The 109,709-nt window shown below is 69.3% G+C and carries 103 protein-coding genes, 1 pseudogene and 1 riboswitch (2 of these 105 cut by a window edge); of the genes and pseudogenes, 52 read left to right on the top strand and 52 right to left on the bottom strand.

What is annotated here, in order from left to right:
• The 5 genes in view from leuS to AC07V5_RS06540 are tightly spaced (at most 41 nt apart) and all read left to right on the top strand, a layout consistent with a single transcriptional unit that may run on beyond the window.
• Positions 1-2,039, top strand: partial view of a leucine--tRNA ligase gene (gene leuS / locus AC07V5_RS06560; protein WP_495114827.1) — the 3' portion only. The gene continues 592 nt to the left of window position 1, outside the view; 2,039 of the gene's 2,631 nt are visible here — the last part of the coding sequence; its start codon lies beyond the left edge, outside the window; the stop codon is at positions 2,037-2,039.
• Positions 2,039-2,527: an LPS-assembly lipoprotein LptE gene (locus tag AC07V5_RS06555; RefSeq protein ID WP_495114826.1), complete on the top strand. Its 489-nt coding sequence runs from the start codon at positions 2,039-2,041 to the stop codon at positions 2,525-2,527. Before leuS ends, AC07V5_RS06555 begins: the two co-directional genes overlap by 1 nt.
• Positions 2,527-3,597: a DNA polymerase III subunit delta gene (holA, locus tag AC07V5_RS06550; protein ID WP_495114825.1), complete on the top strand. Its 1,071-nt coding sequence runs from the start codon at positions 2,527-2,529 to the stop codon at positions 3,595-3,597. Before AC07V5_RS06555 ends, holA begins: the two co-directional genes overlap by 1 nt.
• Before the next feature lie 41 nt (positions 3,598-3,638).
• Positions 3,639-4,229, top strand: a complete 591-nt coding sequence (locus AC07V5_RS06545) for a methylamine utilization protein (RefSeq protein WP_495114824.1) — start codon at positions 3,639-3,641, stop codon at positions 4,227-4,229.
• A 10-nt stretch (positions 4,230-4,239) separates the two neighbouring features.
• Entirely contained in the window at positions 4,240-6,633 is a 2,394-nt protein-coding gene (locus AC07V5_RS06540) for a putative bifunctional diguanylate cyclase/phosphodiesterase (RefSeq protein ID WP_495114823.1), read from the top strand.
• 151 nt (positions 6,634-6,784) lie between these two features.
• Here AC07V5_RS06540 and AC07V5_RS06535 read toward each other — a convergent pair whose 3' ends face one another.
• The 3 genes from AC07V5_RS06535 to thiL are packed head-to-tail and all read right to left on the bottom strand — an operon-like array spanning position 6,785 to position 8,757.
• Positions 6,785-7,282, bottom strand: a complete 498-nt coding sequence (locus tag AC07V5_RS06535; protein WP_495114822.1) for a CinA family protein — start codon at positions 7,280-7,282, stop codon at positions 6,785-6,787.
• Between the two features lie 12 nt (positions 7,283-7,294).
• Positions 7,295-7,822, bottom strand: a complete 528-nt coding sequence (locus tag AC07V5_RS06530; RefSeq protein WP_495114821.1) for a phosphatidylglycerophosphatase A family protein — start codon at positions 7,820-7,822, stop codon at positions 7,295-7,297.
• Complete coding sequence (gene thiL / locus AC07V5_RS06525) at positions 7,819-8,757, bottom strand: thiamine-phosphate kinase (protein WP_495114820.1); 939 nt, start codon at positions 8,755-8,757, stop codon at positions 7,819-7,821. Before thiL ends, AC07V5_RS06530 begins: the two co-directional genes overlap by 4 nt.
• A gap of 91 nt (positions 8,758-8,848) precedes the next feature.
• Between thiL and AC07V5_RS06520 the strand changes: the two genes are divergently transcribed.
• The 3 genes from AC07V5_RS06520 (at position 8,849) to AC07V5_RS06510 (ending at position 12,260) form a co-directional block, all read left to right on the top strand.
• The gene (locus tag AC07V5_RS06520) at positions 8,849-11,146 is read left to right on the top strand and encodes an NADP-dependent malic enzyme (RefSeq protein WP_495114819.1); all 2,298 of its coding nucleotides are present in this window, start codon (positions 8,849-8,851) and stop codon (positions 11,144-11,146) included.
• Between the two features lie 236 nt (positions 11,147-11,382).
• Positions 11,383-11,817: a guanyl-specific ribonuclease gene (locus AC07V5_RS06515; RefSeq protein ID WP_495114818.1), complete on the top strand. Its 435-nt coding sequence runs from the start codon at positions 11,383-11,385 to the stop codon at positions 11,815-11,817.
• 47 nt (positions 11,818-11,864) lie between these two features.
• Complete coding sequence (locus AC07V5_RS06510; RefSeq protein ID WP_394477781.1) at positions 11,865-12,260, top strand: barstar family protein; 396 nt, start codon at positions 11,865-11,867, stop codon at positions 12,258-12,260.
• A 219-nt stretch (positions 12,261-12,479) separates the two neighbouring features.
• Here AC07V5_RS06510 and rsmA read toward each other — a convergent pair whose 3' ends face one another.
• The 3 genes from rsmA to AC07V5_RS06495 are packed head-to-tail and all read right to left on the bottom strand — an operon-like array spanning position 12,480 to position 16,926.
• Positions 12,480-13,253, bottom strand: a complete 774-nt coding sequence (gene rsmA, locus AC07V5_RS06505) for a 16S rRNA (adenine(1518)-N(6)/adenine(1519)-N(6))-dimethyltransferase RsmA (RefSeq protein WP_495114817.1) — start codon at positions 13,251-13,253, stop codon at positions 12,480-12,482.
• Positions 13,241-14,518, bottom strand: coding sequence for a peptidylprolyl isomerase (locus AC07V5_RS06500; protein WP_495114816.1), 1,278 nt, complete (start codon positions 14,516-14,518; stop codon positions 13,241-13,243). The genes rsmA and AC07V5_RS06500 overlap by 13 nt, the downstream gene beginning before the upstream one ends.
• Positions 14,519-14,547: 29 nt before the next feature.
• The gene (locus AC07V5_RS06495; protein WP_495114815.1) at positions 14,548-16,926 is read right to left on the bottom strand and encodes an LPS-assembly protein LptD; all 2,379 of its coding nucleotides are present in this window, start codon (positions 16,924-16,926) and stop codon (positions 14,548-14,550) included.
• Between the two features lie 103 nt (positions 16,927-17,029).
• Here AC07V5_RS06495 and AC07V5_RS06490 point away from each other — a divergent pair, with 103 nt between their 5' ends.
• A complete protein-coding gene (locus AC07V5_RS06490) occupies positions 17,030-17,581 on the top strand; it encodes a hypothetical protein (protein ID WP_495114814.1) in 552 nt (183 codons plus the stop codon).
• Between the two features lie 63 nt (positions 17,582-17,644).
• Here AC07V5_RS06490 and AC07V5_RS06485 read toward each other — a convergent pair whose 3' ends face one another.
• The 3 genes from AC07V5_RS06485 to AC07V5_RS06475 all read right to left on the bottom strand — a co-directional run bounded on the left by AC07V5_RS06485 (position 17,645) and on the right by AC07V5_RS06475 (position 20,779).
• Positions 17,645-18,202 carry a PEP-CTERM sorting domain-containing protein gene (locus AC07V5_RS06485; RefSeq protein ID WP_495114813.1) on the bottom strand — a complete coding sequence of 186 codons (558 nt, stop codon included), beginning with the start codon at positions 18,200-18,202 and terminating at the stop codon, positions 17,645-17,647.
• Positions 18,203-18,355: 153 nt separating this feature from the next.
• A complete protein-coding gene (locus AC07V5_RS06480) occupies positions 18,356-19,303 on the bottom strand; it encodes a LysR family transcriptional regulator (RefSeq protein ID WP_495114812.1) in 948 nt (315 codons plus the stop codon).
• Complete coding sequence (locus AC07V5_RS06475; protein ID WP_495114811.1) at positions 19,304-20,779, bottom strand: M20 family metallopeptidase; 1,476 nt, start codon at positions 20,777-20,779, stop codon at positions 19,304-19,306.
• A 104-nt stretch (positions 20,780-20,883) separates the two neighbouring features.
• Here AC07V5_RS06475 and AC07V5_RS06470 point away from each other — a divergent pair, with 104 nt between their 5' ends.
• The 6 genes from AC07V5_RS06470 (at position 20,884) to AC07V5_RS06445 (ending at position 27,728) form a co-directional block, all read left to right on the top strand.
• A complete protein-coding gene (locus tag AC07V5_RS06470; protein WP_495114810.1) occupies positions 20,884-22,218 on the top strand; it encodes a hypothetical protein in 1,335 nt (444 codons plus the stop codon).
• On the top strand, positions 22,215-23,963 hold the full coding sequence (locus tag AC07V5_RS06465) for an MORN repeat-containing protein (RefSeq protein ID WP_495114809.1): 1,749 nt from the start codon (positions 22,215-22,217) through the stop codon (positions 23,961-23,963). Before AC07V5_RS06470 ends, AC07V5_RS06465 begins: the two co-directional genes overlap by 4 nt.
• Positions 23,964-24,025: 62 nt before the next feature.
• A complete protein-coding gene (locus AC07V5_RS06460; RefSeq protein ID WP_495114808.1) occupies positions 24,026-24,214 on the top strand; it encodes a hypothetical protein in 189 nt (62 codons plus the stop codon).
• Positions 24,215-24,475: 261 nt separating this feature from the next.
• Positions 24,476-25,096, top strand: a complete 621-nt coding sequence (gene sodC / locus AC07V5_RS06455) for a superoxide dismutase [Cu-Zn] SodC (protein WP_495114807.1) — start codon at positions 24,476-24,478, stop codon at positions 25,094-25,096.
• 13 nt (positions 25,097-25,109) lie between these two features.
• Positions 25,110-26,993 (top strand): M61 family metallopeptidase, encoded by a 1,884-nt coding sequence (locus tag AC07V5_RS06450; RefSeq protein WP_495114806.1) that lies wholly within the window; start codon positions 25,110-25,112, stop codon positions 26,991-26,993.
• A 90-nt stretch (positions 26,994-27,083) separates the two neighbouring features.
• The gene (locus tag AC07V5_RS06445) at positions 27,084-27,728 is read left to right on the top strand and encodes a PEP-CTERM sorting domain-containing protein (protein WP_495114805.1); all 645 of its coding nucleotides are present in this window, start codon (positions 27,084-27,086) and stop codon (positions 27,726-27,728) included.
• 112 nt (positions 27,729-27,840) lie between these two features.
• On the opposite strand, the gene metW is transcribed toward AC07V5_RS06445, so the two are convergent.
• The 4 genes from metW to AC07V5_RS06425 form a co-directional block, all read right to left on the bottom strand.
• A complete protein-coding gene (gene metW / locus AC07V5_RS06440) occupies positions 27,841-28,416 on the bottom strand; it encodes a methionine biosynthesis protein MetW (RefSeq protein WP_495114804.1) in 576 nt (191 codons plus the stop codon).
• Positions 28,413-29,594: a homoserine O-succinyltransferase MetX gene (metX, locus tag AC07V5_RS06435; protein ID WP_495114803.1), complete on the bottom strand. Its 1,182-nt coding sequence runs from the start codon at positions 29,592-29,594 to the stop codon at positions 28,413-28,415. The genes metW and metX overlap by 4 nt, the downstream gene beginning before the upstream one ends.
• Positions 29,595-29,640: 46 nt before the next feature.
• Positions 29,641-29,716, bottom strand: a riboswitch (SAM riboswitch).
• A gap of 5 nt (positions 29,717-29,721) precedes the next feature.
• On the bottom strand, positions 29,722-30,669 hold the full coding sequence (locus tag AC07V5_RS06430; protein WP_495114802.1) for a hypothetical protein: 948 nt from the start codon (positions 30,667-30,669) through the stop codon (positions 29,722-29,724).
• A 31-nt stretch (positions 30,670-30,700) separates the two neighbouring features.
• Positions 30,701-32,275 carry a methyl-accepting chemotaxis protein gene (locus AC07V5_RS06425; protein ID WP_495114801.1) on the bottom strand — a complete coding sequence of 525 codons (1,575 nt, stop codon included), beginning with the start codon at positions 32,273-32,275 and terminating at the stop codon, positions 30,701-30,703.
• A 128-nt stretch (positions 32,276-32,403) separates the two neighbouring features.
• Between AC07V5_RS06425 and AC07V5_RS06420 the strand changes: the two genes are divergently transcribed.
• The 4 genes and pseudogenes from AC07V5_RS06420 (at position 32,404) to AC07V5_RS06405 (ending at position 35,857) form a co-directional block, all read left to right on the top strand.
• Positions 32,404-33,033 carry a TetR/AcrR family transcriptional regulator gene (locus tag AC07V5_RS06420; RefSeq protein WP_495114800.1) on the top strand — a complete coding sequence of 210 codons (630 nt, stop codon included), beginning with the start codon at positions 32,404-32,406 and terminating at the stop codon, positions 33,031-33,033.
• 9 nt (positions 33,034-33,042) lie between these two features.
• Positions 33,043-33,987: an HlyD family secretion protein gene (locus tag AC07V5_RS06415; RefSeq protein WP_495114799.1), complete on the top strand. Its 945-nt coding sequence runs from the start codon at positions 33,043-33,045 to the stop codon at positions 33,985-33,987.
• A pseudogene (ccmA, locus tag AC07V5_RS06410) lies at positions 33,984-34,658 on the top strand (heme ABC exporter ATP-binding protein CcmA); the annotation flags it as partial. The gene AC07V5_RS06415 and the pseudogene ccmA, both read left to right, overlap by 4 nt.
• 71 nt (positions 34,659-34,729) lie before the next feature.
• Positions 34,730-35,857 carry an ABC transporter permease gene (locus AC07V5_RS06405; protein ID WP_495114798.1) on the top strand — a complete coding sequence of 376 codons (1,128 nt, stop codon included), beginning with the start codon at positions 34,730-34,732 and terminating at the stop codon, positions 35,855-35,857.
• Here AC07V5_RS06405 and sppA read toward each other — a convergent pair.
• Positions 35,854-37,734 carry a signal peptide peptidase SppA gene (gene sppA, locus AC07V5_RS06400; protein ID WP_495114797.1) on the bottom strand — a complete coding sequence of 627 codons (1,881 nt, stop codon included), beginning with the start codon at positions 37,732-37,734 and terminating at the stop codon, positions 35,854-35,856. The two genes, AC07V5_RS06405 and sppA, sit on opposite strands and share 4 nt — an antisense overlap.
• A gap of 85 nt (positions 37,735-37,819) precedes the next feature.
• Here sppA and AC07V5_RS06395 point away from each other — a divergent pair, with 85 nt between their 5' ends.
• Together AC07V5_RS06395 and AC07V5_RS06390 are read left to right on the top strand one after the other, a co-directional pair.
• On the top strand, positions 37,820-39,472 hold the full coding sequence (locus tag AC07V5_RS06395) for an FMN-binding glutamate synthase family protein (protein WP_495114796.1): 1,653 nt from the start codon (positions 37,820-37,822) through the stop codon (positions 39,470-39,472).
• Positions 39,473-39,559: 87 nt separating this feature from the next.
• Complete coding sequence (locus AC07V5_RS06390) at positions 39,560-40,222, top strand: response regulator (RefSeq protein ID WP_495114795.1); 663 nt, start codon at positions 39,560-39,562, stop codon at positions 40,220-40,222.
• Here the strand turns inward: AC07V5_RS06390 and AC07V5_RS06385 are convergent, their stop codons facing one another.
• Complete coding sequence (locus AC07V5_RS06385) at positions 40,223-40,849, bottom strand: glutathione S-transferase family protein (RefSeq protein WP_495114794.1); 627 nt, start codon at positions 40,847-40,849, stop codon at positions 40,223-40,225.
• A gap of 195 nt (positions 40,850-41,044) precedes the next feature.
• On the opposite strand from AC07V5_RS06385, the gene AC07V5_RS06380 reads away from it, so the two are divergent.
• Genes AC07V5_RS06380 through purB form a run of 4 tightly spaced genes read left to right on the top strand, consistent with a single transcriptional unit; the run spans position 41,045 to position 45,804 of the window.
• Positions 41,045-42,232, top strand: a complete 1,188-nt coding sequence (locus AC07V5_RS06380; RefSeq protein WP_495114793.1) for a YjgN family protein — start codon at positions 41,045-41,047, stop codon at positions 42,230-42,232.
• A gap of 2 nt (positions 42,233-42,234) precedes the next feature.
• Complete coding sequence (locus AC07V5_RS06375; protein WP_495114792.1) at positions 42,235-43,362, top strand: YjgN family protein; 1,128 nt, start codon at positions 42,235-42,237, stop codon at positions 43,360-43,362.
• Positions 43,362-44,387, top strand: coding sequence for a M48 family metallopeptidase (locus AC07V5_RS06370; RefSeq protein ID WP_495114791.1), 1,026 nt, complete (start codon positions 43,362-43,364; stop codon positions 44,385-44,387). Before AC07V5_RS06375 ends, AC07V5_RS06370 begins: the two co-directional genes overlap by 1 nt.
• Before the next feature lie 40 nt (positions 44,388-44,427).
• Complete coding sequence (purB, locus tag AC07V5_RS06365) at positions 44,428-45,804, top strand: adenylosuccinate lyase (protein WP_495114790.1); 1,377 nt, start codon at positions 44,428-44,430, stop codon at positions 45,802-45,804.
• A gap of 53 nt (positions 45,805-45,857) precedes the next feature.
• Here the strand turns inward: purB and AC07V5_RS06360 are convergent, their stop codons facing one another.
• A complete protein-coding gene (locus tag AC07V5_RS06360) occupies positions 45,858-46,367 on the bottom strand; it encodes a GNAT family N-acetyltransferase (protein WP_495114789.1) in 510 nt (169 codons plus the stop codon).
• 73 nt (positions 46,368-46,440) lie between these two features.
• Here AC07V5_RS06360 and AC07V5_RS06355 point away from each other — a divergent pair, with 73 nt between their 5' ends.
• The 4 genes from AC07V5_RS06355 (at position 46,441) to AC07V5_RS06340 (ending at position 53,577) form a co-directional block, all read left to right on the top strand.
• Positions 46,441-48,684, top strand: a complete 2,244-nt coding sequence (locus AC07V5_RS06355) for a putative bifunctional diguanylate cyclase/phosphodiesterase (RefSeq protein ID WP_495114788.1) — start codon at positions 46,441-46,443, stop codon at positions 48,682-48,684.
• On the top strand, positions 48,684-49,490 hold the full coding sequence (gene pyrF / locus AC07V5_RS06350; RefSeq protein WP_495114787.1) for an orotidine-5'-phosphate decarboxylase: 807 nt from the start codon (positions 48,684-48,686) through the stop codon (positions 49,488-49,490). Before AC07V5_RS06355 ends, pyrF begins: the two co-directional genes overlap by 1 nt.
• A 2-nt stretch (positions 49,491-49,492) precedes the next feature.
• Complete coding sequence (locus AC07V5_RS06345; protein ID WP_495114786.1) at positions 49,493-52,798, top strand: PAS domain-containing hybrid sensor histidine kinase/response regulator; 3,306 nt, start codon at positions 49,493-49,495, stop codon at positions 52,796-52,798.
• A gap of 65 nt (positions 52,799-52,863) precedes the next feature.
• Positions 52,864-53,577 (top strand): queuosine precursor transporter, encoded by a 714-nt coding sequence (locus tag AC07V5_RS06340; protein ID WP_495114785.1) that lies wholly within the window; start codon positions 52,864-52,866, stop codon positions 53,575-53,577.
• A gap of 13 nt (positions 53,578-53,590) precedes the next feature.
• On the opposite strand, the gene AC07V5_RS06335 is transcribed toward AC07V5_RS06340, so the two are convergent.
• Positions 53,591-55,921 (bottom strand): xanthine dehydrogenase family protein molybdopterin-binding subunit, encoded by a 2,331-nt coding sequence (locus tag AC07V5_RS06335; protein ID WP_495114784.1) that lies wholly within the window; start codon positions 55,919-55,921, stop codon positions 53,591-53,593.
• The gene (locus AC07V5_RS06330; protein ID WP_495114783.1) at positions 55,918-56,382 is read right to left on the bottom strand and encodes a (2Fe-2S)-binding protein; all 465 of its coding nucleotides are present in this window, start codon (positions 56,380-56,382) and stop codon (positions 55,918-55,920) included. Before AC07V5_RS06330 ends, AC07V5_RS06335 begins: the two co-directional genes overlap by 4 nt.
• Before the next feature lie 64 nt (positions 56,383-56,446).
• Between AC07V5_RS06330 and AC07V5_RS06325 the strand changes: the two genes are divergently transcribed.
• Both AC07V5_RS06325 and AC07V5_RS06320 read left to right on the top strand, forming a co-directional pair.
• A complete protein-coding gene (locus AC07V5_RS06325; protein WP_495114782.1) occupies positions 56,447-57,115 on the top strand; it encodes an alpha/beta hydrolase family protein in 669 nt (222 codons plus the stop codon).
• A gap of 97 nt (positions 57,116-57,212) precedes the next feature.
• Entirely contained in the window at positions 57,213-57,740 is a 528-nt protein-coding gene (locus tag AC07V5_RS06320) for a hypothetical protein (RefSeq protein WP_495114781.1), read from the top strand.
• On the opposite strand, the gene AC07V5_RS06315 is transcribed toward AC07V5_RS06320, so the two are convergent.
• The 3 genes from AC07V5_RS06315 to AC07V5_RS06305 are packed head-to-tail and all read right to left on the bottom strand — an operon-like array spanning position 57,686 to position 61,303.
• Positions 57,686-58,456 (bottom strand): FAD binding domain-containing protein, encoded by a 771-nt coding sequence (locus tag AC07V5_RS06315; RefSeq protein WP_495114780.1) that lies wholly within the window; start codon positions 58,454-58,456, stop codon positions 57,686-57,688. The two genes, AC07V5_RS06320 and AC07V5_RS06315, sit on opposite strands and share 55 nt — an antisense overlap.
• A gap of 13 nt (positions 58,457-58,469) precedes the next feature.
• Positions 58,470-60,824 (bottom strand): xanthine dehydrogenase family protein molybdopterin-binding subunit, encoded by a 2,355-nt coding sequence (locus AC07V5_RS06310; RefSeq protein ID WP_495114779.1) that lies wholly within the window; start codon positions 60,822-60,824, stop codon positions 58,470-58,472.
• Positions 60,825-60,826: 2 nt separating this feature from the next.
• Positions 60,827-61,303 carry a (2Fe-2S)-binding protein gene (locus tag AC07V5_RS06305; protein WP_495114778.1) on the bottom strand — a complete coding sequence of 159 codons (477 nt, stop codon included), beginning with the start codon at positions 61,301-61,303 and terminating at the stop codon, positions 60,827-60,829.
• 180 nt (positions 61,304-61,483) lie between these two features.
• On the opposite strand from AC07V5_RS06305, the gene AC07V5_RS06300 reads away from it, so the two are divergent.
• A complete protein-coding gene (locus AC07V5_RS06300) occupies positions 61,484-62,464 on the top strand; it encodes an XdhC family protein (protein ID WP_495114777.1) in 981 nt (326 codons plus the stop codon).
• On the opposite strand, the gene AC07V5_RS06295 is transcribed toward AC07V5_RS06300, so the two are convergent.
• Entirely contained in the window at positions 62,465-63,097 is a 633-nt protein-coding gene (locus tag AC07V5_RS06295) for a DUF6515 family protein (RefSeq protein WP_495114776.1), read from the bottom strand.
• Positions 63,098-63,214: 117 nt separating this feature from the next.
• Between AC07V5_RS06295 and AC07V5_RS06290 the strand changes: the two genes are divergently transcribed.
• Positions 63,215-63,841 (top strand): glutathione S-transferase family protein, encoded by a 627-nt coding sequence (locus tag AC07V5_RS06290; protein ID WP_495114775.1) that lies wholly within the window; start codon positions 63,215-63,217, stop codon positions 63,839-63,841.
• On the opposite strand, the gene AC07V5_RS06285 is transcribed toward AC07V5_RS06290, so the two are convergent.
• Complete coding sequence (locus AC07V5_RS06285) at positions 63,835-64,242, bottom strand: nuclear transport factor 2 family protein (protein ID WP_495114774.1); 408 nt, start codon at positions 64,240-64,242, stop codon at positions 63,835-63,837. The two genes, AC07V5_RS06290 and AC07V5_RS06285, sit on opposite strands and share 7 nt — an antisense overlap.
• A 20-nt stretch (positions 64,243-64,262) precedes the next feature.
• Entirely contained in the window at positions 64,263-64,883 is a 621-nt protein-coding gene (locus tag AC07V5_RS06280) for a glutathione S-transferase family protein (protein WP_495114773.1), read from the bottom strand.
• A gap of 52 nt (positions 64,884-64,935) precedes the next feature.
• Between AC07V5_RS06280 and AC07V5_RS06275 the strand changes: the two genes are divergently transcribed.
• From AC07V5_RS06275 to AC07V5_RS06265, 3 genes are all read left to right on the top strand, one after another.
• Entirely contained in the window at positions 64,936-65,415 is a 480-nt protein-coding gene (locus tag AC07V5_RS06275) for a hypothetical protein (RefSeq protein ID WP_495114772.1), read from the top strand.
• A complete protein-coding gene (locus AC07V5_RS06270) occupies positions 65,412-66,884 on the top strand; it encodes a hypothetical protein (protein ID WP_495114771.1) in 1,473 nt (490 codons plus the stop codon). The genes AC07V5_RS06275 and AC07V5_RS06270 overlap by 4 nt, the downstream gene beginning before the upstream one ends.
• A 74-nt stretch (positions 66,885-66,958) precedes the next feature.
• Positions 66,959-67,444: a hypothetical protein gene (locus AC07V5_RS06265; RefSeq protein ID WP_495114770.1), complete on the top strand. Its 486-nt coding sequence runs from the start codon at positions 66,959-66,961 to the stop codon at positions 67,442-67,444.
• A gap of 12 nt (positions 67,445-67,456) precedes the next feature.
• Here the strand turns inward: AC07V5_RS06265 and AC07V5_RS06260 are convergent, their stop codons facing one another.
• From AC07V5_RS06260 to AC07V5_RS06230, 7 genes are all read right to left on the bottom strand, one after another.
• Positions 67,457-67,759, bottom strand: coding sequence for a putative quinol monooxygenase (locus tag AC07V5_RS06260; protein ID WP_495114769.1), 303 nt, complete (start codon positions 67,757-67,759; stop codon positions 67,457-67,459).
• A gap of 40 nt (positions 67,760-67,799) precedes the next feature.
• On the bottom strand, positions 67,800-68,246 hold the full coding sequence (locus AC07V5_RS06255) for a hypothetical protein (RefSeq protein WP_495114768.1): 447 nt from the start codon (positions 68,244-68,246) through the stop codon (positions 67,800-67,802).
• 3 nt (positions 68,247-68,249) lie between these two features.
• Entirely contained in the window at positions 68,250-69,413 is a 1,164-nt protein-coding gene (locus AC07V5_RS06250; RefSeq protein WP_495114767.1) for a S1 family peptidase, read from the bottom strand.
• Positions 69,380-70,462: a hypothetical protein gene (locus AC07V5_RS06245; RefSeq protein WP_495114766.1), complete on the bottom strand. Its 1,083-nt coding sequence runs from the start codon at positions 70,460-70,462 to the stop codon at positions 69,380-69,382. Before AC07V5_RS06245 ends, AC07V5_RS06250 begins: the two co-directional genes overlap by 34 nt.
• Entirely contained in the window at positions 70,459-71,187 is a 729-nt protein-coding gene (locus AC07V5_RS06240; protein ID WP_495114765.1) for a hypothetical protein, read from the bottom strand. The genes AC07V5_RS06245 and AC07V5_RS06240 overlap by 4 nt, the downstream gene beginning before the upstream one ends.
• A gap of 134 nt (positions 71,188-71,321) precedes the next feature.
• Positions 71,322-72,692, bottom strand: a complete 1,371-nt coding sequence (locus AC07V5_RS06235; RefSeq protein WP_495115664.1) for an amidase — start codon at positions 72,690-72,692, stop codon at positions 71,322-71,324.
• Positions 72,692-73,231 (bottom strand): peroxiredoxin, encoded by a 540-nt coding sequence (locus AC07V5_RS06230; RefSeq protein ID WP_495115663.1) that lies wholly within the window; start codon positions 73,229-73,231, stop codon positions 72,692-72,694. The genes AC07V5_RS06235 and AC07V5_RS06230 overlap by 1 nt, the downstream gene beginning before the upstream one ends.
• A 99-nt stretch (positions 73,232-73,330) precedes the next feature.
• Here AC07V5_RS06230 and AC07V5_RS06225 point away from each other — a divergent pair, with 99 nt between their 5' ends.
• Entirely contained in the window at positions 73,331-74,203 is an 873-nt protein-coding gene (locus tag AC07V5_RS06225; protein ID WP_495114764.1) for a hypothetical protein, read from the top strand.
• On the opposite strand, the gene AC07V5_RS06220 is transcribed toward AC07V5_RS06225, so the two are convergent.
• The 3 genes from AC07V5_RS06220 to bufA2 all read right to left on the bottom strand — a co-directional run bounded on the left by AC07V5_RS06220 (position 74,185) and on the right by bufA2 (position 76,122).
• Positions 74,185-74,976, bottom strand: a complete 792-nt coding sequence (locus tag AC07V5_RS06220; protein WP_495114763.1) for an HvfC/BufC family peptide modification chaperone — start codon at positions 74,974-74,976, stop codon at positions 74,185-74,187. The two genes, AC07V5_RS06225 and AC07V5_RS06220, sit on opposite strands and share 19 nt — an antisense overlap.
• Complete coding sequence (gene bufB / locus AC07V5_RS06215; RefSeq protein WP_495114762.1) at positions 74,973-75,794, bottom strand: MNIO family bufferin maturase; 822 nt, start codon at positions 75,792-75,794, stop codon at positions 74,973-74,975. The genes AC07V5_RS06220 and bufB overlap by 4 nt, the downstream gene beginning before the upstream one ends.
• Positions 75,795-75,867: 73 nt before the next feature.
• Positions 75,868-76,122 carry a BufA2 family periplasmic bufferin-type metallophore gene (bufA2, locus tag AC07V5_RS06210; protein WP_056200244.1) on the bottom strand — a complete coding sequence of 85 codons (255 nt, stop codon included), beginning with the start codon at positions 76,120-76,122 and terminating at the stop codon, positions 75,868-75,870.
• Between the two features lie 226 nt (positions 76,123-76,348).
• Between bufA2 and AC07V5_RS06205 the strand changes: the two genes are divergently transcribed.
• From AC07V5_RS06205 to AC07V5_RS06190, 4 genes are read left to right on the top strand one after another with little or no spacing between them, the layout of a single operon-like run.
• The gene (locus AC07V5_RS06205) at positions 76,349-77,230 is read left to right on the top strand and encodes an N-acetylmuramic acid 6-phosphate etherase (RefSeq protein ID WP_495114761.1); all 882 of its coding nucleotides are present in this window, start codon (positions 76,349-76,351) and stop codon (positions 77,228-77,230) included.
• Positions 77,227-78,504 carry an MFS transporter gene (locus tag AC07V5_RS06200; protein WP_495114760.1) on the top strand — a complete coding sequence of 426 codons (1,278 nt, stop codon included), beginning with the start codon at positions 77,227-77,229 and terminating at the stop codon, positions 78,502-78,504. The genes AC07V5_RS06205 and AC07V5_RS06200 overlap by 4 nt, the downstream gene beginning before the upstream one ends.
• The gene (locus AC07V5_RS06195; protein WP_495114759.1) at positions 78,501-79,634 is read left to right on the top strand and encodes an acyltransferase family protein; all 1,134 of its coding nucleotides are present in this window, start codon (positions 78,501-78,503) and stop codon (positions 79,632-79,634) included. The genes AC07V5_RS06200 and AC07V5_RS06195 overlap by 4 nt, the downstream gene beginning before the upstream one ends.
• Before the next feature lie 4 nt (positions 79,635-79,638).
• Positions 79,639-80,907 (top strand): glycoside hydrolase family 10-like protein, encoded by a 1,269-nt coding sequence (locus tag AC07V5_RS06190; protein ID WP_495114758.1) that lies wholly within the window; start codon positions 79,639-79,641, stop codon positions 80,905-80,907.
• 9 nt (positions 80,908-80,916) lie between these two features.
• On the opposite strand, the gene AC07V5_RS06185 is transcribed toward AC07V5_RS06190, so the two are convergent.
• Positions 80,917-82,704: a S8 family peptidase gene (locus AC07V5_RS06185; protein ID WP_495114757.1), complete on the bottom strand. Its 1,788-nt coding sequence runs from the start codon at positions 82,702-82,704 to the stop codon at positions 80,917-80,919.
• A 186-nt stretch (positions 82,705-82,890) separates the two neighbouring features.
• Here AC07V5_RS06185 and AC07V5_RS06180 point away from each other — a divergent pair, with 186 nt between their 5' ends.
• Entirely contained in the window at positions 82,891-84,144 is a 1,254-nt protein-coding gene (locus AC07V5_RS06180) for a glycerophosphodiester phosphodiesterase family protein (RefSeq protein ID WP_495114756.1), read from the top strand.
• Positions 84,145-84,150: 6 nt separating this feature from the next.
• On the opposite strand, the gene AC07V5_RS06175 is transcribed toward AC07V5_RS06180, so the two are convergent.
• The 5 genes from AC07V5_RS06175 to exaC form a co-directional block, all read right to left on the bottom strand.
• Entirely contained in the window at positions 84,151-84,633 is a 483-nt protein-coding gene (locus AC07V5_RS06175; protein ID WP_495114755.1) for a GNAT family N-acetyltransferase, read from the bottom strand.
• A 49-nt stretch (positions 84,634-84,682) separates the two neighbouring features.
• Positions 84,683-85,249, bottom strand: a complete 567-nt coding sequence (locus AC07V5_RS06170) for a flavodoxin family protein (protein WP_495114754.1) — start codon at positions 85,247-85,249, stop codon at positions 84,683-84,685.
• A 121-nt stretch (positions 85,250-85,370) separates the two neighbouring features.
• The gene (locus AC07V5_RS06165; protein ID WP_495114753.1) at positions 85,371-86,168 is read right to left on the bottom strand and encodes a fibro-slime domain-containing protein; all 798 of its coding nucleotides are present in this window, start codon (positions 86,166-86,168) and stop codon (positions 85,371-85,373) included.
• Positions 86,169-86,310: 142 nt separating this feature from the next.
• Positions 86,311-86,703 carry a DUF779 domain-containing protein gene (locus AC07V5_RS06160; protein WP_495114752.1) on the bottom strand — a complete coding sequence of 131 codons (393 nt, stop codon included), beginning with the start codon at positions 86,701-86,703 and terminating at the stop codon, positions 86,311-86,313.
• Positions 86,704-86,764: 61 nt separating this feature from the next.
• Positions 86,765-88,288 (bottom strand): acetaldehyde dehydrogenase ExaC, encoded by a 1,524-nt coding sequence (gene exaC / locus AC07V5_RS06155; RefSeq protein WP_495114751.1) that lies wholly within the window; start codon positions 88,286-88,288, stop codon positions 86,765-86,767.
• Between the two features lie 412 nt (positions 88,289-88,700).
• On the opposite strand from exaC, the gene AC07V5_RS06150 reads away from it, so the two are divergent.
• Positions 88,701-90,449: a PQQ-dependent methanol/ethanol family dehydrogenase gene (locus AC07V5_RS06150; RefSeq protein ID WP_495114750.1), complete on the top strand. Its 1,749-nt coding sequence runs from the start codon at positions 88,701-88,703 to the stop codon at positions 90,447-90,449.
• Between the two features lie 72 nt (positions 90,450-90,521).
• On the top strand, positions 90,522-90,827 hold the full coding sequence (locus AC07V5_RS06145; protein ID WP_495114749.1) for a high-potential iron-sulfur protein: 306 nt from the start codon (positions 90,522-90,524) through the stop codon (positions 90,825-90,827).
• On the opposite strand, the gene AC07V5_RS06140 is transcribed toward AC07V5_RS06145, so the two are convergent.
• The 8 genes from AC07V5_RS06140 to AC07V5_RS06105 form a co-directional block, all read right to left on the bottom strand.
• Entirely contained in the window at positions 90,811-91,461 is a 651-nt protein-coding gene (locus AC07V5_RS06140) for a response regulator (protein WP_495114748.1), read from the bottom strand. The genes AC07V5_RS06145 and AC07V5_RS06140 overlap by 17 nt on opposite strands.
• Positions 91,458-92,315, bottom strand: a complete 858-nt coding sequence (locus AC07V5_RS06135) for an ATP-binding protein (protein ID WP_495114747.1) — start codon at positions 92,313-92,315, stop codon at positions 91,458-91,460. The genes AC07V5_RS06140 and AC07V5_RS06135 overlap by 4 nt, the downstream gene beginning before the upstream one ends.
• On the bottom strand, positions 92,312-93,019 hold the full coding sequence (locus tag AC07V5_RS06130; RefSeq protein ID WP_495114746.1) for a hypothetical protein: 708 nt from the start codon (positions 93,017-93,019) through the stop codon (positions 92,312-92,314). Before AC07V5_RS06130 ends, AC07V5_RS06135 begins: the two co-directional genes overlap by 4 nt.
• A 2-nt stretch (positions 93,020-93,021) precedes the next feature.
• A complete protein-coding gene (locus AC07V5_RS06125; RefSeq protein WP_495114745.1) occupies positions 93,022-93,516 on the bottom strand; it encodes a hypothetical protein in 495 nt (164 codons plus the stop codon).
• Positions 93,517-93,523: 7 nt separating this feature from the next.
• A complete protein-coding gene (locus AC07V5_RS06120) occupies positions 93,524-94,135 on the bottom strand; it encodes a hypothetical protein (protein ID WP_495114744.1) in 612 nt (203 codons plus the stop codon).
• Complete coding sequence (locus AC07V5_RS06115; protein ID WP_495114743.1) at positions 94,132-94,785, bottom strand: hypothetical protein; 654 nt, start codon at positions 94,783-94,785, stop codon at positions 94,132-94,134. The genes AC07V5_RS06120 and AC07V5_RS06115 overlap by 4 nt, the downstream gene beginning before the upstream one ends.
• On the bottom strand, positions 94,782-95,717 hold the full coding sequence (gene pqqB / locus AC07V5_RS06110) for a pyrroloquinoline quinone biosynthesis protein PqqB (protein WP_495114742.1): 936 nt from the start codon (positions 95,715-95,717) through the stop codon (positions 94,782-94,784). The genes AC07V5_RS06115 and pqqB overlap by 4 nt, the downstream gene beginning before the upstream one ends.
• A gap of 197 nt (positions 95,718-95,914) precedes the next feature.
• A complete protein-coding gene (locus AC07V5_RS06105) occupies positions 95,915-98,041 on the bottom strand; it encodes a sigma-54-dependent Fis family transcriptional regulator (RefSeq protein WP_495114741.1) in 2,127 nt (708 codons plus the stop codon).
• A gap of 251 nt (positions 98,042-98,292) precedes the next feature.
• On the opposite strand from AC07V5_RS06105, the gene pedF reads away from it, so the two are divergent.
• The 6 genes from pedF to AC07V5_RS06075 all read left to right on the top strand — a co-directional run bounded on the left by pedF (position 98,293) and on the right by AC07V5_RS06075 (position 106,731).
• Entirely contained in the window at positions 98,293-98,766 is a 474-nt protein-coding gene (pedF, locus tag AC07V5_RS06100) for a cytochrome c-550 PedF (protein WP_495114740.1), read from the top strand.
• Positions 98,763-99,602 carry a substrate-binding periplasmic protein gene (locus tag AC07V5_RS06095; protein ID WP_495114739.1) on the top strand — a complete coding sequence of 280 codons (840 nt, stop codon included), beginning with the start codon at positions 98,763-98,765 and terminating at the stop codon, positions 99,600-99,602. Before pedF ends, AC07V5_RS06095 begins: the two co-directional genes overlap by 4 nt.
• Before the next feature lie 21 nt (positions 99,603-99,623).
• Entirely contained in the window at positions 99,624-101,741 is a 2,118-nt protein-coding gene (locus tag AC07V5_RS06090; RefSeq protein ID WP_495114738.1) for a TonB-dependent receptor family protein, read from the top strand.
• 12 nt (positions 101,742-101,753) lie between these two features.
• The gene (locus AC07V5_RS06085; protein ID WP_495114737.1) at positions 101,754-102,695 is read left to right on the top strand and encodes a beta-propeller fold lactonase family protein; all 942 of its coding nucleotides are present in this window, start codon (positions 101,754-101,756) and stop codon (positions 102,693-102,695) included.
• A gap of 128 nt (positions 102,696-102,823) precedes the next feature.
• Positions 102,824-105,322 carry a TonB-dependent receptor gene (locus AC07V5_RS06080; RefSeq protein WP_495114736.1) on the top strand — a complete coding sequence of 833 codons (2,499 nt, stop codon included), beginning with the start codon at positions 102,824-102,826 and terminating at the stop codon, positions 105,320-105,322.
• A 275-nt stretch (positions 105,323-105,597) separates the two neighbouring features.
• On the top strand, positions 105,598-106,731 hold the full coding sequence (locus AC07V5_RS06075) for a porin (protein ID WP_495114735.1): 1,134 nt from the start codon (positions 105,598-105,600) through the stop codon (positions 106,729-106,731).
• A gap of 72 nt (positions 106,732-106,803) precedes the next feature.
• Here AC07V5_RS06075 and AC07V5_RS06070 read toward each other — a convergent pair whose 3' ends face one another.
• Both AC07V5_RS06070 and AC07V5_RS06065 read right to left on the bottom strand, forming a co-directional pair.
• A complete protein-coding gene (locus AC07V5_RS06070; protein ID WP_495114734.1) occupies positions 106,804-107,532 on the bottom strand; it encodes a substrate-binding periplasmic protein in 729 nt (242 codons plus the stop codon).
• A gap of 205 nt (positions 107,533-107,737) precedes the next feature.
• Entirely contained in the window at positions 107,738-108,217 is a 480-nt protein-coding gene (locus tag AC07V5_RS06065; protein ID WP_495114733.1) for an ASCH domain-containing protein, read from the bottom strand.
• On the opposite strand from AC07V5_RS06065, the gene AC07V5_RS06060 reads away from it, so the two are divergent.
• Positions 108,210-108,539 carry a hypothetical protein gene (locus tag AC07V5_RS06060; RefSeq protein WP_495114732.1) on the top strand — a complete coding sequence of 110 codons (330 nt, stop codon included), beginning with the start codon at positions 108,210-108,212 and terminating at the stop codon, positions 108,537-108,539. The two genes, AC07V5_RS06065 and AC07V5_RS06060, sit on opposite strands and share 8 nt — an antisense overlap.
• Before the next feature lie 29 nt (positions 108,540-108,568).
• On the opposite strand, the gene AC07V5_RS06055 is transcribed toward AC07V5_RS06060, so the two are convergent.
• Positions 108,569-108,841: a hypothetical protein gene (locus AC07V5_RS06055; RefSeq protein WP_495114731.1), complete on the bottom strand. Its 273-nt coding sequence runs from the start codon at positions 108,839-108,841 to the stop codon at positions 108,569-108,571.
• A gap of 229 nt (positions 108,842-109,070) precedes the next feature.
• Between AC07V5_RS06055 and AC07V5_RS06050 the strand changes: the two genes are divergently transcribed.
• A complete protein-coding gene (locus tag AC07V5_RS06050; RefSeq protein ID WP_495114730.1) occupies positions 109,071-109,517 on the top strand; it encodes a hypothetical protein in 447 nt (148 codons plus the stop codon).
• 146 nt (positions 109,518-109,663) lie between these two features.
• Here the strand turns inward: AC07V5_RS06050 and AC07V5_RS06045 are convergent, their stop codons facing one another.
• A protein-coding gene (locus AC07V5_RS06045) for a cellulase family glycosylhydrolase (RefSeq protein ID WP_495114729.1) crosses the window boundary here: on the bottom strand, positions 109,664-109,709 show its end. The gene runs 2,546 nt beyond the window's last position; 46 of the gene's 2,592 nt are visible here — the last part of the coding sequence; the start codon falls outside the window, past its right edge — the gene reads right to left on this strand; the stop codon is at positions 109,664-109,666.

The raw sequence follows: 109,709 nt of genomic DNA, 5'->3' as shown, positions 1-109,709 counted from the left end.
TGAAGATCACGCAGTACGCCGAGGAACTGCTGTCGGCCGTGGCCGATCCGGCCGACCCGAACTACCTGTCCGGCTGGCCCGAACGCGTGCGGCTGATGCAGGAGAACTGGATCGGCAAGAGCCAGGGCGTGCGCTTCGCGTTCCCGCACACCATCGAAGGCGGCGGCGGGCGCCTGTGGGTGTTCACCACCCGCGCCGACACCATCATGGGCGTGACCTTCTGCGCCGTGGCGCCGGAGCATCCGCTGGCCACCATCGCGGCCAAGGAGAAGCCTGACGTCGCCCGCTTCATCGAAGAATGCAAGGCCGGCGGCACCACCGAGGCCGAGCTCGCCACGCAGGACAAGAAGGGCGTGCCCACGGGCCTGTTCGTGACCCACCCCATCACCGGCGCGCAGGTCGAAGTCTGGGTCGGCAACTACGTGCTGATGAGCTACGGCGACGGCGCCGTCATGGGTGTGCCGGCGCATGACGAGCGTGATTTCGCGTTCGCGCTGAAGTACCAGCTGCCCATCAAGCAGGTCATCGACGTCGAAGGCCAGGCCTACGACGACAAAAAGTGGGCCGAGTGGTACGGCGACAAGATCAAGGCCCGCTGCATCAACTCCGGCGTGCTGGATGGGCTGTCGTACGTCGACGCCGTCAGCAAGGTCGCCGAGCTGCTGGCCGAGAAGGGCCTGGGCGAGAAGAAAACCACCTGGCGCCTGCGCGATTGGGGCGTCAGCCGCCAGCGCTACTGGGGCACGCCCATCCCCATCATCCATTGCGATGACTGCGGCGTGGTGCCGGTGCCCGAGAAGGACCTGCCCGTCGTGCTGCCGGACGATTTGATTCCGGACGGCAGCGGCAACCCGCTGAACAAGCACGCCGCGTTTCTGAACGTGGCCTGCCCGAGCTGCGGCAAGCCGGCCAAGCGCGAGACGGACACGATGGACACCTTCGTCGATTCGTCTTGGTACTTCATGCGTTATTGCGACCCGACCAACGACCAGGCCATGGTCGGCGAGGGCACGAAGTACTGGATGCCGATGAACCAGTACATCGGCGGCATCGAGCACGCCATCCTGCACCTGCTGTATGCCCGCTTCTGGACCAAGGCGATGCGCGACCTCGGCCTGGTGACGATCAGCGAGCCGTTCGAGAAGCTGCTGACGCAGGGCATGGTGCTCAAGGGCGCGTTCTTCCACAAGCCCGAGGGCGGCGGCAAGGACTACTACTGGGACCACGAGATCGACGTCATCCACGACGACAAGGGCGCCATCACCGGCGCCAAGCTGAAGAAGGACGGCACGCCGCTCGAGTACGAGATGACGACGATGTCCAAGTCCAAGAACAACGGCGTGGACCCGCAGGCGCTCATCGACCAGTACGGCGCCGACACGGCCCGCCTGTTCGTCATGTTCGCGTCGCCCCCGGAGCAGACGCTGGAGTGGAACGACGCGGCCGTTGAAGGCGCTCACCGCTTCCTGAAGCGCGTGTGGAACTTCGGCGCGCGCAATGCCGACGCCATCAAGTCGGGCGGCCAGGACTTCGCCGCGCTGAACGGCGACGGCAAGGCGCTGCGCCGCGAGGTGCACAACGTGCTCAAGCAGGTCAGCTACGACTACGAGCGCATGCAGTACAACACCGTCGTCTCCGGCGCGATGAAGCTGCTGAATGCGCTGGAAGGCTTCAAGGCTGAGGGCCAGGCTGCGGCGATCCGCGACGGCTTCTCGGTGCTGCTGCGCGTGCTCTACCCCGCCACGCCGCACGTGTCCCACCAGCTCTGGCAGGACCTCGGCTTCGCGGCCGAACTGGGCGACCTGCTCGACGCGCCCTGGCCCACGGTGGACGAGGCCGCGCTGGTACAGGACGAGATCGAGCTGATGCTGCAGGTCAACGGCAAGCTGCGTGGTGCGGTCAAGGTGCCGGCCTCGGCCGACAAGGCGGCCATCGAGGCCGCCGCGCTGGCGACCGAGGAGTTCGCCAAGTTCGCCGAAGGCAAGGCGCCCAAGAAGGTCGTCATCGTGCCGGGCCGCCTCGTCAACATCGTCGTGTGATGCAACGTCGCCACCTCCTGCTGCTGGGCAGCGCGGCCCTCACTGGCTGCGGCTTCGAGCTGCGCCACGAGCCCGTGCTGTCCTTCCAGACACTGGCGCTGACGGGCTTCCCGCCGGAGTCGCCATTGGCCGCCGGCCTCAAGCGCCAGATCAAGCGTACGTCGGTGCAGTTGCTGGACGACCCGGCCCGCGCCCAGGTCGTGCTGGAGGCGCTGCGTGAGTACCGCGACCGCACCGTCGTCGCGTCCACCAGCGTCGGCCAGGTGCGCGAATTCCAGCTGCGCCTGCAGTTCGACTATTCGATCCACACCGCCAGCGGCGAGTTGCTGGTACCCAAGGTCGAGCTGCGCCTGTCTCGCGACATGAACTACACCGAGAGCTTTGCGCTGGCCAAGGAGCAGGAGGCCGCCAACCTCTACGGTGCGATGCATTCGGATGCCATCGCACAGGTCATGCGCCGCCTCGCTGCGGTGAAGCTCCCCACCTGATGCAGCTCCGCGCTGAAGGCCTTTCGGCCCATCTCGCCAAAGGCCTGGCCCGCATCTACACGGTCCACGGCGACGAGCCCCTGCTCGCGCAAGAGGCGGCGGACCAGATCCGCGCCGCCGCGCGTGCCAACGGCTTTGGCGAGCGGCAGATCTTCATCGTCTCCGGCGCCTATTTCGACTGGGCCCCGGTGCTGGCCGCCGCGCAGGCCATGAGCTTGTTTGCCGACCGCCAGTTCATCGAGATCCGCATCCCCAGCGGCAAGCCCGGCAAGGACGGCTCCGAGGCCTTGCAGCGGTACGCGCAGGCCGCGCCCGACGACGTGCTGACCCTCGTCACGCTGCCGCGCCTGGACAAGACCCAGCTCTCCAGCGCCTGGTTCACCGCGCTCGACGGCAACGGCGCGTCCATCCGTGTCGAGCCCGTCGAGCGCCGCATGCTGCCAGCCTGGCTGGCCCAGCGCCTGCGCGCACAGGGGCAGTCCGTACCCGAGGGCGAGGACGGGCAGAAGGCGCTGGCCTTCTTCGCTGACCGCGTCGAGGGCAATCTGCTGGCCGCCCACCAGGAGCTGCAGAAGCTGGCGCTGCTGCATCCCAAGGGCGAGTTGACGCTGGAGCAGATCGAGGCGGCAGTGCTGGACGTGGCGCGCTTCGACGTCTTCAAGCTCAGCGAAGCCGTGCTGTCGGGCGCCGTGCCGCGCATGCTGCGCATGCTCGACGGCCTGGAGGCCGAGGGCGAAGCCGCCGTGCTGGTGCACTGGACGCTGGCCGAGGACGCGCGGGCGCTGGCCCGCGTGCGCGCCGCGCTGGATGCCGGCAAGCCGCTGCCCCTGGCGCTGCGCGAGGCGCGCGTCTGGGGTGCCAAGGAGCGCCTCATCGAACGCATCGCGCCGCGGCTGGACGCATACCAGGCCGGCGCCCTCGTGCAGGCAGCCCAGGTTTGCGATGGCCTGGTGAAGGGCCTGCGCCATCCGGACTGGCCCAGCGCCCCCTGGGCCGCGCTACGCCGCCTGGCCCTGATGCTGGCAGAGGCCGCAAGCGGTAAAACTGGGGCTGTTCTGGCTGCCCGTTGAGCCCGATTGGGCTATCGTCGGGGAGGGAGCCCCATGCCGCCATGACGACGTCTCTTCGCCACCTCATTCCTGCCGCCTTCGCATTGAGCACACTCGCGGCTCAGGCCGTGCCCGTCACCGTGCAGTTGCGCGGGCCGGCCGGCCAGCCGCTGGCCGGCGCAGCGGTGGCCATCGAGGTCAAGGGCCGCACCGGCAAGGCCAGCGCGGCCAAGGCCGAGATGGGCCAACGCGAGCGTCAGTTCACGCCGCAGCTTCTCGTCGTGCAGACCGGCACGGCCGTGAACTTCCCGAACTTCGACACCGTCCGGCACCACGTCTACTCGTTCTCGCCGATCAAGGTCATCGACATCAAGCTGTATTCCGGCACGCCGACCGAACCCGTCGTCTTCGACAAGCCCGGCGTCGCAACGCTGGGCTGCAACATCCACGACCGCATGAGCGCGCACATCGTCGTCGTCGACACGCCGACCTTCGGGCGCACCGACGACAAGGGCCAGGTGGCGTTTGATCTGCCGGCCGGCGAGCATGTCGTCAAGGCCTGGCACGGCGGCCAGAAGTCGCCCAACCTGCAGAGCGTCAAGCTCGAAGTTCCGGCGGCCGGGGGCACTGTGGCCCTGACCCTCGCCGAGTAACACCCCCACGATGCGCTGGCCAGCCTGGCTGAATCTGCGCCGCCTCGAGGGGCGCATCGTCGCCCTCTTCCTGGCGCTGCTGCTGGTCGTTCAGCTCGTCAGCTTCGGTGCCATCCACGCCAGCATCACCCACAACGCCGAGGATTCGCTGGCCGCCGAGCTGCAGACCGGCGAGCGCGTGCTGCGCCGGCTGCTGGACCAGCGCGCCGGCAAGCTGCACGACGCGGCCGAGCTGCTGGCCAAGGACTACGGTTTTCGCAGCACGGTGGGTCTGTCGCTGGCCGAGGCCGGCACCGTCGAGACCATCAAGGACGCCCTCGTCAACCAGGGCGAGCGGGTCGGCGCCTCGGTCGTCGCCTATTTCGACGACCAGCAGCACCTCGTCGCCGCTACGCGTGACGGCACGGCCTCCTTCGGCACGGCGCTGCGCCAGCTCATCCAGAGCAACGAGGGTGCGGCGCTGGCGGTGCAGGGCAACCAGGTCTTCCAGGTGGTTGCGGTGCAGGTGCGCACGCCCGCGCCGGTGGGCTGGGTGCTGATGGCCTTTGCGCTGGACCGCGAGGTGCTGGACGACCTCAAGGCCCTGTCCGAGCTGGAAAGCGTGGTGCTGCTGCAGAGCCCGACCAAGCCCTGGCTGAGCATCGTCAACAACCTCGACGACGGCGCCGCCGAGGCCCTGCGTGCCAGCCTGGGCCGGGAGGCGCCGGTGGACGGCATCCTCGAGCTGGCCGGCGAGCGCATGCGGGCGCGCTTCGTGCCGCTGATCAGCGGCGATCAGCCCTTGGGCGTGCTGCTGCTGCGCTCGCTGGACGTGGCCCTGGCGCCCTACCAGCAGCTGCAGCTCGTGCTGCTCGGCCTGACGGTGCTCGGCGTTGCCATCTTCGCCATGGTCAGCGTGCTGCTGGCGCGCGGCATCAGCGGGCCCATCACGGCGCTGTCGGCCTCGGCGCGGCGGCTGGAGCGCGGCGACTACGACACGCCCGTGCCGTCGACCTCGAGCCTGGACGAGGTGCACAAGCTCGCTGTCGCTCTGGAGGGCATGCGCGAGGGCATCCGCCGCCGTGACGCCCTCGTCAACAACCTGGCCTACGTCGACCAGCTGACGCTGCTGCCCAACCGCGCACGCTTCGCAGAATTCCTGCAGCACCACCTGACCAACAGCGACACGCCGGGCGCCGTGCTGATGCTGGACCTGGACCGCTTCAAGCACGTCAACGACGTGCTCGGCCACGAGGTGGGCGACCGCCTGCTGCAGTCGGTCGCCGAGCGCCTGCAGGCGCTGTGCGCGCCGGCGCATTCGGTGCTGGCGCGGCTGTCGGGCGACGAGTTCGCCGTGCTGCTGGCCCACACCGACGCGCATGCCGCCAGCGAGGCGGCGCTGGCCATCCTGAAGGACTTCGAGCGCCCGCTGCAGATCGACAACGAGACCATCGACCTGGGCGCCGGCATCGGCATCGCCCTGTTCCCCGCCCATGGTGCCGACGTCAACCTGCTGCTGGGCCGTGCCGAGCTGGCCATGTACGCGGCCAAGACTCGCCAGTGCGGCAGCCTGATCTACCACGCCCAGTTGGACGCGGGCAGCCAGGAGTCGCTGTCCCTGCTGACCGAATTGCGCCATGCCGTCGAGGGCGACGAGCTGCGCCTGTACCTGCAGCCCAAGATCGACCTGCAGCACGGCAAGATCCTCGGCGCCGAGGCCCTGGTGCGCTGGCAGCATCCCACGCGCGGCCTGGTGCCGCCGATGCAGTTCATCCCGTTTGCCGAGCAGACCGGCTTCATCCGCCTGCTCAGCGCCTGGGTGCTGTCCAACGCGGCCAAGTTCGCGCGCCAGGCGGCGGACGCCGGCCTCACGCTACGGCTGTCGGTCAACCTGTCCACGCGCGACCTGATGGACCAGGACCTGCCGGCCAAGATCGAGGCCATGCTGGCGCCGCTCAACGTGCCGGCCGAGTCGCTGTGCCTGGAGATCACCGAGAGCGCCATCATGGACGACCCCGAGCGAGCGCTGTCGACGCTGGAGCATCTGCACGCGATGGGCTTCAAGCTGTCCATCGACGACTTCGGCACCGGCTATTCGTCGCTCGCCTACCTCAAGCGCCTGCCGGTGGACGAGCTGAAGATCGACAAGAGCTTCGTCATGGCGATGGAGCGCGACCTGGACGACGCGCGCATCGTGCGCTCGACCATCGAGCTGGCCCACAACCTGGGGCTGACCGTCGTCGCCGAGGGCCTGGAAACGATCAAGGCCTGGGCCATGCTGGCCCGCCTGGGCTGCGACGAGGGCCAGGGCTATTACATCGCCAAGCCGATGCCGCAGGAGCAGTTCATCGCCTGGGCCAAGAGCTGGCAGCCGCCCGATGCCTCGGCCGTCACGACCGAGAGCGTGATCGCCAAGCTTGGCTAGCCCCTCGCCCAGGCCCTGCTCCGGCTGAACGCCGGCAGGCCTGGTCGGTCCCCCGAGGGGACGGCGATGCTTGCCGGATCGGCCGGCAAGCACATCGCCAGCGCGGGCCGGCTAGGGAGCGGCCCGGCGCTCGGCCCGCAATTTCATGCGGTCAGTTGTCGCGGTCTTCCAGCGCTTCGCACAGCGCCGTCAGCCCTGCCGTCACCGTCTGCAGTCGCACCGCGTGGCGGTCGCCGCTGAAGTTCTCGCGCCAGACCAGCGCCGGCCGGCCCGCATGCACCAACGCCAGCCAGACCGTGCCAACGGGCTTGGCATCGCTGCCGCCCGTGGGGCCGGCGACGCCGGTAACGGCCAGCGCCCAGTCGATGGGCGCGTGCGCCAGCAGGCCGCGCGCCATGTGCTCGGCCACCTCGGCGCTGACGGCGCCATGCAGCGCGATCAGCCCCTTGGGCACGCCGAGCAGTTCGGCCTTGGCTTCGTTGCTGTAGCTGACGACGCCGCGCTCGAACCACGCGCTGGAGCCGGCCAGGCTGGTGCACGCCGCGGCGATGAGGCCGCCGGTGCAGGATTCGGCCGTGCCGATGCGCTCGCGCCGCTGGATCAGGGCCACGGCGATGCGGTCGATCAGTTCGTAGTCGTCGGCAAACATGGCTTCACCCCTTCACCCCATGAGGACGCGGTAGAGCGCGATGACGGCAAGCGTACAACCCGCCGCCACGAAGTCGTCGAACAGGATGCCGAAGCCTTGGGCCCAGCCGATGGGGGCACCGCGTTCGATCTTGAAAAGCCGGTCCGCCCAACCCACCGGCCCGGGCTTGGCCGCATCGAAGAAACGAAACAGGCCGAAGGCGATGAGCTGGCCGAGCCAGCCCACCGGCGCGATCAGCCACAGGATGAGCCAGAAAGCCAGCACCTCGTCCCAGACGATGGAGCCGGGGTCGGGCGTGTTCATGTCGCGCGCCGTGCGCGTGCAGGCCCACCAGCCGACGAGGGTGCCCAGGCCGATCAGCAGCGCCCAGGCCAGGTCGTTCATCCACGGCGCGATGACAGCGAACACAAGCCAGGCCCACAGCGTGCCGACGGTGCCCGGTGCCTTTGGCGACAGGCCGCTGCCGAAGCCGAGCGCGATCCAGCGGGCCGGGTGGCGGAGCATGAAGCCCGGCGTCGGGCGGATGGGTGCGCCGCTCATGATTTGAAGTGGTCAAAAGAACGCAAGCCGTGTTCGACCGCAGCGCCTCGACTGTCGACAACACGCAGGCCCGGTTCGGCCTCGATGACACCGATGCGCGTCAGCGCCACACCCACGTCGGGTAGCCGCACGCCGGCTGGCGCGGTGAAGACGAGCTCATAGTCGTCACCGCCAGCGAGCAGGCACTCACGCTGCAACGCCACGGGCTGCGCGGCCAGCACGGCGCTGCGCGGCAGGGCGTCGACGTCCAGCCGTGCGCCGACCCGCGAGGCCGCAAGGATGTGGCCCAGATCGCCAAGCAGGCCGTCCGACACATCGATGGCCGCCGTCGCGATGCCGCGCAGCGCCTGGCCCAGGGCGACCCGCGGTGTCGGCAGTTCCATCGCGGCGCGCACGCTGTCGAAACCCGCGCCCTCCGCCGCGACCGTGCCGCGGAACACCTCCAGCGCCAGCCGGGCATCACCCAGCCGCCCCGACACCCAGATTTCGTCGCCCACCCGCGCGCCCCCGCGCAGCAGGGCCTGGCCGGGTGGCGCCTCGCCGAAGACGGTGATGCAGATGTTCAACGGCCCCTGCGTCGTGTCGCCGCCAATCAGCGGGCAGGCGTGGGCGTCGGCCAGCGCCCACAGGCCGCGGGCGAAACCGGCCAGCCAGGCTTCGTCAACGCGCGGCAGAGCCAGGGCCAAAGTGAAGCCTCGCGGCGTCGCGCCGCAGGCCGCCAGGTCGCTCAGGTTGACGGCCAGCGCCTTGTGGCCCAGCCGCGCCGGATCGACCGTCGACAGGAAGTGCCGCCCCTCGACCAGCATGTCGCTGGAGACCAGCCAGCGCGCGCCCGGCGTGGGCACGAGCACGGCGCAGTCGTCGCCCACGCCCACCTCGACACCAGCACTCGGGGAGCGCTGGAAATAGCGCCGGATCAAATCGAACTCGCCCATGGCCGCGATTAGACCTTGTGGAGATCCACAGCGACCCGAGGCGCCCTCGGTGGCATGATTCCAGGCCTCGTCGGAACCGGTGACCCACGCCATGCCAAGCTCAGAAGAAAAACGCGCCCAGCTCCGCCAGGCGGCCCTGGAATATCACGAGTTCCCGACCCCCGGCAAGATCGCCATCGCGGCGACCAAGCAGCTCGTCAACCAGCACGACCTGGCGCTGGCCTACTCGCCCGGCGTGGCCGCGGCCTGCGAGGAAATCGTGGCCGACCCGGCCAACGCCTTCCGCTACACCTCGCGCGGCAACCTCGTTGCCGTCGTCACCAACGGCACCGCCGTGCTGGGCCTGGGCAACATCGGGCCGCTGGCGTCCAAGCCGGTGATGGAGGGCAAGGGCGTCCTCTTCAAGAAGTTCGCCGGCATCGACGTCTTCGACCTCGAAGTGGCCGAGAACGACCTCGACAAGCTGGTCGACTGCATCGCCGCGCTGGAGCCGACCTTCGGCGGCATCAACCTCGAAGACATCAAGGCCCCGGACTGCTTCTACGTCGAGCGCAAGCTGCGCGAGCGCATGAAGATCCCCGTCTTCCACGACGACCAGCACGGCACGGCCATCGTCGTCGGCGCGGCCTTCCTGAACGGCCTCAAGGTCGTCGGCAAGGACATCAAGCAGGTCAAGCTCGTCACCTCGGGCGCAGGGGCCGCGGCTCTCGCCTGCCTGGGCCTGCTCGTCAAGCTCGGCCTGCCGCGCGAGAACATCTGGGTGACCGACCTGGCCGGCGTCGTCTACGAGGGCCGCACCGAGCTGATGGACCCGGACAAGGCCGTCTTTGCTCAGCCCACTTCGCAGCGCAGCCTGCGCGAGGCCATCGCTGGCGCTGACGTGTTCCTGGGCCTGTCGGCCGGCGGCGTGCTGAAGGCCGACATGGTGGCCACCATGGCCGCGCAGCCGCTGATCTTTGCGCTCGCCAACCCGACGCCGGAGATCCTGCCCGAGGAAGTGCTGTCCGTCCGCAGCGACGCCATCATGGCCACGGGCCGCACGGATTACCCCAACCAGGTCAACAACGTCCTGTGCTTCCCCTACATCTTCCGCGGCGCGCTGGATTCGGGCGCCACGACGATCAACGTCGAGATGGAGATTGCCGCCGTCCACGCGATTGCTGATCTGGCGCAGGCCGAGCAGAGCGAGGTCGTCGCCGCCGCCTACGTGGGCGCCACGCTGAGCTTCGGCCCCGAGTACCTGATCCCCAAGCCCTTCGACCCGCGGCTGATGATGCGCATCGCGCCGGCTGTGGCGCAGGCCGCCGCCGACTCCGGCGTGGCCGCGCGCCCGATCAAGGACTGGGACGCTTACCGCGAGAAGCTGCAGAGCTTCGTCTACGCCTCCGGCAACACGATGAAGCCCATCTTCACCGCGGCCAAGCGTGCGCCCAACAAGCGCGTTGCCTACGCCGAAGGTGAGGAAGAGCGCGTGCTGCGCGCGGCCCAGGTCGTCGTCGACGAAAGCCTGGCTCGCCCGACGCTGATCGGCCGCCCCGAGGTCATCGCCGAGCGCTGCGAGCGCTTCGGCCTGCGCCTGCAGCAGGGCCGCGACTACGACGTCGTCAACGTCGAGCACGACGAGCGCTACCGCGACTACTGGCAGACCTATCTGCAGATGACCGAGCGCAAGGGCGTTACCCAGCAGCTCGCCAAGATCGAGATGCGCCGCCGCCTGACGCTGATCAGCGCCATGCTGCTGCACAAGGGCGAGGTCGACGGCCTGCTCTGCGGCACCTGGGGCACGACCGCCACGCACCTGCAGTACATCGACCAGGTCATCGGCAAGCGCGCTGGCGTGAAGACCTATGCCTGCATGAACGGGTTGATCCTGCCGGGCCGCCAGGTCATGCTGGTGGACACCCACGTCAACTACGACCCGACCGCAGAACAGCTCGCCGAGATCACCGTCATGGCCGCGCAGGAAATGTGCCGCTTCGGCCTGACACCGAAGGCCGCGCTGCTGTCGCACAGCAACTACGGCACGAGCGACAAGCCCTCGGCCGTGAAGATGCGCGACACGCTGGCGCTGCTTCAGCAACTCGCCCCCTGGCTGGAGGTCGACGGCGAGATGCACGGCGATACGGCGCTCGACGCCTCGTACCGCAAGCAGATCATGCCGAACAGCCCGCTGACCGGCGAAGCCAACCTGCTGGTGCTGCCCAATATCGACGCCGCCAATATCTCCTACAACTTGCTGAAGACGGCGGCCGGCGGTGGCATCGCCATCGGCCCGGTGCTGCTCGGCGCCGCCAAGCCGGTGCACATCCTGACGCCGTCGGCGACCGTGCGGCGCATCGTCAACATGACGGCCCTGACAGTGGCCGACGCCAACGCCGCGCGCAGCTGAAGCGGGCCTCGGTACCGCCCGGGAACAGCACAAAAGCGCCCGGACTCCCCCAATTGACAGAAGTTTTCACGCCGAAATCTTTGTCATGGCAGCGTCACGACCCTAGATAAATCAATGGCTTGGCGGCATGTGAGCACCGGCTCACAAAGCCCCATTCCAGACTCCGGCACCTGAGTCCGGCTTGAGCTTTTGGGGTCGCTTCGGTACCATGTTGGTTTTCGAAGCAGGGTTAACCCGTGTTTTTTCTTTCGTGGCTGGCGCGCTCTGGCGCCTCGGCGGCACTATCCGCCCTGCTGCTCACCGGCTTGGCCGGCGGCGCGCAAGCCAAGGAAGCTCCAAGCAAAGGGATCTCCACCACAACGCCCGCTCTGGCTGAAATTCAGCTGAGCGAGCTGCCCGCCCAGGCTCGGGAAACGCACCGCCTCATCCATGCTGGCGGCCCGTTTCCTTATGCCAAGGATGGCGTGGTGTTCGGTAACCGAGAACGCCTTCTGCCTCGCCAGGCACGCGGCTTCTATCGCGAATACACGGTCAAAACCCCTGGCGCGCGCAACCGGGGCGCTCGTCGCCTCATTTGCGGCGGCTCGCCTCCCAAGGCGCCAGAGGTTTGTTACTACACCGACGATCACTATGCCAGCTTCAAGCGCATCCGCGCCCAAGCCGGCCGGTGATGGTCCAGGGTTCAGCAGTTTTGTGACTTGAAAGGAGGATCGTGACCATGCTTTTGCAGACCGTCCGTCCCAATATCGTGCAGGCCATACGGGCCTACCGGGTCGAGGACTTGATGCAGGCCGCCCAAGAAGCGGGCCAGCATTTCCTGTACGCCAACCTGTCGGAGGCGCAGTCCAAGCAGGACGTGCTCGATGGCATCGCGCAGGCCTTCCTGTTCCCGACACATTTCGGCAAGAACCTGGACGCCCTGCATGACTGCATGACCGACCTCGTCCACAAGGCCGGCAGCCAGCCGGGCTTTGTCGTGGTGCTGGAGCAGTTGCCTGACAACGTGCGCTTCGACCGTGAGGCACGCGAGCAGTTGCTCGATGTCTTCCGCGACACGGCCGACTACTGGGCCGACAGGAAGATAGCCTTCCGCTGTTTCTATTCTTTTCAGTAGCCCGCTCCCAAGAAAACGGGTCATGGGAGCGGGCTACTGAGGTGGCCCCGGTTATTGAGAAGCCTGCGCCGAAAAGCGCGAAGTCGACGATTGGCAACCCCAACTTCGGCATGAACATGCCGATGATGTGCAGCGCCTTCGATACGTCAATGTGGTTGAGCGCCGCCTGAGTCGGCCGCTCATCAATCAAAACGGGACCCGCGGGTCCCGTTTTTGTTTCTAGGCCTTCACTTCGAGGGCCAGTGCGATGAACTCGGCCACCGGCACCTCCTCGGCGCGGCGCTGCAGGTCGAAGTGGCCCTCGTAGCCACGCTCGGCCAGCCAGCGGCCCAGGCTGTGGCGCAGCAGCTTGCGGCGCTGCGAGAAGGCGCTGGTGACGAGCGCGCCCAGCAGCTTGGGGTCCAGCGCAGGCGGGGCCTTGAGCGGCAGCATGCGCACGATGGCCGAATCCACGCGCGGCGGCGGGTCGAAGGACTCGGGCGGCACGTCCAGCACCGATTCGATGTCGTAGCGCCACTGCAGCATCACGCTGAGGCGTCCGAAGTCCTTGCCGCCCGGACTGGCGGCCATGCGATCCACCACTTCCTTCTGCAGCATGAAGTGCTGGTCGACGACGTCGTCCACCGCCTCCAGCAGATGGAAGAGGATGGGCGTGGAGATGTTGTACGGCAGGTTGCCGACGACGCGCAGCTTGGCGCCCTTGGCGGCGGCCAGCGCCTTGAAGTCGACCTTGAGCACGTCGCTCTCGATGACCTCCAAGTCGTCGCGCTTGCGCAGCCGCGCGGCCAGGTCGCGGTCCAGTTCGATGACGGTCAGCGGCTTGTGCCGCGCCAGCAGCGGTAGGGTCATCGCTCCCAGGCCGGGGCCGATCTCGACCAGCGTCTCACCCGGCTGCGGGTCGATCAGGTCGACGATGGCCTCGATCAGCGCCTTGTCGGTCAGGAAATGCTGGCCGAAACGCTTGCGGGGAATGTGCGTACTTAGTCGAGCCACTCGCGCACTTCGACGAAAGCCTTGGTCCGCAGATCCTTGACCCACTCCTGGTAGGCCTCGTCGTACTTCTGCTCGCGCAGCGCGCCACGGGCCTGGTCGCGCAGCTGCTTCAGCTCGACGTCGACGTTACGGCGTTCCAGCACCTGGATCAGGTGCACACCGAAGCGCGACACGACCGGGCCGGAGATACCCCCCAGCGGCAGTGCATTCATGGCCTCTTCGAACTCCGGCACGAAGCCGCCGGCGCCCATCCAGCCGAGATCGCCACCCTCAGGGGCGCTGCCATCCTCGGAGTTGGCCTTGGCCACCTCCTCGAACTTGGCCTGGCCGGCTTCGATCTGGCGCTTGAACTCGGCCAGTCGGCGGGCTGCCACCTCGGCGGTCAGCTGGGCCGACGGACGCAGCAGCACATGGCGGGCATGGGTTTGCGTGGACTGCGAGAGTGACGCGGCACCCTGGCGCTCGATGAGCTTGAGGATGTGAAAACCGGCGCCGCTGCGCAGCAGCTCGGAGGCGGCCTGGCCGCTCTTCAAGTTCTTGACGGCCCCGACGAAGATGTCGGGCAGGCGGTCGGCCGGGCGCATGCCGATCTCGCCGCCACGCGCCTTGTTGCTGTCCTCGGACACCTCGCGAGCCACCTTGGCAAAGTCCTCGCCGGCCTTGATGCGAGCCAGCGCTGCCTCGGCGCGCGCACGGCGCTCGGCGACGACAGCCTCCGGCGCACCCTCGGGCACGGGCACCAACACCTGGGCCAGGTTGATCTGGCCACCCTGCTCGAGCGCGGCGCGCTTCTTGTCCAGATAGGCGTCGATCTCGGTGTCGGTCACCTTGATGCGGCCCTGCACCTCGCGCTCGCGCACGCGCTCGGTCATCATCTGATCGCGCAGGTTCTCGCGGAAGCTCTTGTAGTCGGTGCCGTCGGTCTTGAGGCGCTCTCGCAACTGCTCCATCGTCAGCTTGTTCTGCGCGGCAACGTTGGCAACGACGCGGTCCAGTTCGGCCTCGTCGACACGCTGGCCGTTCTCGCGCGCATAGGTGACGAGGACGCGATCCTCGATCAGCGCCTCCAGCGCCTGCTTGCGCAGGCCGGCCGTCTCGGGCATGACCTCACCGCGCTGGCGGGCCTCCTGGCGCAGCTTCTCGGTGCGCTGGATCACCTCGCTGGCGGCCACGACGTCCTGGTTGACGACGGCGGCGATGTAGTCCCCCGGCTGCAGCGTGGTTGTCTGGGCCGAGGCCTGTAAGGCGGCCAGGGCCAACGTCACGGCAAAAATAGGGGGAGCTAGGCGATAGATCATGGTTGGAAATCTGAACTCGGTGAGCGGTCGGAGCTCAGCCTTCGGTAACCGGGCACATTGTCCTTCAAGACCTTGAGGGCGTTCGAACCGAGCTGTGACAGGCCGACGAGCTCCAGCTGCAGCATCAGCCGCGTGTTGGTTTCGGCTCGGCCGGTGGACAGGCGCTCGATGCCCCAGCGCAGCACCCAGCAGCCGGCGTCGTACTCGAAGCCCATGACGGAATCCGTCAGGCGCCGGTCGCGCAGCGAATACTGCACACGGCCGGCGCTGTACCAGGCACCGCCGCAGGCCTTGCTGTCGGCGCCGCGCGAGGTGACGGGCGTGCCGTAGATGGGCCATTGCCAGGCCAGTTCGACCTGTTCGCTCTGGCCTCGTGCGAGGCGGTAGGCGACGCTGACGGTCTTGAACGGCCCCGGCGAGTAGCGCGCGCGCAGCACCGAACGCACCGAGCGGTTGGTCTCGGGGTTGAACTCCATCGTGCCGTCGGCCCACCACTTCTCGTCCAGATGCGCGGCGGCGGCCAGCAGCAGGTCGGAGAAGCGCTGGGTGACGGGCTGGCCATCCGGCGTGATCTTCTGGTCGCGGAACAGGAAGCGCTGAACGGCGCCCAGGCGCAGGATTTCCTCGCCACTGGCGGCGCTGACCCAGCGGCTCGTCGCACCGGCGCTCAAGGCGTGCAAGTCCGACACCCGGTCCACGCCCGAGAAGGGGTTGTCGGTGTAGATGGAGTCGAAGTTGAAGTCCTTCGGCGCCGAGTCGAAGCTGGGCAGATTGGTCTGGTCGCGGAAAGGCGTGTTCACGTAGAACAGGCGCGGCTCCAGGCTCTGGCGGTAGTCGCGGCCGAACAGCGTCGTGTCGCGCTCGAAGACCCAGCCGTGGTCGATGCTCAGCGTCGGGATGATGCGACTCATGCGGCTGCGACCGTCGGCCTGCGGGCGGTCCAGGTCGTAGGCGGCGGCGTTGAAGGAGGCCCGCGGGATGAACCACCAGGCCTCACCCCCCAGTGGCGCGGCCACATGGCCGAGGGCATGGACGCGCTGGCCGCCGTGCGGCTGGCCGACCAGGGCGGAGCCGGGCAGGTCGAAGCGGTTGTATTCCAGCTCCAGGCCACCCTCCAGCCGCGCCTTGCGGCCCCAGGGGCGGAAGCTGTCCAGCACCGCCTCGTCGGCCGCCGTCGTCACGCGGATGCCGATCTGCGGGCTGCGCTGGTAGGGCGAGTCGAACTGCGCCAGGGCGTCGGTGCCCTGCAGCGTCTGCCAGCGCTGCACGCGGGCATAGGTGTCGATGACGCCCCAGGACAGTTCGCGCTGGCGGTTCAGCGTGAAGTCGCTGGCCAGCAGGCGCTGCGTCTGGCTCTCGACCCGGCGCGACATGTCCTTCCAGTAATCGTCGTCGGACACGCGCTCGCTCTTGAGCCGATAGCGCCAGTCGCCGAACACGTGGCCGTCATTGTTGAACTTGAGGCTCCAACGCGAGCTCCCGAAGATGCGGTCGCTGGGCAGCAGGTCGACGTTGATGCGGCCGGCGTGGCCGGGCTCCAGATAGCGGAACTCGCTGTCCAGGCCCACGCCGCGCTTGGTCATCACGAAGGGCGTGAAGGTCGCATCGCGCTGCGGCGCGATGTTCCAGTAGTAGGGCACGCCGGTCTCGAGGCCGGCGCGGTTGTCCAGGAAGATGTTGGGCGGCAGCCAGCCCGACTTGCGCGCCGAGCTGAGTGGGAAGCTCAGGGACGGCGCCGCCAGGATGGGCACGCCCAGGAAGCGCAGCACGGCGCCATCGGCCTGGCCCTCGTTGGCGGCGAGGTCCAGGCGCAGCTGCCGGGCTGTGATCTGCCAGGCGGGCTCCTGGTTCTCCACCGCGGGGCAGCTGCTGTAGCTGCCCTCGGTGGCGCTCATGTGCTCGCTGTCCTGGAACTTCAGCGCCTTGGCCTTGCCAGCGCCGCCGGTGGCGGCGAGGAAGAAGCTGGGCGTCAGGAACTCGCCTTCGAAGCGACTCACATGCAGCTGCAGCAGCGGCCCGGTGAAGACGTTGCCGTTGTGGTTGATGCGGACATGGCCTTCGGCCCGGGCCAGGTCGTCAACGAGGCGATAGTTGAGCTTGTCGGCGTCCAGCACCAGTTCGCCGTAGCGCAGCTCGACGCCCTCCGTGCCTTCGGCCTGCTGGTCCATCTGGGCCGACAGCTTGCCAGCCGAGATGACCAGGGCCGGCTTGGCGGCGCCCGGCTTGGCCGGTGCACCCAGCACACGGCTGCCGCGCAGCGGGAAAGAGGCATCGGCCGCGGCCTGCTGTGCCGACGCCTCACCCCAGGCGCACAGGGCCAGGGCGATCAGGGTGGGCAGTGATGCGGTGTGGGGGAGGCGGAACGGGCGCGGCACGGGCAGCAGAAGCAGCGGCAGAAGCAGCAAAAGGCTCGGAGTCGGTGAGGATGCCGGGGCCGGCGGTTCTTAGAATTTGATTATCCACGAGGGCTTTCACCCGATGACGCTACCGACCTCCGCCCTGTTGCAGGATCTGCTCACTCACCCGGCCGACGCCGACCGCCTGATGCGCGCGGCCTGTGCCGAGCTGCGCGCCCACCCCGCCCCACCCACACCGCCGAGCGAGGCGGCCTTGCGTGCTGGCCTGGCTCATGTCGCCGATGCCGGCCTCGATGGCGTGTTGCAGCGCCTGCTCGACGACGCCCCTCTGGGGGCTGCGACCGACGCGATCGCCGCCCTGCTGCGGCCGGCAGAACTGGCCTGGGACGAGGCCCAGGAGATCGACTGGGCGGCGCGCCACTGGCAGGCCTGCCGCGAAGACGGTCAGCTCGACGAGGAGCTGGCGGCTGACTTTGGCGAGTATTGGCGCCGGCTGGAATGGAGCGCGCTGCGCCAGCATCTCGCACTGCTGGGCCAGGGCCACGCGGATGAGCGCCGGCTGCTGGCCCATGTCGTGAAGACGGCATCGCGCTATGTCGCGTTCGGGCCCTTGAAGCGGGCCCTGGAGGCTCGCTTCCCCGAACTCTTCGCGCTGGGTTTCACCCTGCGCTGACAGCACCAAGAAAAACGACCCCGGGGCCGAGGCCGCGGGGTCGCAGTTTGGAGCGAAGCTCGCTCAGGCCTTGCGGCGGCGCATGGCCAGGCCCAGGCCAGCCAGGGCCACGGCCACCAGCGCGTAGCTGGCCGGCTCGGGGATGGTGCCGCTGTCGACGTTCAGCACGACACGCGTGTTGCCGTTGAAGGCCAGGCCAGCCCAGTTGACAGCGACGGAGTCGTTGTCGAACGTGATGCGGCTGGCGTTGAAGCCGCCCATGTTGCTGCTCGCATCCAGCGTGACGTTGACGATGTTGGGTGCGCCGAGGAAGTTCAGCAGATTGCCGTTCTCGATGTACAGGCTGCCGCTCGTCCAGCCCGCGCCGCCGTTCCACGTGGCGCTGGTGGTGTAGTCGTAAATGATCTGGGTGCCAGTGACCTGGATGTCGAAGTAGCCAATCGAGCTGCCGTGGTTGGCACCGTCGGCGGTGAAGCTGGTGGCACCGCTATAAGCACCGCCGTTGAAGTAGTACTGCGAGCTGACGGTGGAACCGATCAGACCGGCGTGAGCGGGCAGGCTGGCGGCGAGCAGGCTGGCGGCGGTGAGGGCGGCGGCCAGGAGCTTGGTCTGGAAGGTCATGGAGTTTTAAGTTAGGGGGTTGACGACAGACGCATCGTGCCTGTCAAAACCCTCAACCCCGCCCCCGCGCCTACAGGGGGTCAGGCCATGCTGTGTGAACAACTGCGCGCCGCGGCACTCCGGCTACCCCCCCGCGACTGCGGGAGGCCAGCTTCAGGGGCAGGTCGCGCAGCCTGCGGCAACCAGCCAGGGGTCCTTGTCCTCGCCGCCGAAGACCTGCAGCAGGAAGTCGAGAAACGCGCGGGTGCGGGCCGGCACGTACTTGCGTGTGGGCATCCCGGCCCAGAGCGTCGTGCTGAACAAGCGCCACTGCGGCATGACGCGCTCCAGCGCCTGCTCCAGCAGCGCATCCTCGACCATGAAGCTCGGCAGCCCGGCCACGCCCAGGCCATGCAGGGCGGCGGCATAGTTGGTGTCCATGTGCGTCGTCGACAGCGCGGCACGCGAGGGCACGATGGGCAGTGTGATCTCCTCCGAGCCGTCGCCGCGCTGCAGCGTCAGGCCGCGCATCAGCGTGGGCGTGGGCGGCAGCAGCGCATCGTGATCCTTGAGATCGTGGGGGTGCTGAGGCCGGCCGCGCTGGTCGAGGTATTCGGGCGAGGCGCACATGATGAATTCGCTGCGTGCCAGGCGGCGCGCGATGAAGTCGCCATCCAGCGCCTCGCGGGCCAGCAGGATGGTCAGGTCAAAGCTGTCGTCCACCGTGTCCACCGGGCCGGGCGACGTGATCTCCAGCGTCACGAGCGGGTACTCGCGGTGGAACTTGGGCAGGTGTTTGGCAAGCTGGTGCACAGCGATGGCCGGCGGGCACAGCACGCGCAGCAGGCCACGCACCTCCTGCGTGGCCGAGGCTGCCAGCGCCGCCGCCTCGTCAACGTCGGCCAGGATGCGCCGCGCGCGCTCCAGGTAGGCGTCGCCAATCTCGGTCAGCGACAGGCGCCGCGTCGTGCGGTTCAGGAGCCGCGTGCCGAGGTGGTCTTCCAACTCGGCGATGAGGCGGGTGACGACAGCAGGCGCCAGGTCCAGCGCCCGCGCCGCGGCGGCGAAGCTGCCCTCGTCGATGACGCGGACGAAAACCTTGATCGCGCGGAGTTGGTCCATTCAGGGGTGGGCAGCCATGACCTGGGCCACGGCGGCGGTCAAGCGCTTGCCGTAGGGCACATGCAGGAACTCGTTAGGCCCGTGGGCATTGCTCTTGGGGCCCAGCACGCCGCAAACCATCATCTGCGCGGCCGGGAAGCCCTTCTGCAGCATGCTCATCAGCGGAATCGTGCCGCCCTGGCCGATGTAGCCGACCGGTGCGCCAAAGTGGGCCTGGCTGGCGTCGTTCAGAGCCTGGCTGAGCCAGGGCGACAGGTCGGGCGTGTTCCAGCCGGTCGCGCCGAAGGCACCGGCGCGGCCATCGGGCGTGAACGTGACCTTGGCGTTGTAGGGCGCGTTGTCCTCCAGCAGGCGCTGCAGCTCCAGCGCTGCGGCATTGCCGTCGATCAGCGGCGGCAGGCGCAGGCTGAGCTTGAAGGCCGTGTACGGCCGCAGCACATTGCCGGCGTTCTTCAGTTCAGGGAAGCCGTCCGCGCCGACCACCGACAGCGTCGGCCGCCAGGTCCGGTTCAGCAGCACCTCGACCGGGTCGGTCGTCACCGGCAACACCGGGCCGCCGTCCGCGCCGCAGGCCCAAGGCATGCGCTTGTAGACCTCTTCCTTCAGGATGGCCGCCGTCGCCTGCACCTGCTCCAGCCGGGCGCCGGGGATCTCGCAGTGGAAGCTCTCAGGCAGCAGGCGCCCGGTCTTGCTGTCCTCCAGCCGGTCCAGCACCTGGCGCAGGATGCGGAAGGACGAGGGCACGACACCCGAGGCGTCGCCGCTGTGGATGCCTTCGGTCAGCACCTCGACCTTGAGCACGCCCGAGACCATGCCGCGCAGCGAGGTCGTCAGCCAGAGCTGGTCGTAGTTGCCGGCGCCGGAGTCCAGGCAGACCACCAGCGACACGTTGCCCAGCCGGGGCTTGAGCAGGTCGATGTAGGCCGGCAGGTCGAAGCTGCCGCTCTCCTCACAGGTCTCGATGACGCCGACGCAGCGCGGCCGCGGGATGCCCTGCTGGTCCAGCGCCATGATGGCGGTCAGCGACGCGTAGACCGCGTAGCCGTCGTCGGCGCCGCCGCGGCCGTAAAGCAGGCCGTTCTCGTACTTGGGCGTCCAGGGCCCCAGGTCGCTGCGCCAGCCGTTGAATTCGGGCTGCTTGTCCAGGTGGCCGTAGAGCAGGATGGTGTCGGTGGAGCCGGCCTTGGTGGCCGGCACCTCGAAGAAGATGACCGGCGTGCGGCCGGCGATGCGCACCACCTCCAGCTTCAGCCCCGCAACCTTCTTGCTCTCGACCCAGGCCGCGGCCTGCGTCAGCACCTTCTCGAGGTGGCCGTTCGCCGCCCAGTCGGCGTCGAACATCGGGCTCTTGGCGGGGATGGCGATGTAGTCGGTCAGCGCGGGGACGATTTCCTCGTCCCAAACACGTTCAGCGAATGCGCCCAGCGCGGTGGCCTCGTCGGCTTGCAGGGGCAGGTTGGGGTCTCGTGCGTTCATGGCGGTCTCCTGTGCGCTTGTGGCGCATCCAATGAGTTTAGGACGTCGCTCCGGATAACTACCGGCGACTCGCGTCATGCCCAGCCCTTAGGCTCGGCGCCACCATGCTCCGCCTGCTATTCCTCACTCTGCTCGCCCTGCTGCTGACCGGCTGCGCCTCCGGCCCGAAATTCACCGTGGACGACGGCCGCAAGGTCGACGAGGCCCTGCTGGCCGGCATGCGCGCCTACGGCGCTGGCGAGCGCCTGATCCGCCCGGCCATCGCCCGCAGCGCGGCGCTCAACGACAAGGAGTGCGACAAGCAGTGGGAGCTGCCCTTCGCCGTGGCCACCAGCGTCGGCTGGAGCGCGGACGACCGCGTCGCCTGGGTGCGCGCCCTGCAGGTGGACGAACGCCTGACCGTCATCGCCGTGACCCAGGACTCGCCCCTGCCCATGGGCGCCCGCATCAACCACGTCGCCGGCCAGGCCAGCGACGACGGCGAGAAGCTGCTGGAATGGCTGGCCGAGGCGCGTGACAACGGCAAGCCTTTCACGATCGGCACGGCCGCCGGCAAGGGGGTGCAGGTCAAGCCCTTCGAGGTCTGCCGCGGCTACACGCGCTTCGCGCCGCCCAACACGCCACAGCTGCAGGACTACCACTGGCTGCTCAGCCTGCACCCGCTGGAGGTGACGCTGGCCGAGCCCACGCCCGACGAGGCGCTGTGGGCCGTGCTGTGGACGCAAGGGTTGTCCGAAGAGGGCGGCGCCCGCATGAAGACCTACCACTACGCGATCAAGATCGCGGGCACCCTCTACAACCTGGCCACGCTGGCCTCGGGCGTCAAGGCGGCCGCGCTGGCCGCCGATGCCGCCATCAGCGCGGCCAAGAGCGCTGCCGCCAATGTGGCCAGCGAGTTCCTCAAGCAGCAGCTCATCGAGCAGGGCAAGGCGCTGGCCGCGCAGAAGATCCGCGAAGGCCTGGTGGACGCCGCCCAGCAACTGACCCGCCAGCAGGTCGTGAACGTGATGCAGGCCGCCGCCGCCAACCGGGGCTCGCTGTCGGGCATCTCGCGCATCGCCGCCACCTCCTTCGAGCGCGCCGACGCCTGGGCCTTCACGCGCATGGCGGCGTTGGGCGCGCCGCCGCTGGCCGGCTTCACGCTGCACCAGAAGCTCGTCGAGCGCAGCCTGGCCGCCAACGCCCTGCTGTTCGACGCCGACCGGCTGGCGGCGCTGAACAAGGTGGCCGCCGCCCGCGGCTTCGAGTCCGAGGTCATCGCCATCCTCGGCGGCTTCCGGGCTGACGCGCTGCTGGCCGAGATCGGCGCGATGCCGCTGGCCTCGGCCCAGGGCAGCTTCGCCTTCGACAACCCCGACGACCCGGGCGCCGGCCGCTTCTCGCGCGGCCTCATCGACGCCATGCTGGAACTGCCCGCCGAGTCGGCCAAGAAGAAATGAAGCTCGCCATCACCCTGCTGCTGGCCTTGGCCTCGGTCGCCCAGGCTCAGACGCCGCCTGAAGCTGCTGCCAGCGCTGCCAGCGCCGCCTCCGCGCCCGAGCCGGCGGCGTCCGAACCCGCGCCCGCACCGGCCCTGCCGCCGCCCAGCTGCGCCCAGCTGACGAGCCGCGCGCTGTCGGCCGACCTGCGCGCCGCCACCGCCCAATCGCAGAACCAGCCGCTGCAGGCGCTGGTCAAGCTGTACGACGAGGCCGTTGCCCAGTGGGGCAGCGCGCTGGCCGCCTGCGACGGCCGCTCGCGCGAGCGCGCCCAGCGCAACCTGACGGACAGCCAGAAAACGCGCGACGCGCTGGCCGAGAAGCTGCAGGCCGGCAGCCAGTGCGAAACCGCCCACAGCGAAGCCGGCGCGCTGCAGGACCTGGCACGCGCGGCCTTCGGCGAGCGCCGTTTCAGCGACGCCGCCAGCCTTTACCGCAAGGCCGAGGGCATGTGGGAGCTGGCCGCCGAGCAATGCACCGGCAGCCAGCAGCAGATCGCCCAGCGCCGCCACGACCAGAGCGAGATCGACGGCCACAACGCCGAGTTCTGCGCCCCGCCCTTCGAGCGCGCCCGCGAGTTCTCCAGCAAGCTGCGCAACAGCGGCGCCGCGCTGCCGCTGGCCGAGCGCCAGACGCAGAGCCAGATCGGCGAGACGCTGTGGCGAGACACCGCCAAGCTCTGCAAGGGCAGCGCCCAGGAGCTGGCGCTGAACAACGCCCAGGCGCTGGCCCGCGAACGCGGCACGCCCTGGGTGGCCACGGCGTTGCCGAACGCCCCGGCACCCGTCGTGGCGGCTGCGCCCAAGGCAGCAGCAGCGCCGGCCACCGGCAAGCCAGCGGCCAGCCCGCCGGCAGCAACGCCCCCGGCTCCGGTCCCGGCAGCGGCAGTGGCAGCGGCCCCGGCCACGACGCCATTGCGCCAGGCCACGGCCACGCCCATCGCCCCGCTGGTGACCGCGCCGCCGACACCCGAGCCCAAGATCTTCGACCGCACGGCGGGTGACACCCGCTACGTCGGCCAGTTCACGCGCAACGACGACGACACCGTCACCGGCACGGGCCGCGTCGAGTGGAAGAACGGCGACGCTTACGAGGGCCCGCTGATACGCAGCCAGCGCCAGGGCGTCGGCGAAATCCGCTGGGCCACCGGCCAGCACTACAAGGGCGACTGGGTGGCCGACCGCGCCACGGGCCGCGGCTCGATGAGCTTCTCCAACGGCAATCAATACGAAGGCGCGCTGGTCGACGGCCAGCCCGAGGGCGACGGCCGGCTCACCTATGCCTCGGGTGACGTCTACACCGGCCAGATCCGCCAGGGCCTGCCGCACGGCAAGGGCAGCTACGTCTGGATGAGCGGCCAGCGCTACGAGGGCGAGTGGGTCAACGACAAGCCCCAGGGCCAGGGCAAGATGCGCTTCAGCAACGGCAACCAGTATGAAGGCCAGATGGCAGCCGGCCTGCCCCAGGGCCGCGGCCGCATGATCTTCCCGAGCGGCGACATCTACGAAGGCCAGTTCGAGGCCGGCAAGGCCCATGGCGAAGGCAAGTACGCGTGGAAGAGCGGCGAGCGCTACGAAGGCGGTTGGGCACGCGGCCTCAAGCACGGCCAGGGCGTCTTCTACTGGCCCAGCGGCGACCGCTGGGAGGGCGTGTTCAAAGACGACGAGCGCACGGACGACGGCTTCACGGTACGCAAAGGAAGCTAGGGCTTCAGGCCCCGGAAAGCTGCGTCCGCTACGCTGTCGACATCAACCCGCAGGACCCCCTCATGAAAACCTTGCTCACCGCCGCCGCCCTCGCCATCGCCTTTGCCGCCCCGGCCGCCGAGGCCCGTGTGGCCAAGCACCACAAGACGAGCCAAGTCAGCAGCACCGTCGAAGCGAAGGCTGCCACCAAGAAGGCCGGCAAGGCCAAGCACAAGAAGGCCGGCAAGAAGGCCCACCGCAAGAACGCCTGAAGCGTTGACGTGATACCGGCCTGGGCTTGACCGGGCGCGCGCTGGGATAGCGCGATGAGAGCCCGCCCTGCAAGCGGGCTTTCGCACTTTTGCCGCGGCACGGCGCCGAGCGCCAGCCCGCTGCAGCACTCCCTTTCTCCGGAAATCGCCCCGCGGCGGGCGCGAGCCTGCGCGAGATGTCCGTTTCGGCTGGCGACTTGCGTCTGACTGGGCAAGAACCGTTTTTTTGGGCTTGCCACCTCTCATTCCGCAGGAACCGCCATGACTCCACGCCTCGCCTTGCCCCTGATGGCCGCCTTCGCATGCGCCGCGTCGGCCGCGCCCGTCCAGGTCGAGCTGCGCCTGATCGATGCACAAGGCAGCCAGCAGGCCATCGGCCACGTGACGCTCAGCGACACGCCGTACGGCCTGCTGCTGGAGCCGGCACTCACCGCGCTGCCACCCGGCGTGCACGGCTTCCACGTGCACGAGCAAGCCAGTTGCGCGCCGGCCCAGGTGGGTGGCAAGACCGTGCCCGGCGGCGGCGCCGGCGGCCATCTCGACCCGCTGGGCAGCGGCCGCCACGGCGCGCCCTGGGGCGACGGCCACCTGGGCGACCTGCCCGGGCTGGTGGTGGAGGCGGGCGGCACGGCCGGCTACCCGCTGCTGGCGCCCCGCCTGCGCCTCGCGCTGGTGCTGGGGGGCTCGCTGATGGTCCACGTGGGTGGCGACAACCATGCCGACCACCCCATGGCTATGGGCGGCGGCGGCCCGCGCATGGCGTGTGGCGTCATCCCCGCGCAGCAGGCCGCATCAGACGGCGCCGTCGCACGGCCATCGTCGCTGCACAGCCTGGCCTGGCCGCTGAAGCCGCCACCGCCGCTCGACAACACGGCCCGGTGAAAGGAGACCCGTGATGAAGATGACCGCCTTCCTGCTGGGCCTGCTGTGGGCCTGCGCCGCCACGGCAGCGCCAAACGACACGCCACTCGTCCCGGCGATGACCGTGCGCGTGGACGCCACCAACACGGCGCAGTGGATCTTCCAGGTGCACACCACCTTGCCGGCCTCGCCCGGCCCACTGCGGCTGCTCTACCCGCGCTGGATCCCCGGCCACCACGGCCCGACGGGCGACGTCGTGCAGATCGCCGGCCTGACGGTGCGAGTGGGCGGCCAGCGGCTGCTGTGGGCGCGCGCGCCTGGCGAGCTGCAGGGCTTCGATGTGCAGGTGCCCGACGGCGCCCAGGCCGTGGACGTGCACTACCAGTGGCTCGGCCCCAGCAAGGGCGCGCTGACTGACAGCCTGCTGTCGCGTGACGCGCTGGCGCTGCTGTGGCCCGCCCTCGTGCTCTACCCCGCCGGGCGGCCGGTGGCTGACATCGCCGTGAACAGCCGGGTGAAGCTGCCCACCGGCTGGGCCTGGGGCAGCGCGCTGCGCGCCCGCGGTGCCGCCGATGCCGACGGCTGGATCGCCTTCCAGACCGAGACGCTGCAAACGCTGCTGGATTCGCCCGTCTACGCCGGCGTGAACTACCGCCGCATCGAGCTGGACCCACCCGGCGCCGCGCAGCCCGCCGCACTGCACCTGTTCCGCCCGCGGGAGTCGACCCAGCCGCCCACCGACGCGCAGATCGACGCCCACCGGCGCCTGCTCGAGCAGGCCGAGAAGCTGTTCGGCTTCCGCCCCTGGCGGCGCTACGACCTGCTGCTGGCCGATGGCAAGGGCTTCGGCCGGCTGGCGCTGGAGCATCTCGAGTCCAGCGAGAACGCCTATGAAGGCAACTACTTCGACGACTGGGCCGCCGCGAGCCGCGAGCGCGACGACCTGGCGCACGAATGGGTGCACACGTGGAACGGCAAGTTCATGCGCCCGCAGGGCCTCGCGCCGAAGGACCTCAACACGCCGGTGCGCAACGAACTGCTGTGGGTCTACGAAGGCCTGACGATGTACTGGGGCCAGGTGCTCGCCGCGCGCAGCGGCCTGGTGACGGCGGAGCAGATGCGCCAGGAGTGGGCCACCATGGCCGCGCGCACGGCCGAGCTCCCCGGCCGCCAGTGGCGTGACCTGCAGGACACCACAAACACCCCCGCGCTGGCTTCGCACGGCACGCAGAAATGGTGGGACTGGACACGCGGCTACGACTACTACTACGACGCCGCCCTGCTGATCTGGCTGGACGCCGACACCCTGATCCGCGAGCGCAGCGGCGGCCAACGCTCGCTGGACGATTTCGCGCGGCGCTTCTTCATCGGCCAGGACGACGGCAGCGTGCCCACACTCTACGGCTTCGACGACGTGGTGGCCGCACTCAACGCCGTGCAGCCGATGGACTGGCGTGCCTTCCTACGCGCGCGGCTGGACCACCGCATGCCCACCACGACGCTTGAAGGCCTGGCGCGCAGCGGCTGGGCGATCGGCTTTGTGGACCAGCGCACGCCGCTGCAACTGGCTTCGCTGAACCCGAAGAAACCGCTGCTGTCTATGCGCTACTCAGCCGGCTTCAGCGTGGACGCCGAGGGCACCGTGGCCGCCGTCAACTGGGCCTCGCCCGCTTTCCAGGCCGGCCTTTCGCCAGACGACAAGCTGCTGGCCGTGCATGGCATGGCCTACACGCCCGAGCGAGCCGAAGCCGCCCTCATGGCCAACCGCGATGGCAACAAACCGCTGACGTTGCTGATCCGCCGCGACGACGAATTCCGCGCCGTCACGCTGGACGTGCGCACCGGCCCACGCCATCCCGTGCTCCAGCGCGTGGAGAGCCAGCCCGACCTACTCGCCGAGATCCTCAAGCCACGCTGACCACCCACCACGGCATGTGAGCCCTGCAACGCGCCGCAGTCCGCGAACACGACTGCACCCTTCTTTCAACCTCGCTCCAGGAGAACCGTCATGAAACTTGCCAAGCTCCACCCGTTCCTCACGCACACCGCCGCGGCCATTGGCCTGATCGGCGCCCTCGGCGCTCACGCCGCCACGCCTTCCATCGCTGATTTCGAGGACGGCCTGCCGTCCGGCTGGACAACCGCGGGCAATGCCTGGTCGGTGGTCACGCAAGCCGGCGCCAGCGTGCACATCCCGCCAGGCGAGGGCAGCCGATTCGCCATCTCCGGCGCACCCGGCGCGCCGAGCGAGTCGTTCACCGGCACCCTCACGTCGGGACCACTGAAAGCCAGCTTCGAGTCCCTCCAGTGGCTGGCAACCGGCTGGGCCGGGCAGTTCGGGAATGGCGCCAACCGCTACGAGATCCTGGACGGCAACCAAGCCGTCGTCGGCAGCATCGCCGCGCCCTTGAGCGACAGCTGGTCGACGCAGACCTTCAACCTGGCCGCCGCGGGATTCCATGGCGGCGATACCTTCTATTTCCGGGTGGTGGACAGCGACACGAATGCCGGCGGCAACGGCTACGCGTGGCTGGCCGTGGACGGGCTGAAGTTCAGCGGAGCAGCGATGCCGGTGCCCGAGCCCGCCAGCTGTGCCCTGCTGGCCGCCGGCCTCGGCTTGATTAGCCTGCGGATGCAGAAGCGCCCGGCCTGACGCCCGCCGTCCTTCCAGGCGAAGGTGATCGGCACGTTCGCCGTAGTCGCCCGACCGGCCGCCACAACGCAACTGACGTCACCCTGTGGTTTGAGGACACGCGTGCGGGCGCCTACTCCCTTTCGAACTTGAACACCGCCACGCTCGCCATCAGATTGGGCCGAATGCGCACCACGCGCGCGTCCTGCAGGCCGAAGCTGTCGAGGATCTTGAGGCGGTTCTTGCGCGCCAGCACGCCGAAGTCGGCGAACGTGCCGACGCGGATGTTGGGCGTGTCGTACCACTCATAGGGCAGCGCACGTGTCACCGGCATGCGGCCGAACAGCACCTGCAACCGGTTGGGCCAATGGGCGAAGTTAGGAAAGCTGACGATGCCCCTCTTGCCCACGCGCGCCGTCTCCTTCAGCATGGCCTCGGCATTGCGCAGGTTCTGCAGCGTCTCCAGCTGCAGCACGACGTCGAAGCTTTGGTCCTCGAAGATGGCCAGGCCTTCTTCGAGGTTGCGCTGGATGACGTTGACGCCGCGCTTCACGCAGGCCAGAAGGTTGGCGTCGTCCAGCTCCACGCCGTAGCCGCTGCAGCCCTTGTGCTTGATGAGGTGCTCGAGCAGCTCGCCGGTGCCGCAGCCGAGGTCGAGCACTCGCGAGCCGGGCGGCACCAGGGCCGCGATTGCCGGGTCGAAGCTCATACGGCCACCCCCTTGAACTGAAGCATTCCGGGGCGCTGAAGCTCCACGGCGATGCGCTCGAAATAGGCCTTCAGCACGCCGTGATACCGCGGGTCGTCGAGCAGGAAGGCGTCGTGGCCATGGGGCGCATCGATCTCGGCGTAGCTCACGTCCAGCCGGTTGTCGAGCAGCGCCTTGACGATCTCGCGCGAGCGGTCGGGCGAGAAGCGCCAGTCGGTCGTGAAGCTGGCGATGAGGAACTTCGCCCGCGCCTTGGCGAAGGCCCGCGACAGGTCGCCGCCGTGTTCGGAAGCCGGGTCGAAGTAGTCCAGCGCGCGGGTGATGAGCAGATAGGTGTTGGCGTCGAAGTAGTCGCTGAACTTGTCGCCCTGGTAACGCAGATAGCTCTCGATCTGGAACTCGATGTCCTGCGTCGAGTAGCCCAGCGCACCATCCTTCCCGCCCTTCAACTCGCGGCCGAACTTCTCGGCCATGACGTCGTCGCTCAGGTAGGTGATGTGGCCGATCATGCGCGCCACGCGCAGGCCGCGCTTGGGTACCACGCCGTGGGCGTAAAAGTGGCCGCCGTGGAAGTCGGGGTCGGTCACGATGGCGCGGCGGGCCACCTCGTTGAAGGCGATGTTCTGCGCCGACAGATTGGGTGCCGTCGCAATGGCGATGCAATGCCCCACGCGCTCCGGGTAGCGCAGCGCCCAGTCCAGCGCCTGCATGCCACCGAGCGAGCCACCCAGCACCGCCGCCAGCTTCAGGATGCCGAAGCGCTCGACGACGCGGGCCTGCGCGTCCACCCAGTCCTGCACGGTGACGACGGGGAAGTCCGCCCCCCACGCGCGGCCGGTCGCCGGGTTGGCATGCATGGGGCCGGTGGAACCAAAGCAGGAGCCGAGGTTGTTGACGCCGATGACGAAGAACCTGTCGGTGTCCAGCGGCTTGCCCGGGCCGATGAGGTTGTCCCACCAGCCCTCGCTCTTGGCCTGGCCGGCGTAGGTGCCGGCCACGTGGTGGCTGGCGTTCAGCGCGTGGCACACCAGCACCGCGTTGCTGCGCTCGGCATTCAACTGGCCGTAGGTCTCGACCACCAAGTCGTAGGCGCCCAAGCTGGCGCCGCTGCGCAGCGGCAGGGGCTCGTCGAAATGAAAACTCTGCGGCGATACCTCGCCGACGCTACGGCCCGTCATGGCCTCACTCCAGAAAAGAAAAAACCGGCGCCACTGTTGCGGACGCCGGTTGATCTCGGAGCCCTGTTTAGCGGCATTTATTGAGCGCCCGCAATCCGGAACAAATCGGCGCTGTGATGCACCCAGTCTAGCTCACGGGTCGCTGGCGGCGTTGATGCTCCGTGAAGACCCGCTTCGCCAGCGCGTCGGCCTGAGCCTCCTGCTCGGGCGTCAGCTGCAGCGGCTTGTCGCCGATCAACGCCACCACTTTCTGGAGCGCACCCCAGACCAGGCCGACGTCGCTGCTTTGATCGACCTCGTGGATACGGCGCCAGGCGCGTTCGAAACCGACCCGGTCCACGGCGCTGATGCCCAGACCTTCGGGGTCGTTGGTCAAGGCGATGAGCATCAGCGTGGCTGCATCCGCCGACTCGGCTTGACCACGGATGTAACGCTGCAGGTCGGCGGTCAGGGCCGGCGGAGCCGCCTCGGCGCCATCACGCTGCAGCCAGCGCAGATACGCTGGCGCCGCATTGCTGGCGCCGCCAACATAGGCCTGCTCGAACAGCGAGCCGGTGCGTGCATGCGTTGCCGCGTTGAAGACCTGGCAGTCCCGCTGCAGGGACTGGGCGTTCTCGATCATCTTGTCGATGCCGATCCCCAGCCCAAGTTTGGACAGGATCCAGGGCTGCTGGTCGCGCGCCTCGAAGAGCCCCTGGACGTCGCGATCCGAGTTGGCACAGCGGGTCAGCAATTGCGCCGCCTGCAGTGCCTCCGCGGCAGAGCTGCCAGCCAGCGCGCGCTGGACCTTGGCCATGTCTTCGGTGTTGACGCGGTAGTACCGCTTCACAAGGTCGCCACCGCCGCTGCCAGGGCGTTGATGCACCCCCTCAAAGATGTCCCGTGGCAAAGGCTGGGACGCTGACGTGGCCGGGCCCGGCGCCGTGCCGGTTCGCTGCATCTCGGACAACGCGCCAGGCGCAGCTGTGTCCGGCATCGCCATGGCGGGCTCGTTCATGCCCGCCGACCACAACCACCACACCACCATACCGAGGGCTGCAAACGACCCCACAGCCAACACCTTGACTCGCAGCACGCCGGCCTCCCTGCCGTTTTTTGCGCGCAGTCTAGTGGCTTTGCCCATCCAGCCGGAACTGCGCCACCGCACCCGTCAGCAACTGCAGCTGCTGGCGCAGGCTGTCCGCCGCGGCGGCGGATTCTTCGACCAGCGCGGCGTTCTGCTGCGTCATGTGGTCGAGCTGGTTGACGGCACCGTTGATCTGGCCGATGCGTGAGCTCTGGTCGGCGGCACCGGCGGCGACCTCGCCGATCATGTCGCTGACCTTCTGCACGTTGTCGACGATCTCCTGCATCGTCAGGCCGGCATGCTGCACGAGGCGGGCACCGGTCGCGGTGCGCTCGACGCTGGCGGCGATCAGCGCCTTGATCTCGCGCGCCGCATCGGCCGAGCGCTGGGCCAGCAGGCGCACCTCGCTGGCCACGACGGCGAAGCCGCGGCCCTGCTCACCGGCCCGCGCCGCCTCGACAGCCGCATTCAGCGCCAGGATGTTGGTCTGGAAGGCGATGCTGTCGATGAGGCCGAGGATGTCGCCGATGCGGCGCGAGCTGGTGTTGATCTCGTCCATGGTCTTGACGACATCGGCCACCTCCTGGCCGCCGCGGCGTGCTACCTCGGCCGCGCCCTCGGCGAGCTGGCGCGCCTTGCCGGCGGCGTCCGCTCCATGGCGCACGCCGCTGGTCAGGTCCACCATCGAACTCGTCGTTTGCTGCAGGCTGGACGCGGCCTGCTCGGTGCGCTGGCTCAGGTCCTGGTTGCCCGAGGCCACCTCGCTGCTGGCCGTCTCGATGCTCTGTGCCGAAGTCTTCACCTGGCGGACCAGGTCGCGCAGGCTGGCCTGCATCGCGTCCAGCGCGCGCAGCAGGTCGGTGGCTTCGTCGCGGCCGACAACGCGGATGTCGTTGTTCAGGTCACCACCGGCGATGGACTGGGCCACAGTGCCGGCATAGCGCATCGGGCTGGTGATGGTGGAGGAGTTGATCAGCGTCAGCGGCACGACCAGCACCATGACGACGATGAGCACGGCCAGCGAGCGCCAGGCGATGCGGCCCATCTCGGCGCTGAACTCGGCCTCGGTGGCCTTGGCTTGCGCGTCGATCAAGCCGGCAATCGTCTCAACGCGCTTCTCGATCTCGCGCATCGCCGCCTTGGGCCGGTTCAGCATGCGGTCGGCCACCTTGGCAGTGTCGAAGCCGCCCGCCTCGATCTGGTTAAGCACCGGCTGGGCCGCCGTGCGGTAGTCCTGCAGGAACTTCAGCGCCTCGGCCGCCGCGGCCTTGTTGTCCTCCTGCTTGCCCTCCTGCAGGCCCTGCAGGGGCTGGGTGAGGCGCTGGGCAGCGGCGTCCCAGCGCTGGCGGAACTGCTTGACCTGGTCGGGGTCCTCGTAGGCGATGACCATCTGCTTCTCCTCCAGCCGCACGTCGGCCAGCGCCTGGCGGATGGCGGCCAGGTGACGCAGGTCCTGCATCGCATGCGTCGTGACGTCGACATTGAGCGCCATCAGCTGGCGGCCGCCGAGCAGGCCGGTCACGCCCAAGGCGGCAAACATCAGCAGCACCATGACGATGGCGCCCTGCATGCGGGTACGGATCGTGAAGTTGCGCATCCAGGTGGCCAGGTCCATGTCATGTCTCCTAGGTCGACCGCTGGGCGCGATCTTGTTGGTCAGCATGCTAGTGAAGCACCCGCTGATAGCAAGAGACCTTTTGCCGCATCTTGCAGTTACTGAACACTTGACCAATAATCGGCGACATGCCCCGCCCCAGCCAGGATCAGGACCAGGCCTTGCTCGCCGCCGGCGCCGCCCTCTACCCCGAGCTCGGCTGCGCGGGCCTGTCGGTGCGCCGCGTGGCCGAGGCCGCGGGTGTCAATCCGGCCATGGTCCATTACCACTTCGGCAGCAAGGACGCCTTCCTGCGCACGCTGCTGCAGCGGCACTACGAGGAGATGTTCAGCGCGCTGTCGCTGACAAGCGCCGGCGATGGCGACGTGATGGAGCGCCTGGCCGCGGCGCTGCTGGGCGTGGCGCGCTTTGTGCGCGAGCACCGGCCGCTGATCGCGCGCGTCTGGGCCGATGCGCAAGGCGGCCAGGCCGTGGCCCAGGACTTCCTGCGCACGAATGCGCCGCGCCATCTGGGCGTGCTGATGGCGCTGATGCAGGAGGCCGAGGCGCAGGGGCGCCTGGCGCCGCAGCCGCTGCTGACGCGCTTTTCCTTCCTGATGGGTGCCGTCGTCGCGCCCGTCGTGCTTGCCGGCGGCATGTTGTCGGTCAAGGCGGTGCCGCCGCCGCTGCTGGCCGCCGTCGAAGGCGAAGTGATGTCCGACGCCGCCCTGCAGCGCCGCATCGAATGGGCGCTGCTCGGCCTGGCCAGCGGTGTCTGAGGAGTCGCAATGACACAAATCTCCCTGCTGCTGATGCTGGCCCTGCTGGCCGGCTGCGGCGACAAGCCTCCCGAGGGCTGGACGGGTTATGCCGAGGCCGAGCTGGTCTACATCGCGCCGCCGGCGGCCGGGCGGCTGACGTCACTGGCCGTACGCTCAGGTGAAGCGGTCACGGCCGGCCAGGCGCTGTTCGAGCTGGACGCGACGCCCGAGCTCGCGGCCGATGCCGAAGCACAGGCCCGGGCACAGGGCGCCCGCGCGCAGGCGGCGGATGCCGACAAGGGCCGGCGCGCGCCCGAGGTGGCCGTCACGCGGGCCCAGCTGGAGCAGGCCCGCGCGGCCGAGCGGCTGGCCAGCGTTGAGCTCGCACGCCAGCAGCAATTGCTCGCCCAGGGCTTCATCGCCAAGGCTCGCGTGGACGAGGCCGCGACGTCGCTGGCCCAGGCACGCGCCCGCGTCGCCGAACTGGAGGCCGCGCTGACGGTCGCCCAACTGCCTGCCCGCGACGACGAGCGCAGCGCCGCCCGCGCGCTGGCCGAAGCCGCGCAGAGCAGCCGCGCGCAGACGGCCTGGCGCGTGGAGCAGAAGCGCCAGAGCGCGCCCATGCCGGCGCGCGTGCAGGACGTGTTCATGCGCCCCGGCGAATGGGTCGCTGCCGGCCAGCCGGTGCTGGCCCTGCTGCCACCGGCCAACCGCAAGGCGCGCTTCTACGTGCCGCAATCGGCGGTGGGCAGCCTGAAGCTGGATGCGCCGGTGAGCCTGCGCTGCGACGGCTGCGGCGCGGCCATTCCCGCGCGCATCAGCTTCATCGCGGCCGGCCCGGAGTACACGCCGCCCGTCATCTACTCCAACCAGCAGCGCGACAAGCTCGTCTTCCTCGTCGAGGCGCGGCCGGTGAAGGCCGAGGACGCGGAGCGGCTGCATCCGGGGCAACCGCTGGACGTGACGCAATGATCGAGCTGGCGATTGACGTCAAAGGGCTGAGCAAGGCCTACGCCGGCCGCAAGGTCGTCGATGGCGTCGACATGCAGGTCGCCACCGGCCGCATCGTCGGCTTCCTCGGGCCGAACGGCAGCGGCAAGACGACCTCGCTGCGCATGCTCTGCGGCCTGCTGACGCCCGACGCCGGCGAGGGGAAGGTGCTGGGCCTGGACTTCCGCCGCCAGGCCGCCGAGGTCAAGCGGCAGGTCGGCTACATGACGCAGAAGTTCGGCCTCTACGAAGACCTGTCGATCCGCGAGAACCTGGACTTCATCGCGCGCCTGTTCTCCATGCCGAATCGCCGCGAAGCCGTCGACAGTGCGCTGGAGCGGCTGGGCCTGGCCACTCGCCAGAAGCAGCTGGCCGGCGCGCTGTCCGGCGGCTGGAAGCAGCGCCTGGCCCTGGCCGCCTGCCTGCTGCACCAGCCGCGCCTGCTGCTGCTGGACGAACCCACCGCCGGCGTCGACCCCAAGGCGCGGCGCGAGTTCTGGGACCAGATCCACCAACTCGCCGGCGAGGGCATCACGGTGCTCGTCTCCACGCACTACATGGACGAGGCCGAGCGCTGCAGCGAACTGGTCTACATCGCCTACGGCCGCGTGCTGGCGCGCGGCACGGCGGCGTCCATCGTGCAGGCGGCGGGCGCCAGCGACCTGGAAGACGCCTTCGTCAAGCTGGTCGCCCAGGCCACCGACAACTTTGCGGGGGCGAGCTGATGCAAGCCCTGGCCCGCATGTTCGCCATCGCGCTGAAGGAGGTGCAGCAGATGCTGCGCGACAAGCTCACCTTCGCGATGGCGGCAGGCGTGCCCATCATGCAGCTGGTGCTGTTCGGCTACGCGATCAACACCGACCCCAAAGGCCTGCCCACGGCCATCGTGTCGCAGGACACCAGCCCGATGGCGCGCAGCCTCGTCGCTGCGCTGCAGACCAGCGGCTACTTCCGCGTCGTCGAAAGCGGTATCGCCGAGTCGCACGGCGACGCGCTGCTGCAGCGCGGCGACATCCAGTTCCTCGTCATCGTGCCGGATGACTTCGGTGCCCGCGTCGTGCGCGGCGAGAAGCCAGCGCTGCTGATTGCCGCTGACGCGACCGACCCCTCGGCCTCGGGCAATGCCATCGCCGCCCTGAGCCAGCTGGGCCAGACCGCGCTGAACCGCGACCTGCGGGGCGCGCTGGCCTCGCGGGCACCGCAGCCGCCGCCGTTCGAGGTGCGCATCCAGCGCCGCTACAACCCCGAGGGCCTGACCCGCTACAACATCGTGCCCGGCCTGGTGGGCACCATCCTGACGATGACCATGGTGATGCTGACCGCGCTGGCAATGACGCGCGAGCGCGAGCGCGGCACGATGGAGAACCTGCTGGCCACACCGGTGCGGCCCATCGAGGTCATGGTCGGCAAGATCCTGCCCTACGTCGTGCTGGGCTATGTGCAGCTGGGCGTCATCCTGGGCGCGGCCTTTGCGCTGTTCAGCGTGCCCATGGTGGGCAGCGTCACGCTGCTGCTGGCCATGATCGGCGTCTTCATGCTCGCCAACCTGGGCGTGGGCTTCACGTTCTCCACGCTCGCCAGGAACCAGTTGCAGGCCCTGCAGCTGACCTTCTTCTTTTTCCTGCCGTCCATGCTGCTGTCGGGCTTCATGTTCCCGTTTCGCGGCATGCCGGGCTGGGCGCAGGTGCTGGGGGAGGCGCTGCCGCTGACGCACTTCCTGCGCATCGTGCGCGGCGTCATGCTCAAGGGCTCGGGCGCGGCAGAGCTGCTGCCCGAGCTGTGGCCGATGCTGGCCTTCCTGGCTGTCGCCGGTGGCGTGGCGTTGATGCGTTATCGCCAGACCTTGGACTAGGGCACGCCGCAGAGGCAGTGCACGGCAGCGGCGCGATCCCACTTGCCGCGCGCAGCCACCTTGGACAAGTCCTTCAGCGCCGCCAGCTCCTCCACGACGGGCGCCGGCAGCGCGTCCAGGCCCAGCGACTGCCCCACGGCCTGGGCCAGCGACGGCGCCATCACATCGGTCAGCGACGCGATCAGCCGCTCGCTGCGGCTCAGGTCACGCTCCACATAGGCCAGGCGCGGCCTCTCGCCGGCCTTCACCTCCAGCTTGGCCAGTTGCACGGCCGTCTGCACGGCGTCGTCGAAGCTGCCCAACCGGTCCACCAGACCGCGCGCCTTGGCCTGCGAACCCGTCCAGATGCGGCCCTGGGCGACCGCGTCGATCTTCTCGGGCGTGCTCTTGCGCGCCTGGGCTGCAAGGGTGGTGAAGCGGGCGTAGATGTTCTCGACACCGGCCTGCACGGCTGCCTGCAGCCGCGGGTCCAGCGGGCGGCGCAGGTCGTAGCCGCCGGCCAGCCAGGTCGTCGTCACGCCGCCGGTGTGCAGCGACAGCTTGTCCATCAACCCCTCGGCCGTGGGCAGGATGCCGAACACGCCGATGCTGCCGGTGATGGTGCCGGCGTCGGCGATGACGGCGTCGCTGGCCATCGAGATCCAGTAGCCACCCGAGGCCGCCACGTCGCCCATCGAGACCACAACGGGCTTGCCGGCCTGGCGCGTCAGCTCCAGCTCGCGGCGCACGATCTCGGACGCGAAGGCACTGCCGCCGGGCGAGTTCACGCGCAGCACGACGGCCTTGATGGCCTCATCCTCGCGGGCCTTGCGGATCAGGCGGGCGGTGGAGTCTCCGCCGATGCGGCCTGGGCCGGCATCGCCGTCGACAATCTCGCCCTCGGCCACGACGATGCCGATGCCCGGCTGCAGCTTGTTCGGTGCGCTGCCCTCCTTCACATAGGCCATGTACTGGGCCAGCGACACCTGGCGGAAGCTCTTGCTCTCCTCGTCCTTGGCGCCCTTGGAGATCAGCAGCTCGCGCATCTGGTCGCGCGTCTTCAGGCCATCGACGAGCTTGGCCTGCAGGGCCATCTGGGCGGCATCGCCCTTCACCGCGGCCAGCAGCTGCGGGATCTGGTCGATGCTGCGGCCGATGCTGCCGGCCTCCAGCTTGCGCGCCGTCTCGATGGCGCCGGTGAAGCCGCCCCACAGCTCGCCGTAGACCAGGCCCTCGGCCTCCAGCGTCGCGGGGCTGGGGCCGTTGGCGATGTAGGGCTCGGCAAAGCTCTTGTAGGTGCCGACCTTCATGACGTGCGCCGTCACGCCAATGCGGTCCAGCGCGTCCTTGTAGTAGGTGCGCCAGCGGCCGAAGCCCTCCAGCATGACCATGCCCATCGGGTGCAGGTAGACCTCGCCGGCCTGCGCCGCGAGGAAGTAGCCGCGTTGGCTGTAACTGTCGGCATAGGTGACGACGGGCTTGCCGCTTTTCTTGAAGCGCTGCAGCGCGCTGGCAACTTCATGCAGGCCGGCAAGACCCGCCCCCTGCAGCTCTTCCACGTCCAGCAGCACGGCGCCGATCTTGTCGTCCTTGGCGGCCTGCTCCAGCGCGGCCAGCACGTCGCGCAGCCGCGTCTGGCGCGGGCTGCCGCGGCCCTGGGCCTGCGCCATCAGCTGATCGCGCGGGCTGCCGGAGAACTGCTCGACGAGGTTGCCCTCGAGCTTGAGCACGAGGGTGGTCTTGTCTGCCAGGGGCTTGGGGCCGCGCGTCAGGATGGCCGTGACGAAGATGACGATGAGCAGCAGCACAAAGAGATTCATCAGCGCCCGGCGCGTGCCGTCGAGCAGCCACCAGGCTTTGGAAAAGAACCAGCCGATTGCGGAGAACACGGACTTCATCGACAGCTACCTTGAGGGTTGATGCGCGGCGATTGTGAGGGCCGGCGGCCTTAAGCTCCGTCAGTCATGGTTGAGAGGACCCCTCATGCTTGCTTGGCCCAGCTGGACGCGACGCATCAACGAGCACTTCCCGCTGCGCTATCTGACCTGGATGTTGTGTGGCCTGCTGGCGCTGTTCTTCGCCATCAGTTGGATGGGCGGGCTCAACGATGGCGTGCTGGTGCTCGCCTTCCTCGCGCTGGCATTGCTGGGCCTGCGCGACGTGCGCCAGCAGCGCCACTCCATCCTGCGCAACTACCCGGTCATCGGCCATCTGCGCTTCCTGCTGGAGTTCATCCGCCCGGAGATCCGCCAGTACTTCCTCGAAGGTGACAACGACGCCGCGCCCTTCTCGCGCGCCCAGCGCTCCATCGTCTACCAGCGTGCCAAGGGCGAGCCCGACCAGCGCCCCTTCGGCACCCAGCTGGACGTTGGCGCCCGCGGCTATGAGTGGATCAACCACTCGCTGGCCCCGACGCATCTCACCAGCCACGACTTCCGCATCACCATCGGCGCCGACCGGGCCCAGCCCTACTCCGCCAGCGTCTTCAACATCTCGGCCATGAGCTTCGGCGCCCTGAGCGCCAACGCCATCCTGGCGCTGAACAAGGGCGCCAAGATCGGCGGCTTCGCCCACGACACCGGGGAAGGCTCGATCAGCGCCCACCACCGCGTGCATGGCGGCGACCTGATCTGGGAGATCGGCTCGGGTTATTTCGGCTGCCGCAACGACGACGGCAGCTTCAGCCCGGAGCGCTTCGAGGCCGCTGCCCGCGACCCCCAGGTCAAGATGATCGAACTCAAGCTCAGCCAGGGCGCCAAGCCCGGCCATGGCGGGGTGCTGCCCGGCCCCAAGGTGACGGAAGAGATCGCCGCCGCGCGCGGTGTGCCGGCAGGCCAGGCCTGCATCTCGCCGGCCCGCCACAGCGCCTTCTCGACACCCGTCGAGATGATGCAGTTCATCGAGAAGCTGCGCACGCTGTCGGGCGGCAAGCCCACCGGCTTCAAGCTCTGCATCGGCCACCCGTGGGAGTGGTTCGCCGTTTGCAAGGCCATGCTGGAGACCGGCATCACGCCCGACTTCATCGTCGTCGACGGCGCCGAGGGCGGCACGGGCGCGGCACCGCTGGAGTTCACCAACCATGTCGGCGCACCGGTGCAGGAAGGCCTGCTGCTGGTGCATAACGCGCTGATCGGCCTGAACCTGCGCCACAAGATCAAGATCGGCTGCGCCGGCAAGGTCACGACGGCCTTCGACATCGTGCGCCTGATGGCCCTGGGCGCCGACTGGTGCAACGCGGGGCGCGGCTTCATGTTCGCGCTCGGCTGCATCCAGGCCCAGGCCTGCCACACCGGCCACTGCCCGACCGGCGTGACGACGCAGGACCCGCATCGCCAGCGCGCCATCGTCGTGCCCGACAAAGCCCAGCGCGTCGCCAACTTCCACCAGAACACGCTGAAGGCGCTGAAGGAACTCGTCGAGGCCGCCGGCCTGTGCCACCCGCAGGAGATCACCGCCCAGCACATCGTGCACCGGCTGGACAAGCACGAGGTGCGGTTGCTGGCCAATCTGCTGCCCTTCGTCGAGCCTGGCGCCGTGCTGCGCGGTGAGTTGCCGCACAACACCTTCAGGATCTACTGGCCGCTGGCCAGCGCCCACAGCTTTGCGCCCCAGGGCGCGATCGAACGCACACACTGAGCGACCGCTCCGGGCAACCGCCTGGACGCGGGGGAGGACGGCTACAAGTTAGGGGGATGGCGCCCGAAACGCGCACAATGGGGAGCGTTGTCTTCCTCTGCCATGCCCACCGTCTACCTCCTTCGTCTCAGCGAGACCACGCTGCAGCGCACCCGCTCCCTGCTGCTGCAGGCCGAAGGCGTGGAACTGGCTGGCAGCCACGGCCACCTGACCGACGCGCTGCCGGAGATCGCGGCGCTGGCGCCCGACATCGTCGCCAGTGACCTGCGCCTGGTGGACAGCCATGCGATGCGCGTGGCACACGAACTCGGCCGGCTGGCCGTGCGCCCCCAATTGCTGCTCCTGACGCCAACGGCCGACGATCTGCAGTTGTTTGCGGCGCTGAGCGCCGGTGCCAATGCCTATCACGTGGACGACGGCAGCGGCAACGGCTTGGTGGAGGCGTTGACCCGCCTGCACGACCGCCGCGCCAGCCTCAGCCCGCAACTGGCCCGCCAGGCCCTGGCGGCCTTCGGCATCGAGCGCAGCCCCATCGTCACGGCCCGCCAGACTTCGGCGCCTCTGGACGCCAGCCCCGCCGGCCGCCAGATCGAACAGGCCAGCCGCCATCTGCTGACGTTGCTGGCCCAGGGCCTCTTGCTGACCGAGATCGCGACGCTGTGGAAGCTGGAAGTCGCCGAGATCGAACGCCGCGTCTGGCGCTTGGTGCGCCTGCTGCACGTCAGATCAAGGGAGCTCCTGATCGCCTGATCAGGCCACCGGCACGGTGTCCGCGAAGCTCGGGCGCTGGGACAGCTTGTCCATGTGGCGCGCCAGGTTGGGGTAGGTCTCGCGCCAGTTGATCTCCGGGAAGCGGAACTCCAGCCAGCCGAGAGCGCAGCCCAGCGAGATGTCGGCCAGCGAGAAGTGCGTGCCCGAGCACCAGGGCTTCTCGCCCAGGCCCTGGCTCATCGCGGCCAGCGCAGCGTTCACCTTGGTCAGCTGACGGTCTATCCATGCGGGACTGCGCTGCTCCGGTGGGCGGTGAGCCCAGGTGCGCTCCATGCGCACGAGGATGCCTGCGTCCATGATGCCGTCGGCCAACGCCTCCCAGGTGCGCACCTCGCAACGCTCGCGGCCGCGCTCGGGGATGAGCTTGCCGACGGGCGACAGCGTGTCGACGTATTCGACGATGACACGCGAGTCGAAGACGGCGCCGGTGATCGAGTCCTGGCCCTCCATGACGAGGCAGGGCACCTTGCCCAGCGGGTTCATCTTCAGGATGGCGTCGCTGCCCCAGACGTCCTCAAGCACCAGCTGGTAGTCGAGCTTCTTCTCGGCCATCACGATGCGCACCTTGCGCACATAAGGGCTGGTGAGAGATCCGATCAACTTCATCGCGGTCATAGGCAAACACTGGGGTCACAAGTCGAAACGATTCTAGCCAGCGCCCTAGGGCGCCCTGCCCGTGAAAAAGGCCTGTCGGCTCCCGTACACAGCCACCTCACGCGGGGGTTGCCAGCCGGGCGCGCCGCCCCCAAAGTGCTGCCCGGCCCGCTGCGCAAGACGGTGGCCGTCATCCAGGGAGATCCCATGCTCGATACCGACGCCGCCCCCGCCGCGGCTCCCGCGCCGTTGCCGCCCGCACCGCGTGTCCTTGAAATCCGCTTCACGGGTTCGGGCAGCGAGTACTTCCGCATCTGGGCGGTCAACCTGCTGCTCATCCTCGTCACGCTGGGCCTGTACCTGCCCTTCGCCAAGGCGCGGCGCATCCGTTACTTCTATGCCAACACGCTGGTCGATGGGCAGGCGCTGAGCTTCCACGGCGACGCATGGAAGATGTTCCGCGGCTTCTTGCTGCTGGTCGTGCTGATGGGCATCTACAGCGGCGCCGGGCATTTGTCGCCGACGGCGGCCTTCTTCGCCTTCTTGATCCTGTGCGCCGTCTGGCCCGCGCTGTGGCGGGCCTCGCTGCAGTTCCGCCTGGGCAACACCAGCTGGCGCGGCCTGCGCATGCGCTTCGAGGGCTCGCTGGCGGGCGCCTACCTGGCCTGCGCGCCGACCTATCTGCCCACCATCGCGCTGGTCGCGAGCGGCACGCTGCTTGCGCCAGACAGCCCGACGCCCATCGGCAAGTTCACGGGCGCCATGTGGCTGAACCTGCTGGGCGTGCTCGGCATCCTGCTGTTGACGCCCTGGTCGCTGACGCTGTTCAAGCGCTACCAACACAACGGCTACCGCATCGCCGGCCAGCACAGCCGCGTGCGGCTGTCGGTGGCCAGGATCTATCTGCTGGCGCTCGAAATGATTGGCGTTGCCGCGGTGCCGATGATCCTGGCCGGCGGCGTCGTCGCGGTGTTCGTCGGCATCAGCCGCAGCCTGGGCGCTGGCCCGGACCGAGCCATGCTGGGCATGGTGATGATCGCCATCGGCGCGACGCTGGGCTATCTGCTGATGTTCGCCGTCGTCATGCCTTACGGCGCCGCACGCATGCAGAACCTGGCCTGGAACGGCACGCGCAGCGAGGCGCTGGCCTTTCGCAGCACCCTGCGCTTCTTCCCGCTTTTCGGCCTGACGCTGAAGAACTGGCTGCTGACCGCTTTGACGCTGGGCCTGTACCGGCCCTTCGCGGCGGTCGCCACGGCCCGGCTGCGCCTGGAGGCCGTCAGCATCGGCTGCGACGAAGACCCGGCCGACTGGGTGGCCACGAGCCAGGCCGGCCATGCCGACGCCACGGGCGAGATCGCCGGCGACTTCTTCGGCATCGACATGGGGCTGTGAGCATGCAGGACGCGCTGGAACCCGGCTTCGCCGCCCTCCCCGTGGCGCCGCCGAAGCGCACGCTGGAGATCCGTTTCACCGGCTCCGGCAGCGAATACTTCCGCATCTGGGCCGTCAACATGCTGCTGACGCTGGTGACGCTCGGTTTCTACCTGCCCTTCGCCAAGGCGCGGCGCATCCGCTACTTCTACGCCAACACGCTGGTCGACGGCCAGGCGCTGAGCTTCCATGGCGACCCGTGGAAGATGTTCCGCGGCTTCGTGCTGCTGGTCGTGCTGCTGGCGCTGTACGGCGGCCTGGGCTGGGCCTCACCCGCGCTCGGCGCGCTGGCCTTCGCGGCCCTGCTGCTGTTGTGGCCGCCGCTGTGGCGCGCGGGCATGCGCTTCAGGTTGACCCACACGAGCTGGCGCGGCCTGCGCTTCGGCTTTGCCGGCAGCGTTGCGGGCGCCTACAAGGTCTTCCTGCCCATCGGCGTACCGCTGCTGCTGCTCGTCACCCTGCCGGAAGACGCGGGCACGGCCTGGCGTGCCCTGGCGGGCATCGGCGCTCTGGCAATAAACCTGATGGTGCCGTGGACGCTGGGCCTTGCGAAGCGCTACCAGCACAACCACTACCGCTATGCCCATGAGCAGACACGCACCTGGCTGGAACCCTCGCAGGTCTACGGGCTGAGTTTCCGGGCCGGCGCCCTCGGTGCCGTGGCGATCATCGTCGCCGGCATCGTGGCGGCCATCGTGCTGCCGTCCACGCATGGAGCCGGCAGCTGGCTGCCGATGGCCGGCGTGGCCCTGGTCTATGGCGCGGCCTATGTCTGGGTCAGCTCGGCCTTCACGGCCGGACTGCAGAACATGGTCTGGTCACGCACCGTGAGCGACAGCATCCGTTTCACGAGCGAACTGGGCACGATGGACCTGGCCACGCTGACGCTGAAGAACTGGCTGCTGGTGGCGATCACGCTCGGCCTCTACCGCCCGTTTGCCGCTGTCGCCACCGCGCAGCTGCGGCTGGAAGCCGTGACGGTGGAGACGACGGCCGACGTCGATGGCTGGGCTGGCGACGAGGCGGCGCTCAGCGCCAACGCCGCGGGCGACTTCGCCGGCGACTTCTTCGGCATCGACCTGGGCCTGTGATGGACGACCGCCCCCGCCTCACCGCCGACTGGTTCGATGGCCGCAGCGCCCGCGCGCGGCCGGTGGATGTGTGGCTGGATGGCCAGGCACTGCACTTCGGCGACCAGACCGTGCCGCTGTCTGGCGCCACCTGGCCCGAGCGCCAGCGCCACGGCCAGCGTCAGATCCTGCTGCCCGGTGGCGGCCTGCTGAGCTTTGCCGATGCGCTGGCCTTCGACGCCTGGGCGCGCGCCTCGGGTCGTGGCGACAGCGCCGTGGTGCGCTGGCAGCAGAGCTGGCGGCTGGCCGTGCTGTCGCTGGTGCTGCTGGTGGCCGTGCTGCTGGCCGGCTGGCGCTGGGGCCTGCCGTGGGCGGTGGACACCGCAGTCGATGCCCTGCCGCTGTCTGCCGAACGCTCGCTGGGCGAGCATCTGATGAACAGCCTGGACGGCGAGTGGCTCAAGCCCAGCAAGCTCAGCTCAGCGCAGCGGCGGGCCTGGCAGAGCCGCTGGGCCAAGGCCATGGTCCAGGCTCAGGCGGGCGGCGGGCCGGCCGTGCCCGAGCGCTTCGAGATTCACTTCCGCGATGGTGGCAAGGCGCTGGGGCCTAACGCGTTTGCACTGCCGGGCGGCGACATCGTCATCACCGATGCGCTGCTGGAGCTGCTGGACGACGAGCCCGATGCCGTCATGACGGTGCTGGCCCACGAACTGGGCCACGTGCAGCACCGCCACGGCCTGCGGTTGATGCTGCGTGCGGGCGCGGTCAGCGTGGTGGCCTCGGTCATCGTCGGCGACTTCTCGGCACTGCTGGCTGCCGCGCCGGCCGTGCTGGCGAGCAACGCCTACTCACGCGACAACGAGCGCGAAGCGGACCTCTATGGCCGCACGCTGGCCCGCGCGGGCGGCGTGGACACCTCGCGCATGGGGGTGTTTTTCGAACGCGTGGCCAAGAAGCACGGGACCGTGGGCAACAACCCCGTGGCCATCGCGATCTCGACCCATCCGGCCGACGAAGAGCGCGTGAAGTTCTTCAGCGAGCGCTGAAAACTAGAATCGCGGGTTTTCCACGATTCGCCGGCCCGCCATGACCACCACCGACTTCAACCCGATCAGCGCCCTGTCGCCGCTGGATGGCCGCTACGCCGCCAAGGTGAGCGCGCTGCGCCCGCTGCTGTCCGAGTACGGGCTGATGCACCGCCGCGTGCAGGTCGAGGTGGAGTGGTTCATCGCGCTGTCCGACGCCGGCTTCAAGGAGTTCAAGCCGCTGTCGAGTGCCGCGCGCTCGCGCCTGCGCCGCCTCGTGAAGAAGTTCAGCGAGGCCGATGCCGAGGAGATCAAGGCCATCGAGCGCACGACGAATCACGACGTGAAGGCGGTCGAGTACTGGATCAAGCGCAGCTTCGAGGGCCAGCCGGAGTTGCTGGCCGCGTCCGAGTTCGTGCACTTCGCCTGCACCAGCGAGGACATCAACAACACCAGCCACGCGCTGATGTTGAAGGCGGCGCGCGACGAAGTCATGCTGCCGGCGCTGGACGGCATCGTCGCCACGCTGCGCAAGATGGCTCACCAGTTCGCCGCTGTGCCGATGCTGTCGCGCACGCACGGCCAGACGGCCAGCCCGACGACGGTGGGCAAGGAGATCGCCAACGTCGTGGCCCGCCTTTTGACGGCGCGTGCGCGCATCGCGGCGGTGAAGCCGCTGGCCAAGATGAACGGCGCGGTCGGCAACTTCAACGCCCACCTGTCGGCCTGGCCCAAGCACGACTGGGAAGCCTTCAGCAAGACCGTCATCGAGAAGCAGCTCAAGCTGAGCTTCAACCCCTACACGATCCAGATCGAGCCGCACGACTACATGGCCGAGCTGTTCGACGCGTTTACGCGCGCCAACACCATCCTGATCGACTGGTCGCGCGACGTCTGGGGCTACATCTCGTTGGGCTACTTCAAGCAGCGCACCAAGGCCGGCGAGATCGGCAGCTCGACGATGCCGCACAAGGTCAACCCCATCGACTTCGAGAACGCGGAAGGCAACTTCGGCCTGGCCAGCGCGGTGCTGACGCACCTGAGCCAGAAGCTGCCCGTGAGCCGCTGGCAGCGCGACCTGACCGACTCCACCGTGCTGCGCAACATGGGCGTGGGCCTGGGCTATGCGCTGCTGGGCTACGACTCGCTGGCCAAGGGCCTGGGCAAGCTGGAAGTGAACGAAGCCGCGCTGGCCGACGACCTCGACGCCGCCTGGGAAGTGCTGGCCGAACCCATCCAGACCGTCATGCGCCGCTTCGGCCTGCCCAACCCCTATGAGCAGCTCAAGGAGCTGACCCGCGGCAAGGCCATCACGCAGGAATCCATCCGCGCCTTCATCGAGGGGCTGGACCTGCCCAAGGCGGAGAAAGCCCGGCTGCTGAAGATGACGCCGGGCAGCTATACGGGTCTGGCCCAGGACCTCGCCAAGCGAATCTAAGGTTTTGCGGGGCAGACCGATCGAGCACAGCGAGTAGCTCTGTCCCCAACTGGCTAGAGAGCCAACCGGAACACTCTCGAGGGCTCGTTGTAGCCCTCGAGTTGTTCCTGGCCCTGCTCGACAAACCCCAGCTTGCCCAGCAGCGCCACGCTGGGTGGGTTGTCAACGGCCGTGATGGCCATCAGCGTCGGCCAGTTGAAGCGCTCGCGCGCATGGGCCACGCAGGCCCGTGCCGCCTCCAGCGCATAGCCGCGGCCCTCGTGCTCGGCCAGCAGCGCATAGCCCAGGTCGGGCTCCGGCAGGGCCGGGCGCTTGAAGAGCCCGCACATGCCGACGAGCACGCCATCCGCGCGGCGCTCGACGGCCCAGAAACCGTGGCCGAGCTCGCGATAGGCCTTGAAGAGCCGCCCATCGGCCCAGGCCAGCGCGTCGTCGGTCGTGCGCACGCCGGGGTCGTTGATGTTGCGCAGCCACCCAGGCTCGTTGACCAGGCGCAGCAAGAAGGGCGCGTCGAGCGGTGTGAATTCACGCAGCGACAGGCGTTCGGTATCCAGGATATGCATGAGACAAGACAATAACCGGTCATGCTCCAATTCCTGCCCGCTTAACCGACCCCGGCCGCCGCATAGCCCGTTCATGAATCTCGCGCCCGACTCCAGCGACAACTCCGCGCTCGGCCAGGCCCTGCGCGAGCTGGACGTCATCCTGGCCAACGCGGGCGTCGGCGTGGTCTTCGTGAAAGCGCGCACGCTGGTGCGCTGCAACCAGCGCTACGCCGAGATCTACGGCTTCGACAGCCCCGAGGCCACCGTCGGCCACAGCAGCCTGGAGCTCTACGAATCCGAGCAGGACGCCCGCGGCCTGGGCGCACGCGCCTACCCGGTGCTGGCGGCCGGCGAGACCTTCCGCGACGAACAGCTGATGCGGCGCCAGAACGGCGAGCTGTTCTGGGCCCACCTGACCGGCCGGCTCATCAACCCCGCCGACCCGGCCGACGGTTCGATCTGGATCGTCGACGACATCAGCGAACGCAAGCTGGCCGACGCCACCCTGGCCGACCTGCACGCCGAGCAGCAGCTCATCTTCGACCACGCCATGGTCGGCATCGTCTTCCTGCGCGGCCGCCGCGTGACGCGCTGCAACCGCGCCTTCGAGCAGCTCTTCGGCTACGGGCCGGGCGAACTCGACGGCCAGCTGTCGCGCGCCTGGTACCTCAGCGACGAAGACTGGCAGGCGGCTGCCGACCTCTGCTACGCGCCACTGTCGCGCGGCGACTCCTTCCACGCCGAGATGCTGCTCGGCCGCAAGGACGGCACCTCCATCTACTGCGAGGTGCGCAGCAAGGCCATCGACCGCAGTGACCTGTCACGCGGCTCGATCTGGATCACGCAGGACATCACCGCCCGCAAGCAGGCCGAACTGGAGCTGGTGCAGGCCAAGGCCCAGCTCGAAGCCCTGGTGGAGCAGCGCACCCAGCAGCTCAGCCAGACCGTCGCGGCCCTGGAGCTCAAGGTGGCCGAGCAGCAGGCGGCGGAAGCGCGCGCCGAGCGCCTGGCGCTGTTCGACGGCCTGACCGGCCTGCCCAACCGCCATCTGCTCGCCGACCGCGCCAGCCAGGCCATCGACATTGCCCGCCGCAGCGACGAGCCGCTGGCCGTGCTCTTCCTCGACCTGGACCACTTCAAGAACGTCAACGACTCCCTGGGCCACAGCGTCGGCGACAGCCTGCTAACCCAGCTCGCCTCGCGGCTGCGCGGCGCCGTGCGCGAGCAGGACACGGTGGCCCGCACCGGCGGCGACGAATTCGTCCTCGTGCTGCCGCTGACCGACATCGCGGGCGCCGCCCACCTGGCCACCAAGCTGATGGCCCTGGCCAGCGCCCCCTTCCACGTCGACCAGCAGGAGCTGACCGTCACACCGTCCATGGGCATCGCGATGTTCCCGACCGACGGCGACGACTTCGAGACGCTGTGCAAATGCGCCGACGCGGCCATGTACCGCGCCAAGAAGGACGGCCGCAACGCCTACCGTTTCTTCACGAGCGAGATGCAGGCCCAGTCGGCCCGCGCGCTGCAGCTGGAGAACGCGCTGCGCCGCGCGCTGGAGCGGCAGCAACTCAGCCTGCACTACCAGCCCCAGTTCGCACTGGACCCCGCTGGCGAAAGCCACATCATCGGCGCCGAGGCCCTGCTGCGCTGGCAGCACCCCGAGCTCGGCTGGGTGTCGCCAGCGGAATTCATCCCCATCGCCGAGACGTCCGGGCTGATCCTGCCCATCGGCGAGTGGGTGCTGCGCGAGGCCCTGAGCCAGCTGGGCCGCTGGGACGCCGCCGGCCTGCCCGAGCTGACCATGGCCGTCAATCTGTCGGCCGTGCAATTCCGCCACGATGACCTGCCCGAGCTGGTCGGCCGCGTGCTGGACGAAGTGGGCATGCCGGCCGAACGCCTGGAGCTGGAGCTGACCGAAGGCGCCGCGATGGACAACCCGAGCGTCGCCATCACCGTCATGAACGAACTGCATGCCCGTGGCGTGCGCCTGTCCATCGACGACTTCGGTACCGGCTACTCGTCACTGAGCTACCTGAAGAAGTTCCGCGTCAGCAAGCTCAAGATCGACCAGTCCTTCGTGCGCGACCTGACCGACGACGCCGAAGACCGCGCCATCGTCGACGCCGTCATCCGCATGGCCAGCGCGCTGGGCCTGGAAACACTGGCCGAGGGCGTCGAGACCGAAGGCCAGCTCGCCTTCCTGCGCCGCCAGGGTTGCCAGGCCGTGCAGGGCTATCTGTTCAGCCGGCCGCTGCCCGCTGAGGCCTTTGCAGAATTCGTGCACGCTCAGACCTCGACCACCGACGCTCCCATCTCCGTCTACGCCATCTGATGACAAGTTTCGTTGCCCAGCTCCAAGCCCTGACTCCTCAATCACGCCTGTGCGTCGGCCTCGATCCCGAGCCGGGCAAGCTGCCGGGCACCTGGGCGGGCGACGCGTCCAAGTTCTTCGACTTCTGCGCGGCCATCGTGGACGCGACCAAGGATCTCGTCTGCGCCTTCAAGCCGCAGATCGCCTACTTCGCCGCGCACGGCGCCGAAGCCCAGCTCGAGCGCCTCATCTCACACATCCACGAAGTCGCCCCCGGCGTGCCCGTCATCCTCGACGCCAAGCGCGGCGACATCGGTTCCACGGCCGAGCAGTACGCCCGCGAGGCCTTCGTGCGCTACCAGGCCGACGCGGTCACGTTGTCGCCCTTCATGGGCTTCGATTCTGTCGAGCCTTACCTCGCCTACGAAGGCAAGGGCGCCATCCTGCTGTGCCGCACGTCCAACAAGGGCGGTGACGACTGGCAGATGCAGCGCCTGGCCGACGTGCCCGGCCAGCCGCGCCTGTTCGAGCACCTGGCCCACCTGGCCGAGACGCAGTGGAACCGCAACGGCCAACTGGGCCTCGTCGTCGGCGCCACCTACCCGGCGGAGATCGCCCGTGTGCGCGAACTCGCCCCCACGCTGCCCCTGCTGGTGCCCGGTGTCGGCGCCCAGGGTGGCGATGCGGCCGCCGTCGTGCAGGCCGCGGGCCGCAGCGTGCCGCTGGCCGTGAACTCCTCGCGCGCCATCCTCTACGCCAGCCAGGGCCCGGACTTCGCCGAGCGTGCCCGCGCCGTGGCAGAAGCCACCCGCAGAAGCCTCATCTGAACATGGGCCGCGCCGACGACGAACTCAGCAGCCTCGTCGGTCACGCGGCGCCGCCCGAGCAGCAGCGCATGCGCCTGGCCACCAGCATGCGATGGCATGCGGCGCGCGTCTTCCTGCTGGCCTGCGGGCCCATCTTCCTGCCGGTGGCGGGCCTGCTCTGGTACACCCGCCAGCCCGGGGAATGGCTGGAGGGCTGGCTGCCGCCGCTGCTGTCGGCGCTGATCTCCCTGATCGCCTTCGTGCGGCTGCTGGTGCTGACGCGCAGCCCGCGCCGCGAGTCCCGGCCAGCCGTCGCGCTGCTCATGATGGCGCTGGTCATCGCGCTGCCGGTGACCGTCGCGGTGTCGCGCGACCTCGGCCTGTGGGCGCTGAGCCTGGCGCTGGCCGGCCTGATCGTCACCTTCGCCACCGGCATGCTGGGCCTGCGCGCAGGCCTGCTGCTCACGGTGCTCGCCGGCGGCGCGCTGGGCGGGCTGGCCGGTGCCGAGGCGATGGGCTGGGCCACCCACCCCATGGCCATGAACAGCCTGCTGCTGCGCACCGTCGTGCAGTTCAGCCTGCTCGGCTCGGGCCTGATCGCTGGTGTGGGCCTGCTGCGCATGGTGCAGCGCTCCCTGGCCGAGGCGGAGGAGCGCACGACGCGCTTTCGCGGGCTGCTCGGCATGGCCGTGGACTGGTACTGGGAGATGGACCGCGAGTTCCGCTTCACGCACGTTGCCGAGGAACGCCCCGGCAGCTCTGGCCTGGACCTGAACTGCCGCATCGGCAAGGCGCCGTGGGAGATCGACGGCATGGGCCTGAGCGACGACGAGCTCGACGCCCACCGCGCCGACCTCGAATCGCGCCGCCCCTTTCACGGCATGGTGGCCCGGCGCGTCGGCACCGACGGCAGCTCCCGCTGGGTCTCCATCAGCGGCGAGCCGCGCTTTGACGCGCAAGGCAATTTCCGTGGCTACTGGGGCGTGGGCCGCGATGTGACGGGCGAGGTGGCGGCCGAGCAGACCGCGCAGGCCACCGAGACGCGCTACCGCGAGTTGTTTCGCCGCTCGCCCAGCCCGCTGGTGCTGCACCGCTGGGGCCGTGTCGTCGATGCCAACCCGGCCGCCATGGCCATGTTCGGCTACGCACAGCGCTCCAGCATGATCGGCCAGGATCTCTTCAGCCACTACGAGCCCGGCGACGACGAGGCGGCCCGCCAGCATGCGGCACGGCTCGAAGGCCTCGCCCCTGGCGCCATGCAGCCCATGGCCGAGTACCGGCTGCGCACACTGTCGCGCCGGCGCCGCCTCGTGCAGGCCACCAGCGTGCGCGTGGAAACGGCGAGCGGCCCGGCCACGCTGACCTTCTTCACCGACCAGACCGAGCAGAGCCGTGCCCAGGACGCACTGCGCCGCTCGGAAGGCCTGCTGTCCCATCTGGTGGCCACCAGCCCGGACCTCATCACGCTGACCGAGGCCGAGACCGGCCGCTACGCGATGGTCAACAAAGCCTTCGAGGCCTTGACCGGCTGGAGCAGCGTCGAGGTGCTGGGCCGCACCTCCGAGGAGATCGGCATCTGGCACAACCCGGCCGACCGCACGGCCGTGCGCGAGTCCATCAAGCGCGACGGCATCGCCAGCAACGTGCCCATCAGCTTCCGCCGCAAGGACGGCAGCGCCGTCTCGATGCTGGTGTCGGTGGCGCCCTTCGAGATGGACGGGCAGAACTACCTCGTGCTGTATGCGCGCGACGTGAGCGACAGCGAGCGCACCCGCCTCGTGCACGGCGCCATCCTGGAGAACGCGTCCATCGGCATCGCACTGACACGCGACCAGCAGTTCGTGCTGGCCAACCCGCGGGTCGAGGCCATGTTCGGCTGGGAGCGCGGCTCGCTGCTCGGCCAGCACGGCAGCGTCGTCTGGCCCAGCGTCGAAGGCTGGCAGGCCGTCGGCCGCGACCTCGGGGCGGCGCTCGCCGCCGGCCAGCAGGTCGAGGCCGAACGCACCATGCGCCGCCGCGACGGCTCCACCTTCCTGGCCCGGCTGCTGGCCCAGGCCGTCGATCCCGCCCACCCCAGCCGCGGCGGCACGATCTGGATCATCGAAGACGTGACCGAGCGCCGCCGCGTGGAGGACCAGCTCGCCCAGGCCAAGGACGAGGCGCAGGCCGCCAGCCGCGCCAAGAGCGCCTTCCTGGCCAACACCAGCCACGAGATCCGCACGCCGCTCAACGGCCTGCTCGGCCTGGGCCGCCTGGCCCAGCAACCCGACATCTCCGACACCCAGCGGCGCGACTACCTGAACCAGATGATGGACAGCGCCGAGAGCCTGTCGGGCCTGATCTCGGACATCCTCGACCTCTCCAAGATCGAGGCCGGCCGCCTCACGCTGGAGACCCAGCCCTTCTCGCTGCGCGAGCTGCTCGCGTCCATCCGCCTGGCCTACCTCACGCTGGCCCAGGCGCGCGGCCTGACCTTTGCCGTCGAGATCGACCCGGCCCTGCCGGCCTGGGTCTTCGGCGACCCGCTGCGCACGCGCCAGATCCTGTCCAACTACCTGACCAATGCGCTGAAGTTCACCGAGACCGGCGGCGTCACCGTCAGCGTGCGCGCGCTGACCGTCAACACCCGCAGCAGCGCCGGCGAGTGGGTGCACGTCGAGGTGCGCGACACCGGCCCGGGTATCGCGCCGGAGCAGCAGGCCCGCCTCTTCCAGCCCTTCACGCAGGCCGACGAGTCCACCACGCGGCGCTTCGGCGGCACGGGCCTGGGGCTGTCCATCTGCCGCGAGCTGGCCACGCTGATGGGCGGCGAGGTGGGTGTGAACAGCACCCTGGGCACCGGCTCGGCCTTCTGGGCCGAACTGCCGCTGCCTGCGGCCCCCGCGCCCATGGCCCACCAGCCCCGCGAGACCCGCTCGCAAAGCGCGGGCCACGAGGCCCTGCACGGCCGGCGCGTGCTCATCGCCGAAGACCACCCGGTCAACATGCTCATCGCCGTGGCCCAGCTGGAGCAGTGGGGCATGGAAGTCGCCCAGGCCAGCGACGGCCGCCAGGCCATCGAGGCCGTGCTGGCAGCGGCCAGCATCGGCAAGCCGTTCGACATCGTGCTGATGGACGTGCAGATGCCCGTCATGGGCGGGCACGACGCAACGCGTGAACTGCGCAAGCATTTCTCGACCACCGAGCTGCCCATCGTCGCGCTGACGGCGGCGGCCCTGGTCTCGGAGCGGGACGATGCCTTCGCCGCGGGCATGAACGACTTCCTGACCAAGCCCATCGACACGCCCAAGCTGCACCAGACCCTGCTGCGCCTGACCTCTGCGCGTTGACACGGGCTCGCTCGACACCGGGCAGCGCTTACCATCCGCTGCCCGTTTTTAGCCGAGCCCTCGCCATGAACTCTGCTGCGCCCCGCCACTTCAAGTACTACGACTTGATCATGGCGGCCTTCGTCTGCGTGCTGCTGTGCTCCAACCTGATCGGCGCGGCCAAGGCGGCCCAGCTGACGTTGCCCATCATCGGCACCGTCACCTTCGGCGCCGACCTGTTCTTCTTCCCGATCAGCTACATATTTGGCGACATCCTGACCGAGGTCTACGGCTACGGTCGCGACCGCCGCGTCGTCTGGGCGGGCTTCGGCGCCCTGGTGTTCTCGGCCTTCATGGCGTTTGTGGTCGTCAACCTGCCGCCGGCGCAGAACGACTTCATGGCGGCCTACCAGCCGCACCTGGACGCCGTGTTCGGCAACACCTGGCGCATCGTCGCCGGCTCCATGATCGCGTTTGCCTGCGGCAGCTTCGCCAACAGCTTCGTGCTGGCCAAGATGAAGATCGCCACGCAGGGCCGCTTCCTGTGGGCGCGCATCATCGGCTCCACGGTCGTCGGCCAGGCCGTCGACACCGGCGTCTTCTTCCTGATCGCCTTCTACGGCATCTGGCCCAACGACCAGCTGTTCGCCGTCATCGTGACCCAGTACCTGTTCAAAACCATCTGGGAGGCTGTCATGTATCCGCTGACGGCCAAGGTCGTCGGCTTCCTGAAGCGGGTCGAGGGCGTCGACTTCTACGACCGCGGCACCAACTTCAATCCCTTCTCAATGAGGGTGTGAGCCCCTCGAGGGTTCAGCCGATCAGCGGCAGGCTGCGTCGCCGCTCACCCGTCAGCGCAAACCAGGCATTTGCCAGCGCCGGCGCCACCGGTGGCGTGCCGGGCTCGCCCACGCCGGTGGGCGGGCCGTCGCTGGGCACGAAATAGGTTTCGATGACGGGGCATTGCGCCAGCGTCAGCAGCGGGTGGTCGGGCAGGTTCTTCTGCTGCACCTCGCTGCCGACGATGTCGATGCGGCCGAACAGAGCGGCCGTCAGGCCGAAGACGATGCCGCTCTCCATCTGCCGCACGACGATGCCCGGGTTGATGATGGTGCCGCAATCCACCACGCAGACGACGCGGCGCACGCGCGGCTTGCCGTCCTGCTTCGTCACCTCGATGACCTGGGCCACGATGCTGCCGAAGCTTTCGTGCAGCGCCACGCCGCGCGCAACACCGGCCGACAACGGTTGCCCCCAACCGGCGGCTTCCGCGGCGCGCTTGAGCACCGCCTGATGGCGGGGCAGGCCGTCCAGCAGCGCCAGGCGATAGGCCACCGGGTCGGCCTTGGCAGCATGGGCCAGCTCGTCGATGAAGCCCTCCTTGAAGAAGGCATGGTGGGAATGCCCCACCGAGCGCCAGGAGCCCACCGGCACGCCGCTGTGCGTGGGCAGGTGGGCCACCCGCTGCGCTGGGATGGCATAGGGCTGGTCGAACAGGCCTTCCGAGGAGGTCTTGTCCGGCGCATCGCCGCGCGCCAACAGCGCCGCCGGCGCGCGGCCGTCGGGGAAGCCGTTGCGGGTCAGCACGTCGATCAGCCCGGCCAGTTCCGGCTCGATGCGGCCCAGCCAGCGCGGCACCATCGCGTCGCCGGCATTCGTGATGGCCAGCGCCACGGGCTTGCCGGCAGCGTCGAGCCCGGCCTGCATGACGGCCACGCTGGCGGGGCGATAGAAGTCGTGCGTCATGTCCTCCTCGCGCGACCACACCAGCTGCACCGGAGCGCCACCGCATTCCAGCGCGACGCGCGTGGCCTGGGCGATGAAGTCCACCTCCAGCCGCCGGCCGAAGCCACCGCCCAGATAGGTCACGTGCACCGTCACCGCCTCGGGCGCCACGCCGGCCACGCGGGCAGCCGCGCCGCGCGCCGAGCCAGGCACCTGGGTCGGCGCCCAGACCGTGACCTGGCCGTCCTGGACCTGCACGGTGCAGTTCATCGGCTCCATCGTGACGTGGGCCAGGTAGGGCGCGCTGTAGACCGCTTCCAGCCGCTGGGGGGCAGCGGCCAGCGCCGCGTGCGCATCGCCGACCGACACGAAGGCGAAGCCCTGCTGGGCCGCGTGCACGCTGCGGGCCTGCTGCTCCAGGCTTTTCAGGATGGCGGCGCTGTCCACGGTGCCGCCGGGTGGTGCGGCCCACGCCACCTCCAAGGCGCGTGCGGCCTGCTGCGCATGCCAGGTGGTGCGGGCCACCACCGCGTAGGCGGCGGTCGAGCCGGCCATCGGCCCGAGCTGCACGACCCGCACGACGCCCGGCATCGCCAGCACCGCGTTGACATTGGCCGGCCCGAGGCCGCCGCCCAGCATCGGGCAGTGGCGCACCGCCGCGAACAGCTGGCCGGGTTGGCGCACATCCAGGCCGAAGCGGGCGCTGCCGTCCACCTTGGCCGCGAGGTCCAGGCGCGGCAAGGCCTGGCCGATCTGGCGCCACTGGCTGGCCGGCTTGAGCTGGACGTCGCCCGGCGGCAGCAGCGCGGCCTGGGCGGCGTATTCGCCGTAGTGGCCCAGCCGGCCACTGGCGTGCGACACCACGCCGTCCTGCACCGTCAGCTCGGCCACCGGCAGCTTGTGGCGCAGCGCCGCGGCACCCAGCAACTGGGCCCGCGCGGTGGCGGCCGCCAGGCGCAGCGGCTCCCAGGCATCGGCCATGCTGGCCGAACCCCCGGTGAAGTTCAACCCGAGTTCGCGCGCCACCTTGGACGTGACCCAGTGGCCGAAGCGGTAGTTCAGCCGCTCGCGGTCGCGCGGGCCGAAGGGCATGTTGCCCACCAGCGTCGCGGCATTGCCGTAGAGCGACTCATGCCCGGCCGCCACCAGCTGCAGCGTGCGCAGCGGCACGTCCAGCTCCTCGGCCACGATCTGGGCCAGGCCGGTGTGCACGCCCTGGCCCATCTCGCTGCGGTTCATGGCCAGCAGCACCGTGCCGTCCTTGGCGATCTTGATCCAGGCGTTCATGCCCACCTGCCCATCCACGGCCGGCAGGCTGTGCGCGCCGCCCAGGCGGCTGCGCGGCGGCAGCACGCCCCAGCCGACGATCAGCGCACCGGCAGCCCCCAGCCCACTCAGCAGCACCGTACGGCGCTTCACCGCTTCAGCCCCTTGGCCGCCTGCTTGATGGCGGCGCGCACGCGCGGGTAGGTGCCGCAGCGGCAGAGGTTGGTCACCGCGGCGTCGATGTCGGCGTCGCTCGGGTTCTTGTTCTTCGCCAGCAGCGCGGCGGCGGCCATCAGCATGCCGCTCTGGCAGTAGCCGCACTGCGGCACCTGCTCGGCCAGCCAGGCCAGCTGCACGGCGTGGGGCTGGCCTTTGCTGGCAAGGCCTTCAATGGTTGTGATGGCCTTGCCCTGCACGCTGCCAACCGGCGTCACGCAGGAGCGAACGGCCTGGCCGTCGACGTGAACCGTGCAGGCCCCGCAGGCCGCAATGCCACAGCCGAACTTGGTGCCGGTCAGGTTGAGCCCGTCGCGCAGCGCCCACAGCAGCGGCATGGCGGGGTCGCTGGCGACGTCGGGCAGGGTGACGGCCTGGCCGTTGACTTTCAGGTCCATCGAGGCGAGCCTGGGTGGGAAAGGTGGGATAAACAGGATAGCGGTCCAGACCGAAAATACCGTCATGAGCCTCCCCCAAGATGCAACAGCGCCCGAGCTGCTGTTCGCCCTGCTACCCGACAGCGGCATCGCCCCCGACGGCCCCGACACGCTGGCGCCGCTGGCCGCGGCCCTGCATGCCCAGTACCCCAAGGCCGTCACGCTCAATCTGCACCCGCCGCTGCGCGACGCCGAGGGCCGCTGCCGCTGGTGGACGGGCGCCGAGCCCGACACCGACGGCGTCAACGCCGCCCTGCCGCACCTGATCGATCGCCTGCGCCTCGAAGCGAGGAAGCTGGGCCTGCCCTGGCAGCGCGTGGCCCTGGCCGGGGTTGGCGACGGCGCGCTGCTGGCGCTTGAAGCCGTGCAGGCCGAGGCCGAGCTGGTGGGCCGCGTGCTGGCCTTTGCCGGTGGCTACCTGGCCCGCCCCGAGCAGGCCCCGCAGGACGTCTGCATTCACCTGCTGCACGGCCTGGAAGACCAGCGCTTCCCCTACCGCCACCTGGTGGACGCTGCGCAGTCTCTCGTCGACCTGGGCGCCGACGTGACCGCCGACCTGCTGCCCCATCTCGACCACGGCCTGCACCCGGCCCTGATCGACAAGGCGATGGAGCAGCTGCGCACCTTCATCCCCGCACGGCTGTGGCGCGAGGCCGTCGTGGCGGCGCAGGAGAGCGACAAGCCCGTGGCCTAGCTCCCGCCACGGTGGACGGCGAACCGATGACATGAGAGGCTGCGGCCCGGTCCGCTTCCTGCTTGCTTTGGGGCGCCTTCAACCACGGGAGAACCACATGTTCGGTCTGACGACACTCGGTGCCATCCACACGGCAATCAGCCTGGTTGCGCTGGTCAGCGGCTTCCTGGCGCTGGCGCGCGAGCGCCAGATCTCGGTGCAAAGCCGGGTGGGGCGCACCTATCTGGTCACGACGGCGCTGACCGCGTTGACCGGCCTCGGCATCTTCCAGCACGGCGGCTTCGGGCCGCCGCACGTGCTGTCCCTCCTGACGCTGCTGGCGCTGGCTGTTGGCAGCGCGGCAGCGCTGAAGCAGTTGTTCGGCGGATGGTCGCGTTATGTGCAGGCGATCAGCTTCTCGACGACGCTGTTCTTCCACCTGATTCCGGGCTTCACGGAGACGCTGACGCGCCTGCCACTGGGCGCGCCTGTGCTGCCAAACGCCGAAGCGCCGGAGCTGAAGACGATTGCCGGCGTGCTCTTGCTGCTGCTCGTTGTCGGCCTGGTGGTGCAACTGCGCTGGCTGCGCGGTCAGGCGGCGCCGACGGCGCGAGACGCCAGCTCGGGGATCAACGCGGCCCGATAGGGCGCCGTGCCGTGCAGATCGCTGTTCAGACCGTCGGCGCTGACCTTCACGGCACGCGCCGCGGCGGGGCTCCAGTCGCGGCCTAGCGCGGTCTCCAGCTCGGTGCAGCGGAACACGCCCGGCCCCGCGCCCGTGACGGCCACGCGCACGCCGGCATCGAAGCGCGCGACGAAGACGCCCACCAACGAGAACCGCGACGCAGGCTGCTTGAACTTCTGCCAGGCCGCCGCCTTGGGGATGGGGAAGCTGACCGCGGTGATCAGCTCGCCTTCCTGCAGCGCCGTCGTGAACAGGCCCTGGAAGAAGTCGTCGGCCGCGATGGCACGGCTGCTGGTGTGGATGGTGGCGCCCAGGCCCAGCGTCGCCGCCGGGTAGCAGGCGGCGGGGTCGTTGTTGGCCAGGCTGCCGCCCAGCGTGCCGACGTTGCGCACTTGGCGGTCGCCGATGCGGCCGGCCAGGTCGGCCAGCGCAGGGATGGCGCGCCGCACGTCGGCCGACGCAGCCACCATGGCATGCGTCGTCGCGGCACCGATGCGCACGGTCTTGCCGTCGACGGCGATGCCTTGCAGCTCGGGCAGCCGGCGCACGTCGACCAGGCCCTCGGGCGCGGCCAGGCCGAGCTTGATGGCGGCGAGCAGGGACTGGCCGCCGGCCAGGAACTTGTCGTCCGCGCCCAGGCGGGCAGCGGCGACGGAGGATGCAGCTTGGTAGTTCATCGCTTGTCTCTCCTCAGGCCTTGGCTTGGAGCGCCGTCCAGACGGTGCACGGCGTGGCCGGCATGGCCAGGTCCTTGACACCGATGGCATTGCAGACCGCGTTCATCACCGCCGCCGGCGAGCCGATGGCACCTGCCTCGCCGCAGCCCTTCACGCCCAGCGGGTTGTGCGTGCAGGGCGTGCCCTTGGCCGTCTGCACCCTGAAGCTGGGCAGGTCGTCGGCGCGCGGCATCGCGTAGTCCATGTAGCTGCCCGTGAGCAGCTGACCTGAATCGGCGTCGTAGACGCCATGCTCCAGCAGCGCCTGGCCGATGCCCTGCGCCAGGCCGCCGTGCACCTGCCCCTCGACGATCATCGGGTTGACGATGTTGCCGAAGTCGTCCACCGCGCTGAAGCGGTCGATGCGCACGACGCCGGTGGCCGGGTCCACCTCCACCTCGCAGACATAGCTGCCCGCCGGGTAGGTGAAGTTGGTGGGGTCGTAGAAGGCGTTCTCGTTGAGGCCGGGCTCCAGCGTGGCCAGCGGGTAGTTGTGCGGCACATAGGCCGTCAGCGACACCTGCGCGAAGGGGACGGCGCGGTCGGTGCCGGCGATGCGGTACTCGCCGTTCTTGAACTCGATGTCGCCTTCACCGGCTTCCAGCAGATGGGCGGCGATCTTCTTGCCCTTGGCGATGACCTTGTCCACCGCCTTCACGATGGCCGAGCCGCCCACCGCCAGCGAGCGGCTGCCGTAGGTGCCCATGCCGAACAGCACCTTGCCGGTATCGCCATGCTGGATGTCGACATCCTCCAGCGGGATGCCGAGCCGGTCGGCCACGACTTGCGCAAACGTCGTCTCGTGGCCCTGGCCATGCGAATGGCTGCCGGTGAAGACAGTGACCTTGCCGGTCGGGTGCACACGCACCTCGCCGGCTTCGAACAGGCCGGCGCGGGCGCCCAGGGCACCGGCCACGTTCGACGGTGCCAGGCCGCAGGCTTCGATGTAGGTCGAGTAGCCGATGCCGCGCTTCAGGCCCTTGGCCTCGCTGACCGCCTTGCGCGCGGCGTAGCCGGCCACGTCGGCCAGCTGCTGCACCTGGGTCAGCGTCGCGTCGTAGTCGCCAATGTCGTAGGTCAGGCCCACCGGTGTCGCGTACGGAAATTCCTTGATGAAGTTGCGGCGGCGCAGCTCGGCCGGGTCGATGCCCAGCTCGTGCGCGGCTGTTTCCACCAGCCGCTCGACGACGTAGGTCGCCTCGGGCCGGCCGGCGCCGCGGTAGGCATCCACCGGTGCGGTGTTGGTGAACACGCCGGTGACCTCGGCATAGATCTTGGGCGTCGTGTACTGGCCGGCCAGCAGCGTCGCGTACAGGATGGTGGGCACGCAGGACGCGAAGGTGGACAGGTAGGCGCCGAGATTGGCCGTCGTGGCCACGCGCATGGCCAGGAAGCGGCCGTTGCCGTCGGTGGCCAGCTCGGCCGTCGTCACATGGTCGCGGCCATGGGCGTCGCTGAGGAAGCTCTCGCTGCGCTCGGCCGTCCATTTGATCGGCCGGCCCAGCTGCTTGCTGGCCCACACCAGCGCCGTCTCCTCGGCGTACAGAAAGATCTTGGAGCCGAAGCCGCCGCCCACGTCGGGCGCCACGACACGCAGCTTGTGCTCGGGGATGCCGAGCACGAAGGCGCACATCAGCAGGCGCTCCACGTGCGGGTTCTGGTTGGCCACGTACAGCGTGTAGTGGTCGCTGCTGGGGTCGTAGCTGGCGTTCGCAGCACGCGGCTCGATGGCGTTGGGGATGAGGCGGTTGTTGCGGAACTGGAGCTTGGTGACGTGGGGCGCGTTGACAAAAGCCGCATCCGTCGCGGCCTTGTCGCCGCAGCCCCAGGTGTAGCAGCGGTTGTCCGTGGCTTCGTCATGCACCGTGCCGGCGTGCCCGGCCGCGGTGGCCGTGTCGGCGACGGCGGGCAGTTCCTCGTAGTCCACCTCCACCAGCGCCGCGGCGGCCTTGGCCTCGGCCAGTGTCTCGGCCACGACCAGCGCCAGCGCGTCGCCCACGTAACGCACCTTGCCATCCGCCAGGATGGGGTGCTTGGGCTCCTTCATCGGCGTGCCGTCGATGCTGGTGATCAGCCAGCCGCAGGGCAGGCCACCCACCTCGCGGAAATGCTCGCCGGTGTAGACGCCCAGCACGCCCTCGGCCGCCAGTGCCGCGGCCGTGCCCACGCGCTTGAGCCGCGCATGGGCATAGCTGCTGCGCACGAAGACGCCAAACGTCTGGCGTGGCAGCACGATGTCGTCGGTGTACTGGCCACGGCCGGTCAGGAAGCGCGCGTCCTCGCGGCGCTTGACGCTCTGGCCGATGAAACCTTCCTTGGGTGCGTTCATGGTCAGGCCCCCTTCATCGACTGAGCACCCACCTGCACGGCGCGCACGATGTTCTGGTAACCCGTGCAGCGGCAGAGGTTGCCCTCCAGCCCCTCGCGGATCGCCGCCTCGCTGGAACAGTCGTGGTGCTGCACGAGGTCGATGGCGCTCATGACCATGCCCGGCGTACAGAAGCCGCACTGCAGGCCGTGGCATTCCTTGAAGGCGGCCTGCATGGGGTGCAGCGTGCCGTCATTGGCGGCCAGGCCCTCGATGGTGGTGATGGCAGCCCCGTCGGCCTGCACGGCCAGCATGCTGCAGGCCTTCACCGCCTGTCCGTTCAGGTGAATGGTGCAGGCGCCGCATTGCGCGGTGTCGCAGCCAACATGGGTGCCAGTCAGGGCCAGGTCTTCGCGCAGGAACTGCACCAGCAGGCGGTCAGCGTCGACCTCCTTGCTGACGGCGCGGCCGTTGACCACGAGCTTGATCTTGTGGCGCATCGCTTGTCTCCATCGTTGTTTTGAGCCCCCGGGGCTGGGCTGTACCCAGCCCTCCCCCCGAGGGGGTCAAGGAAACTTGGGGCGGCCCTGCGTTTCCGTGGGGACGATGCTGTTCCAGCCGGCAAGGCTTGTGATTGCCGATTACCCTAGTGGAAATACAGACTGGGGATACCGCGAGCCATGGACAACCTCGACCTGAGCGTGCTGCGCACCGCCGCCGGCTGGCGAGCGGAGGCGCGCGGCGTCGTGCTGGGCACGATCACCCGCACCTGGGGCTCGGCGCCACGGCCGGTCGGGTCGCTCGTCGCGGTGCGCGATGACGGGTTGATCGCCGGCTCCGTGTCGGGTGGATGCATCGAGGACGACCTCGTCGCCCAGCTCCGCGCGGGCAGCCTGGCCATCGCCGGGCCCACGCCGCTGCGTTACGGCGTTGGCGCGGAGGAGGCGCGCCGCTTCGGCCTGCCCTGCGGCGGCACGCTGGAGCTGATGCTGGAGCCGCTGGGGCCCCAGTCGGGCGTGGACGCACTGCTGGCGCGCCTGGAGCGCGGTGAGCGCGTGCGCCGCACGCTGGAGCTGACCACCGGCTCCGCCACGCTCTCCGACGCCGAGCCCGGCGCCGACACGCTGACGCTCTCCGACACCCAGCTCGTCAGCCACCACGGCCCGCAGTGGCGGCTGCTCGTCATCGGCGCCGGCCAGATGACCGACTACCTCGCGCAGATGGCGCTGGCCCTGGGCTACGGCGTGACCGTCTGCGACCCGCGCGCCGAGTACGCCGACGGCTTTGCACTCGACGGCGTCACGCTGACGCGCGACATGCCCGACGACGTCATCAACGCCTTCAGGGCCGACGGCGCCACGGCCATCGTCGCGCTGACCCACGACCCCAAGCTCGACGACCTGGCACTGATGGAGGCGCTCAAGGGCGCTGCCTTCTACGTCGGCGCCATCGGCTCGCGGGTGAACCAGGCCAAGCGCCGCGCACGGCTGGCCGAGCACTTCGGCCTGACCGACGCCGAGCTCGACCGCCTGCACGGCCCCGTCGGCCTGGACATCGGCGCGCGCACGCCGCCGGAGATTGCACTCAGCATCCTGGCGGAGATGACGGCTGTGCGTTATCGCGCGGCCGGCGCTCGCCCTGAGGCCGGTTGCGCCGTCTAGTTACTTCATCGTGTAGCCACGGCCATCCATGCACGCATCGACGGCGCGGTTGAACACGCTGGTGTCGGCCTGCGCATTCGGCTGCGTCGTCGCCCAGCGGTTGCAGTCGCGGCGGTCGTTCTCCAGCTGCTCGGGCGACTGGCCGTTGCGCGGATAGATGATGGGCTCGGCCCTGGGTGCGGGCGGCGGCGGGGCGGGCATGACCTGGGCCGTGGCGGCCTCCGGCGGCGGCGCGGTGACGACATAGCCCTCGGGCACCGGCCGGTAGTACACGCCATTGGCGTAGTAGTACGGCAGGCCGCCCAGCGTCAGCGTCACATAGGCCGGCGGCAGCAGCGGGATGACGATGCCCACCGGCGGCAGCACGACGCGGTAGCGTGGCCCATAGGGCTGGTACCAGACGCCGCCGTGGACCCAGTAGCGCCCCGGGCCTGTGCCGACGACGACGGCGCCGTGCGGCACATACGGTGCCACGTAGCCGGGCGCCGGGTAGTAGTGGTCGTGGTGGTAGCGGTTGTCGAACACCATGCCGATGTTGACGCGGGCGCGCACATCGGCGTGGGCGGCGGGGGCGGCCAGAACGGCGCTCAGCGCCAGCAGGGCCGCAGCGGAGGAGTGGAGCAAGGTCTTCATCGTCTTCAACCGGTAGCCGGGGTGAATTGCCAACGCGACCAGCCTCGCGCGGGTGGACTGCGGCGGCATTTCGGCAACGTAAAGTTCAATCACTGACCTGTCGACACGCCGCCCACCATGATCGAACTCCACTACTTCCCCAGCAACGCCAGCTTCGCGCCTCACATCCTGCTGGAGGAGATGGGCATCCCCTTCACGCTGCGCACGGTGGACCGCGCGAACAACGAGCACAAGTCGCCGGCCTATCTCAAGCTCAACCCGAACGGCCTGATCCCCGTGCTCGTCGACGGCGACCTGGTGCTCTACGAGACGGCCGCCATCCTGATGCACCTGGCCGACTGCCACCCCGGCTTTGCGCCGGCGCCCGGCACGGCCGAACGGGCCCAGTACTACAAGTGGATGGTCTGGCTGACCAACACGCTGCAGTCCATGCTGATCCACTACTTCTACCCGGACCGCATGGCCAGCGACGCGGCCGAGGTGAAGGCCCGCGCGGAGGCCCAGGTCGCAACCATGCTGGACCAGATGGACGCCGAACTGGCGCGCCACGGCGGCCCGTGGTTCCTGGGCGAGCAGTACACCGCCGTCGATGCGCTGGCCTTCATGCTGTGCCGCTGGACGCGCATGCAGGCCAACCCGGCCAAGACACGGCCGGCGCTGGGCGCCTATCTGAAGCGGGTGTTTGATAGGCCGGCCACGCAGCGCGTCGTGGCCAAGGAAAAGCTGCCCGATCCGGTCTATTGAGGTTGCTGCTGCTGTTGCTGCATCTGCGCGAGCAACTCCGCCATCTTCTGCTGCACCGCCTGGATGGCCTTGAGCGGCCGGACCATGACCTTGAAGTCGGTGATCTGCCCGGCGTCGTTCCAGCGGATCAGGTCGACGCCGTTGACCTGCACGCCGTCCAATTCCAGCTCGAACTCCAGCAGCGCGTCGCGCTCGCCGCGGATCTCGCGAACGTAGCGGAAGCTCTCGTTGCCCAGGATGGCCAGGGCCGCGCTGAGGTATTGCGTGGCCAGCGGCCGGCCGCGCTGCGGCGTGTGCACGACGGGCGAGTGGAAGACGACGTCCTCGGCCAGCAGCGCCGCCAGTGCGCGGGGGTTGCGGGCCTTGGCGAGGGCGTGCCAGGCATCGATGGGGTGGGTCATGGGACTCCTGATCTGAAGGTTCAAGGCCAGTGGCGTTGAAAGACGGCGGCAACCTGCGGATGCTGCTCCACGCGTAACAGTTGTGCGAAGAAGCTCGGCCGCTCCGCCTGCAGCATGGGGCGCGAACCCGACCACTTCGAGACCACCGTGGCCAGCAGCTCCAGCGCGCCGGGCGAGCCGGCGTCGAAGCCGATGGAGAACTCGTCGGCAAACAGCCGCCAATGCTCGTGCAGCCGTGCGCGGGTGCCGGCGCGGATGCGGGCCTTCATGTCGTCGTCGCAGGGCTCGCACCAGCGCTCGGGGTAGTCGATGACGCTGATGGCCGCGTAGCAGTTGGCGGCGATGTAGACCAGGCCACGCAGCACGCGCGCCCGGGCGCTGGCGTCGGCGGGCAGCAACAGGCCGGGCGGTGTCGTCAGGCCGAGGTGGATGAGGATGGCCGCGCTCTCCGTCAGCACCGTGCCGTCGGCCAGAACCAGCGTCGGGATCTGGCCCAGCGGGTTCACGCGCAGCAGCTCGTCACGCCCGGCGCCTGGGTTCCAGGAGGCCGCGTCCACGCCCGTGTAGGCCAGGCCGGCGCGGGCCAGCGCCGCCTCGACGGCCGCCGAACCCGAACCCTTGGTGCCGTACAGCGTCAACATCGTCATTACTCCTTCATCGAGCGTGATTGAGCGTGCAAAATCGTCTCACATCATGAGCCCGTCCCCAACCCTGCCACCCTCTCGCCGTGCCGCGCCCAAGCCCAGCTTCGGCCGGGTCAGCGTGGGCGTGTATGGCCGCGTGATGATGTCCACGGCCGAAGGCCCCTTCGATGCCGAACTGATGGCGGCCACCAAGCGCGCCATCGCGCTGGCCGGCAAACGCCTGCCGGCCGACCGCCGCTTCGGCGACCTGCTGGAAATCCGAGGCAGCCTGCAGATGGACAGCAATGCACTCGCCCAGCTGCGCGCCAGCATCGACGCCTTCAGCTCGCGCGGCATCGTCGCCATCTCCACCATCTTCCTCGTGCGCCCCGGCATCCCGGGCATCGAGCGGCTGCCGGCACTGATGGACATCTGGCGCGCCAGCCGGCCGGTGCGCCGCGCCGACAACTTCGACGCCGCCTGGGCCCTGGTCAACGCCGACCTGGCCGCGGCCGGCCTGCCCACGCAGGCACCGCCACCTCAGCCATGAGTGAAGCCCCGGGCCTGCAATGGCCACTCGATGCCAAGGGCAAGCGCGCCTCGGGTGCGCCGGGCCAGCGCATCGTGGCCGCCGCGCTGCACGGGCTGGATGCCGCCGCGGCCGACGCCGTCGTCGCCGAGCGCGACTGGCGCCATGCCTACCCGCGCCACTGGTGTGCGCTGGTGCAGGCACAGGCCGCGCGGCCCGTCGGCGTCGTCGCGTCGGCACGTGCCGGCCTGGCCGCCGCCTGGGGCGAACTGCCCTTCGTGCGCGCCGGCCAGCCCGTGGCTCTGGCGGAGGCGATGCGCACGCCGCAGCGCCAGTTCCAGACGCTGCAACTGCGCGGCAGCGGCAACGCAGCACCCGCGCCCCGGACCGTGCCCCACCAGGGCCGTGAGCTGGCCGGCGACGCGCTGGCGCGGCAGATCGACCGCTGGGAGAAGGCCGGCGTCTGCGAGGCCGCCCACGCGAGCGCGCTGCGCGAGGCCCTCGCCCACCCCGAATGGTTCGACCTGTCTGACCAGCACCTCGTGCTGCTCGGCGCCGGCAGCGAGGCCGGGCCGCTGGCCTGGCTGGCCAGGTGGCGGGCCAATCTCATCGGCATCGACCTGGCGCGCGCCGCGACCTGGAAGCGCATTGCCACCACCGTCGCCGCCGGCAACGCGACGCTGACCGCGCCGGTCGCACCGGGCCAGCCGCTGGACGCCGCCCATGCCGGCGCCGACCTCCTGGCCGACACGCCCGAGATCGCCGCCTGGCTGGCCGCGCTTGGCCAACCGCTCGCCGTCGCCAACCTGGCCTACCTGGATGGCGAACGCCATCTGCGCGTGTCCCTGGCGATGGACGCGATCAGCGCCACGCTGTGCGCCGCCGACGCACGCACCCAACTCGCCTACATGGCCACGCCAACCGACGTGTTCGCCGTGCCCGGCGACCTGGCCACGGCCGTGATGCAGCGTTATGCCGACCGCAGCGTCGTCAAGAAGCTGACCCAGTTCGGCGTGCGGCTGACCAGTGGCGGCCGGGGCTTTTCGCCGCACATCGCCGGCCTGATCGATGCGGGCGACTTCGGCCAATGGGGCTTGGTGGACGCCCTCGTCGTCGAGCAAGGCCCCAACTACGCACTGGCCAAGCGGCTGCAGCAGTGGCGGGCGCTCGTCGCGCGCGCCGACGGGCACCGCGTGGCCTTCAATGTGGCGCCCAGCACCACGACGGCCTCGGTCGTCTCCAACCCGCTGCTGGCCGCCGGTTTCCGCGGCGCCAAGGCCTTTGGCGTGGAGGTGTTCGAGCCGGCGACGACGAACGCGCTGATGGCCGCGATGTGGGTGCACCAGCTGCGCACCGCACCGCGCGACTTTGCCCACCCGCTCAAGCTGCTGGTGCACACCGCCAACCATGGCGGCCTGTGGCGCCTGCCCTATCTGCCGCGTTCGGTGTTGCCGATGGCGGCGCTGTTGGGGTTTGTGAAGCGGGCCTGATGGCCCGCGTGGTCAAGCGGCGGTAAGCTCAGTCGACGGGGCCCGGCGCAGAATCTGCGGGTCGCCCGACGTCCATGAACTCCCCAGGCACCGCCCCACTGCACGAGCAGCCCGACACCCACGGTTTCGGCCGCGTCACGGTGGGTTTCCTGGGTCGCGTCATGCACTACATCGCCCAGGGGCCGTTCGACGCGGCGCTGATGGCTGCAGCCAAGCGCGGCACCAACATCGCGGCAGAACGCATCCCGGCGGACAGGCGCTACGTCAGCCTGATGGAATTTCGCCGGCCGCTCGGCATGGACGACGAGGGCTTGCGCGAATTCAAGGAGACGGTGGGTGGCTTCGTGGCGCGCCAGACGGTGCCTCTGGCCACCATCCTGCTCGTCGCGCCAGGCGACGAAGACGCCGCCATGGTCCTCGACATGGCGGCCGTCTACCGGCAGAGCCGCCCCTTCCAGGTCTGCACGAACGCCACCGCCGCTTGGGACGAAGTCAACCGCGTGTTGCGTGAGGCCGGCCTGCCGGAGCAGCCGTTCCCTCAGAGCATCGGGCTGGGGTGACCGCCCGCCTTTTCAGCCCGCCGGCTTGACCTCTGTGGCCTCGTGGATCTCCAGCCCCGGTGGCTCGGACGCCAGCGTCGCCAGCGCCTTGCCCAGCTCCCGCGAGGCGGGCACGCGAAAGTGCAGCTGCAGGGTCGCCATGTCGCTCCACTTCTCGACGAACACGAGGCGCAGCGGGTTCTCCGTGTCGCGGTGCACGGCGTGCGCGATGCAGCCGGGCTCGGCGCGCGAACGCTCGACATGTTCCTGGCTGAGGCGCAGCACCTCGTCGAAGTGCTCGGGGCGGGCGGTGACGTGACCAAGGACGAGGATCATGGGCTGGCTTCCTTTGCCAGCATGATGCCCTGGCGCGGCCTCAGCAGCCGATCTGGCGCGTGCTCGTGCCCTGGCGCTTGAGCGTCAACGTGGGCAGGCCCACGCCTGTGCTGGGCACCAGCTCGATGCTGTCGTTGGTCAGGAAGCGGCCCTGGTAACTCGTCGCAATCGGCGGCGCGGCCACGCTGCCCGCCTGCAGCGTGAGCTTGAAGCTGCAGCCTGAATAGCTGCCGTCGTAGTGCAGCTGAGGCAGCACGTCGACGTTCATGTTCACGCCGCTGAAGGTGCCGCTGGTGGTGGTGGGCGTGTCGGGCAGGAAGAACACCTGCACCGTCGTGGCGCCGCTGACGCCGGAGAAGCCGAACTCGAACAGCGGGATCAGCAGCACCTCGGCGCCGCCGCCGCAGGACGACAGCAAGGACAGGCTGAGCAACGCCGCAGCGGTGGCATTTGCGGCACGGGGAAGTCGGCGGGTTTGCGTGGACATGGTTCAAGGCTCCTTGGCTAGAAGACGCAGGAATTGCGCGGTGTCTTTTTCCAGGCGCAGCAGCTCGGGCGCGAGCTCGGCCAGCTGGGCACGCAGCTCGGGGCTGGTGCGCTGGTTCGTGAAGATGGCGGCCATCTGCGGGTCGATGCGCCAGAAGTGCTGGTGCACGGCCCACAGCTCGTCGCGCAGCGTGCGCCAGGCCGGCAGCACGGGCTCGGGCCAGTGGCGGGCCAGGCTGCCGTCGTGCGACTCGCGGGCACGCAGAAAACGGCGCAGCGCGACGTTGTAGCGCTCGACGTAGTCCGTCAGCGTCGGGCGCGCCACGGTCGGCTGCTGCAGCAGCATCCAGGCGTTGTTCAACACCAGCAGGTAGCCGTTCAGCGTCTCGGCCAGGTCGACCTGTGCGGCCTGCGGATCGGTGGGGGGAATGTTGCGTGCCGCTGCCAGCCCCCACGGCGCGCCGGCGGTCGCCTGCACGCGCTGGCGAACGTCGGCGATGTCATGCACCGTCGTCGTCAGGTCCTCGGCCGACTTCATCAGGCCGATGACGCCGCTGCCGCTCAGCACCGGCCCGCCGGAGCTGCCGCCACGCACGCCGGCGAAGTCGATGCGCAGGTTGTGGCCGGCGTCCGCCGCCGCGCGCACCTGGCCGCGCACCGGTACCAGGCTGCACTCGTCGTTGCTGCCCAGCAGCCAGGCCGGCTCGCCGACGCCGGCCGGCTGTGCCGCCAGCGCGCGTGGGTCCAGCTGCCAGCCTGCGGGTCGGGGCGCGGTCAACAGCGCCAGGTCCGCCCCGCGCGCGTCCCAACCCGGCCAGAGGCTGGCCTCCAGCGCCGCGCCGTCGCCGCCGCACAGCCGCAGGCGGATGCGCGCGCTGAGCTGCTCGGCTTCGCCGCTGCCCAGCATGCCGGTGCGCACGATGACATGGCGGGCGGTAACGATCCACAGGCGCTGCTCGTCGGCGCCGACGATGAGGCCGAAGCCATGCTCGTCGACGTCCTGCGCGGCGATCCACACCAGGTGGCCGCGCAGGCGCTCGCCCAGCTCCTCGCCGCTGAGGAAGCTCGTCTGCTGGGCCGCGGCATGGCCACCGCCGAGCAAGGCCAGCGCGGCCAGCACCCGGGCGGCGGCGCTCAGGACTTGTCGCCAAGCAGCTTGCGCAGCCATGTGCTGATGCCCCAGAGCAGGCCGCCGGCGCTCCACAGCAGCGCCAGGCGGTGGTTGTGGGCGGCGTACTCCAGCCAGCTGGGTTCGAGCGCCTGCTCGAAGTCGCCGGTCTGCACGCCGATGTGCTGGGCCGAGCCGCTGAGCTTGAGCACCACGACGTCGCCGACCGCGATCTCGCATTGGTCCAGCTTCAGGCCCTCCAGCACCAGGCCGTTGCCGGTGGCGAGCGCCAGGTCGCGTTCCGTGGCGGGCAGGTGCAGCGTCGCATGGCGCAGCGATGACGCCAGCCTCACCTGGCCGTCGGCGCTGGTCTGGCGCTCGACGAGCCGCAGCGACGCGGGCCGCAACCCGCGCCACTGGTAGGGCGTATCGCCGGCGCGCTGCAGCCACAGCGTCGTGGCCGCATTACCGGCTGCCAGCTTGAGCCACTCGGCCACCGGATAGCTGCCGGACTCGGCCGGCGCGCCGCCAAAGCTGCTCGACACCTTGCCGCCCAGCGTCAGCTCGACGGTATGCGGCGCGCCCTCCAGGCCCAGGCGCACCGCGGGCGAGCCGGCCTCGATGGACAGCTCGGTGCCTGCCGCGAAGCTGACGCGGCCAAGTTGCAGCCGCTCGGCACGCAGCGCCAGCGGGCTGGCGCCATCGGTGCGGCCGCGCTTCATCAACCCGGCATCGGCCGATTCGACGGCCGTGAAACCCTCGGCATGCAGCTCGCCGGCAATGGCCTGCCCGGCCAGTGCGCCGGCTTGCGGCAGCAACAGCTGGGCAGCGCTCGCCTCCAGCTCGAGCGAGAACGGCGCGCGTGGCACACGCACCCAGGCGGCCAGCGAAACCAGCGCCGCCACGATCAACAGCGCGATGCCGTGGCGCTTGAGCGCACGGGGGCGACCGTCGTCCAGCGTGCCCAGCCGCGCGTCGACCAGTTGCAGGCGCGTCTGCAACTCCTGCAGGGCGGCCAGCGGCGCCTCGTCGCGCAGGCCTTGCGACAGGCGCTCGACAAGGGCCTCGCGCTGGGCCTGTAAGGCGGTGCGCTCAGGGCCGGGCTTCATTCGTCCGCCCCCACCAGCACGAACTGCAGCAGCGGCAAGGCCTGCCCCTGGCGGTCGAGGGCGCGCACGTCGATGCGCAGGCCACGGCCATCAGGTGGCAAGGGAATGGGCAGCGCGATGCGCTCCCACGCGAACAGCGGTGGGCCGCTCAGCTCATGCCAACCGGGGTCCGGCAGCTCGGGCCCGGCCATGCGATAGCCGCGCCAGGCGATGGCCGACACCGCCACCGAAGGCCGCAGCACGGCATAGGCCTTGCCGCCGGCGGGCGCACCTGCCGCCTGCGTGGACACCGGCACCAGGCTCGGCAGCGCGGCATCGCCGCCCGCCAGCGCCAGGAAACCGAGGTCACGCAGGCCCAGCCCGCTGGCCTGCAGCATGGGCCCGCTGTCCCAGGCCAGGCTGGCATCGCGGGCGAGCCGGGCGTCTACCCGGTACAGCGGACTGGATCGCAGCGGCTGGATCAGCAGATGCGTGTCCTGCCGCCGGCTGGCGCGCAGCGTCAGCGTTCCCGCGCCGCCGGAAGCCCAACTGCCCGGTGCTGCCTGTGTCAGCGACACCAGCTCGACAAAGGGCTGGGACACGTTCTTCACGTAGAAACCCTCGCAGCGCGCCTGGCCGGGCACCGGCCCGTAGGCCGGCTGGCGCGCCGTGCTGGCGACCAGCGACGGGCATTGGAAGTCGGACGCGGGCGGTTGGGCTTGAGCGGTACCGACGCCTAACACCACCAGGGCATGCACCCCGCAGCGGACAGCGACAGCAGTCCTCGGGATTCGTAGCATCGCGGTGTCCTCCAGCGGAGGCAGTCTAGCGACGGATGCCCGCGGCAGGCCGCGTCAGACTAGGGAAGGGTCGAGGTCCGTCAGACCGGCCAAGGCCGCTGGAGCGGGCGCAGCCTTTCCCACGCTGCGCCCAGCGCCAGCACGCCGGCATCGTCGAAGCGGCGGCCGATGATCTGCAAGCCGATGGGCAAGCCGGTGGACGTGTAACCCGCGTTGATGGACAGCGCCGGTTGCTCGCTCATGTTGTACGGCAGCGTGAAGGCGATGTGCTCGAAGGGCCGGGCCGGGTCGTGCAGCGGGCTGGCGAGATGGGCCGGGTAGGCCGGCATGGGCGCGACGGGCGAGAGCACGAAATCGAAAGGCTCGCAGGCGGCGTTGGCCGCTTCGCGCAGGGCCTGCATCTGGCCGTAGCCGCGGAAGACCGTCCCGCCGTCGTAGCCCGCAGCCGGCGCCACCCAGTCATGGATGTACGGCAGCACCTTGGCGGAACGCTCGGGGGCCAGCGCCGAGATGTCCAGCCAGGAGCGCATGCGCCAGAAGCGGTCGATGCCGTCGGCCATCTCCCGCGTCGTGAAGGGCGCCAGCGGCTCGACGACGGCGCCCGCCTGCTCGAAGGCGCGCGCCGCGGCAACCACGGCGGCCTCGACCTCGGGCCGCACGGCATCTCCCCAACCAGCGTCCAGCAGCAGCCCGATGCGAAGGCCGCGCAGTTCCAGCGGCCTCGGCGCAGCCGGCCCGGGTGGCAGCTGCGTCGGGTCTCTCGCATCCGGCTGCGCAAGCACGGCCAGCATCAGCGCGGCGTCTTCGACCGTGCGCGTCAGCGGCCCGGCGACGCGGCCGGCATAGCCCGGCTTGATGGGCACGCGGCCGTGGCTGGGCTTGAGGCCGACGAGGCCGCACCAGCCGGCCGGCAGGCGGATGGAGCCGCCGATGTCGGTGCCCAGGTGCAGTGGCCCGTAGCCGGCCGCGCCCGCCGCTGCGGCGCCGGCGCTGGAGCCGCCGGGTGTCATGCGCACATCCCAAGGGTTGCGCGCCGGCTCGGCGTAAAGGCTGGACAGGCCCGAACTCAGCATGCCGTAGTCGGGCATGGTGGTGCGGGCCCAGCGAATGGCGCCGGCCTCGCGCAGCCGTGCGGCAGGCGGGGCTTCGAAGTCGGCCGTCGCGTCGTCGGCCGTTGCGGCGGTGCCCAGGCGGTAAGCCGCGCCGGGCACGGCGATGTTTTCCTTCAGCGTGACGGGCACGCCGTCCAGCGGCAATGCGGTGCCGGCGCGCCAGCGTGCCTCGCTGGCGCGGGCGGCGGCAAGAGCCCCGCCCGCATCGACGGCGCACAGCGCGTGCAGCTCGCCCTCACGCCGCTCGGCCTGGGCCAGCACGGCCTGCATGACCTCCACGGGCGACAGCTCGCCCGCACGGTAGGCGGCCAGCAGCTCAGCCGCCCCGAGGCCGGCAATCACTTCTTCAGTTGCTGAGCGGCCTTCAGCATCGCGTCGATGTGGCCGTCGGGGTTCATGCTGGCGTGGACGGCGGCGATCTTGCCGTCGGCGCTGATCAGATAGGAGATGCGATCGGCCATGGTGCCGGGCACCATCTTCAGCGCAACGTCATAGTCCTTGATGACCTTGCCGCCGGCATCGGCTGCGACGGCGAACTTGTTGCGGCAGGCCTCCACGCTGAACTTCTTCAGCGTGTCGATGTCGTCGTTGGACATGCCGATGACGGTGGCGCCCACGGCCTTGAACTTGTCGCTCGCCTCGGCAAACTGGTGGGCCTCGACGGTGCAGCCGCTCGTGAAGGCCTTGGGATAGAAGTACAGCACCACCGGGCCTTGCTTGAGCGCCTCGGTCAGCTTGAACTTGAAGGGCTGGCCACCGACGGCGGCGTCGGCGCTGAAGTCGGGGGCAGCTGCGCCCACGCTGAGCGCGGCATGGGCCGGAAGTGACAGAGCCAGCAGCACGGGCAAGGCGGTGAACAGGCGAACAGGGCGCGACAACATAACGACTCCAAAAGGTGAACAGTCACGGAATCCGGCGGTGCATCCTGGGCCGGTACGCACCTAGTATCGGTTCCGTCGTAAATCAGAGTTTTTGCAATGACTTTTGCTTCCCGCTGCCGCGTGACGGCGCCCGTGTTGCTGACCTTGCTCGCCCTGGCGGGCTGTGGCGGCATCGCCAGCGGTGTGGGTGATGTGCTGGACGCCATTGGCGACGGCTTCGTCTGCGCCCTGCGCAACTGCACCGAGTCCTCGACGCTGAACGTCGACGAGATCAGCCCGCGCTTCACGGCGGTGCAGAGCGCGGGCGACAACCGCGTGGTGGTGGACGGTTTCCTGGGCAAATCCGCCAACGTGCTGACGACGGTGCTGATGGCACCGAGCGAGCGCCTGTCGGTCAACGTGGACGGTGGGGCGGACGTGCCGATGAGCAACCCCGACGGCCAGCGCCAGGACTACATCGCCACCGTGGCCGCCGCCAGCGCCCGGCCGGTGGTTCAGCTGGTGTTCACGCGCGGCGGGGTGCGCCACGTCAGCCAAGTCACGCTGCCAGCCAGCTTCACGGTGCTGCAACCCACCGGCAGCAGCCTGCTCACGCGCAGCGGCGCCGCCCTGCCGGTGCGCCTGAGCCTGGCCAGCGTGGGCGATGCCACCGCCACGGCCAGCGGCAATTGCAGCCGCGCCGACGGCAGCAGCTTCGCGCTGAAGAGCGCCGGCCTGGGCGCGCGTGCCGAGGGCAGCGTGGCGGGCGGCTACCGGCTGGAACCTGCCCTGGTGGACGACAACCTCAACGCCGCCAGCCGCAACCTCAACAACAACGACGCCAAGACGCCGGCCGTCAGCCGCTGCGAACTCATCGTGACCTGGGCGCAATCCGCCCGCGGCAGCATCGCGCCCACGATGAACGCGCACGGCAGCTTCACCGGCGAACGCCGGGCCGCCCACTCGCTGAGTTACGACGCACGGCTCTGAAGCAGGCCGTCGGCCAGCCAGCGCTGCAGATGCTGCACGACGGCCGGGGCGGCGGCCTCGGGGTCGCCCAGTTCGGCGGCCGCACGCTCGCACAGCAGCGCGAACGGCGCACCGGCGGCAACGGCATCGAGCAATTCGGCTTCCAGCGGCTCCAGCGAGCGCCAGCGCGTCTCCTGGCCTTGCCTCCAGGCCAGCAGCACATGCGCGTGCGGCACGGGTTCGGGCAGCTCGGGCTGGTCGTCGCCCGACTCGGGTTCCCATTCGCGCAGCACGCGCCAGGCCGGCTCGACGGCGTAGGCCAGCGTCACGCGCTGCGCGCTCGGCTGCAGATGCAGCACGAGGCCGGCCCAGTCGTCGGGGCTGAGCGCGGCCAGCGTTGCGGCCTCGAGAAGCGGCGCCTCGGCGGCATCGAAGGCGCCGCGCAGCGCCCAGTCCATGCGGGCGAAGTCCACAAGGCTGGCGTGGGGCACGAGTTCGTCATCCCCGGCGCCGGCCATGAAGTCGGCCAGTTCGTGGCCGAACCAGCGGATGGACGGATGCTGGCTGGGCTGCGCGGCCAGATAGGCCTGGCCCAGCGTGTCGAAGGCCTCGTCGCCCAGCGCCCGGGCAAGCACGGTGTAGTTGTCGGTCAGCGCCGCGACGAGGCGGGCGCGGTAGGCGTGGCGGTAGACCTCGAGGCCAAGGGCGAAATCGCCGGCCAGCAGGGCCGTCGCGTCGCCCCCGTCGCGGATGGCGGCGGCGAGCTGATGCTGCTGTTGCTGGATCACGCTCATGAAGTTGCCGCCAATCGCCGGGCCACATTCAGCTCGGCCAGCAGGCTGTCCAGCGGCGGGATGTGGTCGTCGCGCTCGATCATGGTCGGCACCGCGCCGAAGCGCTTCACGGCATGCTCGTACAAGGCCCAGACCTCGTCGCGCACCGGGTGGTCGTGGGTGTCGATGACGATGTCGCCGCGATCCTCGTGGCCGGCGAGGTGGATCTGGCGCACAGGCTCGACGGGAATGGCGTTCAGGTAGGTCAGCGGATCGAAGCCGTGGTTGCGGCCGGACACGTAGACGTTGTTGACGTCCAGCAGCAACTGGGCACCGGTGGCCTTGAGCAGTTGCGCGATGAAGTCCCACTCCGTCATCTCATCGGCCGCGAAGCGCACATAGCTGGACACGTTCTCCAGCACCAGCGGCCGGCCCAGGATGTCCTGCACTTGGGCGATGCGGCCGCCAACGTGGTCCAGCGCCGCTCGCGTCAGCGGCACGGGCAGCAGGTCGTGGAGCTGGCTGTGGGCGTCGGCGCTCCAGCAGAGGTGGTCGGACACCCAGCCGGGCTCCAGCCGGTCGGCCAAGGCCTTCAGCTCGCGCAGATAGCCGAGATCCAGCGGTGCCGGCCCGGCGACGGACAGCGACACGCCGTGCATGACCAGCGGGTAATCCGCCCGGATGCGCTCCAGATGCAGCATCGGCGGCCCGCCGGGCACCATGTAGTTCTCGGAAATGATCTCCAGCCAGTCGGGGCGCAGTCCGGCGGGCACGCCGGCCTCGAAGTCGGCGTAGTGCTCGACGCGTAGCCCGAGGCCGAAGCCTTGGATGTGGGTCATGGGGCGTGAAGATGGAAAACGCCGCGCAGGCGACAAGGGCCTGCGCGGCGTTGAGGTGGCTTAACTCAGCCGATTACTTTTCAACCTTGCCGCCGGCCTTGGTGCATTCGTCGGCCGACTTCTTGCTGACCCAGCCCTGGCCCTTGCAGCCGTTGTGGCCCTTGCAGTCGCTCTTGGCGGTCTTGCACTCGGAGGTGCCCTTGCAGCCGTTCACGCCGGAACACTTGACCATGCCGTCAGCGGCCATGGCGGTCGTGGGCACGGCGGTGGCGAACAGGGCGGCGGCGGCGGCGGCAATGCCCAGGCCGGTCTTGAGGGATGCGTTCATGTGGAGTCTCCAGAAGAAAGAAAGTGGATGAGATCGGGTATCACCACAGGTCGATTCCGGAGGGGCCCCGACATCGACTTGCCAGCTTGCGTCGGAATGACCCTTCGAGTCCTTACAGCCAGCCGGCAGATTCTGATTACCTGACGTTATGACTGCAATGGCGCGTGGCATTCGTCATGCCCCGGTGCCAGCCGCTAGAGTCCGTCAGCTTGCGCTTCCATTCCCCATGCTGAACACCGAAACCCCAAGTACCCGGCACCCCGACCTGGATACCTACGCCACGCCAGCGTTGCTGGATGCATTCATCGACGACCAGACCGCCGCCGTCGCAGCCGTCAAGGCCGCCGCGCCGCAACTCGCCGCTGCGGTGGACGCCGCGCTGCCCCGCATCCGCGCCGGCGGGCGGTTGCTGTATGCCGGTGCCGGCACCTCCGGCCGGCTGGGCGTGCTGGACAGTGTGGAGCTCTACCCCACCTTCTCCTGGCCGCGCGAGCGGGCCGTCGCCGTCATCGCCGGCGGCCAGGGCGCGATGTTCGTGGCCGTCGAGGGCGCCGAGGACGACCGTGCCCAGGGCGCCGCTGACCTGAACGCGCTCAACCCCGGCCCCAACGACGTGGCCCTGCTGCTGGCAGCAAGCGGCGGTACGCCCTATGTGCTGGGCGCCATCGAAGCCGCGCGGGCGGCCGGTGCGCTGACCATCGGCTTCGCCAACAACCCTGGCGCGCCCGTCACGCAGCAGGCCGAGATCGGCGTCGTGCTGGACACCGGCCCCGAGGTCATCTCCGGCAGCACGCGGCTCAAGGCCGGCACGTCGCAGAAGATCGCGCTGAACACCTTCTCGTCGGCGTTGATGGTGAGGCTCAACAAGGTCTACGGCAACCTGATGGTGGACCTGAAGGCAACCAACGTGAAGCTCGTCAAGCGGGCCGTGGCGCTCACCGTGCGCGCCAGCGGCGCCAGCGAGGCGGATGCGCAAGCCGCGCTGGCGCAGTGCGATCACCATGTGAAGACGGCGCTGGTGATGCTCAAGCGCGGCGTGAGTGCGGACGAAGCACGCGCGCTGCTCGACGCCGCTGACGGCAGCGTCGGCCGGGCATTGGCTGCGTGAGCGCGGCTCAACGTTCGCCTTGGGCGTGGATCCCCACGCTCTACTTCGCGCAGGGCATCCCTTACGTCGTCGTCATGACGCTGTCGGTGGTGCTCTACAAGAACCTCGGTATCTCCAACACCGACATCGCGCTCTACACGAGCTGGCTCTACCTGCCGTGGGTCATCAAGCCGCTGTGGTCGCCGCTGGCCGAGCTGTTCGGCACCAAGCGGCTCTGGGTCGCGGTGCTGCAGTTCTTCGTCGGCGCGGCGCTGGCCGGCGTGGCGCTGACCATCCCCACCGACAAGGTCTTCCAGCTGTCGCTGGCCGTGTTCTGGCTGATGGCCTTCGCGTCCGCCTCGCACGACATCGCGGCCGACGGCTACTACATGCTGGCCTTGCCGCAGCACAGCCAAGCGGCCTTCGTCGGTGTGCGCTCGACCTTCTACCGCCTGGCCAACATCGGCGGCCAGGGCGGCCTGGTCTATCTGGCCGGTGAGCTGACGGAGCGCACCGGCAGCGTCGTGAAGGCCTGGACCGTCGTGTTCTGGCTGCTCGGCTGCCTGTTCGTATTGCTGGCCCTGTGGCACGCGGCCATGCTGCCGCGGCCCGCGGCGGATGTGCGTGGCCCGGGTCGCAGCGCGGCGCGTGGCCTCGCAGCGGAGTTCTTCGCCGTGTTCGCGAGCTTCTTCAAGAAGCCCGGCATCGCCGTCGTGCTCGGCTTCCTGCTGCTGTACCGCTTCCCCGAGGCGCAGCTGCTCAAGCTCGCCTCGCCCTTCCTGCTCGACCCCGTCGACAAGGGCGGCCTGGGCCTGTCGACCAAGGCCGTCGGCATCGCCTACGGCACGGTGGGCCTGACGGCGCTGACGCTGGGCGGCCTGGCTGGCGGCTGGGTCATCTCCCGCATCGGCCTGAAGCGCGCGCTGTGGCCGCTGGTGCTGGCCATGCATGTGCCCAACGTGGCCTTCCTGCTGCTGGCGCTGACACACCCGACCAGCCTTGCCGTCATCAGCGCCGCGCTGGCCGTCGAGCAGTTCGGCTACGGCCTCGGCTTCACGGCCTACCTGATGTACATGATCCACGTGGCCGACGGCCCGCAGAAGACCGCGCACTACGCCATCTGCACCGGCTTCATGGCCCTCGGGATGATGATCCCGGGCATGTGGAGCGGCTGGCTGCAGGACCACATCGGCTACGTGCCCTTCTTCGGCTGGGTGCTGGTGGCCACGCTGCCGAGCTTTGTAATGGCGGCGCTGATCAAGGTGCCCGACGGCTTCGGCAAGAAGCAAGCATGAACACGCGCATCCTCAGCCTGGACGCTTTCCGCGGCTTCGCGATCGCGGCGATGCTGCTCGTCAATAACCCGGGCGACTGGGGCAACGTCTACGCACCGCTGCTGCATGCCAAGTGGAATGGCTGGACCTTCACCGACTGGGTCTTCCCCTTCTTCGTCTTCATCAGCGGCATGGCGATGACGATCAGCCTCGCGCGCCGCGCCCAGGCCGGGGCCGACAAGACGGCCCTGTTGCTGGGCACCTCGCGGCGGGCGCTGGTCATCATCGGCATCGGCCTGCTGCTCAACCTGATCCCGAGCTTCAACTTCGAGACGCTGCGCATCCCCGGCGTGCTGCAGCGCCTGGGCCTGTGCACGCTGGCCGCGGCGCCCATCGTCATCTGGTGCAACGCACGCGGTGTGGCGCTGTGGGCGGTGCTGTTGATGGCGATCTACACCCTGATGCAGCTCTGCCTGCCGGTGCCTGATGCGGACGGCATCGTCCACATCGGCCTGCTGGAGCCGGGCAAAGATGCCGGTGCCTGGCTGGACCGCCTGTTGCTGAACGGCCACCTTTGGAAGCAGGCCAAGACCTGGGACCCCGAAGGTTTGCTGTCCACGCTGCCCGCCGTGTCATCGCAACTGCTGGGCGTGCTGGCCGGCTATGTGCTCGCGTCGAAGAAGCAGCCCGCCGAGAAGACCATGACCTGGGTGCTCTACGGCCTCGCCGCGCTGTGGCTGGGCCAGGTGCTGGACGCCTGGCTGATGCCCATCAACAAGTCGTTGTGGACACCGTCCTACGTCTTCGCGATGGCCGGCTGGGCGCTGATCGTTTTCGCCGTCTTCTACTGGCTGCTGGACGCCATGCCGCAACCGCTGGCCCGCGAACGCTGGGTACGGCTGCTGCAGCCGCTGGTCGTCTTCGGCATGAACGCCCTCTTCCTGTTTGCGCTGTCGGGCCTCCTGGCCAAGGCGCTCTACACGATCAAGTTCGCCGATGGGCGCACGCTAGGCCGCGCCTTGTACGCGCCACTGCGCGACTCGGGCCTCGCGCCCGCAAACGCCTCCCTGCTGCACGCCATCGCCTTCGTGCTTGTGATGTACGCGGTGGCCTGGGTCATGTACCGCAAGCACTGGTTCGTGAAAGTCTGATGCCATGAAACGCCGTGATCTTCTGAGCCTCGCCAGCGTCCCTCTGCTCGCTGCCTGCGCCACGCCGCCTGCACCGGCACCCATGCCGCCCAGTGAAGCCGCACTCGCGCCCGCTCCCCCGGCTTCAACGCCTGCCACTGCCGCGGCCCTGCCTCCTGCGCCGCCGCGCGAATGGCGCGCCGCCTGGATCGCCACCGTCGCCAACATCGACTGGCCCAGCAAGCCCGGCCTGAGCACCGAGGCCCAGCAAGCCGAAATCAAGGCGCTGTGCGACACCGCCGTGCGCATCGGCCTCAACGCGCTGATCCTGCAGGTGCGCACCAGCGCCGACGCCCTCTACGACTCCAAGCTCGAACCCTGGAGCGAATACCTGACCGGCACCCAGGGCCAGCACCCTGGCTACGACCCGCTGGCCGTCTGGCTGGCCGAGGCCCGCGCCCGCGGCCTGGAGCTGCACGCCTGGATCAACCCCTATCGCGCCCGGCACAGCACGGCCAAGTCCGCCCTGGCCGAAAGCCACATCGGCCGCAGCCGCGATTGGGTCAAGCGCTATGGCGACCAGCTCTGGATGGACCCCGGCGAGCCCGCCGCCGCCGAGCAGACCCTGGCCGTCGCGCGCGACATCCTGAGCCGCTACGCCGTCGACGGCATCCACATCGACGACTACTTCTATCCCTACCCCATCACCGACCCCGCCACCAAGCAGGAGGTCGACTTCCCCGACGAGCCGAGCTGGCAGCGCTACACGGCCAAGGGTGGGTCCCTGGGCCGCCACGACTGGCGCCGCTACAACGTCAACACGCTGGTGCAGCGCCTGTACGCGCTGGCCCATGAAGTGCGGCCCGGCACGCGCGTGGGCATCAGCCCCTTCGGCATTCCCAAGCCCGCCGCGCGGCCGGCCGGCATCAACGGTTTCAGCCAGTACGACAAGCTCTATGCCGACGTCGAGCTGTGGCTGCGCGAGGGCTGGCTGGACTATCTCGCGCCCCAGCTCTACTGGCCCAGGGCGCAGACGGCGCAGGCCTTCGAGCCTCTGCTGCAGGCCTGGCGCGCGTCCAACCCCTTGGGCCGGCCCATCCACCCGGGCCTGTTCACCAGCCGCATCGACGCCAGCGAGAGAAGCTGGCAACCCGATGAGGTGCTGGCCCAGATCGACAGCATCCGGCGCCTGTCGCCGGGCAGCGGCCACATCCACTTCAGCATGGCGGCGCTGTCGCAGAACCGCAAGGGCATTGCCGACGCCTTGCGCAGCGGGCCCTACGCAGCGCCCTGAGCGCCTGGCTCAGAACGCGTAGGCCTGCTTGCGCAGTTGCACCTCGTAGCCGCGGTCGCTGGTGCTCAGCGTCGACGCGGTGCTCTTCACGCGCAGATAGACCGCCATCGTCTTGCCCGTCGCGTTGAAGTAGTTGACCTCGGTCTTGCCGTTGACGATGGCGGCGGCCTTGATCAGCTTGCCGCTGGCGTCCAGCAGCTCCATCGTCGCGTTGAAGGGGAAGATATCCAGCAGCGTCGGCGGGTCAATCGTCAGCGTGGTCTGCAGCGTCGTCGAGGCGCCCAGGTTGATCGAGTAGATGTCGACGTTCAGCGGCATGGACGGCTGCAGCGTGCCGCGCACCCGCGCCGGGAACACGTTCAGGTACTGGGCCTGGGCCTGCGTGTCGTTAGGCTCCCTCTCCAAGCGAAAGCCCCGCGCCGCGATGATGGCCTGCTCGGCATCGACGATGCCGGCACCACAACCCGTGCAGCTGCCCGGGAAGGCGCGCGCGGTGGAGCGCATCAGAGAGACCATGTCCGACGGCAGCACCGTCGAGTTGGCGGCCGCCATCAGCGCGGCCACGCCAGCGACATGAGGCGCCGCCATCGACGTGCCGCGCAGCAGGCTGTAGCCGTCGGCCACCGGGCCGCTCATGCCGGTGTTGGACAGCGACAGCACATTGCCATAGGTCGCGTCACCGCCGGGCGCCGCGATGTCCACCATGTCGCCGTAGTTGGAATAGCTGGAGCGCGCGCCGACCTTGTTGGTCGCGGCCACGGCCACCACACGCTTGCAGTTGGCCGGGGACTGCTTGGCGACGTCCTGGTTGTCGTTGCCGGCCGCGACGACGATCACCGCCCCCTTGTCGTAGGCGTAGTTGATGGCCGACTGCGTGATGCTGGCGCAGGCCGACTCGCCGCCCAGCGACAGGTTCAGGATCCGCGCCGGGTTGGCGTTGGCCGGCACGCCGGCCACCGAGCCGCCCACGGCCCAGACGATGCCGTCGGCGATGTCCGACGTGGCGCCGCCGCACTTGCCCAGCACGCGCACCGGCACGATCTTGGCCTTGGGCGCCACGCCGGTGACGCCCAGCGCGTTGTTGCCCACGGCGGCGATGGTGCCGGCGACATGGGTGCCGTGCCAGCTGCTGTTCTGGGCCGGCTTGTCCGCGCCGCATTGGTTGGCGGTGACGTTGTCGCCGGGGTCGCTGGCGTTGGTGTCGCGGCCGCCGCCGTCGCCGGCGCGGGTGCTGTCGGTGATGAAGTCATAGCCCGGCAGCAGATTGGGCGCGATGTCGGCATGCGCCAGCACGCCGGTGTCCAGCACCGCCACGCGCACGCCGAGGCCCATACCGATGTCCCAGGCCTTGGGTGCGTTGACGCCGCCGGTCGGGTCGCTCATGTCCCACTGTTGGACCCAGCCGGGGTCGTTGGGCGTGAAGGTGGGCTGCATGACGTGGTCGATCTCGACGGACTCGATGCTCGGGTCGGACAGCTGGATGTCGCGCGCCAGCTGGGCCAGCGCACGGGCCGGCACGCGCTGGGCGAGGCGGATGACGCGATGGCCGAGGGCGCTCTCGCGGTCGAAGTCGACGCGGTGGCCGCGCGCCTCGCTCATGGCGCGAAAGCCCTGCAGCGCGGCCTTGGCAGCCACCGGCGTGCGCGCGCCGTCGCGGAACTTGATGATGAGGCCGGCGGCCTGGGGCTCGGCGCGGCTCATCGCGACCTGGGACTGGGCCTCGGTGACGGCCGGGTTCAGGCCCAGCAGAGTGGCGGCGATGAGGCTCAGGGCGAAGGTCTTGCGGGTGGATTGCATGGGAAGGGCTCCGTATAAAGAACCTCCATGCTCGACAGCGCCGGTTGCAACCCCGCTTCAACCGCACGGACGTTTGGTTTCGTTTGTTGCGCCGTGCTGCCCCTAGCTTGCAGGCGCCATGGGCCGGTGTCACGCCAGCTTCACGACGCCCACCTAGCGTGGCCACCGTCCACCCAAAGGATTTCCATGCACCGCACCCTCACCCGCCTCGCACTGATCGCGTTGGCCGCCGCCAGCCTGCCCGCCATGGCTCACGACCGCGAGCGCGAAGGCATTGCCAGCGTGCAGCTCGGCCCGCGCCCCTTCTTCCTCGTCAACGACATGCCCGAGGGCGCGCTCAAGAAGCGCCTGCAGCATTGCGCCGCCTCGCGCGAGAGCTATCGCCCCACGCTGTTCTCCATCGGCCACCGCGGCGCGGCGCTGCAGTTCCCCGAGCACACCAAGGAGAGCTACGAGGCGGCCGCTCGCATGGGTGCCGGCATCGTCGAGTGCGACGTGACCTTCACCAAGGACAAGGAACTGGTCTGCCGCCACGCGCAGAACGACCTGCACACGACGACCAACATCCTCACCACGCCGCTGGCGAGCAAATGCGTCAAGCCCTTCACGCCGGCCGCCTTCGACGCCGCCGGCACGCTGGTGGCACCGGCCGCCGCCGAATGCCGCACCAGTGAGCTGACGCTGGCCGAGTTCAAGACCCTGCGCGGCAAGATGGACGCCTTCAATCCGCGCGGCCGCACGGCGGCTGAATACATGGCCGGCACGCCCAACTGGCGCACCGACCTCTATGCCGGCCCCACCAGCGGCACGCTGCTGACGCTGAAGGAGGCCATCAGCCTGTTCAAGAAGCTCGACGTGAAGATGACACCCGAGCTCAAGGCGCCGAGCGTGGCCATGCCCTTCGATGGCTTCACCCAGGCCGCCTACGCGCAGAAGATGCTCGATGAGCACAAGGCCGCCGGCGTGCCGGCACGCGACGTTTGGGCGCAGAGCTTCAGCAAGGACGACATCCTCTACTGGGTCAAGAACGAGCCCGCCTTCGGCCGCCAGGCCGTTTTCCTCGACGGCGCCGCCACGGCAGCCGACCTGCCCACCGCCGAGCAGCTCAAGGCCTACCGCGCCGCGGGCATCCGCATCGTCGCGCCGCCGCTGTTCGCGCTGCTGGCGGCCGACACCAGCGGCAACCTCCTGCCCTCGCAGTACGCGCGCAATGCCAAGGCCGCCGGCCTGGACATCATCACCTGGTCGTTGGAACGCAGCGGCATCCTGGCCGACGGCAACAACGGCTCCTACTACCAGACCTTCGACAGCGCCATCACCCGCGAGGGCGACATGTTCCGCACGCTGGACGTGCTGGCCCAGGACATCGGCGTGATCGGCGTGTTCTCCGACTGGCCGGCTACCGTCAGCTTCTACGCCAACTGCACTGGGCAAAAATAGCCTGGCTCAACCCGGGCTGCGCGCCAGCATCAGGTGATAGCTGCCGCGCAGGCCGGCTTCCTCGAAGCCGCAGGCCGCGTACATGCGCCGCGCGGGGTTCTCGGGGTGAACGGTCAGCGCCACCTGCGCGTGGCCGGCCCGCCACGCGGCGTCGAGTGACGCCTCCATCAGCAGCTTGCCGATGCCCTGGCGCTGGAAAGCCGGCCACAGCCCAATGCCCAGCTGCGGCGTGGAGGCATCCACCGACGCCAGGCCCACGCCTTCAGGCAGCACGCGCATCCAGCAGGCGCCCGCGTCCGCGCCATTGCGCACGGCCACGAGGCCGATGTCGCCGGGCCGGCCCCAGTCATCGGCATAGATGCGCACGCCCGGGTCGTCCAGCACCTCACGCGGGCGCAGCGGCGCGGGCGGCGGGTCCCACAGCGCGATGTGCAGCCAGTCCCACAGCGTGGACTGGTCCTGCGGGAACAGAGGTCGGAAGTTCAGCATGGCCTGGAGCCTAACGGTACGGTCGGTCACCAACCTTAGGTCATGTCGGTCACGCCGCCAACAGCTTCGTCGCAGCGGCCATCGCGGCCTCGTCCTTCAGCACGTCGCCAGGCCTGCTGCCGTCGCCCAGCACGACGCCGCCCCAGCGCATCTGCATGTACTCGGCGCTGAAGCGCAGGCTGTCCACCAGCGGCGCCGCGAGATGCGGTTCGTCGCCGCTGCTGGTGGCGCAGACGACATACATCGCCTTGCCCGCCATGCGCGGCTTGAAGTCCAGGCCGGGCACGCGCATGAAGGCGCTCCAGTGATCGAGGTAGAGCTTCAGCGGCGCCGGCAGGCTGTACCAGTACAGCGGCGCGGCGACGAGGAGGTCGGTGGCCCACAGCGTGTCATCGAGCAGGCCCGCCAGGCTGCCCGTCGGCGCGGGGTACTGGCCGGTGCCGCTGTGGCGGATGTCTTCGAAAGGCGGCAGGGCCAGCTCGGCCAGGCGCTGCCAGCGCACCTCGGCGCCGGCCGGCAGGCCATCCACGGCGGCACGCGCCATCAGCTCGGCATTGCCATCGGCACGGGTGCTGGAGAGCAGGACGAGAACGCGGCGGGCGGTGGGGTCGGTCATGGCGGCGGGCAGGCTTGATGAGGCACAACATCATGGCCGCGCCACGAACGGCCTGCCCGCCTCGGGTCATTCGCTGCGCGGACCGCCTGCGCCGCGACCCTCCCGTGCGCTGCGTCGCCGTTCAGCCGCGGCTGCGGCGCGCGACCGCACCGGCGGCAAGCAGCGCGGCGGCCACCAGCCCCAGTGAGGCCGGCTCAGGCAGGCCCGTGGGCGTCGTGACGAGCTGCAGCGAGGTCGTCATCGTGAAGTTCGAGCCGGTGGTGTGGCGCTCGGCCTGGAAGACGTCGAGCGAATAGTTGTTGCCATCGACCAGGCCGAAGGTGGCCGCGATGGTGTTCAGGTTCACCGCCCCGCCCTGGGGGCCGTGCACGCCACCGAGGTCGATCGCCAGCATGCCGTTGATGAAGACGAAGACATCGTCGTCGCCGGTGAAGCTGAAGGTGTCGTTGCTGGCCGTCGAGTAGCCGAAGGTGGTGTGGAACTCGGTCGTGAAACCGTAGTTGTGGCCGCAGCACGACGACTGGTTGAGCAGGGCGCCGTCGGCCGGGAAATAGGAACCGCTGCTGAACTGGCGCAGGCCGCCGCCGATGTCGTTCAGCGTGATGGTGGTCGAGCCGGTGCGGTTGACGCTCAGGTCGTCGTGGTACCACTGGTAGAAGGAGGCTGCGCTCTGGACACTCCAGTGCGCGCCGCCGGCGTAGACCGGCTTGCCATCAACGCCCAGCGTCGTGGCGACGATGCCAAGATCACTGCCGCAACAAGGCCCTTCGAAGTCAGGGTGCCCGGCCACGCCATTGAAGACGGTGCCAGCGGCATTGAAGTCTCGGACCGTGCCCGTCAGCGTGATCGGTGCCGCCTGCACAAGCAGCGGCAGGGCCAGGGCGGCAGCCGCGAGAAAGAGAGACAGCAGTCTGCGCATGATGTTCTCCTCCGTGTAGATGATCATCAAGAAGCAAAGTTGATGCCTTGCCCATCATTTCTTTGCAAATCAAGCGCTTGGCCAAGCTGCCGGCTGCCCGGGTGGCCAGATTGTCAAGTCGCCCGACACCGGCTGGCGCAGCTCAGCCCCCCAGCCCTGATGCATGGGTGATCGGCGCCAGCCTCGGCACCTCGTCGTCGGTCCACAGCCGGAAGTGGGCGACGAAGTGCTGGCCCGAGCCGTCCTCCAGGCCGAAGCTGCCGCTGTTGCCCGGCGCCACGTCCAGCGTCATCTGCAGGCCGGCCAGGTAGTCGCACTGGGCCTCGCTGGCGTAGACCGGCACGCCGCACACCTCGCCCAACTGGCGGTCGCCGGCGTTCAGCTTGAGCTCGTGCACGGCAAAGCACATCGGCGCGCTGCCGGCGCAGCAGCCGTGCGATTGGTAGAACAGCAGCTCGCCGTGCTGGCGCTTCAGCTGCTGGATCAACGCCTGCGCGGCCTCGGTGGCCTGCACGCGGGGGAGGGATGCGGTCATGGCGATGCCTCACAAAAAAGGGCGGCCGAGGCCGCCCCTTGCTTGCCGATCGCGGTAGCGATCAGAAGAAGCCCAATGCGTTCGGGCTGTAGCTGACCAGCAGGTTCTTGGTCTGCTGGTAGTGGTCGAGCATGGCCTTGTGGGTCTCACGCCCGATGCCGGACTCCTTGTAGCCACCGAAGGCGGCGTGCGCCGGGTAGGCGTGGTAGCAATTGGTCCAGACGCGGCCGGCCTGGATGGCCCGGCCCATGCGGTAGGCGCGGCTGCCGTCTCGGCTCCACACGCCGGCGCCCAAGCCGTAGACGGTGTCGTTGGCGATGGCCAGCGCCTCGGCCTCGGTCTTGAAGGTGGTCACGGCCAGCACGGGGCCGAAGATCTCCTCGCGGAAGATGCGCATGTTGTTGTTGCCCTGGAAGAGCGTCGGCTGGATGTAGTAGCCGCCCGCCAGGTCGCCACCCAGCTGGGCGCGGTCGCCACCGATCAGCACCTTGGCGCCCTCTTCCTTGCCCAGCGCCAGGTAGGTCTGGATCTTGTCCATCTGCATGGCTGAGGCCTGGGCGCCCATCATGGTGTCGGTGTCGAGCGGGTTGCCCTGCTTGATGGCGGCCACACGCTTGAGTGCACGCTCCATGAACTTGTCGTAGATGCTTTCCTGGATCAGCGCGCGGCTGGGGCAGGTGCAGACCTCGCCCTGGTTGAACGCGAACAGCACCAGGCCTTCGATGGCCTTGTCCAGGAAGGCGTCGTCCTCGGCCATCACATCCTCGAAGAAGATGTTGGGGCTCTTGCCGCCCAGCTCCAGCGTGGCCGGGATCAGGTTGCTGGCCGCGGCCTGCGCGATGACCTTGCCGGTGGCGGTGGAGCCGGTGAAGGCGATCTTGGCGATGCGCTTGCTGTTGGCCAGCGGCATGCCGGCTTCGCGGCCGAAGCCGTTGACGATGTTCAGCACGCCCGGCGGCAGCAGGTCGGCGATCAGCTCGGCCAGCACCAGGATGCTGACCGGCGTGCTCTCCGCCGGCTTGAGCACGACGCAGTTGCCCGCGCCGAGTGCCGGTGCCAGCTTCCAAGCCGCCATCAGGATGGGGAAGTTCCACGGAATGATCTGGCCCACCACGCCCAGCGGTTCCTGGAAGTGATACGCGATGGTGTTGCCGTCGATCTCGCTCAGCGCGCCTTCCTGCGCACGCACGCAGCCGGCGAAGTAGCGGAAGTGATCCACCGTCAGCGGGATGTCGGCGTTCAGCGTCTCGCGGATGGGCTTGCCGTTGTCCACCGCTTCGGCGTAGGCCAGCAGCTCCAGGTTCTGCTCGATGCGATCGGCAATCCTCAGCAAGGTGTTGGCCCGCTCGGCCGGCGGCGTGGCGGCCCACTTGGCGGCCGCCGCGTGGGCGGCGTCCAGTGCCAGCTCGATGTCGGCGGCGCTTGAGCGCGCGGCCTGGGTGTAGGCGCGGCCATTGATCGGCGAGATCACATCGAAGTACTGGCCCTCGACCGGCGGCACGAACTTGCCGCCGATGAAGTTGTCGTAGCGAGGCTTGTAGGCGATCTTGGCGCCGGCAGCGCCGGGGGCGGCGTAAACAGTCATGGCTTGTCTCCTGCGATTGCGGTTGGGGCAGGCCCATCAACGCAGAACCCGTGCCAACCCGCCGCAGGCGTGCCAACGCCTATTGCACGGCTTTAAGCCCAGGGAAATCACCCGCCGGCCGTTGCAGGCTGGAGCAGTTCGGCACAGGACGGCACAGCGCGCCACGCACGTGTTTCGGCACACCCGCCGGCAGTGTTCCAGGCACCCGTTGTCACAGTGCTGCGCAGCCTGCTCATGGCACTGACACCCCCTTCGGTGGAACCCTGAGCCCACGCGCCGGCAAGCCCTGCAACTGCTCCATCCCGCCGCGAAAACCGGGCGAATTCAATTGGCATGGAGCTTGCGCTTTGGGTGGCTGTCCGCCCGCCGCCTTGGCACGGCGGTGCAGATCCAACATACAGGAGACAACACCATGCAACTCAAGCCTCTCGCCGCTTTGATGTCCTTGGGCCTCGGCCTCGTGGCCGCCGGCGGCGCCACCGCCGCCGTGACCGACCAGATGATCGAAGCATCGTCCAAGTCCGGCCAGGAAGTGCTGTCCTGGGGCCTGGGCACGCAGGGCCAGCGCCACTCGACGCTCAAGCAGGTCAACGTGGGCAACGTGGCCAAGCTGGCGCCCGTCTGGGCCTTCTCCTTCGGCGGCGAGAAGCAGCGCGGCCAGGAGTCGCAGCCGCTGATCCACAACGGCAAGATGTTCGTGACGGCCTCCTACTCGCGCATCTTTGCGCTGGACGCCGCCACCGGCCAGAAGCTGTGGAAGTACGAGCACCGCCTGCCCGAGGGCATCATGCCCTGCTGCGACGTCGTCAACCGCGGCGCGGCCCTGTTCGACAACCTCGTCATCTTCGCCACGCTGGACGCCCAGATCGTGGCCCTGGACCAGACCACCGGCGACGTGGTCTGGAAGGAGAAGATCGACGACTACGCTGCCGGCTACTCGGCCACGGCTGCGCCCATCATTGCCCAGGGCCTGCTGCTGACCGGCGTGTCGGGCGGCGAGTTCGGCGTGGTGGGCCGCGTCGAGGCGCGCGACCCGCGCACCGGCAAGATGGTCTGGACCCGCCCGACGGTGGAAGGCCACATGGGCTACACCTGGGACAAGGCCGGCGTGAAGCACGAGAACGGCATCTCCGGCACGCAGGGCAAGAGCTGGCCCGGCGACCTGTGGAAGACCGGCGGCGCGGCCACCTGGCTGGGCGGCACCTACGACCCCAAGACCGGCCTGGCCTATTTCGGCACCGGCAACCCGGCGCCGTGGAACAGCCACCTGCGCCAGGGTGACAACCTGTTCTCCTGCGCCACCGTCGCCATCGACGTGAAGACCGGCCAGATCAAGTGGCACTACCAGGGCACGCCCAACGACGGCTGGGACTTCGACGGCGTCAACGAGTTCATCACCTTCGACCAGGACGGCAAGCGCATGGGCGCCAAGGCCGACCGCAACGGCTTCTTCTACGTGCTGGACGCCACCAACGGCCAGCTCGCCAACGCCTTCCCCTTCGTCAAGAAGATCAGCTGGGCCACCGGCATCGACCTGAAGACCGGCCGCCCGAACTTCGTGCCCGAGAACCGCCCCGGCGACCCGACCACCGCGGCCGATGGCAAGAAGGGCAACTCGGTGTTCTCGTCGCCGTCCTTCCTGGGCGGCAAGAACCAGATGCCGATGGCCTACAGCCCGGACACCAAGCTCTTCTACGTGCCGGCCAACGAATGGGGCATGGAAATCTGGAACGAGCCCATCGCCTACAAGAAGGGCGCCGCCTACCTGGGCGCGGGCTTCACCATCAAGACGCTGAACGACGACTACATCGGCGCCATGCGCGCGGTCGACCCCAAGACCGGCAAGATCGTCTGGGAAGTGAAGAACAGCGCGCCGCTGTGGGGTGGCGTGCTGACCACCGCCGGCAACCTCGTGTTCTGGGGCACGCCGGAAGGCTGGCTCAAGGCCGCGGACGCCAAGACCGGCAAGATCGTCTGGCAGTTCCAAACCGGCTCGGGCGTCGTCGCGCCGCCGGTGTCCTGGCAGCAGAACGGCGAGCAGTACATCAGCGTCGTCTCGGGCTGGGGCGGTGCCGTGCCGCTGTGGGGAGGTGACGTGGCCAAGAAGGTCAATTACCTGGAGCAGGGCGGCATGGTCTGGGTGTTCAAGCTCCCCAAGTAAGCCGTCCATTCAGTACCGAAGGCGCCGGCCCGCGCAGGCTGGCCGGCGCCTTGTTCATGTCCCGAGGCCTCCATGCACCCCACCCGCCGCATCTTCATCTTCCAGGCCACCACGGCCTGCCTGGCCTGCCCGGCCGTGGCCCAGACGGTCCCCGTCGACGAGGCCAGCGAAACCGCCGTCGCCCTCGGCTACAAGCACGACACCACCAAGGTCGATGCCGCCAAGTACCCCAAGCACCAGGCCAGCCAGCACTGCGCCAACTGCCAGTTCTGGCAGGCCAAGCCCACCGACGCCTGGAGCGGCTGCTCGATGTTCGGCCGCAAGGCCCAGGTGGCGAAGAACGGCTGGTGCGTAGCCTGGGTCAAGACCCCAGGTTGAACTCAGCGTCGAGCAACCCGCGGCGCAGCGCCAGGTGCGCCATAGCCGCGGTGCTGGCCAGCCCCAACTTCTCGCGAATCTGCGTCTGCAGGTTGGAGACGGTCTTGGGGCTCAGGTGCAGCGTGCCGGCGCAGTCGGCCGGCGTCAGGCCTTGAGCCAGCAGGCGAAACACCTCGAACTCGCGGTCGCTTAAACGCTCCAGCCCATCCGGGTCGCCCGGCGGCAGCGGCTGCAGCCAATGTGCCGGCAGCGAGGTGCACAGATGGCGCCGGCCCGCCATCACGCGGGCCGCGGCGTCCAGCAGCTCCTGCGGTGCACCGCTCTTGCTCACATAGCCGCGCGCCCCCATCGCGAAGGCCCGTCTCACCATCGCCTCGCCCTCGTGCATGCTGAACACCAGCACGCGCACGCCGGCGTCGCGCTCCATCAGCTGGCGCAGCAACTCCAGCCCGCCGCGCCCGGGCAGGCCCAGGTCCGTGATGGTCAGCTCGGGCTGGTGCTCGCGGTGCAGGTCCAGCGCCTCGTCCACCGAGCCCGCCTGGGCCACCACGCGCCAGCTGCCGTCCATCTCCAGCAGGCGCTGGTAGCCCGCGCGCACAACGGGGTGGTCGTCAACCAGCAGCAGCCGCGTCATGGCCGGCCTCGGGTTGGCAGCCACAGCTCGACGCGCGTGCCCTTGCCCGGCGCGCTGCTCACCGTCAGCCGGCCGCCCAGGGCCGCCGCGCGTTCGCGCGCGCCGAGCAGGCCCAGACCCGCGGTCTCGGCCGCGGCGTCGAAGCCCAGGCCATCGTCATGCACGCTCAACTGCACGGCGTCGGGCATCGACGCGAGCTGCACCGCCACCGCCGTGGCGTGCGCATGACGCAGCGCGTTGGACAGCGCCTCCTGCGCGACGCGGTAGACAGCCATGTCGATGTCCTCGCCAAAGCTGGCCACCTCGGCACCGCTGGCGCTGAAGCGGCAGGCGGGCCAGGCGCGCTGGGCGCACAGCACCTGCAGCGCGGCGCTCAAGCCGAGGGCGTCGAGGTCGGCCGGGCGCAGTTGGCGCAGCAGGCGGCGCACGCCTTGCTGCAGGCTCTCGGCACTGGCGGCGGCGCGGTGTGCGGCGGCCACGGCCTGGGTCAGCTCGGTGCAGCGCTCGGCCACGGCCGCCTCGAAACGGATGGCCGTGCAGTGCTGGGCCAGCTCGTCGTGCAGCTCACGCGCCAGCGCCTGGCGCTCGCTCTCCTGCACGGCAATGAGCTGGCGGGCCAGCTCGCGGTTCTGCTGCAGCAGCCGCGCCGCCTCGCGGTGGCGGCGCCAGGCCTGCCAGGCCAACCCCACGGTCATCACGGTCAAGGCCAGCGGCAGCTCGTCCATCTGCCAGGCCTCGTAGCGGTCCAGGGCCGCGCTCAGTTTCTCCTGCCACTGCCCGAGGCTGCCCAGCACGAAGACGGCCAGCGTCGTGCCGCTCACCCAGAGCAGGTCGCGCCGCGCGAAGAGCCTCACTGCCAGGCCTCCAGCTCGAGCGTGCGCGAGCCGCCCACCAGCATCGGCGACGTGGACGGCTCGCTGCGCTCCAGCTTCACGAGGCCCACGCCGCGGCAATACCACTCCACGCTGTGGAGCGGCTGGTCCTTGAAGCCGCTGATGGGGTCGACGAAGACGCGCACCGTGGCGCTGCCGCGCACGCGCAGGCAGGGCGAGAACTTGCCCGCCGCCACCTGCACCTCGTCGGCCACGGCCTCGATCTGGTAGGTCATGGGGATATTGGGGTGGCTGTGCTTGAGCTCGCGTGGGTACTCCTGCGTGCGCATCAGCAGATAGGTCGTCGTGGGCGCCTGCCATTGCGTGCCCACCACGAAGGGCGCCTTCAGCACGAAGCGGCCCGGCGCGTCGGCCACGGGGTCGGCCTGCATGTCGCTCTTGATGGCCACGCGGTAGACGCCGCTGTCGTCGGCACGCAGCCAGTAGTTGATGCCGCTGTCGCTGCGGCGCTGCCAGGCGGGCTTGTCGTCCAGGATGAGCGTGCTGCGGCCGAGCGTGCGCAGCGTGAGGCTCTCGCGCTCCGAGGTGTCGGCACCGCTGCGCGTGGTGACGGTGTAGGTCCAGCGATGGCCGGCCTCCAACGGAAACCAGGCCTCGTTGCCCGCGCTGGGCGAGCGGCCACAGCCGGCGAGGGCGATCAGGGTCAACAGCAGGCAGCGGCGCATGCTCACTTCTCCGGCAGTTGGGGTAAGGGCATGTCGCGCAGCTTCACCTGCTGCTCATCGCTGCCCGGGCGCAGCCAGGCCAGGCCCTTGCGGCCCACCTTGGGCTCGGCCGTGCCGAGCTGGGCGATGCCGTTGCGCACCTTTTTCAAGCCCTCGTTCAGCAGGCCGTGCAGGTCCTTGCTGTAGGGCAACAGGTAGGCGCGCGGCTGGGCGGCGGGCTTGCCGTCTTCCACCGCGTGGACCCACACGTAGAGCGCCCCGTCGCGCTTCGGCCCGGGCTCCTCGATGACGGCGGCCAGCAGCACGAAGCGCTCGGGCAATGGGTCGCCACTGGGCCAGCCCCACAGCGTGTGGATGGCCCCCTCGGCATAGAAGTAGAAGGCGCTCACGCCCACCACCAGCAGGCCGCGCAGCCAGGCGGGCCAGCGCGATTGCAGCAGGGCCAGGGCGCACAGCAGCAGCAGTGCGGCAAAGCTGAGGATGATGGGAAGCGTCATATCGAGTTCAGGGGCGTTGCATCAGGCTCTTGGGGAGCGTGTTGACGTTGACGACGCTGCCATCGGGCAGCATCGTGAAGCGCACGGCGGTGGCCTCGTCGCCCTGGCGGGCGAGCTTGACCGTGCCGTAGAAAACGACGTCCGCGCGCGGGTTGACCTTGATGACCGTGACGGTCACCGGCACCGGCTGGCCGTCGTGCGACTGGTAGTACTGCACGTTGACGACGTGCTCGCCCGGCACCAGGCCGCGCAGCGTCACCACCTCCTGGCGGAACGGGCTCTGGATGCGCTGGCCGTTGACGATGGTGGCGGCGTTGGCGTCACCCCGGTCGTCGCGGTCCAGGTACATCAGCCCCGCCTCGCGCTGGCGGAACCACACCAGGTTGCCGCCGGGGTCCTGCACCCAGGTGTCGATGTCGTTGGGGCTGTTGTCGGGCCAGGCGACGTTGATGAGGTACTCGGCCTTGGACGGCACGTCGCCGGCCTTGGTGGCGCGCGGGTTCATCGCCAGCAGCGCCACGATGAAGCAGAAGACGAAGCCGATCAGCAGGTTGAACAGCATGTCGTAGAACGGGTCGACCTCCGCCTCCCGCGAGCCTCGGCGCGAGCGGCGTGTCACACGGAATCCTTCACGAGCGCGGCGCGCTGGATGTCGGCAACGAGCACATCGGCGAAGCGGTCCAGCCGCGTGAGCTGCAGGCCCAGCAGGATGTTGCCCACCAGGCCCACCATCGTCGTCAGCAGCGCAACGCCCAGGCCGGCGGTCAGGCTGCGCAGCAGCTCCTGCGACTGCGCGGGGTCGAAGCTCTGCAGCTTGCCGATGGTCAGCGCCAGCATCGAGAAGCCGATGACCTTGCCCAAGAGCCCCAGCTTGAGCTGGATGCCGTTGACCCACCAGGCCGTGCCGTGCGGGCCGTGGCTGTGCTCCAGCAGCAGGTCGGCGGCGGTGCCGGCATCACGCGAGAGCGCGGCGGCGTAGTCAGTGGCCCAGCAGCGTTCATCGGCGCGGGCCTGGCGCGGGTCGGCCAGCAGGGTGCGCTGGCGCTGCAGCTCGCGCGAGCGCTGGCCGCACCACAGCGTCGAACAGCCGAACACGGCAATGATGACCAGCGTCAGGCCGGTCGGGTCGGCCCCCAGCAGCAAGGCCCAGACGCCGCGCACGCCCAGCAGCCAGGTGCAGAAGGCGAGGCCCCCGCAGAGGGTCAGCCATTCCAGCCACAGCGGCTCGGCCGGGCGCGAGGGGGGTTGGGCGGCAGTCAGTGTGCTCACAGTTCAATCTCCATGCCGTCGTGCGCCACCTCGATGCCGTGGTCGGCCAGCTCGTGGCGCTGGGCGCTGCGGCGGTCGAGGATGGGGTTGCTGTGGTGGATGTGGGTGAGCACCTTGCGCGGCGCGCCGCTGGCCCGCAGCGCGTCGATCATCCCGGGGCGCTCGCCATGGCGGCTCTGCGGCAAGTGGCCCTTGTCGCTCGCGCTGACGGAGCCGACACCGGCCTCCTGCATGCCGTGCTCGGTCCAGAAGCTGCCGTCGACGACGACGCAGTCGGCCCGGCGCATCCAAGCCAGCTCGGGCTCGCCAACCTCGGCCAGCGCCGGTGATAGGAAGACGCGCCGGCCGGTGCGCAGGTCCTGCACCTGCAGCGCGATGCACTCGCCGGCCGCCTCGCCGCGCAGCCGCGCATGCCGTGGCGCACGCGCCGGCACGGCCACGGCAGCAAAGCTCAGCGCCGGGAAGCCCGGGATCTCGAACGCCGCGCTGCGCGTGTCGCCAGCGATGGGCAGCATGCGCCAGCGCACGCGGCAGTAGCTCTCCAGCACGTGCAGCAGCGGCAGCTCGGCCGTCAGGTCCTCGAACACCAGCGGCGTGGCGTACACCTCCAGCTCACGGCTCTCGCGCAAGCTGAGCAGCCCGGCCACGTGGTGCAGCCGCGAGTCCAGCAGCACGACGGCGCGGATGGGCGCGTCACCTGCATGGGCGGGCTGCAGCGCGGGCGTGTCGCGGATCTGCTGCAGCAGGTCGGGCGAAGCGTTGATGAGCAGCCAGCCCTCGCCGGGCCGGCCGTCCTGCGAGATGGCGATGGCGCTTTGCGTGCGCGCGCTGGCGTCGAGTTCACCGCGGCGCCAGCTGCTGCACAGCCGGCAGTGGCAGTTCCACAGCGGGAAGCCACCGCCCGCGCCGGAGCCGAGGACGAGGAGCTTCATGAGAAGCCGCGCAGAGGAAGACGGGGCATGGGAGCAAGGATTCAGCAGGTCGATGCACCCAGGGGTGCAAGACCCGTGCCTTGCCAAAAGGCCGGTGCAAGCGCCGTCAATCAGGGGTTTTGCTCCAGTTCGGCACAACGCGGCGCGGAGCCTCCCCGGGAAAGTCCCGGGCCTGCTTTGAGGCCCGGGAACAACGGTCAGTCGGCCGTGGGCGTGTTCCAGCGCAGCCGGCGGTAGATCGTGTTGCGGCTGATGCCCAGCTGCTTGGAGGCCAGCGAGATGTTGCCGCCCACGGCGTCCAGCGTGGCGCGGATCATGTCGATCTCAGCCTGCTCCAGCGTGCGCGCCGTAGTGGGTTCAGTGGCAGCCACTGCAGCCGTGGACGCCATCGTGGATGCCGGCGCCGGCAGCGCGGCATGCGGCTCGTAGGGCGGCCAGGCCGGCGCCAGCGCGGGGGCCGGCGCGGGGGCCAGGCCGCCCACGACGCGCTGCATGTCTTCGAGGAAGTCGTCCGACAGATGCGCCGTCGTCACCAGCCGCTCGCCGGCCGACATCACCGCCGCCGTGCGCAGCACGTTGGCCAGCTGGCGGATGTTGCCCGGCCACTGGTAGCGGCGGAACATGCCCAGCACCTGGGGGCTCAGCTCGGGGGTGTCCTGCGGGCGCTCGGCCTGCAGGATGCGGCGCACGATGGCTTCCACGTCGGTCCGTTCGCGCAGCGCCGGCAGGCGCAGGGCCAGGCCGTTGAGGCGGTAGTACAGGTCCTCGCGGAAGGTCTGGGCGGCGATCATCTCGCGCAGGTTGCGGTGGGTGGCGCCGATGACGGCGATGTCCACCGCGATGGACTTGGTGCTGCCCAGCGGCGTCACGCTGCGCTCCTGCAGCGCGCGCAGCAGGCGGGCCTGCAGCGGCAGCGGCATGTCGCCGATCTCGTCCAGGAACAGCGTGCCGCCGTTGGCCTGCACCAGCCGCCCCGGCGCGCCCTTGCGCCGCGCGCCGGTGAAGGCGCCTTCCTCGTAGCCGAACAGCTCGGCCTCAATGAGGCTCTCGGGGATGGACGCGCAGTTCACGGCCACGAAGGCCTGCCGTGCGCGGTTGGAATCGTGGTGCACCGCGCGGGCCAGCAACTCCTTGCCCGTGCCGGTCTCGCCCAGGATGAGCAGCGGGATGCCGCGGTCCAGCACGCGCTTGACCTTCTGGATGACGGTCTCCAGCTGCGGGTCACCGGTGCGCAGGTATTGCAGGCCAGAGAAGCGCTGGGCGCCGTTGGCCGTGGCCGCCATGTCCGCTGGCGGGGCCGACACGGCCGTGCTGGCAACGCTGCCGGCCCATTCGCCTTCGCGCAGGGAACTGGTGGCCGCTGAAGGCTCGCGCGCGTCCACCACGTCGGCCATCTCGGCATTCCGCAGGCCCGCCACCACCGGGCGCGAAGGCCAGTCGAAGCGCGCGCTGACGAACAGGCTCTGGCCCGTCGGCAGGCTCATCTGCATCGGCGGCGACAAGGGCATGCGGAAGTGGTCGTAGATGGCCGCCGGCGTCGTGCCCAGCAGGCTGCTCAGGCTGCGCATGCGCAGCTCGGCACCGCTGACGCCGAGCTGGTCCAGCGCGGCGCGGTTGGCGCCCAGCAGCCGGCCTTCCGGCGACACGACGAGGATGCCTTCCAGCAGCGTGCCGATGAACTCGGGCCGGCTGTGGAAGTGCAGGCGCAGGCGGTTGTTGTAGTCGTCCGAGAGCCAGTGGTTCTCGATCATGCGGGCCGACATGCGCACCAGCCCCATGGTGTGCTGGTGGTAGCCGCGGTGGTCGCCGGTCACGTCCAGCACGCCCAGCATGTTGCCGCGCGGGTCGAAGATCGGCGAGGCCGAGCAGGTCAGAAAGTTGTTGGCGTGGATGAAGTGCTCGCCGCCGTGGACCAGCGTCGGTGCTTCCTCAAAAAGCGCCGTGCCGATGGCGTTGGTGCCCTTGGCATGCTCGGCCCAGTTCTCGCCCGGCGCCAGCGCCACGCGGTGGGCGCGGGCCAGGAAGCTGTCGTCGCCCACGGCATGCAGGATGGTGCCCTGCGCGTCGGTCAGCATGATCATGCTTTCGGTGTTGACGATCTGCTCGTAGAGCAGTTGCATCACCGGTGCGGCGTGGGTGTACAGGCGTTGGTTGCGTTCGCGCGCGAGGTTGAGGTCGCTTCGGATCATCGGGTCCAGCCCGCTTTTCTCGTGGCGCTTCAGGCCCAGCGCTTCGCTGCGCTGGTGGCTGCGCTCGATGAACGCCTGTCGCGGCGGCGCCGGTGGCGCCGGGCTGCCCGGCGCTTCGGTCTCGATGGTGGGCATGAGAGGCTTTCGTTGGCCTGCCTCCACAGGCTTGTCTCCGGAGGCTGCGCGGTGCGGGCTCATGGCCACGCCGCGCGTCTTGATCTGCGGTCATCGTGTCCCAAACCGGCGGGGCTGTCCATCCGCGCCGGTCCGCCGCTGCCCGGGCAAGTGTGCCAAGTTGGAACAGTTCCGTGCTGGCATGTCGCTTGCAGCGCAGAGGCAGAGCCCGAACGGGCCTTGCAGACCTCGACAACAACGGAGACACCTTCATGAAGTTCCATCCCCTTGCCATCGCCGGCAGCGTCTGCCTCGCCGCCATCGTGGTGACCGTGCAGGCCTGGGCCCACGGCGACGTCACGCCCCAGGCCGTGGACACCTCCAGCCTGCCCCAGCTCGGCGAAGGCTGGCGCGCCGAGAACCCTTTCCGCAGCAACGACGCCGCCATCAAGATCGGCACCTCGGCTTACAACCAGAACTGCGCGCGCTGCCACGGCCTGGAGGCCATCTCCGGCGGCATCGCCCCCGACCTGCGCCGCCTGGACAACGACTGCACCACGCTGAAGGACGCCGCCAAGAAGGCCGCCTGCGTGAAGGAAAACGACGACTACTTCCTGAACACCGTACGCCATGGCCGCAGCCGCAACGGCGCCGTCTACATGCCGCCCTTCGAGGGCGTGTTCACGCAGGAAGCCATGTGGGCGATCAAGGCCTACCTGGAAGTACGCCGGGAGAAGCCGCTGTGAACGGCGCGCCCCTGCTCAACCGCCGCTCCTTGCTTGCCTGGGGGGCAGCCGCCGCCTTCACGGCGGAGCAGGCCGGCGCCGCCACGCTCGCCCAGGTGCGCGAGCGCGGCCGGCTGATCGTCGGCCTGTACGAAGACATGCCGCCCTTCCACGTGAAGGGCAAGGGCATCGACATGGAGCTGGGCCAGGCGCTGGCCGAAACCCTGGGCGTGAAGTTCTCGCCGCTGGCCTTCAATGCCGACGAGAACATGAACGACGATCTGCGCAACATGGTCTGGAAGGGGCACTACCTCGGCTACGGCCCGGCCGACGTGTTGATGCACGTGCCGGTGGACCGCCCGCTGATCGAGGCCACGCCCCAGGCCCGCATCTTCGGCCCCTACTACCGCGAACGCGTGATGCTGGCGCGGCGCGCGGACGACCTGCCCGTGCTGGACAGCCTGTCCCAGCTGGGCACACGCCGTGTTGCCGTGCCCGGGCAGACGCTGGCGGGCTGGTTGATGATCGGCGCGGACGGCGGCGCCTACCGTGAGCAGTTGCTGACGCAGTGGAAGGACGGCTGCGAAGCGGCCCGCGCCTTGCAGCGCGGCGAGGTGGCGGCTGCGGCCGGCCTGGCCTCGGAGCTGGAGACCGTGCTGGGCGGCGACACTGCCTACCGCATCGAGCCCCTGCCGTCGCCACGTGCGCCGCGCGACGGCTGGGCGGCAGGCATGGCCGTGAAACGCGACGCCACCGACCTCGCCCAGGCCCTGCAGGAAGCGTTGAACCAACTGGCCAGCCAAGGCCGCGTGGCCGAGATCTTTGCCAAACACAAGGTGGCCTGGCGTCCCGCCTGAGCCAACCGACTGGAGACACACATGAAACAACCATTCGCGCCCGCGGCGCGAAGGACGGCACTCGCGCTGGCAGCAGCCAGCGCAGCCGCCCAGGCCGCACCCGCCCCGACCGTCCTCGAACCCGTCGTCGTCACGGCCACGCGCACCGACGCGTCCCCGTTCGACGTGCCCGCCTCCATCGCCGTCATCTCGGGCGACGCGCTGCGCGCCGGCCGCGCCCAGGTCAACATCTCGGAAGGCCTCGGCGCAGTGCCCGGCCTGCTGGCACGCGACCGCCAGAACTACGCGCAAGACGTGCAGATCTCGGTACGCGGCTTCGGTGCCCGGGCCAGCTTCGGCATCCGCGGCGTGCGCGTCTACGTGGACGACATCCCCGCCACGCTGCCTGACGGCCAGGGCCAGATCACCAATGTCGAGATCGGCACGGTGGGCCGCGTGGAGGTGCTGCGCGGGCCGTTCTCGGCGCTGTACGGCAACTCCTCGGGCGGCGTCATCAGCATCTACTCCGAAGCGCCCAGCGGCCCGCCGCGCGTGGACGCCAGCGTGGGCTTCGGCAGCGACGGCCTTCGGCGCGTGGCGGCCTCGGCCAGCGGCCGCTCGGGCGCCATCGGCTACACGCTGGGCGCCAGCCGCTTCGAGACCGACGGCTACCGCCAGCACAGCCAGACCGAACGCCGCCTGGGCAACGCGCGGCTGAACTTCAAGCTGGGCACCGATACCCAGCTCACCCTCATCGCCAACAGCGTGGAGCTGCCCGAGGCGCAGGACCCGCTGGGCCTGACCCGCGCGCAATGGCGGGCTGATCCGCGCGGCGTCGACCCTTCCGCGCTGAGCTTCAACACCCGCAAAACGATGAAGCAGGAACAGGGCGGCCTGGTGCTGGAGCACGCCATCGACGGCGCCAACACTCTGCGCGTGATGGTCTACCAGGGCCACCGCACGACGATGCAGTTCCAGTCCATCCCGGTGGCGACGCAGGCGAATGCGCTGCACCCCGGCGGCGTGATCGACCTGTCGCGTGACTACGAAGGCGCCGACATCCGCTGGCGCTGGAAGAGCACCACGGCCAGCGTCATCGCCGGCGTGACCGCCGACGAGATGCGCGAGCACCGCGTGGGCACGCTGAACTTCATCGGCACCACGCTGGGCGTGCAAGGCGCGCTGCGCCGCGACGAGACCAACCGCGTCAGCAACGCCGACCCCTACCTGCAGGCCGAATGGCGACCCACGCCGGCCTGGCTGCTCAGCGCCGGCGTGCGGCGCAGCAAGGTGGACTTCCGCTCGACGGACGCCTACATCACCAAGACCAACCCCGACGACAGCGGCGCCGCCAGCTACTCGGCCAACCTGCCGGTGCTGGGCATCAGCTACGCCGTCAGCGAGACGCTGCACGTCTACGCCACCGCCGGCCGCGGTTTCGAGACGCCCACGCTCAACGAACTGGCCTACCGCGCCAGCGGCGCCACGGGGTTGAACTTCGGCCTGCAGGTGGCCACCAGCCGCAGCGTGGAGGCCGGCGTGAAAGCCAAGCCCTGGGCGGGCAGCGAACTGACTTTGGCCGTGTTTCAGACCGGCACCGAGCACGAGATCGTCACGCAAACCAACGTGGGCGGCCGCGCCACCTTCCAGAACGCCGGCGCCACACGCCGCCGCGGCCTGGAGGCGTCGGGCGCCTTCCAGCTCACGCCCACGCTGCAGGCCCAGCTCACCGCCACCTGGCTGGACGCGCGCTACCGCGACGGCTTCCTGACCTGCACGGCCACGCCCTGCGCCGCGGCCAACAGCCAAGTCAATGCCGACAACCGTATCCCCGGCATCGCCCGCACCTCGGCCTACGGCGCGCTCACCTGGCAGCCGGCCGGTGGCTGGCGCCTGGGCGTTGAAGGGCGGGCGCTGAGCAAGGTCTACGTCAACGACCTCAACAACGACGCCGCCCCCGGCTACGCGACGCTGGCCGCCCACGCGGGCTACCAGTTCAGCGCCGGCCCCTGGGACCTGGGCGCCCTGCTGCGCGTGGACAACCTGGCCGGCCGCCGCTACGCCGGCTCGGTCATCGTCAACGACGGCAACAGCCGCTTCTTCGAGCCCGCGCCGGGCCGCACCTGGCTGGCCAGCGCCAATGCCAGTTACCGCTTCTGATCGGGGCATGCCATGCAACGACTCCTCCCCGCCCTGACCCTGCTCGTCACGGCCATCGCCTCGGCGCACGCCGGCCCGCTGGCCTATGTGTCCAACGAGGGCTCGGGCACGCTGAGCGTCATCGACACCGCCACCGACGCCGTGCTTTACGAACTGCCCGCCGGCGCCAAACCGCGCGGCGCCGTCATCAGCCCCGACGGCCGCCGCGCCTACGTGAGCGACCAGCCCGGCAACCGCCTCGTCGTCATCGACCTGGCCGCGCGCCGCCAGGCCGGCGAGATTCCGCTCGGTGAATCACCCGAGGGCCTGGGCCAGTCGCCCGACGGCCGCTGGGTGGTGGCCGCCGTGGAGGAGGCCAACGAGATCGTCTTCGTCGACACACGCACCATGGCCCGCAGCTTCGCCGTCAAGGTGAAGGGCAAGAACCCCGAGCACGCGGTGTTCAGCCCCGACGGACGCTGGGTGCTGGTGAGCGCCGAAGAGGGCAGCGCCGTGGACGTCATCGACGTCGACAAGCGTGCCCAGGTGGCGCAGATCCCGGTGGGCACGCGGCCGCGCGGCATCGGCTTCTCGCCCGATGGGCAGCGCGCCTTCGTTGCGGCCGAGATGTCCAGCGAGATCTACGTCATCAACACCGTGACCTTCACGGTGCTGAACAAGCTCAAGGCCGGCGCCAAGAGCAACGGCATCAGCGTGCACCCGGACGGCAAGCGCGTCTTCATTTCCAACGGCGGCGACGCCAGCGTCTCGGTGCTGGACCTGGCCAGCATGACGCTGGTGGCCACCATCCCGGTCGGCCAGCGGCCGTGGAACATGGCGCTGACGCCCGACGGCCGCAAGCTCTACGTGGCCTGCGGGCGCTCGGGCGCCGTGTCGGTCATCGACACCGAGACGCAGCTGAAGGTGGCCGATGTGGCGGTGGGCAAGCTGCCGTGGGGAGTGGTGATCCGTTGACTGTTCCAACGCGAAGCACAGGGCCGTAGTTCCTCGGGGCCTGTGCCGGGAAATCTTCCCGGGCGTCGCACCTCCTCGCTCCGAAGAATCACTTGCAGCCAAGCACTGATTCAAAAAACGGAGACCTCGTGAACCCCACCCACCACAAGCTTGCCCTCGCCGCGCTGGCCCTGATTGCCGCCACGGCCGCCAGCGCGCAGATCCAGCTGGAACGCGTCGAGGTCGTCGGCGTCTCGCCGGTGCCCGGCGTCGACGTGGCGCGCGACCTGATTGCCGCCAACGTGCAGACGGCGCGCGCCGCCGACATCGAACGCAGCCAGGCCCTGGACCTGAGCAGCTTCATGAACCGGCGCCTGGGCAGCGTGCATCTCAACGAGGTGCAGGGCAACCCGCTGCAACCCGACGTGAACTTCCGCGGCTACACGGCCTCGCCGCTGCTGGGCTCGCAGCAGGGCCTGTCGCTGTACCTCGACGGCGTGCGGCTGAACCAGCCCTTCGGCGACGTCGTGAGCTGGGACTTGATCCCCAAGGTCGCCATCGCCTCAGTCGCGCTCAACCCGGGCTCCAACCCGTTGTTCGGCCTGAACACGCTGGGCGGCGCCCTGAGCGTGCAGACCAAGGACGGGTTGAAGAACGCGGGCACGTCGCTGCAGCTGCAGGCCGGCTCCAACGGCCGCCGCGCCACCGAGTTCGAGCACGGTGGCAGCAGCGCCGACGCGACCAACGGTTGGCACTGGTACGTGGCCGGCAACAAGTTCCGCGAGCGCGGCTGGCGCGCCGATTCGCCGTCCGACGTGAACCAGCTGTTCGGCAAGCTCGGCCACCGCAGCGGCGACACCGACCTCGCACTGACTGCGTCCCTCGCCGACACCGACCTCAACGGCAACGGCCTGCAGGAGCAGCGCCTGCTCGACCGCGACCGCGCCAGCGTCTACACCAAGCCGGACAACACCAAGAACCGCGCGCTGCTGCTCAGCCTCGCGCTGTCGCAGTACCTTGGCGACCGATGGAAGCTGGCCGGCAACGCCTACTTCCGCAGCATCCGCACGCGCACCTACAACGGCGACCTGAACGACGACGCGCTGGACCAGTCGCTCTACCAACCCAGCGCCGCCGAGCGTGCCGCGCTGACGGCGGGCGGGTACACCGGCTTTCCCACCGCGGGCGAGAGCGCGGCCAACACGCCCTTCCCGAAGTGGCGCTGCATCGCGCAGGCGCTGCTGAAGGACGAGCCCGGTGAGAAGTGCAACGGCGTCATCAACCAGACCCGCACGAACCAGCACAACGCCGGCTTCAGCGCGCAGCTCAGCTACGACGGCCCATTGTTGGGGCTGCCCAGCCAGTCCCTCATCGGCGCGGCGGCGGACTTCAGCTGCAGCCAATTCGTGCAGGGCTCGGAGCTGGGCTACCTGAACGCCGACCGCAGCATCACCGGCGTCGGCGCCTTTGGCGACGGCATCAACGGCGGCGATGTGGACGGGGCGCCCTACGACACCCGCGTGGACCTGACGGGCCGCACGCACACGTTCAGCGTCTTCGCCAGCACCGTGCTCAGGTTGGCGAGCGGCACGCACCTGACCGCGTCCGCCCGCTACAACCACAGCACCGCGCGCAACCGCGACGCGATCACGCCGGGCGGTGGCGCGGGTTCACTGGACGGCAACCACGCGTTCCGCCGCCTCAACCCGGCGCTGGGCCTGACCTTCACGCCCGTGGCCGGCGTCAACGGCTGGGTTGGCGTGAGCCAGGGCAGCCGCGACCCATCCTCCATCGAGCTGGGCTGCGCCGACCCGGCCAACCCCTGCAAGCTGCCCAACGCCTTCGCGGGCGATCCTCCGCTCAAGCAGGTCGTCACCACCACCGTCGAGGCGGGTGTGCGCAGCGCAGCAGGCGGGCCGCTAGCGTGGAGCGTGGGCGTGTTCCGCGCCGACAACCGCAGCGACCTGCTCTTCGTGGCCGACGACGCGGCCGGCTTCGGCTACTTCAAGAACTTCGGCAAGACGCGCCGCCAGGGCGTGGAGCTGGGCCTGAGCGGCCAACCCACGAAGGGCATGACGGCCGGCGCCAACCTCACGCTGCTGGACGCCACCTACCGCACGGCCGAGCTCGTCAACGGCGCATCCAACAGCAGCAACGACGCCGCCCAGGCCGGCCTGCCCGGTGTGGACGGCAACATCCAGATCCGGCCCGGCGACCACATCCCCTTCGTGCCGCGCCGCATGCTCAAGCTCTACGCCGACCTCGACCTCGGCGACGCCTGGAGCCTCGGCGCCGACGCCGTCGCGATGGGCGGCGCCACCGCGCGCGGCAACGAGAACGGCCAGCACCGGCCCGATGGCACCCACTACCTCGGCGCGGGCCGCAGCGCCGGCTACGCGGTGCTGTACGTCAACGCGGCGTGGACGCCGACGAAGGGGCTCAAGCTCTTCGCCCAGGTCAACAACCTGCTCGCCCGCGCCTACGCCACCGCCGCCCAGCTCGGCCCCACGGGCTTCACCGACGCGGGCAACTTCCAGAGCCGGCCCTTCCCCGCCAACACGAACGGCGACCGGCCGCTGCGCCACGGCACGTTCTACGCGCCGGGTGCACCGCGCAGCGTGGCCGTGGGCGTGAAGTACACGTTCTAGGAGCCTGCCGGGCTTTGGGCCGGCAGGCTCCTACGCACAAGCCCTCGGCAGCTGCTCCGCGCCGCCACAACGGCGCTGCGCATCGGCGCAGCACCCACCGGGGATCGCGCCACACCGCGCGTCCGGTGCGACCCGCAACAGCGTGCCAGCGCGGCACGCCAGGTTGTGCCTTCTGCGCCGCGCCGCAACGTCTCAAGCCCTCTCCCGCTCCAGGCCGGCACTGGCACAGCCCTTGCGCAAACGGCGGTTGCAACACCACAACCACTGGAGACAACATGAACATCACCCGCACCCTCATCGCCACCGCGCTCGCCACGGCCGGCATCACCGCGCAAGCCGCCGACTTCAAGGCCGGCGAGTGGGACTTGAGCCTCGGCGGCATCGTCAACGCCTACTACACCCACACCAGCTGCTCCGGCTCGCAAACCGTGGGTGGCCTGGCCCTCGCGACGAAGGGCCTGGGCTGTGGCGGCACCGACGGCCGCACCGTCATCGGCAACGGCCTGCTGCCCAACGCGCTGACGACGACGGCCAAGACCCGCCAGGAAGGCATCGACATCGGCGCCACGCTGATGATCGGCGCCGCCGTGGCCTCGGGCGACGCCATCTCCAACAACAACAACGTCGACGTGCGCCAGGGCTTCTTCACCTTCGGCAACGCCGACATGGGCACCGTCAAGCTCGGCCGCGACTACGGCCTGTTCGGCTCCAGCGCCATCCTCGGCGACATGACCCTGCTCGGCGCCGGCGCCCCGGTCAGCGCCACGCAACGCAACCGCGTCACGCTGGGCCACATCGGCTCGGGCTACACCTACCTGGGCACCTACGGCCAGCTGGCCTACAGCCTGCCCGCCAGCGGCGGCTTCAGCGCCACCGTCGCGCTGATGAGCCCCGTGGACGCCAGCGGCACCAGCTTCACCGGCCGCAACTCGCCCCAGCTGCAAGCCCTGGCCACCGTCGCGTTCAGCGGCGGCAAGGTGTGGCTGGGCGCGAAGAGCCAGAAGTTCGACGGCCCCACCAACACCGGCTTCACGATGAACGGCGTGGAGGTGGGCGGCAGCGTTACCGCGGGCGCGCTGGGCCTGTCGGCCAACCTGCAGAGCGGCAAGGGCCTGGGTGTGCTGTCCGACGGTGACAGCGGCAACCGCAAGCAGACCAACCTGCTCCTGCAATCCACCTGGCAGGCCACGGCCAAGACCAAGCTCGGCCTGAACTGGGGAGAGAGCAAGCTGAAGGACGGCGTGGCGAGCGACCTGCGCAGCAACACCAACGTGACCGCCGGGCTGTACTACGGGCTGACGAAGAGCGTGACGCTGGTGGCGGAAGTGAGCCGGACGACGTCGAAGCCTGTGGTGGGTAGCGACGCCAAGATGAGCGGGGTCGCGTTGGGCGGGATCGTGTTCTTCTAATGCTCATGCGGGCGGCGCGCCTAGGGTTGACCTCAGGCCGCGCTGCCATTTCTCTGCAGCAAAGCCAGTTACTCACTCATCGTATTTTTTGAGTATGGCCTGAACGGCGCCTGAAGTTTTCAGCTTATCGAGCGCCATCTGCCAGCGAGCGACTTCCGCATCGGAAATGTCCTTGCTGCATGCAATGTATATTGGTGCGGCGATCAGTTTGACGGGCGTTTGAACGACTGCATCCAGCGAATAGTTCATTTGCTTCAATAGATGGATTACGCCCAACGGTGAATCGCTGACGGCCAAGTCGCATCTGCCGAATATCAACATCCTGTAAACGGCATTGCCGTCGGATGCGCTTGCCTCGAGATTGGTGAAGCCCGCTGCCTGCAGCTTGGCAGTCGTCAGGCCACCCTGCCGAGAGCAGATCGAGCGGACCTTCTTGGTGTCCTCGAGTGTCGAGACTTCAAGAGGATTGCCTTTGCGCTTGTAGAAATAGATGGAACTGTCGCCGAGTGGGCCGATCCATTTGTACTTGGTCTCGCGCTCCGGGGTTCGCAACATCGAAATGAGCATCGTTCTTCGCTTGCTTTCCAGCGATGCTTTCGCACGCATGGTGGGCATCAGCTGAATATCGATATCTGCGTTGAGCGCCTGGGCGATCGCCCGGACGATTTCTACCGAGAATCCTTTCAGTACGCCATCTTCACTGTAGTTATACGGGGCCCACTCCTCCGTGACGATGCTCAACTTCTGGTCCTCAGCCCAGGAGGAACCCGCCAGAGCGCAGGAAACGGCCAACGCGATCATGCGCACAGCTTTTCCGGCGTTCGAAGCACAGCTCACAGCCATATCCCAGCCCTTGTATTTCTCGACGGTTGGCGGCTCAAAATCCCAACTGCAACACCTGCTTGGCCGTCAATGAGGCGGTTAGGGCGGGGACTGTTGCAAGGCCTGCATGATCACCCGAAAGCGCTGGTGAAGGTCTGTAAAAGTCCTGCCGCGCCCCGCAGGATCAACCTGCGCAGGACCGCCGAAACACGACGACGAAGTGCTCGCAAGCAACCAGCAGACTCTCGTTGAACACCCGGCCGGCCGCCGCGCACTCGCGCGTGAAGTACTGCCTGTGGGCCTCCCGCCAGAACGACAGCGAGCCGTCGCCTTCGCCCTCCGCTGCCGCGAAGGCCGCGCCGACCTCGCTGAAGGGCAGCATCTCGACGGCCTGGGTTTCGATGATGGCGAGCGGCTGCCGCGCCCAGTTGGTGACGATGCTGAGATCTCCAGCCGCCGGCAGTCGCTGGCCACGCGCCTCGAAGGACCAGGCTGACCCCGCCGTGGCCTGTTTGGCGCCGCGCAGCACCAGCTCGCCCAGTTCGTTGGCAAGCGCCTCGCTGTCGCTAAAGCTGAACGCTTCGTAGAAGCTCGCCTCGTCCACCCCGCCGGCGGACTGGGCGAATTCATGCCAGAACGGCTGGAGATGGGCAGGGATGGGCATGAGATGGGAGGGGCAGCGCGCCGCAAGCTTGCCGGATGGGGAGGCAGCCCACTGCCGGCAGCCGGCTGAACGCGGCAACAGCGCATCGACGGCCACGCGCAGCGAGCTGGTCTACCGCGCCACCGGCCCAGAACTTCGGCCTGCAGGCGTCGCTGAGCCGCAGCGTCGAAGCCGGCATCAAGGCGGCCGCGACGAACTGGGAGACCCCACGCCGGTGTGGCGCGACAAGCTCGAAAGCCTGGGCTGGCGCGAGACGCGCCTGGCACACCTCTGCGATTGCTGCTGGGCCCCGGCCTTCGTGCTGGTGGCCGAGGCGACCTGACCGACGCGCCGCCCACACGGCACCCGGGTTCAGTGCGTGTGCGACGCCGCGCCGGCTGGCGCTTCGGCCCGGGCCTGGCAATGCTTGTCCATCATGCCCGGGGCGCTGGCGACACGACTGGGCTCGGCAGCATGGCGCTTGCACATCTCGTCCATCATGCTGCCGCCTTTGCCGCCTTTGCCGGCTTCCTTGCGGGCGCCATCGGTGGCGCCGACGGCCTGGGCGCTGTGGCCCTGGGGCACGGGGGCGGCGCAGCCGGCCAGGGCCAGCGCCAGGACGAGAACAGGGGCAAAGGGCTTCATGGTGTGCACTCCAACGGCTTCGCCCCAGCATGCGCCGCCGTGGCTGCGCGGCGCTTGACGAGGATCAAGCTGGCCCGCCCCGTCCCCCGGGGCATCCTGAAGATGAAGGACGCTTCGCGCCACCCTGTGCCGCCCGCCTCACCGCAAAAGGGGCTGCAGGCGCACAGTGCCCCGGCGCACCACCGCGCGAACGCACTCACCGGCGTTGACAGGTGAGGAGGTCTTCAAAATGAACTTCAAGAAGCACATCCAGACGGGGCTGTTGGCGGCAGGTTTGATGATGATTGGCGCTGCTGCATTCGCCCAGGAATCCAGCTACAAGCCGAGCACGGTGTGGAACTTCTCCAGCATCAAGATCGAGCCCGGGCAGTTCGAGAACTACATGGACTTCCTGGCCAAGACCTGGAAGAAGAACAACGAGTTCGGCAAGAAGGAGGGCTACATCGTGTCGTACCACGTGTTCCAGGTGAACAACCCTCGCGAGAACGAACCCGACCTGATCCTGGCCATCGAGTCCAAGGACTACCTGACGACCGCGCAGCAGCTGGACGTGCAGAAGAAGTACGAGGCCTTCATGGCCATGGACCCGCACAAGATGGACGCGGCCTCCGGCGAGCGCAAGGTGATGCGCAAGCTGGCGGGCAGCATGGAGTTGCAGGAGTTGGTGCTGAAGTAAGTGAGGCCGTGCCCGGTTTCAAATCTGAGCCCGGGCCGCCCTCACCAAAGAAGAAGCCAACGAAAAAGCCGACAAGCAGCAATGCCTGTCGGCTTGTCTATTCAACCCCGGTGGTGGCCCCGGGATCGACGGCGCTTCAAGCCGGCTTACTGGGCGTTCACCTTCAGCCAGTTCAGGTTCCATTCCTTGCCG

The organism is Roseateles sp. GW821-FHT02E12 (assembly GCF_059421665.1).
Note: the sequence above shows the minus strand (reverse complement) of the source record. Positions and strands in the feature narration are given on the sequence as shown.

Excerpts from the sequence above, each read along its gene's own strand:
- exaC (WP_495114751.1), bottom strand. The coding sequence starts at position 88,288 with ATGACTGTTTACGCCGCCCCCGGCGCTGCCGGCGCCAAGATCGCCTAC.
- AC07V5_RS06380 (WP_495114793.1), top strand. The coding sequence starts at position 41,045 with ATGCTCGATACCGACGCCGCCCCCGCCGCGGCTCCCGCGCCGTTGCCG.
- pyrF (WP_495114787.1), top strand. The coding sequence starts at position 48,684 with ATGACAAGTTTCGTTGCCCAGCTCCAAGCCCTGACTCCTCAATCACGC.
- AC07V5_RS06315 (WP_495114780.1), bottom strand. The coding sequence starts at position 58,456 with ATGAACTACCAAGCTGCATCCTCCGTCGCCGCTGCCCGCCTGGGCGCG.
- AC07V5_RS06485 (WP_495114813.1), bottom strand. The coding sequence starts at position 18,202 with ATGACCTTCCAGACCAAGCTCCTGGCCGCCGCCCTCACCGCCGCCAGC.
- AC07V5_RS06130 (WP_495114746.1), bottom strand. The coding sequence starts at position 93,019 with ATGCGCCGCTGCCTGCTGTTGACCCTGATCGCCCTCGCCGGCTGTGGC.
- AC07V5_RS06330 (WP_495114783.1), bottom strand. The coding sequence starts at position 56,382 with ATGGACCTGAAAGTCAACGGCCAGGCCGTCACCCTGCCCGACGTCGCC.
- AC07V5_RS06450 (WP_495114806.1), top strand. The coding sequence starts at position 25,110 with ATGAAGATGACCGCCTTCCTGCTGGGCCTGCTGTGGGCCTGCGCCGCC.
- AC07V5_RS06305 (WP_495114778.1), bottom strand. The coding sequence starts at position 61,303 with ATGCGCCACAAGATCAAGCTCGTGGTCAACGGCCGCGCCGTCAGCAAG.
- AC07V5_RS06075 (WP_495114735.1), top strand. The coding sequence starts at position 105,598 with ATGAACATCACCCGCACCCTCATCGCCACCGCGCTCGCCACGGCCGGC.
- AC07V5_RS06175 (WP_495114755.1), bottom strand. The coding sequence starts at position 84,633 with ATGCTGAACTTCCGACCTCTGTTCCCGCAGGACCAGTCCACGCTGTGG.
- AC07V5_RS06395 (WP_495114796.1), top strand. The coding sequence starts at position 37,820 with ATGCTTGCTTGGCCCAGCTGGACGCGACGCATCAACGAGCACTTCCCG.
- holA (WP_495114825.1), top strand. The coding sequence starts at position 2,527 with ATGCAGCTCCGCGCTGAAGGCCTTTCGGCCCATCTCGCCAAAGGCCTG.
- metW (WP_495114804.1), bottom strand. The coding sequence starts at position 28,416 with ATGAGCTTCGACCCGGCAATCGCGGCCCTGGTGCCGCCCGGCTCGCGA.
- AC07V5_RS06420 (WP_495114800.1), top strand. The coding sequence starts at position 32,404 with ATGCCCCGCCCCAGCCAGGATCAGGACCAGGCCTTGCTCGCCGCCGGC.
- AC07V5_RS06245 (WP_495114766.1), bottom strand. The coding sequence starts at position 70,462 with ATGAAGCCCGGCCCTGAGCGCACCGCCTTACAGGCCCAGCGCGAGGCC.
- AC07V5_RS06490 (WP_495114814.1), top strand. The coding sequence starts at position 17,030 with ATGACGCTACCGACCTCCGCCCTGTTGCAGGATCTGCTCACTCACCCG.
- AC07V5_RS06340 (WP_495114785.1), top strand. The coding sequence starts at position 52,864 with ATGAACTCTGCTGCGCCCCGCCACTTCAAGTACTACGACTTGATCATG.
- AC07V5_RS06065 (WP_495114733.1), bottom strand. The coding sequence starts at position 108,217 with ATGCCCATCCCTGCCCATCTCCAGCCGTTCTGGCATGAATTCGCCCAG.
- AC07V5_RS06125 (WP_495114745.1), bottom strand. The coding sequence starts at position 93,516 with ATGACGCTTCCCATCATCCTCAGCTTTGCCGCACTGCTGCTGCTGTGC.
- AC07V5_RS06190 (WP_495114758.1), top strand. The coding sequence starts at position 79,639 with ATGAAACGCCGTGATCTTCTGAGCCTCGCCAGCGTCCCTCTGCTCGCT.
- AC07V5_RS06480 (WP_495114812.1), bottom strand. The coding sequence starts at position 19,303 with ATGGACCAACTCCGCGCGATCAAGGTTTTCGTCCGCGTCATCGACGAG.
- pqqB (WP_495114742.1), bottom strand. The coding sequence starts at position 95,717 with ATGAAGCTCCTCGTCCTCGGCTCCGGCGCGGGCGGTGGCTTCCCGCTG.
- AC07V5_RS06510 (WP_394477781.1), top strand. The coding sequence starts at position 11,865 with ATGCTTTTGCAGACCGTCCGTCCCAATATCGTGCAGGCCATACGGGCC.
- pedF (WP_495114740.1), top strand. The coding sequence starts at position 98,293 with ATGAAGTTCCATCCCCTTGCCATCGCCGGCAGCGTCTGCCTCGCCGCC.
- purB (WP_495114790.1), top strand. The coding sequence starts at position 44,428 with ATGACCACCACCGACTTCAACCCGATCAGCGCCCTGTCGCCGCTGGAT.
- AC07V5_RS06545 (WP_495114824.1), top strand. The coding sequence starts at position 3,639 with ATGACGACGTCTCTTCGCCACCTCATTCCTGCCGCCTTCGCATTGAGC.
- AC07V5_RS06260 (WP_495114769.1), bottom strand. The coding sequence starts at position 67,759 with ATGATCCTCGTCCTTGGTCACGTCACCGCCCGCCCCGAGCACTTCGAC.
- AC07V5_RS06470 (WP_495114810.1), top strand. The coding sequence starts at position 20,884 with ATGCTCCGCCTGCTATTCCTCACTCTGCTCGCCCTGCTGCTGACCGGC.
- AC07V5_RS06265 (WP_495114770.1), top strand. The coding sequence starts at position 66,959 with ATGAACTCCCCAGGCACCGCCCCACTGCACGAGCAGCCCGACACCCAC.
- AC07V5_RS06225 (WP_495114764.1), top strand. The coding sequence starts at position 73,331 with ATGACTTTTGCTTCCCGCTGCCGCGTGACGGCGCCCGTGTTGCTGACC.
- AC07V5_RS06530 (WP_495114821.1), bottom strand. The coding sequence starts at position 7,822 with ATGAGCGGCGCACCCATCCGCCCGACGCCGGGCTTCATGCTCCGCCAC.
- AC07V5_RS06375 (WP_495114792.1), top strand. The coding sequence starts at position 42,235 with ATGCAGGACGCGCTGGAACCCGGCTTCGCCGCCCTCCCCGTGGCGCCG.
- AC07V5_RS06320 (WP_495114781.1), top strand. The coding sequence starts at position 57,213 with ATGTTCGGTCTGACGACACTCGGTGCCATCCACACGGCAATCAGCCTG.
- AC07V5_RS06185 (WP_495114757.1), bottom strand. The coding sequence starts at position 82,704 with ATGCAATCCACCCGCAAGACCTTCGCCCTGAGCCTCATCGCCGCCACT.
- AC07V5_RS06170 (WP_495114754.1), bottom strand. The coding sequence starts at position 85,249 with ATGACCGACCCCACCGCCCGCCGCGTTCTCGTCCTGCTCTCCAGCACC.
- bufA2 (WP_056200244.1), bottom strand. The coding sequence starts at position 76,122 with ATGAACGCATCCCTCAAGACCGGCCTGGGCATTGCCGCCGCCGCCGCC.
- AC07V5_RS06255 (WP_495114768.1), bottom strand. The coding sequence starts at position 68,246 with ATGTCCACGCAAACCCGCCGACTTCCCCGTGCCGCAAATGCCACCGCT.
- AC07V5_RS06445 (WP_495114805.1), top strand. The coding sequence starts at position 27,084 with ATGAAACTTGCCAAGCTCCACCCGTTCCTCACGCACACCGCCGCGGCC.
- AC07V5_RS06150 (WP_495114750.1), top strand. The coding sequence starts at position 88,701 with ATGCAACTCAAGCCTCTCGCCGCTTTGATGTCCTTGGGCCTCGGCCTC.
- AC07V5_RS06275 (WP_495114772.1), top strand. The coding sequence starts at position 64,936 with ATGAGCCCGTCCCCAACCCTGCCACCCTCTCGCCGTGCCGCGCCCAAG.
- bufB (WP_495114762.1), bottom strand. The coding sequence starts at position 75,794 with ATGACCCACATCCAAGGCTTCGGCCTCGGGCTACGCGTCGAGCACTAC.
- AC07V5_RS06195 (WP_495114759.1), top strand. The coding sequence starts at position 78,501 with ATGAACACGCGCATCCTCAGCCTGGACGCTTTCCGCGGCTTCGCGATC.
- AC07V5_RS06460 (WP_495114808.1), top strand. The coding sequence starts at position 24,026 with ATGAAAACCTTGCTCACCGCCGCCGCCCTCGCCATCGCCTTTGCCGCC.
- AC07V5_RS06465 (WP_495114809.1), top strand. The coding sequence starts at position 22,215 with ATGAAGCTCGCCATCACCCTGCTGCTGGCCTTGGCCTCGGTCGCCCAG.
- AC07V5_RS06535 (WP_495114822.1), bottom strand. The coding sequence starts at position 7,282 with ATGTTTGCCGACGACTACGAACTGATCGACCGCATCGCCGTGGCCCTG.
- AC07V5_RS06385 (WP_495114794.1), bottom strand. The coding sequence starts at position 40,849 with ATGAAGTTGATCGGATCTCTCACCAGCCCTTATGTGCGCAAGGTGCGC.
- AC07V5_RS06310 (WP_495114779.1), bottom strand. The coding sequence starts at position 60,824 with ATGAACGCACCCAAGGAAGGTTTCATCGGCCAGAGCGTCAAGCGCCGC.
- AC07V5_RS06285 (WP_495114774.1), bottom strand. The coding sequence starts at position 64,242 with ATGACCCACCCCATCGATGCCTGGCACGCCCTCGCCAAGGCCCGCAAC.
- AC07V5_RS06055 (WP_495114731.1), bottom strand. The coding sequence starts at position 108,841 with ATGAAGCCCTTTGCCCCTGTTCTCGTCCTGGCGCTGGCCCTGGCCGGC.
- AC07V5_RS06085 (WP_495114737.1), top strand. The coding sequence starts at position 101,754 with ATGCAACGACTCCTCCCCGCCCTGACCCTGCTCGTCACGGCCATCGCC.
- AC07V5_RS06060 (WP_495114732.1), top strand. The coding sequence starts at position 108,210 with ATGGGCATGAGATGGGAGGGGCAGCGCGCCGCAAGCTTGCCGGATGGG.
- AC07V5_RS06145 (WP_495114749.1), top strand. The coding sequence starts at position 90,522 with ATGCACCCCACCCGCCGCATCTTCATCTTCCAGGCCACCACGGCCTGC.
- AC07V5_RS06425 (WP_495114801.1), bottom strand. The coding sequence starts at position 32,275 with ATGGACCTGGCCACCTGGATGCGCAACTTCACGATCCGTACCCGCATG.
- AC07V5_RS06250 (WP_495114767.1), bottom strand. The coding sequence starts at position 69,413 with ATGGCTGCGCAAGCTGCTTGGCGACAAGTCCTGAGCGCCGCCGCCCGG.
- AC07V5_RS06355 (WP_495114788.1), top strand. The coding sequence starts at position 46,441 with ATGAATCTCGCGCCCGACTCCAGCGACAACTCCGCGCTCGGCCAGGCC.
- AC07V5_RS06295 (WP_495114776.1), bottom strand. The coding sequence starts at position 63,097 with ATGAAGACCTTGCTCCACTCCTCCGCTGCGGCCCTGCTGGCGCTGAGC.
- AC07V5_RS06140 (WP_495114748.1), bottom strand. The coding sequence starts at position 91,461 with ATGACGCGGCTGCTGCTGGTTGACGACCACCCCGTTGTGCGCGCGGGC.
- AC07V5_RS06415 (WP_495114799.1), top strand. The coding sequence starts at position 33,043 with ATGACACAAATCTCCCTGCTGCTGATGCTGGCCCTGCTGGCCGGCTGC.
- metX (WP_495114803.1), bottom strand. The coding sequence starts at position 29,594 with ATGACGGGCCGTAGCGTCGGCGAGGTATCGCCGCAGAGTTTTCATTTC.
- AC07V5_RS06280 (WP_495114773.1), bottom strand. The coding sequence starts at position 64,883 with ATGTTGACGCTGTACGGCACCAAGGGTTCGGGTTCGGCGGCCGTCGAG.
- AC07V5_RS06300 (WP_495114777.1), top strand. The coding sequence starts at position 61,484 with ATGGACAACCTCGACCTGAGCGTGCTGCGCACCGCCGCCGGCTGGCGA.
- AC07V5_RS06220 (WP_495114763.1), bottom strand. The coding sequence starts at position 74,976 with ATGAGCGTGATCCAGCAACAGCAGCATCAGCTCGCCGCCGCCATCCGC.
- AC07V5_RS06475 (WP_495114811.1), bottom strand. The coding sequence starts at position 20,779 with ATGAACGCACGAGACCCCAACCTGCCCCTGCAAGCCGACGAGGCCACC.
- AC07V5_RS06090 (WP_495114738.1), top strand. The coding sequence starts at position 99,624 with ATGAAACAACCATTCGCGCCCGCGGCGCGAAGGACGGCACTCGCGCTG.
- AC07V5_RS06345 (WP_495114786.1), top strand. The coding sequence starts at position 49,493 with ATGGGCCGCGCCGACGACGAACTCAGCAGCCTCGTCGGTCACGCGGCG.
- AC07V5_RS06270 (WP_495114771.1), top strand. The coding sequence starts at position 65,412 with ATGAGTGAAGCCCCGGGCCTGCAATGGCCACTCGATGCCAAGGGCAAG.
- AC07V5_RS06070 (WP_495114734.1), bottom strand. The coding sequence starts at position 107,532 with ATGATCGCGTTGGCCGTTTCCTGCGCTCTGGCGGGTTCCTCCTGGGCT.
- AC07V5_RS06105 (WP_495114741.1), bottom strand. The coding sequence starts at position 98,041 with ATGCCCACCATCGAGACCGAAGCGCCGGGCAGCCCGGCGCCACCGGCG.
- AC07V5_RS06555 (WP_495114826.1), top strand. The coding sequence starts at position 2,039 with ATGCAACGTCGCCACCTCCTGCTGCTGGGCAGCGCGGCCCTCACTGGC.
- AC07V5_RS06290 (WP_495114775.1), top strand. The coding sequence starts at position 63,215 with ATGATCGAACTCCACTACTTCCCCAGCAACGCCAGCTTCGCGCCTCAC.
- AC07V5_RS06180 (WP_495114756.1), top strand. The coding sequence starts at position 82,891 with ATGCACCGCACCCTCACCCGCCTCGCACTGATCGCGTTGGCCGCCGCC.
- thiL (WP_495114820.1), bottom strand. The coding sequence starts at position 8,757 with ATGGGCGAGTTCGATTTGATCCGGCGCTATTTCCAGCGCTCCCCGAGT.
- AC07V5_RS06325 (WP_495114782.1), top strand. The coding sequence starts at position 56,447 with ATGAGCCTCCCCCAAGATGCAACAGCGCCCGAGCTGCTGTTCGCCCTG.
- sppA (WP_495114797.1), bottom strand. The coding sequence starts at position 37,734 with ATGAAGTCCGTGTTCTCCGCAATCGGCTGGTTCTTTTCCAAAGCCTGG.
- sodC (WP_495114807.1), top strand. The coding sequence starts at position 24,476 with ATGACTCCACGCCTCGCCTTGCCCCTGATGGCCGCCTTCGCATGCGCC.
- AC07V5_RS06370 (WP_495114791.1), top strand. The coding sequence starts at position 43,362 with ATGGACGACCGCCCCCGCCTCACCGCCGACTGGTTCGATGGCCGCAGC.
- AC07V5_RS06520 (WP_495114819.1), top strand. The coding sequence starts at position 8,849 with ATGCCAAGCTCAGAAGAAAAACGCGCCCAGCTCCGCCAGGCGGCCCTG.
- AC07V5_RS06405 (WP_495114798.1), top strand. The coding sequence starts at position 34,730 with ATGCAAGCCCTGGCCCGCATGTTCGCCATCGCGCTGAAGGAGGTGCAG.
- AC07V5_RS06050 (WP_495114730.1), top strand. The coding sequence starts at position 109,071 with ATGAACTTCAAGAAGCACATCCAGACGGGGCTGTTGGCGGCAGGTTTG.
- AC07V5_RS06205 (WP_495114761.1), top strand. The coding sequence starts at position 76,349 with ATGCTGAACACCGAAACCCCAAGTACCCGGCACCCCGACCTGGATACC.
- AC07V5_RS06165 (WP_495114753.1), bottom strand. The coding sequence starts at position 86,168 with ATGCGCAGACTGCTGTCTCTCTTTCTCGCGGCTGCCGCCCTGGCCCTG.
- AC07V5_RS06540 (WP_495114823.1), top strand. The coding sequence starts at position 4,240 with ATGCGCTGGCCAGCCTGGCTGAATCTGCGCCGCCTCGAGGGGCGCATC.
- AC07V5_RS06160 (WP_495114752.1), bottom strand. The coding sequence starts at position 86,703 with ATGACCGCATCCCTCCCCCGCGTGCAGGCCACCGAGGCCGCGCAGGCG.
- AC07V5_RS06360 (WP_495114789.1), bottom strand. The coding sequence starts at position 46,367 with ATGCATATCCTGGATACCGAACGCCTGTCGCTGCGTGAATTCACACCG.